Annotated in this window: 100 protein-coding genes, 2 tRNA genes and 1 pseudogene (1 of these 103 running past the window's edge); 62 read left to right on the forward strand and 41 right to left on the reverse strand. The window is 53.6% G+C overall.

Annotation, left to right across the window (positions count from 1 at the left end; all coding sequences use genetic code 11):
- From tuf to B4A77_RS06605, 15 genes and pseudogenes are all read left to right on the forward strand, one after another.
- A pseudogene (tuf, locus tag B4A77_RS06535) lies at window positions 1–166 on the forward strand (elongation factor Tu); the annotation flags it as partial.
- A 12-nt stretch (window positions 167–178) separates the two neighbouring features.
- A complete protein-coding gene (rpmG, locus tag B4A77_RS06540; protein ID WP_014545993.1) occupies window positions 179–331 on the forward strand; it encodes a 50S ribosomal protein L33 in 153 nt (50 codons plus the stop codon).
- A gap of 12 nt (window positions 332–343) precedes the next feature.
- A tRNA-Trp gene (locus tag B4A77_RS06545) sits at window positions 344–416 on the forward strand.
- Between the two features lie 21 nt (window positions 417–437).
- On the forward strand, window positions 438–626 hold the full coding sequence (gene secE, locus B4A77_RS06550; RefSeq protein WP_173366599.1) for a preprotein translocase subunit SecE: 189 nt from the start codon (window positions 438–440) through the stop codon (window positions 624–626).
- Between the two features lie 4 nt (window positions 627–630).
- Entirely contained in the window at window positions 631–1,173 is a 543-nt protein-coding gene (gene nusG, locus B4A77_RS06555; RefSeq protein WP_173366600.1) for a transcription termination/antitermination protein NusG, read from the forward strand.
- 30 nt (window positions 1,174–1,203) lie between these two features.
- Window positions 1,204–1,629, forward strand: coding sequence for a 50S ribosomal protein L11 (rplK, locus tag B4A77_RS06560; RefSeq protein WP_173366601.1), 426 nt, complete (start codon window positions 1,204–1,206; stop codon window positions 1,627–1,629).
- 39 nt (window positions 1,630–1,668) lie between these two features.
- Window positions 1,669–2,355: a 50S ribosomal protein L1 gene (gene rplA / locus B4A77_RS06565; protein ID WP_173366602.1), complete on the forward strand. Its 687-nt coding sequence runs from the start codon at window positions 1,669–1,671 to the stop codon at window positions 2,353–2,355.
- 8 nt (window positions 2,356–2,363) lie between these two features.
- On the forward strand, window positions 2,364–2,909 hold the full coding sequence (rplJ, locus tag B4A77_RS06570; RefSeq protein WP_173366603.1) for a 50S ribosomal protein L10: 546 nt from the start codon (window positions 2,364–2,366) through the stop codon (window positions 2,907–2,909).
- Between the two features lie 51 nt (window positions 2,910–2,960).
- Window positions 2,961–3,335, forward strand: a complete 375-nt coding sequence (gene rplL / locus B4A77_RS06575; protein WP_290725305.1) for a 50S ribosomal protein L7/L12 — start codon at window positions 2,961–2,963, stop codon at window positions 3,333–3,335.
- Between the two features lie 103 nt (window positions 3,336–3,438).
- Entirely contained in the window at window positions 3,439–7,728 is a 4,290-nt protein-coding gene (gene rpoB / locus B4A77_RS06580; RefSeq protein ID WP_290739372.1) for a DNA-directed RNA polymerase subunit beta, read from the forward strand.
- 1 nt (window position 7,729) lies between these two features.
- Window positions 7,730–12,172: a DNA-directed RNA polymerase subunit beta' gene (gene rpoC / locus B4A77_RS06585; protein ID WP_173381050.1), complete on the forward strand. Its 4,443-nt coding sequence runs from the start codon at window positions 7,730–7,732 to the stop codon at window positions 12,170–12,172.
- 69 nt (window positions 12,173–12,241) lie between these two features.
- Window positions 12,242–12,631 carry a 30S ribosomal protein S12 gene (gene rpsL / locus B4A77_RS06590; RefSeq protein WP_073188010.1) on the forward strand — a complete coding sequence of 130 codons (390 nt, stop codon included), beginning with the start codon at window positions 12,242–12,244 and terminating at the stop codon, window positions 12,629–12,631.
- A gap of 11 nt (window positions 12,632–12,642) precedes the next feature.
- A complete protein-coding gene (rpsG, locus tag B4A77_RS06595) occupies window positions 12,643–13,119 on the forward strand; it encodes a 30S ribosomal protein S7 (RefSeq protein ID WP_173367010.1) in 477 nt (158 codons plus the stop codon).
- 168 nt (window positions 13,120–13,287) lie between these two features.
- Window positions 13,288–13,608 (forward strand): hypothetical protein, encoded by a 321-nt coding sequence (locus B4A77_RS06600; RefSeq protein ID WP_290739375.1) that lies wholly within the window; start codon window positions 13,288–13,290, stop codon window positions 13,606–13,608.
- Window positions 13,609–13,778: 170 nt separating this feature from the next.
- Window positions 13,779–14,684 carry a hypothetical protein gene (locus B4A77_RS06605; RefSeq protein ID WP_290739378.1) on the forward strand — a complete coding sequence of 302 codons (906 nt, stop codon included), beginning with the start codon at window positions 13,779–13,781 and terminating at the stop codon, window positions 14,682–14,684.
- Window positions 14,685–15,043: 359 nt separating this feature from the next.
- On the opposite strand, the gene B4A77_RS06610 is transcribed toward B4A77_RS06605, so the two are convergent.
- Window positions 15,044–16,252: a glycoside hydrolase family 26 protein gene (locus B4A77_RS06610; RefSeq protein WP_290739381.1), complete on the reverse strand. Its 1,209-nt coding sequence runs from the start codon at window positions 16,250–16,252 to the stop codon at window positions 15,044–15,046.
- Between the two features lie 238 nt (window positions 16,253–16,490).
- On the opposite strand from B4A77_RS06610, the gene B4A77_RS06615 reads away from it, so the two are divergent.
- The 14 genes from B4A77_RS06615 to B4A77_RS06680 all read left to right on the forward strand — a co-directional run bounded on the left by B4A77_RS06615 (window position 16,491) and on the right by B4A77_RS06680 (window position 34,169).
- A complete protein-coding gene (locus tag B4A77_RS06615; protein WP_290739384.1) occupies window positions 16,491–17,582 on the forward strand; it encodes a hypothetical protein in 1,092 nt (363 codons plus the stop codon).
- A gap of 115 nt (window positions 17,583–17,697) precedes the next feature.
- Window positions 17,698–19,101 (forward strand): phosphopyruvate hydratase, encoded by a 1,404-nt coding sequence (gene eno / locus B4A77_RS06620; RefSeq protein ID WP_290732316.1) that lies wholly within the window; start codon window positions 17,698–17,700, stop codon window positions 19,099–19,101.
- Between the two features lie 325 nt (window positions 19,102–19,426).
- The gene (locus B4A77_RS06625) at window positions 19,427–21,229 is read left to right on the forward strand and encodes an ABC transporter substrate-binding protein (protein ID WP_290732313.1); all 1,803 of its coding nucleotides are present in this window, start codon (window positions 19,427–19,429) and stop codon (window positions 21,227–21,229) included.
- 11 nt (window positions 21,230–21,240) lie between these two features.
- The gene (locus tag B4A77_RS06630; protein ID WP_173381056.1) at window positions 21,241–22,626 is read left to right on the forward strand and encodes an ABC transporter permease; all 1,386 of its coding nucleotides are present in this window, start codon (window positions 21,241–21,243) and stop codon (window positions 22,624–22,626) included.
- Window positions 22,627–22,628: 2 nt separating this feature from the next.
- Window positions 22,629–23,474 carry an ABC transporter permease gene (locus B4A77_RS06635; protein WP_173381057.1) on the forward strand — a complete coding sequence of 282 codons (846 nt, stop codon included), beginning with the start codon at window positions 22,629–22,631 and terminating at the stop codon, window positions 23,472–23,474.
- A 10-nt stretch (window positions 23,475–23,484) separates the two neighbouring features.
- Window positions 23,485–24,486: an ABC transporter ATP-binding protein gene (locus B4A77_RS06640; RefSeq protein WP_173365059.1), complete on the forward strand. Its 1,002-nt coding sequence runs from the start codon at window positions 23,485–23,487 to the stop codon at window positions 24,484–24,486.
- Window positions 24,476–25,288 carry an ABC transporter ATP-binding protein gene (locus B4A77_RS06645; RefSeq protein ID WP_173381059.1) on the forward strand — a complete coding sequence of 271 codons (813 nt, stop codon included), beginning with the start codon at window positions 24,476–24,478 and terminating at the stop codon, window positions 25,286–25,288. Before B4A77_RS06640 ends, B4A77_RS06645 begins: the two co-directional genes overlap by 11 nt.
- Window positions 25,289–25,380: 92 nt before the next feature.
- The gene (locus tag B4A77_RS06650; RefSeq protein WP_290739388.1) at window positions 25,381–26,955 is read left to right on the forward strand and encodes an FISUMP domain-containing protein; all 1,575 of its coding nucleotides are present in this window, start codon (window positions 25,381–25,383) and stop codon (window positions 26,953–26,955) included.
- Between the two features lie 74 nt (window positions 26,956–27,029).
- A complete protein-coding gene (locus tag B4A77_RS06655) occupies window positions 27,030–28,793 on the forward strand; it encodes a glycoside hydrolase family 9 protein (protein ID WP_290739391.1) in 1,764 nt (587 codons plus the stop codon).
- 212 nt (window positions 28,794–29,005) lie between these two features.
- A complete protein-coding gene (locus B4A77_RS06660; RefSeq protein WP_173381062.1) occupies window positions 29,006–29,842 on the forward strand; it encodes a TIGR02147 family protein in 837 nt (278 codons plus the stop codon).
- A complete protein-coding gene (locus B4A77_RS06665; protein WP_290736010.1) occupies window positions 29,829–30,632 on the forward strand; it encodes a hypothetical protein in 804 nt (267 codons plus the stop codon). The genes B4A77_RS06660 and B4A77_RS06665 overlap by 14 nt, the downstream gene beginning before the upstream one ends.
- A 17-nt stretch (window positions 30,633–30,649) precedes the next feature.
- The gene (locus B4A77_RS06670; protein ID WP_290739394.1) at window positions 30,650–31,723 is read left to right on the forward strand and encodes a hypothetical protein; all 1,074 of its coding nucleotides are present in this window, start codon (window positions 30,650–30,652) and stop codon (window positions 31,721–31,723) included.
- Window positions 31,724–31,747: 24 nt separating this feature from the next.
- Window positions 31,748–32,422, forward strand: a complete 675-nt coding sequence (locus tag B4A77_RS06675) for a hypothetical protein (protein WP_173381065.1) — start codon at window positions 31,748–31,750, stop codon at window positions 32,420–32,422.
- A gap of 22 nt (window positions 32,423–32,444) precedes the next feature.
- Entirely contained in the window at window positions 32,445–34,169 is a 1,725-nt protein-coding gene (locus tag B4A77_RS06680) for a DUF4832 domain-containing protein (protein WP_290739397.1), read from the forward strand.
- Window positions 34,170–34,240: 71 nt separating this feature from the next.
- Here the strand turns inward: B4A77_RS06680 and B4A77_RS06685 are convergent, their stop codons facing one another.
- A complete protein-coding gene (locus tag B4A77_RS06685; RefSeq protein ID WP_290739398.1) occupies window positions 34,241–35,965 on the reverse strand; it encodes a protein-disulfide reductase DsbD family protein in 1,725 nt (574 codons plus the stop codon).
- Between B4A77_RS06685 and B4A77_RS06690 the strand changes: the two genes are divergently transcribed.
- The 4 genes from B4A77_RS06690 to B4A77_RS06705 are packed head-to-tail and all read left to right on the forward strand — an operon-like array spanning window position 35,955 to window position 40,611.
- On the forward strand, window positions 35,955–36,689 hold the full coding sequence (locus B4A77_RS06690; RefSeq protein ID WP_290739399.1) for a sigma-70 family RNA polymerase sigma factor: 735 nt from the start codon (window positions 35,955–35,957) through the stop codon (window positions 36,687–36,689). The genes B4A77_RS06685 and B4A77_RS06690 overlap by 11 nt on opposite strands.
- Window positions 36,690–36,728: 39 nt before the next feature.
- Entirely contained in the window at window positions 36,729–38,843 is a 2,115-nt protein-coding gene (locus tag B4A77_RS06695; RefSeq protein WP_290739400.1) for a gliding motility-associated C-terminal domain-containing protein, read from the forward strand.
- 15 nt (window positions 38,844–38,858) lie between these two features.
- Window positions 38,859–39,272, forward strand: coding sequence for a hypothetical protein (locus B4A77_RS06700; RefSeq protein WP_290739401.1), 414 nt, complete (start codon window positions 38,859–38,861; stop codon window positions 39,270–39,272).
- A 13-nt stretch (window positions 39,273–39,285) separates the two neighbouring features.
- The gene (locus B4A77_RS06705; protein ID WP_290739402.1) at window positions 39,286–40,611 is read left to right on the forward strand and encodes a CCA tRNA nucleotidyltransferase; all 1,326 of its coding nucleotides are present in this window, start codon (window positions 39,286–39,288) and stop codon (window positions 40,609–40,611) included.
- On the opposite strand, the gene B4A77_RS06710 is transcribed toward B4A77_RS06705, so the two are convergent.
- A complete protein-coding gene (locus tag B4A77_RS06710) occupies window positions 40,586–41,689 on the reverse strand; it encodes a glycosyltransferase (RefSeq protein ID WP_290739403.1) in 1,104 nt (367 codons plus the stop codon). The two genes, B4A77_RS06705 and B4A77_RS06710, sit on opposite strands and share 26 nt — an antisense overlap.
- A gap of 34 nt (window positions 41,690–41,723) precedes the next feature.
- Here B4A77_RS06710 and lpxA point away from each other — a divergent pair, with 34 nt between their 5' ends.
- Window positions 41,724–42,491: an acyl-ACP--UDP-N-acetylglucosamine O-acyltransferase gene (gene lpxA / locus B4A77_RS06715; protein ID WP_173381071.1), complete on the forward strand. Its 768-nt coding sequence runs from the start codon at window positions 41,724–41,726 to the stop codon at window positions 42,489–42,491.
- A gap of 13 nt (window positions 42,492–42,504) precedes the next feature.
- Here the strand turns inward: lpxA and B4A77_RS06720 are convergent, their stop codons facing one another.
- A complete protein-coding gene (locus B4A77_RS06720) occupies window positions 42,505–43,728 on the reverse strand; it encodes a glycoside hydrolase family 5 protein (protein WP_290739404.1) in 1,224 nt (407 codons plus the stop codon).
- Between the two features lie 249 nt (window positions 43,729–43,977).
- On the opposite strand from B4A77_RS06720, the gene B4A77_RS06725 reads away from it, so the two are divergent.
- The 10 genes from B4A77_RS06725 to B4A77_RS06770 all read left to right on the forward strand — a co-directional run bounded on the left by B4A77_RS06725 (window position 43,978) and on the right by B4A77_RS06770 (window position 60,845).
- Entirely contained in the window at window positions 43,978–44,718 is a 741-nt protein-coding gene (locus B4A77_RS06725; RefSeq protein ID WP_290725254.1) for a sugar-binding protein, read from the forward strand.
- Window positions 44,719–44,727: 9 nt separating this feature from the next.
- Window positions 44,728–47,235: a hypothetical protein gene (locus B4A77_RS06730; RefSeq protein ID WP_290739405.1), complete on the forward strand. Its 2,508-nt coding sequence runs from the start codon at window positions 44,728–44,730 to the stop codon at window positions 47,233–47,235.
- Window positions 47,236–47,247: 12 nt separating this feature from the next.
- Window positions 47,248–49,596 carry a hypothetical protein gene (locus B4A77_RS06735; protein WP_290739406.1) on the forward strand — a complete coding sequence of 783 codons (2,349 nt, stop codon included), beginning with the start codon at window positions 47,248–47,250 and terminating at the stop codon, window positions 49,594–49,596.
- 12 nt (window positions 49,597–49,608) lie between these two features.
- Complete coding sequence (locus B4A77_RS06740) at window positions 49,609–51,804, forward strand: hypothetical protein (RefSeq protein ID WP_290739408.1); 2,196 nt, start codon at window positions 49,609–49,611, stop codon at window positions 51,802–51,804.
- A 9-nt stretch (window positions 51,805–51,813) separates the two neighbouring features.
- Window positions 51,814–52,875, forward strand: a complete 1,062-nt coding sequence (locus B4A77_RS06745; protein ID WP_290732269.1) for a hypothetical protein — start codon at window positions 51,814–51,816, stop codon at window positions 52,873–52,875.
- Window positions 52,876–52,885: 10 nt separating this feature from the next.
- Window positions 52,886–53,932: a glycoside hydrolase family 18 protein gene (locus B4A77_RS06750; RefSeq protein WP_290732266.1), complete on the forward strand. Its 1,047-nt coding sequence runs from the start codon at window positions 52,886–52,888 to the stop codon at window positions 53,930–53,932.
- A gap of 144 nt (window positions 53,933–54,076) precedes the next feature.
- On the forward strand, window positions 54,077–55,093 hold the full coding sequence (locus B4A77_RS06755) for a T9SS type A sorting domain-containing protein (protein ID WP_290732263.1): 1,017 nt from the start codon (window positions 54,077–54,079) through the stop codon (window positions 55,091–55,093).
- 93 nt (window positions 55,094–55,186) lie between these two features.
- Window positions 55,187–56,611, forward strand: coding sequence for a glycosyl hydrolase family 8 (locus tag B4A77_RS06760; protein ID WP_290739410.1), 1,425 nt, complete (start codon window positions 55,187–55,189; stop codon window positions 56,609–56,611).
- Window positions 56,612–56,775: 164 nt separating this feature from the next.
- Window positions 56,776–58,971 carry a cellulase family glycosylhydrolase gene (locus tag B4A77_RS06765; RefSeq protein WP_290739412.1) on the forward strand — a complete coding sequence of 732 codons (2,196 nt, stop codon included), beginning with the start codon at window positions 56,776–56,778 and terminating at the stop codon, window positions 58,969–58,971.
- Complete coding sequence (locus B4A77_RS06770) at window positions 58,971–60,845, forward strand: glycosyl hydrolase family 8 (RefSeq protein WP_290739414.1); 1,875 nt, start codon at window positions 58,971–58,973, stop codon at window positions 60,843–60,845. Before B4A77_RS06765 ends, B4A77_RS06770 begins: the two co-directional genes overlap by 1 nt.
- A 91-nt stretch (window positions 60,846–60,936) precedes the next feature.
- On the opposite strand, the gene B4A77_RS06775 is transcribed toward B4A77_RS06770, so the two are convergent.
- Entirely contained in the window at window positions 60,937–61,959 is a 1,023-nt protein-coding gene (locus B4A77_RS06775; RefSeq protein WP_290739416.1) for a histidine phosphatase family protein, read from the reverse strand.
- A 58-nt stretch (window positions 61,960–62,017) separates the two neighbouring features.
- On the opposite strand from B4A77_RS06775, the gene B4A77_RS06780 reads away from it, so the two are divergent.
- On the forward strand, window positions 62,018–62,923 hold the full coding sequence (locus B4A77_RS06780) for a protein BatD (RefSeq protein WP_290739417.1): 906 nt from the start codon (window positions 62,018–62,020) through the stop codon (window positions 62,921–62,923).
- A 3-nt stretch (window positions 62,924–62,926) separates the two neighbouring features.
- Here the strand turns inward: B4A77_RS06780 and B4A77_RS06785 are convergent, their stop codons facing one another.
- The 3 genes from B4A77_RS06785 to B4A77_RS06795 form a co-directional block, all read right to left on the reverse strand.
- The gene (locus B4A77_RS06785; RefSeq protein ID WP_173365083.1) at window positions 62,927–64,396 is read right to left on the reverse strand and encodes an amidophosphoribosyltransferase; all 1,470 of its coding nucleotides are present in this window, start codon (window positions 64,394–64,396) and stop codon (window positions 62,927–62,929) included.
- A 76-nt stretch (window positions 64,397–64,472) separates the two neighbouring features.
- The gene (locus B4A77_RS06790; protein WP_290739419.1) at window positions 64,473–64,712 is read right to left on the reverse strand and encodes a DUF1653 domain-containing protein; all 240 of its coding nucleotides are present in this window, start codon (window positions 64,710–64,712) and stop codon (window positions 64,473–64,475) included.
- A 17-nt stretch (window positions 64,713–64,729) separates the two neighbouring features.
- On the reverse strand, window positions 64,730–65,272 hold the full coding sequence (locus B4A77_RS06795; RefSeq protein WP_173365085.1) for an NUDIX hydrolase: 543 nt from the start codon (window positions 65,270–65,272) through the stop codon (window positions 64,730–64,732).
- Window positions 65,273–65,337: 65 nt separating this feature from the next.
- On the opposite strand from B4A77_RS06795, the gene B4A77_RS06800 reads away from it, so the two are divergent.
- The gene (locus B4A77_RS06800) at window positions 65,338–66,429 is read left to right on the forward strand and encodes a serine hydrolase domain-containing protein (RefSeq protein WP_290739421.1); all 1,092 of its coding nucleotides are present in this window, start codon (window positions 65,338–65,340) and stop codon (window positions 66,427–66,429) included.
- Window positions 66,430–66,438: 9 nt separating this feature from the next.
- Here the strand turns inward: B4A77_RS06800 and B4A77_RS06805 are convergent, their stop codons facing one another.
- From B4A77_RS06805 to hpf, 4 genes are all read right to left on the reverse strand, one after another.
- Window positions 66,439–66,912, reverse strand: coding sequence for a TraR/DksA family transcriptional regulator (locus B4A77_RS06805; protein ID WP_173365087.1), 474 nt, complete (start codon window positions 66,910–66,912; stop codon window positions 66,439–66,441).
- A 90-nt stretch (window positions 66,913–67,002) separates the two neighbouring features.
- On the reverse strand, window positions 67,003–67,920 hold the full coding sequence (locus B4A77_RS06810; RefSeq protein WP_290739423.1) for an MlaD family protein: 918 nt from the start codon (window positions 67,918–67,920) through the stop codon (window positions 67,003–67,005).
- A gap of 27 nt (window positions 67,921–67,947) precedes the next feature.
- Window positions 67,948–68,973 (reverse strand): HPr(Ser) kinase/phosphatase, encoded by a 1,026-nt coding sequence (gene hprK / locus B4A77_RS06815; RefSeq protein ID WP_290739425.1) that lies wholly within the window; start codon window positions 68,971–68,973, stop codon window positions 67,948–67,950.
- Between the two features lie 3 nt (window positions 68,974–68,976).
- Window positions 68,977–69,294 carry a ribosome hibernation-promoting factor, HPF/YfiA family gene (gene hpf / locus B4A77_RS06820; RefSeq protein ID WP_173365090.1) on the reverse strand — a complete coding sequence of 106 codons (318 nt, stop codon included), beginning with the start codon at window positions 69,292–69,294 and terminating at the stop codon, window positions 68,977–68,979.
- A gap of 271 nt (window positions 69,295–69,565) precedes the next feature.
- Here hpf and B4A77_RS06825 point away from each other — a divergent pair, with 271 nt between their 5' ends.
- Genes B4A77_RS06825 through B4A77_RS06855 form a run of 7 tightly spaced genes read left to right on the forward strand, consistent with a single transcriptional unit; the run spans window position 69,566 to window position 77,690 of the window.
- Window positions 69,566–70,801 (forward strand): SPFH domain-containing protein, encoded by a 1,236-nt coding sequence (locus tag B4A77_RS06825; RefSeq protein WP_173365091.1) that lies wholly within the window; start codon window positions 69,566–69,568, stop codon window positions 70,799–70,801.
- Window positions 70,802–70,803: 2 nt separating this feature from the next.
- Entirely contained in the window at window positions 70,804–71,610 is an 807-nt protein-coding gene (locus B4A77_RS06830; RefSeq protein WP_173365092.1) for a hypothetical protein, read from the forward strand.
- 20 nt (window positions 71,611–71,630) lie between these two features.
- Window positions 71,631–73,796, forward strand: a complete 2,166-nt coding sequence (locus tag B4A77_RS06835) for a zinc ribbon domain-containing protein (RefSeq protein ID WP_290739427.1) — start codon at window positions 71,631–71,633, stop codon at window positions 73,794–73,796.
- Window positions 73,797–73,798: 2 nt separating this feature from the next.
- Window positions 73,799–74,758, forward strand: a complete 960-nt coding sequence (locus B4A77_RS06840) for a hypothetical protein (RefSeq protein WP_290735975.1) — start codon at window positions 73,799–73,801, stop codon at window positions 74,756–74,758.
- Window positions 74,755–75,834: a hypothetical protein gene (locus B4A77_RS06845; protein WP_290732238.1), complete on the forward strand. Its 1,080-nt coding sequence runs from the start codon at window positions 74,755–74,757 to the stop codon at window positions 75,832–75,834. Before B4A77_RS06840 ends, B4A77_RS06845 begins: the two co-directional genes overlap by 4 nt.
- Window positions 75,835–75,857: 23 nt before the next feature.
- Window positions 75,858–76,841 (forward strand): hypothetical protein, encoded by a 984-nt coding sequence (locus B4A77_RS06850; RefSeq protein WP_173365095.1) that lies wholly within the window; start codon window positions 75,858–75,860, stop codon window positions 76,839–76,841.
- A gap of 3 nt (window positions 76,842–76,844) precedes the next feature.
- Window positions 76,845–77,690, forward strand: a complete 846-nt coding sequence (locus tag B4A77_RS06855; protein WP_290732235.1) for a ribosomal protein L7/L12 — start codon at window positions 76,845–76,847, stop codon at window positions 77,688–77,690.
- A gap of 5 nt (window positions 77,691–77,695) precedes the next feature.
- Here the strand turns inward: B4A77_RS06855 and rpoN are convergent, their stop codons facing one another.
- The 5 genes from rpoN to B4A77_RS06880 all read right to left on the reverse strand — a co-directional run bounded on the left by rpoN (window position 77,696) and on the right by B4A77_RS06880 (window position 83,805).
- Window positions 77,696–79,372 (reverse strand): RNA polymerase factor sigma-54, encoded by a 1,677-nt coding sequence (gene rpoN, locus B4A77_RS06860; RefSeq protein ID WP_290739431.1) that lies wholly within the window; start codon window positions 79,370–79,372, stop codon window positions 77,696–77,698.
- Between the two features lie 9 nt (window positions 79,373–79,381).
- A complete protein-coding gene (lptB, locus tag B4A77_RS06865) occupies window positions 79,382–80,119 on the reverse strand; it encodes an LPS export ABC transporter ATP-binding protein (protein ID WP_173365098.1) in 738 nt (245 codons plus the stop codon).
- Entirely contained in the window at window positions 80,116–81,468 is a 1,353-nt protein-coding gene (locus B4A77_RS06870) for a hypothetical protein (RefSeq protein ID WP_290739434.1), read from the reverse strand. The genes lptB and B4A77_RS06870 overlap by 4 nt, the downstream gene beginning before the upstream one ends.
- Window positions 81,465–82,232, reverse strand: a complete 768-nt coding sequence (gene lptC / locus B4A77_RS06875; protein ID WP_290725201.1) for an LPS export ABC transporter periplasmic protein LptC — start codon at window positions 82,230–82,232, stop codon at window positions 81,465–81,467. The genes B4A77_RS06870 and lptC overlap by 4 nt, the downstream gene beginning before the upstream one ends.
- Window positions 82,233–82,302: 70 nt before the next feature.
- Entirely contained in the window at window positions 82,303–83,805 is a 1,503-nt protein-coding gene (locus B4A77_RS06880) for an oligosaccharide flippase family protein (RefSeq protein ID WP_290739437.1), read from the reverse strand.
- Window positions 83,806–83,807: 2 nt separating this feature from the next.
- Here B4A77_RS06880 and B4A77_RS06885 point away from each other — a divergent pair, with 2 nt between their 5' ends.
- Both B4A77_RS06885 and B4A77_RS06890 read left to right on the forward strand, forming a co-directional pair.
- Complete coding sequence (locus B4A77_RS06885; RefSeq protein WP_290739440.1) at window positions 83,808–85,010, forward strand: CDP-glycerol glycerophosphotransferase family protein; 1,203 nt, start codon at window positions 83,808–83,810, stop codon at window positions 85,008–85,010.
- A gap of 2 nt (window positions 85,011–85,012) precedes the next feature.
- Window positions 85,013–86,134 (forward strand): glycosyltransferase, encoded by a 1,122-nt coding sequence (locus tag B4A77_RS06890; RefSeq protein ID WP_290739442.1) that lies wholly within the window; start codon window positions 85,013–85,015, stop codon window positions 86,132–86,134.
- A gap of 1 nt (window position 86,135) precedes the next feature.
- Here the strand turns inward: B4A77_RS06890 and B4A77_RS06895 are convergent, their stop codons facing one another.
- The 13 genes from B4A77_RS06895 to B4A77_RS06950 form a co-directional block, all read right to left on the reverse strand.
- Window positions 86,136–86,609 (reverse strand): 2-oxoacid:acceptor oxidoreductase family protein, encoded by a 474-nt coding sequence (locus B4A77_RS06895; protein WP_072807646.1) that lies wholly within the window; start codon window positions 86,607–86,609, stop codon window positions 86,136–86,138.
- 12 nt (window positions 86,610–86,621) lie between these two features.
- Complete coding sequence (locus B4A77_RS06900; RefSeq protein WP_290739445.1) at window positions 86,622–88,289, reverse strand: thiamine pyrophosphate-dependent enzyme; 1,668 nt, start codon at window positions 88,287–88,289, stop codon at window positions 86,622–86,624.
- Window positions 88,290–88,365: 76 nt separating this feature from the next.
- Window positions 88,366–88,605, reverse strand: coding sequence for a winged helix-turn-helix domain-containing protein (locus tag B4A77_RS12885; RefSeq protein WP_072807644.1), 240 nt, complete (start codon window positions 88,603–88,605; stop codon window positions 88,366–88,368).
- An 18-nt stretch (window positions 88,606–88,623) separates the two neighbouring features.
- Entirely contained in the window at window positions 88,624–89,664 is a 1,041-nt protein-coding gene (locus B4A77_RS06905; RefSeq protein WP_072807965.1) for a PDDEXK nuclease domain-containing protein, read from the reverse strand.
- A gap of 373 nt (window positions 89,665–90,037) precedes the next feature.
- Window positions 90,038–90,223 (reverse strand): hypothetical protein, encoded by a 186-nt coding sequence (locus B4A77_RS06910; protein WP_290739450.1) that lies wholly within the window; start codon window positions 90,221–90,223, stop codon window positions 90,038–90,040.
- 46 nt (window positions 90,224–90,269) lie between these two features.
- The gene (locus B4A77_RS06915; protein ID WP_290739452.1) at window positions 90,270–91,331 is read right to left on the reverse strand and encodes a PDDEXK nuclease domain-containing protein; all 1,062 of its coding nucleotides are present in this window, start codon (window positions 91,329–91,331) and stop codon (window positions 90,270–90,272) included.
- Between the two features lie 235 nt (window positions 91,332–91,566).
- A complete protein-coding gene (locus tag B4A77_RS06920) occupies window positions 91,567–93,495 on the reverse strand; it encodes an LlaJI family restriction endonuclease (protein ID WP_290739454.1) in 1,929 nt (642 codons plus the stop codon).
- Between the two features lie 16 nt (window positions 93,496–93,511).
- On the reverse strand, window positions 93,512–95,233 hold the full coding sequence (locus B4A77_RS06925) for an MrcB family domain-containing protein (RefSeq protein WP_290739456.1): 1,722 nt from the start codon (window positions 95,231–95,233) through the stop codon (window positions 93,512–93,514).
- A gap of 39 nt (window positions 95,234–95,272) precedes the next feature.
- Entirely contained in the window at window positions 95,273–96,184 is a 912-nt protein-coding gene (locus tag B4A77_RS06930) for a hypothetical protein (RefSeq protein ID WP_290739459.1), read from the reverse strand.
- 10 nt (window positions 96,185–96,194) lie between these two features.
- Window positions 96,195–98,351, reverse strand: coding sequence for an ATP-binding protein (locus B4A77_RS06935; RefSeq protein ID WP_290739462.1), 2,157 nt, complete (start codon window positions 98,349–98,351; stop codon window positions 96,195–96,197).
- A 15-nt stretch (window positions 98,352–98,366) separates the two neighbouring features.
- On the reverse strand, window positions 98,367–99,530 hold the full coding sequence (locus B4A77_RS06940) for a DNA cytosine methyltransferase (RefSeq protein ID WP_290739465.1): 1,164 nt from the start codon (window positions 99,528–99,530) through the stop codon (window positions 98,367–98,369).
- Between the two features lie 234 nt (window positions 99,531–99,764).
- Complete coding sequence (locus B4A77_RS06945; RefSeq protein WP_290739469.1) at window positions 99,765–100,508, reverse strand: hypothetical protein; 744 nt, start codon at window positions 100,506–100,508, stop codon at window positions 99,765–99,767.
- A 240-nt stretch (window positions 100,509–100,748) separates the two neighbouring features.
- Window positions 100,749–101,069, reverse strand: a complete 321-nt coding sequence (locus tag B4A77_RS06950) for a hypothetical protein (protein ID WP_290739472.1) — start codon at window positions 101,067–101,069, stop codon at window positions 100,749–100,751.
- A gap of 228 nt (window positions 101,070–101,297) precedes the next feature.
- Between B4A77_RS06950 and B4A77_RS06955 the strand changes: the two genes are divergently transcribed.
- From B4A77_RS06955 to B4A77_RS06970, 4 genes are all read left to right on the forward strand, one after another.
- Window positions 101,298–101,492 carry a hypothetical protein gene (locus B4A77_RS06955; protein ID WP_073058087.1) on the forward strand — a complete coding sequence of 65 codons (195 nt, stop codon included), beginning with the start codon at window positions 101,298–101,300 and terminating at the stop codon, window positions 101,490–101,492.
- A gap of 86 nt (window positions 101,493–101,578) precedes the next feature.
- Window positions 101,579–101,974, forward strand: a complete 396-nt coding sequence (locus B4A77_RS06960; protein WP_173354244.1) for a GNAT family N-acetyltransferase — start codon at window positions 101,579–101,581, stop codon at window positions 101,972–101,974.
- Between the two features lie 444 nt (window positions 101,975–102,418).
- Window positions 102,419–103,021, forward strand: coding sequence for a DUF1016 N-terminal domain-containing protein (locus B4A77_RS06965; protein WP_290739475.1), 603 nt, complete (start codon window positions 102,419–102,421; stop codon window positions 103,019–103,021).
- Complete coding sequence (locus B4A77_RS06970) at window positions 102,994–103,323, forward strand: PDDEXK nuclease domain-containing protein (protein WP_290739478.1); 330 nt, start codon at window positions 102,994–102,996, stop codon at window positions 103,321–103,323. Before B4A77_RS06965 ends, B4A77_RS06970 begins: the two co-directional genes overlap by 28 nt.
- 173 nt (window positions 103,324–103,496) lie before the next feature.
- Here B4A77_RS06970 and B4A77_RS06975 read toward each other — a convergent pair whose 3' ends face one another.
- The 3 genes from B4A77_RS06975 to B4A77_RS06985 all read right to left on the reverse strand — a co-directional run bounded on the left by B4A77_RS06975 (window position 103,497) and on the right by B4A77_RS06985 (window position 106,098).
- A complete protein-coding gene (locus B4A77_RS06975) occupies window positions 103,497–104,846 on the reverse strand; it encodes an ATP-binding protein (protein ID WP_414654939.1) in 1,350 nt (449 codons plus the stop codon).
- Between the two features lie 263 nt (window positions 104,847–105,109).
- Window positions 105,110–105,544, reverse strand: coding sequence for a MarR family winged helix-turn-helix transcriptional regulator (locus B4A77_RS06980; RefSeq protein ID WP_290739481.1), 435 nt, complete (start codon window positions 105,542–105,544; stop codon window positions 105,110–105,112).
- 8 nt (window positions 105,545–105,552) lie between these two features.
- A complete protein-coding gene (locus B4A77_RS06985; protein WP_290739484.1) occupies window positions 105,553–106,098 on the reverse strand; it encodes a glutathione peroxidase in 546 nt (181 codons plus the stop codon).
- 230 nt (window positions 106,099–106,328) lie between these two features.
- On the opposite strand from B4A77_RS06985, the gene B4A77_RS06990 reads away from it, so the two are divergent.
- Window positions 106,329–106,820 carry a hypothetical protein gene (locus tag B4A77_RS06990; RefSeq protein WP_290739487.1) on the forward strand — a complete coding sequence of 164 codons (492 nt, stop codon included), beginning with the start codon at window positions 106,329–106,331 and terminating at the stop codon, window positions 106,818–106,820.
- A gap of 10 nt (window positions 106,821–106,830) precedes the next feature.
- On the opposite strand, the gene B4A77_RS06995 is transcribed toward B4A77_RS06990, so the two are convergent.
- The 8 genes from B4A77_RS06995 to B4A77_RS07030 all read right to left on the reverse strand — a co-directional run bounded on the left by B4A77_RS06995 (window position 106,831) and on the right by B4A77_RS07030 (window position 111,361).
- Complete coding sequence (locus B4A77_RS06995; RefSeq protein ID WP_290739490.1) at window positions 106,831–107,184, reverse strand: hypothetical protein; 354 nt, start codon at window positions 107,182–107,184, stop codon at window positions 106,831–106,833.
- A gap of 161 nt (window positions 107,185–107,345) precedes the next feature.
- Window positions 107,346–108,005, reverse strand: a complete 660-nt coding sequence (locus tag B4A77_RS07000) for a hypothetical protein (RefSeq protein WP_290739493.1) — start codon at window positions 108,003–108,005, stop codon at window positions 107,346–107,348.
- A gap of 27 nt (window positions 108,006–108,032) precedes the next feature.
- Entirely contained in the window at window positions 108,033–108,476 is a 444-nt protein-coding gene (locus B4A77_RS07005) for a hypothetical protein (protein WP_290739496.1), read from the reverse strand.
- 149 nt (window positions 108,477–108,625) lie between these two features.
- Entirely contained in the window at window positions 108,626–109,330 is a 705-nt protein-coding gene (locus B4A77_RS07010; protein ID WP_290739499.1) for a hypothetical protein, read from the reverse strand.
- A complete protein-coding gene (locus tag B4A77_RS07015; RefSeq protein ID WP_290739502.1) occupies window positions 109,273–109,881 on the reverse strand; it encodes a hypothetical protein in 609 nt (202 codons plus the stop codon). Before B4A77_RS07015 ends, B4A77_RS07010 begins: the two co-directional genes overlap by 58 nt.
- 14 nt (window positions 109,882–109,895) lie before the next feature.
- Window positions 109,896–110,510: a hypothetical protein gene (locus B4A77_RS07020; protein ID WP_290739505.1), complete on the reverse strand. Its 615-nt coding sequence runs from the start codon at window positions 110,508–110,510 to the stop codon at window positions 109,896–109,898.
- 14 nt (window positions 110,511–110,524) lie between these two features.
- On the reverse strand, window positions 110,525–111,124 hold the full coding sequence (locus B4A77_RS07025; RefSeq protein ID WP_290739507.1) for a hypothetical protein: 600 nt from the start codon (window positions 111,122–111,124) through the stop codon (window positions 110,525–110,527).
- 148 nt (window positions 111,125–111,272) lie between these two features.
- Window positions 111,273–111,361: transfer RNA gene (locus B4A77_RS07030), tRNA-Ser, on the reverse strand.
- A gap of 131 nt (window positions 111,362–111,492) precedes the next feature.
- Here B4A77_RS07030 and B4A77_RS07035 point away from each other — a divergent pair.
- Entirely contained in the window at window positions 111,493–114,891 is a 3,399-nt protein-coding gene (locus B4A77_RS07035) for a transglycosylase domain-containing protein (RefSeq protein ID WP_290736770.1), read from the forward strand.
- 36 nt (window positions 114,892–114,927) lie between these two features.
- A protein-coding gene (locus tag B4A77_RS07040; protein ID WP_290739510.1) for a hypothetical protein crosses the window boundary here: on the forward strand, window positions 114,928–115,343 show its 5' end (the start). The gene runs 886 nt beyond the window's last position; only the first 416 of its 1,302 coding nucleotides appear in the window; it begins with the start codon at window positions 114,928–114,930; its stop codon lies off the right edge, out of view.

Raw genomic sequence — 115,343 nt, forward strand, 5'->3', positions numbered from 1 at the left:
CACGATCCAGCTGCCCGAAGGCGTTGAAATGGTGACCCCGGGTGACACCGTCACGATCCACGTGAACCTCATCGCCCCGATCGCCATGGAAAAGCAGCTCCGCTTCGCTATCCGCGAAGGTGGCCGCACGGTTGGCGCCGGTTCCGTCACTGAAATCATCAAGTAATCAGGATTAAAAATGCCTAGAGAACTCATCGTGCTCGAATGCACAGAATGCAATCAGCGCAACTATGATTGCGACAAGAACAAGCGTCTTCATCCTTCCCGCGTGGAATACAAGAAGTACTGCCGCTTCTGCCGCAAGCATACTGTTCACAAGGAATCCAAGTAAGGAAGTCCGAATAGGTCGGTAGCTCAATTGGTAGAGTCACGGTCTCCAAAACCGTTGGTTGGGGGTTCGAGTCCCTCCCGACCTGGAAACTTCCTCCGGAGTCATCATGCGTAAGATTCAGCAATATGTCAAAGAGTCCATCCAAGAACTGAAGAAGGTCACGTGGCCTACTTGGGAAGAACTCAAGGGATCCACTCTCGTGGTGATGCTCTTTAGCGTCATTATGGGCTGCTATATTGCCGGTCTTGATTTTGTATTCTCCTGGATTGTAAACCAGATTATGGGTAGGGGTTAATGCTATGAAGCGTTGGTACGCCATCCATACTTTTTCTGGTCAGGAAAACAACATCAAGAAACACATCGAGCAGATGATTGAGCGCGAAGGCGTTCAAGACAAGTTCGGTCAGATTATCGTCCCCACCCGCGAGGTCGTGAGCAACGTCCGCGGGCGTCGTCGCGTTTCTGTACAGAGCCTGTTCCCTGCATACATCATTATAGAAATGGAGCTGGACGAGCTCACCCAGCACCTGGTGTCCACCATTAATGGTGTCACCCATTTCGCCGGAATGACACGCGCTTCTCGTGTCCCTATTCCGCTTCAACAGAGCGAGGTCGATCGTCTTCTTGGAGTTGATCCTGATAATTCCCTGGAAGGCGAGATCCAAATCCCGTACACGATTGGCGAAAGTGTCCGCATCAAGGAAGGTCCCTTCAAGGACTTTGTGGGCGTCGTAGACGAAATCATGGAAGACAAGACCAAGATCAAGGTCATGGTCACGGTCTTCGGTCGTTCTACGCCTGTCGAACTTGCCTTTAACCAGGTCGAGTCCGCCACCGCCTAGCGCTACGGTTTTTGCAACGGAGATAATAAAGTGGCAAAGAAAATCACAGGTTACATTAAGCTCCAGATTCCCGGCGGTGCCGCCAACCCGGCTCCTCCGGTAGGTCCTGCCCTTGGTCAGAAGGGTGTGAACATCATGGAGTTCTGTAAGCAATTCAACGCGAAGACCCAGGATGCGAAGGGCATGCTTACCCCGGTCGTCATCACGGTTTACGCTGACAAGAGCTTTACCTTCATCACGAAGGTTCCGCCGGTTCCGGTCCTCATCAAGAAGGCCGTCGGCATTGAGAGTGGTTCTGGTGAACCCAACCGTAAGAAGGTTGCTAAGATCACCAAGGCCCAGATCCAGGAAATCGCCCAAAAGAAGATGCCGGATCTAAACACAATCGACCTCGAAGCCGCCATGCGCATGGTTGCGGGTACTGCCCGTTCCATGGGTGTTGATGTGGTTGACTGAGGCAGGTAATTCACCGTTACGTATCTGACAGGAAACACCATGTTCAGAGGAAAAAAATACAAAAAGGTTGCCGAGACCTACGACCGTAACAAAGCCTACGGTTTGGCCGAAGCAATCGAAATCCTAAAAAAGTCCGAGGTGAAGTTCGACCAGACGGTCGAAGTTCATTTTAACCTCGGTGTGGACCCAAAACATTCCGACCAAGTGGTTCGTGGCACGGTTGTGCTTCCCCATGGTACCGGTCGCACGGTCCGCGTTCTCGTTTTCTGCAAGGACAACAACATTGAAATTGCAAAGAACGCAGGCGCAGATTACGCTGGCGGCGCCGACTTGGTTCAGAAGATTCAGGAAGGCTGGCTGGACTTCGATTCCGTCGTTGCTACTCCCGACATGATGCCGGTGATTAGTAAGGTGGCTCGCGTCCTCGGTCCTCGTGGTATGATGCCTTCTCCGAAGGCCGGCACGGTGACGGTTAACGTCGCCCAGACGGTCAAGGAACTCAAGGCCGGTAAGATCCAGTACCGCGTCGACAAGGGTGCAAACGTCCATGCTCCTGTTGGCAAGCTCTCCTTCACTGTTGATCAGCTGGTCGAAAACACCAAGTCTGTCATCGACTCTGTCGTGAAGAACAAGCCTCAATCTTCTAAGGGCACTTACATCAAGAGCCTCACTTTGACGGCTACGATGGCCCCGGGCATCAAACTTGATATGGCACTGACGCGCTAGGAGATACCATGAAAGCTGTAGTTAAAAAACAACAGACCGTGGATTCGCTCGTCGAGTCCTTCAAGGGCGCTACCGCCGTCTATCTGCTCAATTACCAGGGCATCACTGTCGAAAAGGACAATGCTCTGCGCAAGGCTCTCGCCTCCAAGGGCGTCAAGTACCACGCTGTGAAGAATACTCTTCTTAAGCGCGTTCTCGAAGCCCTCAAGGTCGAAGGTCTCGACGATCAGCTGACCGGAGCTACATCCGTCATGGTCGGCTTCGAAGAAGACCCGCTTCTGCCCGCACGCGAAATTGAAGCATTCCACAAAGCTAACCCCGATTTCTTGATTGCCAAGAGCATCTACCTCGATGGTAAGCCGATGCCTGGCTCCGAAGTCGTGAACCTCTCCAAGATCCCGGATCGTAAGGGCATGATCGCTTTGATCGTCTCCATCGCTCTCGGACCTGGCTCCACGATTGCAGGTCAGATCAAGACTCTCCAGGAAAAGCTGGAAAAAGAATCGGGTTCCGAAGCCGCAGCCCCTGAAGCTGCCGCCGCACCGGAAGCTTAACAACAAACCACAAACCAAAAATTTTAAACGGAATAATCGGAGAAACACATCATGGCAACTGATATCAAGGCACTGGGCGATCAAATCGTTGGTCTTACCCTTCTCGAAGCCAAGGCTTTGGCTGACTACCTTAAAGAAACCCACGGCATCGAAGCCGCTGCCGGTGGCGCTGTAGTTATGGCTGCAGCCGCTGCTGCTCCTGCTGAAGAAAAGACCGAATTCGACGTTATCCTCGCCGAAGTCGATCCGGCCAAGAAGATGGCTGTCCTTAAGGAAGTTCGCGCCATCACCGGTCTCGGCCTCGCCGAAGCCAAGAAGGTCGTTGAGACTGCGGGCAGCGTCATCAAGGAAGCTGCGCCGAAGGCTGACGCCGAAGCTCTCAAGAAGAAACTCGAAGAACTCGGAGCAAAGGTTACCCTTAAGTAATGCTCCCAGTTCTCTGAACTGTTCTTACCAATCGCCTGCACGTAAGTGCGGGCTTTTGGTGTTTTTTTGCTAACTAGGCTCTTCACCGGATGAGGTATTTCAAATGACAACGGAGCGAAAAAGCTATTCCTCCAACAAGTTCCAGCTGGAGCTTCCGTACTTGATCGAAGTTCAGAAGGCTTCATACGAACAATTTTTGCAGGCCGATATCCCGCAGGAAAAGCGGTTGAATGCGGGCTTGCAGCGCGTCTTCCAGGACATCTTCCCGATTACCGATCCTAACGGGCTCTTTTCCCTGGAATACGAAAAGTATTACTTCGGAATACCGAAATACAGCATCCCCGAATGCCGTGAGCGTGGGCTTACCTACAACATGGAGCTCTACGCGACTCTCGCCCTCCGCGTTTTCGAGAAGGACGGCGAAGATACCAAGCTCAAGGAAGAAGTCAAGAACGATGTCCTTATCTGCGAACTCCCAATCATGACCGAGAACGGCACGTTCATCGTGAACGGTGCCGAACGCGTGGTCGTGTCGCAGTTGCACCGCTCTCCCGGTGTGAGCTTCGACGAAGAACTTCAGCCCAACGGCCATTCCGATTACAAGAGCCGTATCATTCCTCATCGTGGCGCATGGGTCGAGTTCAACATCGAAAGCGACGTGCTCTATGTCGTCATCGACCGCAAGAAGAAGATTGCGGCTACCGCCATGCTCCGTAGCATCGGCTTCGAGACGACCCAGGACATTCTGAACCTCTTCTACAAGAAGACCGAAGAGGTGAATATCGCCGAAGAAGCCGAGAAGTTTAACGAAGACGGCGTTTGCGTGCTTATCGACCGCATTGTCTTCAACGACGTGATCGACGAATCCACCGGCGAAATCATCATCGAGGCGAACTCCGTCATCGATGACCGCAAGCTCGAACGCCTCCGCGAAAGCAGCGTCGAGAAGCTCGTGCTTCTCTCCAAGGAAGAAGAAAACCTCCTCATCCACAACACGCTCGCTGCCGACAAGACTAAGTCCCGCGAAGACGCCCTGCGTTCCATCTATTCCGTTACGCACCAGCAGCAGGACGAAGCTCCGAACCTGCAGGCTGCCGAAAACTACTTTGATTCTATCTTCCTGAACGACCCGCGCAAGTACGACTTGGGCGAAGTCGGCCGTTACCGCTTGAACGCCAAGGTCTACACGCCGAAGATTGTCGAAATTCTCAAGAATGTCGGCGAACAGTTCAAGCAGTACAACATGGACAAGGAGCTCGAACTTCCGAGCGCCACCCGCACGACGATGAGCAAGGCCGACTTCCTCGCCGTCATCGAATACATGGTGGGCCTCTACGATGGCGAAGACGGATACACCAAGGACGATATCGACCACTTGGGCAACCGCCGCACGCGTTCCGTGGGCGAACTCCTCGCCAACCAGATTTCCGTGGGCCTTTCCCGCATGTCCCGCGTTATCCGCGAGAACCTCTCGCTGCATAACGAGGACGAACAGACGACTCCGCGCGACCTCGTGAATACGCGTACCGTGAGCTCCGTGGTTCAGGCGTTCTTCGGTTCCAGCCAGCTCTCGCAGTTCATGGACCAGATGAACCCGCTTTCGGAACTTACCCACAAGCGTCGTCTCTCCGCTCTCGGTCCCGGTGGCCTTTCCCGCGAACGCGCAGGCTTCGAAGTCCGTGACGTTCACTACACGCACTATGGCCGCCTCTGCCCGATCGAGACTCCGGAAGGCCCGAACATCGGTCTTATCAACTCCCTCGCATCCTATGCCGTCGTGAACCACTACGGATTCATCGAGACTCCGTACCGTATCGTGGGCCTCATCGACTTCAAGGATGCAAGCGGCAAGATTTTCAAGTTCCCCGAAGTCAAGTGGCACTTCGGCATCTTCAAGGGATTCGTGCACGATCCGCACTTCTTCCTTACGCAGCAGGAACTTTCCCGCAAGGAAATGGACAGCATCCGCATGAACCTCGACAATCGCCAGCGCGACCTGTTCGACATCTTCGCGAACAAGGTGTTCCAGGTGACCTATGCGGATGGCGATGTCCACTTCTTCAAGAACGGCTTCGAAATCGATGACTTCAACGGCCATGCCGACTACGTCCAGGCTAGCAACGCCATCGAACAGGTCGTTTCCGACTTTATCACGTTCCTCACCGCCGACGAAGAAGACGCGTTCAAGGTGGCTCCGGCTTCTACCGAGCTCACCGACGACAACCGCTTCAAGGAAGAATACGTCATCGTCCGCGACAAGAGCGAATACCCGCATATCCTCCGTCAGGATTCCATTGATATCGGCGACATGGATGTCGAACGCATCGACCTCATGGACGTGGCTCCGATGCAGATTGTGTCCGTGGCCGCTGGCCTCATCCCGTTCCTCGAACACGATGACGCCAACCGCGCGTTGATGGGTTCTAACATGCAGCGCCAGGCGGTACCTCTGCTCCGTGCGGAAGCCCCTGTGGTGGGTACCGGCCTCGAACGCCGCGCCGCCCTCGACTCGGGTACGGTTGTCCGTGCCAAGCACGACGGTAAGGTCACCTTCGTTGACGCCCGCAACATCACGGTGCAGCGCGGCAACATGGTCGACGGCAACTTCGTGCCGCTTACCGGCCTCGGCGAAAACTACGAATTCCTCGGCAAGGATCCGATTGACGAATACGTGCTCCGCAAGTTCGAGCGCTCTAACCAGGATTCCTGCGTGAACCAGAAGCCTATCGTGAATGTGGGCGACTTCGTCAAGGCTGGCGACGTGCTGGCCGACGGCGTGTCTACCGACCACGGTGAACTTGCCCTCGGCAAGAACATCCTGATCGGCTTCCTCCCGTGGAACGGCTACAACTACGAAGACGCCGTTATCATCTCCGAAGAACTCGCCATCAAGGACACCTTCACTTCCATCCACATCGAGGAATACGAACTCGACGTGCGCGAAACGAAGCGCGGTCCGGAAGAACTTACCCGCGAAATTCCGAACGTCGGCGAAGACGCTCTCCGTAACCTCGACGAGAACGGCGTTATCCGCGTCGGTGCCGAAGTCGGTCCGGACGATATCCTCGTGGGCAAGGTGACCCCGAAGGGCGAAACCGAACTTTCTCCGGAAGAACGTTTGCTCCGCGCCATCTTCGGCGAGAAGGCCGGCGACGTGCGTGATTCTTCCCTCAAGGCTCCTCCGGGAATGAAGGGCGTGGTGCTCGAAACCCGCATCTTCAGCAAGAAGGACAAGAGCGACAAGAAGAGCAAGGAAAAGGACCAGGAGACCATCGAGGAGATCCGCGCCAATTTCCAGGCCCAGATCGACAAGATCAAGGATTCCTGCCGCGAACACTTGTTCGAACTCCTCGGCGGCAAGCCCGCCGGCAAGGTGATGGACAACGAAACGCACGAACTCCTCATCCGCGAAGGCCAGACCTACACCGAACAGAATCTCGGCGCCATCGACGTGACCAAGGTGTCCCCGATGTCCCAGTTCGTGACGGGCGACGACGAACTCCAGGAACAGGTGCTCTCGCTCGTGATTGTCGCACGCGACAACCTCGACACGCTGACCCGCACCATGGAAAAGGAAATCGACAAGGTGACGAAGGGCGACGAACTCAAGCCGGGCGTTCTCAAGAGCGTCAAGGTCTATATCGCCAAGAAGCGTTGCCTCTCCATCGGTGACAAGATGGCAGGTCGTCACGGCAACAAGGGCGTTGTCTCCAAGATTGTGCCTGTCGAAGACATGCCGTTCACCGAAGACGGCCGTCCGCTCCAGATTCTTCTGAACCCGCTGGGCGTGCCTTCCCGTATGAACATCGGTCAGGTGCTTGAAGTTCACCTGGGCTGGGCCGCCAAGACGCTCGGCTTCAAGGTTTCGACTCCGGTGTTCGACGGAGCCAAGTTCGAGGATATCTGCAAGGAACTCGAAAAGGCCTACCAGAAGAACCCGATCGTGAACTACGAGATGGATCCGGAAAACAACAAGATTATCGGTAAGGCCAAGCTCTATGACGGCCGTACCGGCGAAGCCTTCCTGAACCCGGTTACCATCGGTTACATGTACTACCTCAAGCTCGGTCACTTGGTGGACGACAAGATCCACGCCCGTTCTATCGGTAGCTACGCCCTCGTGACGCAGCAGCCGCTCGGCGGTAAGAGCCAGTTCGGTGGCCAGCGCTTCGGTGAAATGGAAGTGTGGGCCATGGAAGCTTACGGTGCCGCTTACACGCTGCAGGAACTCCTCACCGTCAAGTCCGACGATGTGACGGGACGTTCCATGGTGTACGACGCCATCGTCCACGGCAAGAACACCCCGAAGCCGGGTATCCCCGAGTCCTTCAACGTTATGATCCGCGAAGTCCATTCTTTGGGTCTTGATATCGAGACCACTGGAGAAAAGTAATATGTCCGAAGAAATGATGGAAAATCAAGAAAATTCCGGCGACATTTCGATTCACCTGGCTGCGCCCGACCTGATTCGCTACTGGTCCTACGGCGAAGTCACGAAGCCGGAGACGATTAACTATCGTACGTTCAAGCCCGAACGTGATGGTCTCTTCTGCGAGAAGATCTTTGGACCCGTCAAGAACTGGGAATGCAACTGCGGTAAGTTCAAGCGCGCCCGTTACAAGGGTGTCATCTGTGACCGCTGCGGCGTCGAAGTGACCCACTCCCGCGTCCGTCGCGAACGCATGGGCCATATCGAACTCGCCATTCCCCTTGCACACACCTGGTTCGTTCGTAACCAGCCGTGCGTGATTGGTGCCCTCCTTGGCCTCAACACCAAGGACCTCGAACAGGTCATCTACTACGAACGCTATGTCGTGATCGACAAGGGCGATGCCGAACTCGAGGAGAACACCCTCATCGACGAGACGACCTACCAGGATCTCGTGGCCGAAGGCCGTTCTTTCGAAGCCAAGATGGGTGCTTCTGCTATCAAGCAGCTGCTCGACAGGCTCGACCTCGCCAAGCTTTCTGCGAAGCTCCGTGACCAGGCCCGTTCCAACTCCAAGACGAAGGTGGACGATGCCATCAAGCGCCTGAAGGTGGTCGACGCCTTCCGCAAGTCACAGATGGAAAGCTTCCGCAGCTATTACAACAACCCGGATTCCTCCCGCGATTCCGGCAAGGCCTGGCTCAAGGGTCTCGCCGAGGCTGTCGCCGAATTCAAGGCCGACTACGAATCCAAGCATTCCGACTTCATCCTGGCCGATGCCTTCGATGAATTCCGTGTCAAGTATCCGAACGAAGTGCGCATGCTCGCGAACCAGCCTTCCTGGATGATTCTCGACGTGCTCCCGGTGATTCCGCCCGATCTTCGTCCGCTCGTTCCGCTCGAAGGCGGCCGCTTTGCGACCTCCGACCTGAACGAACTCTACCGCCGTGTCATCAACCGCAACAACCGCTTGAAAAAGTTGATTGACATCCGTGCCCCTAACGTGATTCTCTGCAACGAAAAGCGCATGCTGCAGGAAGCCGTCGACCAGCTGTTCGACAGCGGCCGCCGCACGGCGCGCACGGGTTCTGCACGCCCGCTCAAGAGCCTCGCAGAACTCCTCAAGGGCAAGCAGGGTCGCTTCCGTATGAACCTCCTCGGTAAGCGTGTGGACTACTCCGGCCGTTCCGTCATCGTGGTGGGCCCGGAACTCCAGATGCACCAGTGCGGTCTGCCGAAGCGCATGGCTCTCGAACTTTACAAGCCGTTCATCATCCAGCGCCTGGAAGAAGACGGCATCGTGTACACGCTCAAGTCCGCAAAGAAGTACGTGGACGCCGAACGCCCCGAAGTGTGGGACATTCTCGAAGAAATCATCGAGGACCACCCGGTGATGCTGAACCGCGCCCCGACGCTTCACCGCTTGGGTATCCAGGCCTTCTATCCGAAGCTCATCGAAGGTAACGCCATCCGCCTCCACCCGCTCGTCTGTACCGCATTCAACGCGGACTTCGACGGTGACCAGATGGCCGTGCACCTCCCGCTTTCTTTCGAAACCCAGCTCGAATGCCGCGTGCTCATGCTGTCCTCGAACAACATCCTGCACCCCGCTTCCGGTCAGCCGATCGCTGTGCCGGGCCAGGACATCGTGCTCGGGCTCTACTACCTCACCAAGCCGCGTCCGGGTCGCAAGGGCGAAGGCATGCACTTCTTCGATTCCGCCGAAGCCATCCGCGCTTACGAGAACGGTGTCGTGGATCTGAACGCCACCGTGTACCTGAAGCTCAAGGCTGGCCGCAAGATCTACATCGGCGCCCTCGAGAAGGATTGCACCTGCGTCCGCGAAATTGCCGACGACAACGGCAACCTCGAAGTGAACGTCAAGGCTGGCGAGAAGATCAAGTTCCTTACACTCAAGGACGATAACGTCATCAAGACGACTGTCGGCCGTATCATCTTTAACGAATTTGTTCCCAACGAACTCGGCTACGCGAACGAAACCTTCGCGAAGAAGGTCATCGCGAAGTCTATCGACGACCTCTACCGTCGCACCGGCAACCGCGTGACTGTCGAATACCTCGACAACCTCAAGGCCAACGGTTACAAGTGGGCAACCCGCGCCGGTTCTTCCGTGGCTATCGCCGAAATGGTGATTCCCGAAGACAAGCAGGCCATGCTCGATGCCGCTACCGAAAAGGTCAACAACATCCGCAGCCTCTACGAGGACGGTGTGATTACCGACGGCGAACGTTACAACCAGACGATCGACGTGTGGTCGCAGACGACTGCCGAAGTCGCATCCAAGCAGTGGGATCTCCTTTCCCGCGACCGTGACGGTTTCAACCCCGTCTACATGATGGCCGACTCCGGTGCTCGTGGTAGCCGCGAACAGATTAAGCAGCTGTCCGGTATGCGCGGCTTGATGCAGAAGCCTATCAAGCAGCTCGGCGGTCAGGAAGTTATCGAGAACCCGATTAAGTCCTGCTTCCGCGAAGGCCTGAACGTGATGGAATACTTCATCTCGTCTCACGGTGCCCGTAAGGGTCTTGCCGATACCGCCCTTAAGACGGCTGACGCAGGTTACCTTACCCGTCGTCTCGTGGACGTGGGTCAGGACCTCGTTGTTACCGAGGCTGACTGCGGTACCACCAACGGTATCGAAGTTTCCGCCTTCAAGGACGGCGACGACACCGTGATTCCGCTGGAAGAACGCTTGCTCGGTCGCGCTCCGGTCGAAGACATCAAGCACCCGGTGACGGGCGAAGTGATTGTCAAGGCTGGCGAACTCGTCACCGAACGTGACCTTCCGAAGATTTCCGCTACGGGTCTCGAACACATCAAGATGCGCTCCGTGCTCACTTGCGATTCCCGCAATGGCGTGTGCTCCAAGTGCTACGGCCGTATGCTTGCTTCCGGTCGTCCGGTCGACCTGGGCGAAGCCGTGGGCGTGCTTGCCGCACAGTCCATCGGTGAACCGGGTACGCAGCTTACCCTCCGTACCTTCCATATCGGTGGTGCGTCTTCCCGTCTGACGGTCGAAAACTGCAAGAAGGCCTCCGTCGATGGCCGCGTGGAACTCGAACAGGTCGAAACCGTCGACCACGAGGGCCAGAAGGTCGTCACGAGCCGCATGGCAGAACTCGTTATCTTCGACAACACGGGCATCAACAAGGGTCGTTACCAGATTCCGTACGGCGCCATCATGCATGTCGAGAACAACGCTTCCGTCAAGAAGGACGAAGTGATGTTCGAATGGGATCCGTATAACAGCCCGATTATTACGAACGTTGCCGGTAAGGTGAAGCTCGTGGACCTCGTCGAAAACAAGACGTTCCGTGTCGAACGCGACGAGAACACCGACGTCGAGACCTGGATCGTGATCAGTGAGAAGCATGGCGGCAGTGCCCGCCAGCTCCGTCCGGCGATCAGCATCCTCGACTCCGCGAACACCAAGGCGGGCCACTTCATGCTGCCTGACGGCGCTATCCTTACCGTCAAGGACGGCGACGTGGTCTCTGTCGGTTCTACGGTCGCTAAGCTTCCGCGTGCCGCCGGTAAGACCCGCGACATTACGGGTGGTCTTCCGCGCGTGGCCGAACTCTTCGAAGCCCGCAAGCCGAAGAACACGGCCGTTCTTGCCCCGATTGATGGTCTCATCGTCATGGGCAAGGAAGTCCGCAACAACCAAGAAGTTATTATCAAGATGGACGACCAGGAAGAGAAAGTGCTGGTTCCCCGCGGCGTCCACTTGGCGGTCAACGAAGGTGACCGTGTCCGCGCTGGTCAGAAGATCAGCGAAGGCAGTGCAGACCCGCACGATATCCTGACGATCCTCGGACCTGAAGAGGTCCAGCGTCACCTGGTGAACGAAATCCAGGCGGTGTACCGCCTGCAGGGTGTGGCTATCGCAGATAAGCACATCGAATGTATCGTCCGTCAGATGATGCGCAAGGTGAAGGTCAAGGAATCCGGCGATTCCGAACTGCTTCCGGGCGAAGAAATCTCCAAGGTGCGTCTCCGTGCCGAGAACGATCGCTTGATCGCTCAGGGCAAGACGCCGGCGACCTTCACGCCGATGCTCCTTGGTATCACGAAGGCCTCCTTGGCGACAGACAGCTTCATCTCTGCCTGCTCGTTCCAGGAAACCACCAAGATCCTTACCCGCGCTTCCATCGAAGGGCAGGTGGACCCGCTCATGGGCCTTAAGGAGAACGTGATTATGGGTCGTTTGATTCCGTGCGGAACCGGTGCCCGCCACTTGAGGAACGTGACAGTGGTCGATGCCGATGCCGAGGCGGAAGAACGCCAGCGCCTGCAGAACGTACATGCCGAATACGATGACTTCGGTTCCGGAATCCAGATGTTGGATAACGAAATCGGCGCTTCCGACGAGGAAGATGCGGAGTAATTTCGACTATGTACTTGAAAAAACTGGAAAAAGAACTATATTTGCACTCCAAAATCTAGGAGATTAAAAGTGCCTACTATTCAACAGCTCGTCCGCAACGGACGTGAACAGATCAGCAACAAGACCGCATCCGTGGCCTTGAAGTCCTGCCCGCAGAAGCGTGGTGTCTGCACCCGCGTCTACACCAGCACCCCGAAGAAGCCGAACTCCGCTCTTCGTAAGATTGCCCGTGTGCGCCTTTCCAACAAGATGGAAGTTACGGCTTACATCCCCGGCGAAGGCCACAACCTCCAGGAACACTCCATCGTGCTCATCCGCGGTGGCCGTGTCAAGGATGTTCCGGGTGTCCGTTACCACATCATCCGTGGCGCTCTCGATACTCAGGCTGTCAACGGCCGTCAGAACGCCCGTTCCAAGTATGGTGTCAAGAAGAAAGGTGCCGCTCCGGCCAAGAAGTAAGGAAGTAGAATATGTCTAGAAGAAGAAAGGCTCTCCATCGCTCCATCCTCCCGGATCCGCGTTTCAAGTCTACCCTCGTTACCGAACTCGTCGGTGTCGTGCTCAAGCAGGGCAAGAAGACCATCGCTGAACAGATCGTCTATACTGCTCTTGAACAGCTCGACAAGAAGGTCGAAGGCAAGGAAACTCCGCTCGAAAAGTTCGAACTCTGCCTCGAAAACATCAAGCCGCGCGTCGAAGTCAAGTCTCGCCGTATCGGTGGTGCCAACTACCAGGTTCCTATGGAAGTCGCTCCGGACCGTGCCAAGGCTCTCGCCCTCCGCTGGCTCCTTGATGCCGCCCGCAACCGCAACGAACCCAACATGGCCGACCGCCTTGCTGCCGAACTCGTTGCTGCCAAGAACGGTGAAGGCAACGCTGTCCGCAAGAAGAACGATACACACAAGATGGCCGAAGCCAACAAGGCTTTCGCCCACTTCCGTTTCTAATTCTTGCCTTAGCACAGAATTATCCTAGAGGGAAGGCTCGCTTCAAAAGCGAGCCTTTTCTGTTTTGTTTAAAGTTAATGCAAATATTTAACATTATCTTACACGTATTACTTAGAACAAGGGATTATATTTGTATGTAGTTCCACAAAACGTGTTTGGAAAAACGATATGAAAAATGCTCTGCTTCTATTTATTTTGACAACCTTTGTTCTTGCTTGTTCGGAGAGCAAAACCCTTCCGTCCGAAAGGGGTTTCGATCGGTTTCAGACGGAATCTTATGCCCCTCAGGTAGAATCTAACGCACCTCAGGCGGAAACGAAAAGCCCTTCGACAGAAAGTACTGTTAAAGGTTTTCCTCCAAGGCCAGCGACTAAAGGACTCTATGACTTTAGCGAGTGCAAAGCAAAATATAAAGTAGGAACAGAAGATTACAAGGGCTGTGTTAAAGCTAAATATTCGAACATAAAATTTGCAGGAGAAGAGAGATGATTAGAAGCTGAACGTAGTTGGGCCTATGTAAGAGACAATATATACGACATATACACAAGGCATAACGAATGGGATGATTCAGATGCAAATAACTTCAGTCACGCGCGATTCAACATACCTGAGCTAATGAGAAAACACGAAGAAAAATTTTCAAACAAATGTAAGTAACAATGTCTTTACTACAAAAAATTTCGATTAGATTTTTTTTAAGAATTTATTTGTTTTTTCTAGTTATCCCTTGTTACAGCAAAGGACTTGCGGAGTTTTGTGCGGAATTTAATAAGGATTCTAATGAATACAGCCTTCATTTGGTCAAGAATTTAAATTTGGAACCTGAGTCTAATTGGGTATTTCCTGATAGTGTTATATGTAATGTATATAATGGAGAACCAATTTGGGAAATAGAGTATAGTCTTGACGCCCCTTATGATTCAGACTCTTCGGATTTTATAGGTGGTTGTGTGGCTTTAGACGCAACTCCATCAAGCAACACCCTTTGTTTGAAGCCTAAAATAGTCAAAGTGAATCTAAATCCTATAAATCGTGATGTCTTGCATATCCACAAATACAGAGCGAAAGAAACATTGAAGCCGTATTATGGGAAAAGTTTCAAGGGCCATTGGAAGGCTCAACTTGGAGGAACCGGTTTCACCTATGAGAAATCATTTGAAGCGACGATTGTCGGTCCGTGTTCAAAAAAACAAATTGTCGCCGAATATTGCATCGATGAAAAACATCACCTTGTTTTAGATAAAGAATTGGATTACATTCCCCGTTATATTTTTGCTTCTGCTAGCGATTGTCATGTTTGCAATGAAAATTACAAAGAAACAACGACTACCAGTGTTGATTATGGAACTGGTAGATTTATACCTGTTGAAGGGGTGTTGTATAAAAGTTGCGAAGACTATGTGCTTTATGAGTATTTTCTGTTACCGCAAAACCTAAAAAAAGAAAGAGCTCTTTATGGGAAAGTTTTGCCTGTAAGAATAAATGCGGAGATTCAAAGTGGAGAATCGCGTCGTAAAGATTATTACGATTTTAATATTAGAGTGAATGGCCCTTGTGAGAAATAGGTAAAATGCCTATCAAATTAATTTTTTTGCTTGTTGTAAGGAGTACTTGTTTCCCTACATACCTTGTTCTTTTAAAGGAATCTATTCTTTTGATAATAATACCAATGATGGTCCCTTGTTTGGATACATGCTTAATACGTCGGTTTACAATGGCGGAACAATCTAAATTAGCCAAAATCGACATTTCCGGCTTCTGCACCGAAGAACAACTGAAACAGATTCGTGAAATAGAGAAGAAGTAGTTTTCTTGCATTAGCACGAATTATCCTAGAGAGGCTCGCTTACAAAAGCGAGCCTTTTCTGTTTCCTCCTGGCCCTTGGACCAAGCCGAGTTTTTATGTTCAGATTTCTAGTGGCGCCTACCGCTGTGGCACGAGTCTGTAAATACTGCGTGTGCCCGCCTCGGGAACATCCAGCGCGTGCTCGCCCGGGGTAAAGTGCTGCACGGCGCTCTGCCACAGGATGCGTCCCTGATGGTCGAACTGCACGACGCTCGCAGTCATGGCGCGGTCAACCTGCAAGAGCAGCTTGCCGCCCTGCTGCCTAAACGAAAACTTGTCTGTAATCCCGCCGGTGCGGATGGCGGTGGTGCTGCTGGACGAACTGACGGAACTTGACGATTCGATAACCGCTTCGCTGCTCGAAGATTCAGGCGCCATCGCCTTCATCTTCGCGATGCCCGCCTTCCATGCGTCAACGGCGGCCTGCGAGGTATTGAGTGCCCAGTCGCCCTCGTTCGCTTCCTTGCTCTGGCTGAACCACATCACCGCGAAAACGCGCGAGAAGTCCGTGGCGAAGTGCTCGAACATGTCGGTAATCCATTCGGCCTTGTTGCCGCCCCTCTCGGAGCTTGAGATTTCGGCGATAAAGAGCGGCTTGTCGATGTTCGCGAGCGCGTTGTACGCCTTCTTGAAAACCTGCGAGAACGTCTGCCAGCTGGACCAGCTCTGGCACGTGCCCCAGTTGTAGCCGTCGATGGAGATGTAGTCCACGTAGTCGTCGCCGGGGTAGTTGCCCGTGAGCGTGGTACCGCTGCCCTGGTTCGAGGCGTTGGTGGTCCATACCCACTTGACGTTCGTGACGCCTTCTTCCTTGAAGATTTTCACGATGTGGCGGAAAGCTTCGGCGACGTTCGCGTCGGTATTGCCGGCGCCTGATTTTCCGACCCCCCAGTCATACCAGTCGCCGTTCGCTTCGTGGAGCGGTCTGAGCCAGATTTCGTCGCCGAAGCCCTTAACGCCCTTTGCATATTCACGGATGTAGTTGTCGGCCTTGCCGTTCACCAGTTCCTGCGCGTTGTAGCCGTTCGCCATCCAGGTCACCACCAGCGTGGAGCCGTTGTTCTTCGCGACGTTCGCGTACTGCGCGGTCGCATTCCAGTCGTTGATGTCGAAGAGCGCGAAGTAGCTGATGAGGTCGAGGTGCGTGCCCTGCAAATCCTGGAACGCCTGCACGTTCTGCTGCGTGGGTTGCGGGTACTGTCCGGGCCCTCCGACCCATGCGCCGACCTGGAAGGCCATTGCCGTCACGGGCGCGAGAATCATCGAGAATAGGAACTTCTTGTTCATAAATGCCTCCGGCGGGCTTCCGTCCGCAAAATGTTCCCATACGCCCTAAAAATAGATTGTGCGGCCAGCGCGGACTGATTTCTAAAACGGATATTTGTACCAAAGTGTATCTAGTGTTTTAGAATATCCTGGAGTTCCCCGATACTGCCGTAAATTCACATTGTCCGAATAAGATTCTCCAAATAGGAACACCCCCTTTATTTTTTTTCTAGTTTGTTTGATAATCAGGGATTGCTGTATGAAACTTTTGAAATTGTGTTGGCTGCCGGTTCTATTGATGGCGATGTTCCTTTGCGGGTGCTCTTCCGAGAAGGTCGAGCCGGAGTCCAACGTGGCGGAATTTTGCGCAGTCGTCACCGATAAAAATACATACAACCTTCATCTTGTCAAGAGTATCGAAATACCTTGGGATTCTTCTTGGGATATTCCAAAGGTGGTTCACGAACGTTGTACTCGTTGGAATTATCGTTTTAGAGTAAGTCCGCCTACCAGGTGCGTAGAGGGGGAATTGTGCCCATTGGTGGGTGGCGGAGGTGGAGGCATTTGTACCTCTACAGGTTCGGCTAGGGACATACAGGTTCCGTTGCCGGAGCGGAGACTATTCCTTAAAAATGATATTTACGCATGGGCGTTGAAAAGGTTCCCTATGGTCAATGCCAAGGATTCTCTTGTCACTTATTTCGGGAAAGAGTTTGATGGGCTTTGGAGCGCGAGTTTACAAGGTGGCCCTAATCTGGAGGCAAAATTCAAGGCGAAGATTGTCGGTTTCTGCGATACGCTCCCTCCTGTGGCCGAGTATTGCGTTCTTCGCGGGGATACGCTAGAATTGCGGTTGGTGGAAAATGTGGATTATATCGAACCCCAGACTTTTTATGAAGGGAAGTCGGGGAATATATGCCATGGAGGCTTCCGGAGCGAAAAGACTTTTACGCTGGATTTGGGAAAAAATGGAAAGGTTTCAAAAGGGCCGTTTGTCGAGGAACTTTCTTGCGACGGGGATGTTCCTGTAGATGCGGATGTGAATATCGGTATTCCGGAAATTATTGTTTTGGATAGGCTCCAAGATGTGCCTGCTGAGGGTGTTGTCCATGGTAGCTGGGAGGCTGGCCTGACTTGCAATTCGGAGTACATAAAGAGGGTATTGCCTTTTAGCATTAGGATAGTGGGGGATTGCCCTGAAGTGGAGCAAAACCACTGGCTTAGCCATGAAGATGTAACGGCAGATAGGTGTCAAAGGGTTGGCAGTTGTGACAATGGTTGTGAATGGGACGAAAACGACAAACGGGTTATGGAAATACTTTCGGAGGAGGAGTGTGCCTCTGATAATTGATGGCAAAACCCATCCCCTTTTACCCCCTTTTCTTTCGTCTTTCGTCTTTCGTCTTTCGTCTAATTTCTATATTTTACACCGCAAAATTTTTCACACTAAACCAAAAGGCTAAAAAATGGCTTCTAAAATCAAATCCGTTGTTGCCCGCCAGATCCTCGACTCTCGCGGCAATCCCACTCTCGAAGTTGATGTTACCCTCGAAAACGGCGTGAAGGGTCACGCTGCTGTCCCGAGCGGTGCTTCTACCGGCGAACGCGAAGCTTGCGAACTCCGCGACGGCGACAAGAAGACCTACTGCGGCAAGGGCACGCTCACTGCTGTGAAGAACGTGAACACCAAGATCGCCAAGAAGATCATCGGCATGGACCCGGCCAAGCAGACCGAAGTCGACGACGCCATGATCGCTCTCGACGGCAACCGCATGCTCAAGAACAAGCTCGGTGCAAACGCCATCCTCGGCGTTTCCATGGCTGTTTGCGTTGCTGCTGCTAACGACGCCAAGATGCCTCTCTACCAGTACATCGCCAAGCTCCATGGCACCAAGAAGCTCACGCTCCCCTGCCCGATGTGCAACGTGATCAACGGCGGTGCTCACTCCTCCGCTCCGATCGACTTCCAGGAATTCATGATTGCTCCGGTTGGCGCAAAGACCTTCTCCAAGGGCCTCCAGATGGTCACCGAAATCTTCCACGCCCTCAAGGCTGTGCTGAAGAAGGCCGGCTTCGACACCACCGTTGGTGACGAAGGTGGCTTCGCTCCTGGCGTCAGCATCAAGCCGGCCAAGAACAAGTTCGGTTACGAAATCACTGGCGTGATGACCCTCGAAAAGGCTCTCGACGCTTTGAAGGCTGCAACCACCAATGCCGGTTACAAGTTCGGCACTGACATCAAGATCGCTCTTGACGTTGCTTCCTCTGAATTCTGCGACAAGAACACCAAGGCTGGCAAGCCGGAAACCTACACCTTCAAGAAGAGCACCAAGAAGACTGTCAAGTCTGCCGACATGGTGAAGCTCTACGAAAAGCTCATCGACAAGTACTCCATCTTCTCCATTGAAGACGGTCTCGACGAAGCTGACTGGGCTGGCTGGAAGGTCATGACCGACAAGCTCGGTGGCAAGATCAACCTCGTGGGTGACGACCTGTTCGTTACCAACCCGACCATCTTCGATGAAGGCATCAAGGCCGGTATCGCCAACGCTATCCTCATCAAGGTGAACCAGGTGGGTTCTGTGTCCGAAACTCTCGCCGCCATCAAGCGCGCTCAGAACGAAGGCTACGCTCCGATCGTTTCTCACCGCTCTGGCGAAACCGAAGACACCTTCATTGCTGACCTCGCCGTCGGTACCGCCGCTGGCCAGATCAAGACTGGTTCTCTCTCCCGTACGGACCGCGTGTGCAAGTACAACCGCCTCCTCCGCATCGAAGAAGAACTGGGCAAGGCTGCTGTCTATGCCGGTGACCCGCGCAAGGCTTGCAAGGCTCCGAAGGCCGCTTGCAAGAAGTGCTGCAAGAAGTAATTTCTTAAACCATTAGAATTACTGAAAGAGGCGTCCCTATCAGGGGACGCTTCTTTTGTATGTAAATGGCGTTTGCGGCCGGACAAAAATAAAGGAGTAGGGCGATGCGGAGTAGGTGGCGAAAATTTTTATCTGGAACCCCGCTTTGTAAACTTTCATAAATAATTGAACTACGCATGGGATGCGTTGGTGCGCCGTCCCTGCTCCTGTGTCCGAATGTAAACGTATTTTTCACGAAAGTGCAAAAACAAAAAAAGCTTTTAAATCTATATTACGAAAGGATTTTTTATTCACGAGCTTTCAAAAGCTTATAAAAGAGGACACAATGATTGGATTGAAATCGATTGCCAGGACCGCTCTTGCGCTCTCGGCAAGTGGAGCAGTTTTTTCAGGGTGCGGTACCGACCAGGTCGAAGGGGCCCTGCCCCGTCAGGAGACACTCTACCTGTCCGGCCAGCAATGGGGCGCCCCTGCGACGTTTAACCCGCTTGCCGAAAGTTGGATGGCTGCCTGGCCTGTTGGCGGACGCTTCAACCTGGTTTACGAACCGCTTATTGTTTACAATACGCTGAACGGCAAGATCGAGCCGCTTCTCGGAACGCTCGTCGAGGAACTCTCGAATAACGACAGTGTCGTGGTCGACCTGAACCCGGCTGCCAAGTGGAGCGACGGTAAGCAGGTGAACTCGAACGACGTGAAGTTCATCTTCACGAAGGGTTCCATCAATACCTCGGAACAGATTTCTGATATCCACGTGGATACGATTGCCACCGAACCGGCAGTTCAGGAACGCCTTTCGTTCATCGTGAACAAGGCCCAGAGGAACAACCCGCTCTCGGTGCGTGACCTTCTCCAGGCCATCCGTATCGCGCCTGCGCATGTGTTTGAACCGCTTATCGCGGAAAAGGGTCTCGACGAAGTCAAGAAGCTCACGATGGACAAGGATCCCGTGGTTTCCGGCCCCTACAACATCATGTCGGCCGACCCGAACAAGATTATCCTCCAGCGTCGTGACGACTACTGGGGCAATGCCGCCCTCCACGAGGGCAAGCTCCCCGCTCCTAAGTACGTAGTCCACCCGATCTACAAGAGCAACGACGCCAACACGATTGCGCTCACCACCGGCAACCTCGACGCTTCCATGAGCTTCGTGACCCGCATCTGGCGCAAGCGCGGCGTGCATACCTGGTTCAACGAACCTCCTTACTTTGCTCCGGGCGCCATGCCGATGCTCATGATCAACACCATGAAGGAACCGCTCAATGACAAGCGCTTCCGCCGCGCACTCGCGACGGCCATCGACTACACGGCGATCCGCCAGTTCGCCGTCTCGAACTACACCTCGACCTTGAAGGCCGGCCTTATCATGCCGACGGGTCTCGAAGGCAAGTTTATCAATGACGAAGATACGCAGAAGTACGGCGTGAACCTCGGCATTACCGACGAGGCCGAACGCTTGAACACGGTGAAGCAGATGCTCTCCGAAGCCGGCTTCAAGTCCGTGTGGAAGAAGGACGGCACGCTTGACCATATGGAAAACGCCAAGGGCGAAACGCTCCCGACGCTCTTCATCACTTCTCCTGCCGGTTGGACCGACTGGGAAGCCATGGTGACCATCGCCGTGGAAGGCATGCGCAAGGCCGGTATCGACGTGCGTGAAGGTTTCGTGGACGGCGGTCAGTACTGGCCTGCCAAGGGAACTGGCAACTTCGACCTCCTGATGGACAAGCCGTCTGCCGACGTATCCCCGTCTCTCCCGTGGAGCCGCTTCAACGAAGTCATGTCCAGCCGCGACTGGCAGCCGCTCGGCGCCTGGGCCGGCACCAACATCGGCCGTTACAACCAGCCGGGTACTCCGGAATTCCGTCCGGAAGTGGACCAGCTTTTGTCTGCAATCCCGCTGATGACCGACGCCGAAGAAATCGCGAAGGCTTACCGCGAACTCAACAAGATCTTCATGGAAGACCAGCCCTCCATTCCGCTGGTCTACCTGCCCGAACAGTTCTACGAATTCAGCGACCGCGTGTGGACGAACTGGCCGACCGCCGAGAATCCCTACGCTCCGCCGCAGCTCCCGTGGATTGCCTCCGGCACCAAGATCCTTTGGAACCTCAAGCTTGCTAAATAAAAGGACGACCAATGCTTAAACAATATCCTATGTTGCGCTATGTCCTGCAGAAGGCGTTCTGGTATCTCCTGACGTTTGTTGTCGCTGTCGCGATCAACTTTACTCTGCCGCGTATGGGTGAGAACAACCCCGTGGACATTATCATGGGTAAGGCAGCCCAGGGCCTCTCGCCCGAAGAAGCCAAGCTCAAGAAGGAAGGCCTCCTCAAGGCTTTCGGTATGGCCGAACTCAACGACCAGGGCGAAGTTATCTACGATCCCGATGTCGACGAGAATGGCAACGTGAAGACTGTCAAGGTCCCGAAGACCGACGAGAACGGTGCTCCGGTGCTGAAGACGGTCGCCGTGCTCAATGAAGACGGCACCCCGAAGATGGAAGAACGCCAGAAACTCGACGAAGCTGGCAATCCCGTGTTCGAGGAAAAGCCTGTGCTCGACGCCAAGGGCAAGCCGGTCATGGTCAAGGACAAGAAGACCAAGAAGAAGGTTGCCCAGGTCGAAAAGATTGCCGTGATGGAACAGGTCGCCGTTACGCGCCAGGATACCGTCATGGTGGAAGAGGTGGTGAAGAAGGCTGACCCGCGCCTCGCTTCCGGCTTCTCCCAGTTCCTCGTCTATATCAAGAACGTGTTCAAGGGTGACCTCGGCATTTCTTACAGCCAGTATCCGAAGCCGGTCGTCGAGATCATCAAGGAATCCGTTCCTTGGACGCTCCTCATCCAGGCTCCGACGATTATCCTCGGCTGGATCATCGGTAACCTTCTCGGTGCCTTCGCTGCCTACAAGCGCGGTATCTTCGACAAGGTGTTCTTCCCCTGCGCCATGTTCCTCAACGGTATCCCGTTCTTCGTGTTCGGTATGCTGCTTGTCGCTCTCTTCTCCATCACTCTCGGCTGGTTCCCCGCGATGGGCGCCTACAGCCCGGATATCACGGAACTCAGCTTCTCGTGGGGCTGCATCAAGAGCGTAGGCTGGTACTACATCCTCCCGTTCTTCTCGGTGTTCCCGATTCTTCTTTCGGGCCAGGCGACGGGTATGCGTTCCATGTCCATCTACGAACTCGGTACCGACTACATGAAGTATGCCAAGTGGCTCGGACTCCGCGAAGGTAAGATCATCAGCTACGTGTTCCGCAACGCCATGCTCCCGCAGCTCACCGGCCTCGCCCAGAGCCTCGGTACCATGGTGGGTGGTGCCCTCATTACCGAAATGATCTTCTCCTACCCGGGTCTCGGTATGGCGATGCTCACCGCTATCCAGCAGAACGACTACGCGACGATTCAGGGCTGCACGCTCATGATTTCGACCTGCGTGCTCGTCGCGAACTTCGCTGTTGACGTTTTGATTGCCGTCTTCGACCCGCGTGTCAAGGCCGGTCTCCAGATGGGAGGTAAGTAATCATGGGAAAGCTTCTTAGAAATCTCCTCAAGTCCCCGATGTTCGTCATCGGTATCTCGATCTTCATCATCACCCTGCTGATTGCGCTCCTGGGTCCCCTGTTCTACCACGTGGACATCAACGCGCGCGATATCGTTGCGGGCCCCTATGCGGGTTCCAGCGGCGACCACCTGCTCGGTACCGACCACCTCGGCCGCGACTACGTGTCCCTCCTGATCGAAGGGCTCCGCAGCTCGCTCTACGTGGGGCTTGTGGCGGGCGTCATCGCGACGACGATCGGTGTGCTTATCGGTCTGTTCGGCGGCTTCCGTGGCGGCTGGATTGACGAAGTCCTGAACATGCTCACGAACATCTTCATCGTGATTCCGCAGTTCGTGATCCTCGTGCTCATCAGCTCCGCCGTGAAGGACGGACGTTCGCTTACGCTTATTGGCCTTATCATCGGCCTTACCGCATGGAGCTGGTCTGCCCGTGCCGTGCGTGCGCAGGCATCCTCGCTCCGTAGCCGCGACCACATCTCGCTTGCCCGCATCAACGGTGCGTCTACGCTCACGATCGTTATCAAGCATGTGCTTCCGTACCTGCTTTCGTACGTGTTCATGGTGTTCATCATGCAGGTGTCCTCGGGTATCCTTTCCGAAGCCTCCATCTCGATGATCGGCCTTGGACCTCTGGATTCCACTTCCCTGGGTATCATCCTGAACCAGGCCAAGGACAACGGCGCCCTTTCGGACGGCATCTGGATTGCCTTCCTCCCGGCGACCATCATCATCACCCTCACGGTGTTCGCGTTGTTCCTGATCAATACTTCCATGGAAGGCGTCTTCAACCCGCGTCTGCGCAAGTAAGAGGTAAAAAATGTCTGACAATGTTTTTGAAGTAGAAAACCTGAGCCTTTATTACCTCGGCCGCTTTGGCGACAAGACTCATGCCGTGACGGATGTCTCCTTCTCCATGAAGCAGGGCGAAATCCTCGGCATCGCAGGTGAATCCGGCTGTGGCAAGTCCACGCTCGTTTCCGGCCTTATGGGCATGTGCATCCCGCCCCTCTACCCCGAAGGCAAGAGCGAAGTGCGCGTTAAGAACGGCGACAAGATGGAATCGCTCATGAACCGCAGCGTCGAGGACGTCCGCAAGAACGTGCTCGCCCAGAAGGTCTCCATGATTCCGCAGGGAGCTTTCAACGCGCTGAACCCTGTCCGTAAAATCAAGGATATCGCCGCCGATGTGATCGCAGCCCACCAGCAGCCGGGCAAGAAGCTCGACCACAAGGAAATCTACGACCGCCTTTGCGAACGTTTCGACCTGTTCGGAATGGACACGAAGCGCGTGCTCGATTCTTATCCTATCCAGCTCACCGCCGGTGAACGTCAGCGTTCCGTTATCGGTATTTCCACCTTGCTCAACCCGCAGATGGTGATTGCCGACGAACCGACTTCCGCCCTGGACGTATCTACCCAGAAGGAAGTGATCAAGATGATCTTCGACCTTTTGGACAAGGGCATCTTCTCGACGATGATCTTCATTACCCACGAGCTTCCGCTCCTGTACCATGTGGCCGACAACATCGCCATCATGTACGCCGGTGAATTCGTGGAAAAGGGCACGGCAGAACAGGTCGTCAAGGATCCGCGCCATCCGTACACGCAGGCCCTCATGGGCGCCATGCTCAGTACGGAAGCGAGCCAGCGTGGCCGTCATCCGGTGGCCATCGAAGGCGCTCCCCCGAGCCTCAAGAACAAGATTGTGGGTTGCCGCTTCGCCCCGCGTTGCAGCAAGGCATGCCCCGATTGCAAGAAGAATACCCAGAATCTCCGCGTTGTCGGTGATCGTGACGTGAGGTGCGACTATGCTAAGTGATAAGCCCGTTGTATTTTCTGCCCAGCGCATCAGCAAGGACTTTGGTGCCGGCAAGACCCTGAAGACCGCCGTGAAGGATGTCTCGTTCAACATCTATGACGAAGAGTTCATCTCTATCGTGGGTGGCTCGGGCTGCGGCAAGTCCGTGCTCGCGAAGATCATGCTCGGCCTTTACCAGCCGACGCGCGGCCAGTTCCTCTACCGCGACAAGCCCATCAAGAACCTGAAGGACCACTGGAACGAAGTCCAGTCCGTTTTCCAGGATCCGTTCGGATGCTTCAACCAGTTCTTTACGATCCGTAGCCAGCTGGAAGACGCCCTGAACATCTTGAAGGTGAAGCCCAGCAAGGAAGAAGTCCGCCGCCGTGTGGACGAAGGCCTGCTGGCCGTGAACGTGGCTCCTGCCGATATCGAAGGCAAGTACCCGTTCGAGCTTTCCGGTGGCCAGATGCAGCGTATGCTGTTGGCCCGTATCTTCGCGCTCCGCCCGAAGGTGCTGATTGCCGACGAAGCTACTTCCATGGTGGACGCCTGCGTGCGTGCAAACATCCTCGATTACCTCCGCAAGTTGAAAGACGAGCTGAAGATGACCGTGGTGTTCGTGACCCACGATATCGGCCTTGCGAACTACGTGTCCGACCGTATCTTCATCATGCACGACGGCAAGATCGTGAACCAGGGTACTCCGGCTGAAGTGCTCGACAACACGACTGAACCGCACACGCTCCGCCTGCTCGACGATATCCCGGAAGTCCACAAGACCGAATGGATCAAGAACAGCCACAGGAGCAAGAAGGGCTAGTCCTTATCCCCTTTGGAGAAAAACCGCGGCGATACGCTGCGGTTTTTCTTTTTGGGTTGCAGAACGTTTGTTCGTTTGCTATAATGGAAATCATGAAGAAGATTTTATATGTAATTGCATTGGCGGCCCTGGTTGGTTGCTCGGACGAAAAATCGGAACACGGCTTTGATGCGTTCACGCCCGAATACGGCGCGCGCGGTTTGGTACAGCACGGTTTTTTCTTTGAAAAGGATTCTGTACATGTCCAGATGGGAAGCCGCGTCGAACCGTATTACTGGATAGATGGCTGGAGCAGGTTCGTGCCTGTCGACGGCGCTACCGGGGCTTACGAGATAGAGCCTTATGTTTCGAACGGACTGATGGAATTTGGCGTTTCTGCCAGTGAAAGCCGCATTCCAAACGGCAGCAGGGTCGTTCCCGACATGGAACTGAAGGCGGCCGCCGACTTGTCCAACGACAGCACGGTGAACGTGAACTACCTGACGACGCTTGCGACCGACATGATATGGTCCCTGGTAAGGGAGGGAAAGGAATTTGCGGAGGCGAGGCGCTCTGCCAATGTCGCGGTGCTTTCCGCGCTCCACATGCCGAAGGATCTGCTCGATTTCGAGAAGTATTCCCTGTATGGCGAAGGCGAGGGCGATGCGATGCTTGCCGCCATAGCGCTGGTTATTGAAGACTATTATGTGGAATACGGTAGTACCACCGCATGGGAAAGCCTGGAAATCGACACCTTGACGGGAAAGTTCTATAGCTCGGACGTCCTTCGTAGGCTTGCCGTGCTCGCGGATGCAATCATTACCGACGACGGCGGGGACTCCATCCGCAAGGCGATAGAGGCGAAGGCGCCCAACGGGAAGGTGGGACATTTCGAAAAGTACTTGACTCTCCTTGCGACTGCCGACGGTAATCCCGCATGTGATGCCTCGAACGAGGGGGAGATGAGGGATATCGGAGATGATTTCAGGTACAAGATGCTGGTCTGTTCGAATTCGGCATGGCACCCCGCGACAAAGGAAAATTTCGATGTCGGGGATATCTTCAATCCGGAGGTGGAATACGGGACGCTGGTGGATTCTCGCGACGGAAGGACATACAGGACCGTGGAAATCGGAGGCTATACCTGGATGGCCGAGAACCTGAAGTACGCGGACAGTGCCGCCTCGGAGAACCTGAAGGGCCAGAGCTGGTGCTACGGCGACGACGAGTCTAACTGCGAAGTCCTCGGCCGCCTGTATTCATGGTCGGCTGCGATGGACCTCGAACCCGTCTACCTGGATTCCGTTGCCGACATCCGGGAAGTGGAACGGGGAATCTGTCCGGAAGGCTGGCACGTGCCGAATCCGGAATTCCGCAAGCTGTATTCCGATGTGAGTTACGCCTCGGCGTTTATGGCGATGGGAACAAACGAAAGCGGTCTGTCCGTGATTCCCTCCGGCTACGGCGTGGCCGAGTATGACTACGGCGACGGCGGGGCAGACGAATATACCGGGAAAATGCAGTATGTGGCGATGGGAGTGACGACGTTCCTGTGGACCGGTGACCAGCAGCCTTATGGTGGGGTGCGGGTAATGTACCTCTACAAGAAGGGGCTCAGCAATGAGCCGGGAAGTAGGCACAATGCTGGCTACCTGCGCTGCGTCAAGGATTACGGCGAAGAAGAATAGAGATGTTTCCTGCTGAAAACGGAACATGATGCATGATCGCGCCCAAGGGGCGCGATTTAAAGTATATTCTGGGTATGGATATTCATAAAAACGCTTCTAGAACCTGTGTGGCGGTATCTGCCGCCGTGTCCCTGCTTGCTGCCGTTGCGGTGGCGGGCCCCCTCGTGAACCAGCTCGGGTTTTATCCCGAAGCCGAGAAGACGGTCGTCTATCCCGGAAACGATGCGAACGGCCTCGAGGTGCGGGACATGAACGGGAAGACTGTCCTGGCGCTCGACGCCCCGATGGTATACGACTGGGACTACAGCGGCGAGGAGATTCAGACCTTCGATATCTCCGCGGTGAAGACTCCGGGAACCTACCGCCTGTTCCGTGGCGGTACCTATGTGGGCAGCCCGATCCTGGTTGGCGAAGGTGTCTACGGCGATTTGGTGAAGGCTAGCCTCAAGTGGTTCTACTACCAGCGTGCGAGTATGCCGCTTACGCTACAGTACGCGGGCAAGTGGGCGCGCGCTGCAGGCCACATGGATGACAAGGTGATTGTTTACGGGAGCGATGCGGCGACTGGTGGCAAGGGCGCCGGCAAGGTCTTCAATTCCGCACGCGGCTGGTACGATGCGGGCGACTACGGCAAGTACATCGTGAACTCGGGCATTACCGTGTGGACCTTGCTCGAGATATACGAGAACTTCCCGAAGTATGCGGATTCGCTCTCCTGGAATATCCCGCGTGAATTCGACAAGCTCCCGCTGCTGCTGGAAGAGGTGCGCTACAACCTGGACTGGATGCTTACCATGCAGGACAAGGACGGCGGCGTGTACCACAAGGTATCTACGCTCAAGTTCAGCGGGAGCGTGCAGCCCGAGGACGATACGGCCCCGCGCTATGCGATTATCAAGAACGTGACCGCGTCGCTCGACTTTGCGGGCGTGATGGCGCAGGCGAGCGTGGTGTACCGCAAGTTCGACAAGGCCTATGCCGACAAGATGCTCAAGGCTGCAGAAAGCGCGTACGCCTGGGCGAAGAAGAACCCGAAGGCATTCTACAAGCAGCCTGCCGACGTGAACACGGGTAGCTATGCGCCCGGCAACGAGGACGGCAAGGACGAGTTCCGCTGGGCTGCTGCCGAACTCTACCGCGCGAAGGCCGCTGCGGGTGCGAAGGGCGACAAGGCTGCTGCCGGTTACCTGAAGGACCTGAAGATGAACGCGTTTACGGCGAACGGTGCCTGGTGGGGCGACATGAACATGATTGCCGCGTTCCGCGTGGCGCTCGATTCCGCCGTCTTTGACAAGGACCTGGTTGCCGCCGCGAAGAAGACCGTGATGAACGAGGCGAACAACCTGCGTGCCGTGGGCGACACGAGCGCCTACCGCCTGCCCGCATTCCCGTGGAGCTGGAACTGGGGTAGCAATAGCGCGATGGCGAACAACGGCATGGTGCTGGTGCATGCCTACCTGCTGACGGGCGACAAGAGCTATCTGGATGGTGCGCAGCAGTGCCTTGACTACCTGCTCGGCAAGAACCCGATGGACATGACCTACGTGACGGGATTCGGCTACAGGAGCCCGCGCAACCCGCATCACCGCCCGAGCGAATCGGACAAGGTGGACGATCCGGTGCCGGGTATGCTCGTGGGAGGCCCGCACCTGGGCAAGCAGGATATCGACCTGGAAGGCAAGGAACCCTGGAAGTGCCCGAACTATGCCGTCGCCGACAAGCCTGCGCTCGCCTACCTCGACAACCGCTGCAGCTACGCGACCAACGAGGTGGCCATCAACTGGAACGCGCCGCTTGCGTACCTCGCCGCCGCCCTCGAGGCGATTTACAACAAATAGGTGTTGCTGCCGCCTGTTGGTGAATGCGTCGGATTTTGGTTCTTGGGACCCTGTTGCTTGTGCAATGGGGTTCTTTCTTTATGCAACGGGATGTTGCGTAAAGAGATATAAAATTGTATGAGATGCTAAAATTAGTGATTTTTTAGTAAAAAAAGCATCTTTGTTGCATGATGGTGTTGCTTTTTTGGAAAAAAGATGTATAATTATGGATGATGAAACCGATTGTCGAATATTCTGATTTCCGTCAATACATGCGGGACTACTACGATGAACGCAAGCGTCGTTCTGTTTTTTCGTGGCGTGAGTTCTCGAAAATTGCAGGTTTTACTTCGTCCTCGTACATGAAGGTGGTATGCGACGGCAAGAGCAAACTCAGTCGCATCGGGGTGGAGCGCACGGGACAGGCCATGGGGCTTGTCGGGTTCGAGATGGATTATTTCCGTGCCATGGTCGAATATGGCCAGACTGAAACCGAGGCGAAGAAGAAGGCCGCCTACGAGAACATGCTTGCCATTGCCCGGGTCCACAAGATCCGTGTGATGGAAGGTGAACTTTTTGAATTCTACGATTCCTGGCATAACCCTGTAGTGCGCGAACTCGCCCCGCTGATGCCGGGGGCCACTCCTGGCGAAATTGCGAAGATGTGCAATCCCGAAGTGTCTGCGGCGGATGTGCAGAAGAGCCTTAATTTCCTCACGAGGGTGGGGCTCCTGAAAAGGGAAGGGCGCGATGCCTTTGTGCAGGCGGAAACATCGATTGCGGGCACGCCGGATGCGACCCGCCTCGCGCTTCGCGGAATGCACCGCCAGATGTCGAAACTTGCGACACCCGCAGTGGACCTTCCCGTGGACGAACGCCATTTTAGCGGGGTCACCATGGGACTTTCGCGCAGGAGCTACGAGCGCATCGCGAGCCTGATCGATGAATTCCGGCGCCAGGTTATCGCCGTTGCCGCCGAAGACAAGGATATCGACCAGGTCTACCGCTTGAACTTGCAGCTTTTCCCCTTGAGCAGGAAAGTGAAGGAGTGTGAAAATGAAGAAGTCTGAGTTGTACATTCCTTTCGCATTTGTCGCCGTGATTGCGGCATGCCTGTGTATCGGGTGTGGGTCCACGGATGTCGCGGGCACGGCCGAAGAACCCAACGAATTTGCCACGGAAAGCATGTCGAGCAGCAGACAGGATTCGCTGGATTACGTGCTGTCGTCCAGCAGTGTTCCGTCATTTCCTGCCTATTCTTCGGAAGCGGTGGAGCATGGGCCGGGAAATGTAGACGGGTCTTCGCGGGAGTCTTCGCTGGATTTCTATCTCGCGCAGTTCGGGATAGATACCCTCCGGTTCGATGGCGGCTTGCTTGTCGCCAAGGCTGAGCGGAATTCCTCTCCCCCTGTGTCGGCGGTCGAACCCGGACAAACTTCGTCGCCCGGATATAGTACGGAATTCGATGGCTCGTGTCCTCATCAATTTAACGCGCGCAGTATCGATGCGCTGGAGGTGTTGTTCCCGGATGCGGCTCTGGAGTATGCGGGCCTGGCCGATTCTGTCAGGAAGGGTATCATGGATGGTGGTTGCGGACTGTACATGATGACGGTCAAGGGCGATTCCAGATTCGTCGGATTTATACTTTCCGGCGTCGCGAAGGATACGGTTTCCGTAATCGATATCGCGGTACCCGGCTGCAAGATGACGACAGAATCCATGGTGTTCAGGTTCCTGTTCCGCTACTGTGGCGAAATGGATTCGTGCCCTGCAATCGTGCATGAGGCTGTCAACGTCGATATGCCTGCGGACAAATGCGCGGAGCTGCGGTTGAATTCGGAATGGTTTTCGGATAAATAAAATCAAGGAGGAGAACCATGAAATCGATAAAGACTTTTCGAGTGCCGGTTGCTTTAGCGATATTCTGCCTGTTTGCGCTTGTCGCCTGTGACGACAGTTCCAGCGGCCCGGCGACATCGGGGGAGGATGTAGGTTCCGACAGCGCTGCCCTCTTGAGTTCCGAAGGGAATGTCCCGGAATCTTCTTCTGAGGCCGAAAAACTTTCTTCCTCCGAGTTCCAAATCGAAAGTTCTTCCTCATCTTTGCCGGTATGCCTCTCGATGGATACTTCGTGCGGGTGGACCGCAGAACAGCTTTGCAATATGGGACAGGCGCGGTACTGCGTTTCGAGTTCTTCCATAGCCGAAGAATGCATCAACTTTGCGCGCATGTGCCAGAACTGCGACGGTTCCGATTGTCCCATTCCTTTTAGGCCCTGTAACGAATGCTATGACGAGGGGGCGATGGCGGAAGACTGCATCACTGGGGGTGTGTACAAGTGCGAAAATAGGTACTGGAACCTGGCAGACAAAAGCCAGTGCCTGAACGTGGCGCTGACTCCGTGCACAGGCGATTCCGCAAACTGCGGTCGCGTGCCCTGCAATTCAAACGCCCCGAGGACAGTCATCGACTGCGGAAGCGGTGAAGAGTACGTGTGCGCCGACGCCTTTTGGACGCCCATGAAGGAAACGCAGTCCTGCACCCGTATAATCGGAGCCGAAAACGGACATGAAGGAGAGAAATGCTCGCGCGAGGATGCGGGAGCAAGGACTGTCGATTGCGCTAGAAACATTGAATATGAATGCTTGAATGCAGGCTTCTGGCGGCAAATCAACCCCACCATAGGGGATACCTGCCTGGTGGAAGGCAGCATCCTGGAAGGTTACGTAGAAACCGCCGGAGCGAGGGACCATACAATATTCATGTGCTACGAAGGCAAGTGGGAAAAGTACCGGGGCGCCTACGAGTCCTTGAGTTGTGTCGATGCAGCCGTCGTCCGTACGCCGTGCGGCGTGAACGACGCTGAGCATGAATGGATACATCGGGGCGACTGCGATTACCAGTGCCGCAATGGCGAGTACGTGTTTGTGCCGAAACTGGCGGAAGAGTAATCCAGTAAAAAAAGGAGGAATGTCATGTTTAAAAAGATATTGTTTGCTAGACTCGGGGCTGCGACCGTAATCACCGCGTTCGGACTCGCCGCCTGCGGAAACGATTCCAGTTCTGGTTCCAACCAGTGCGAAGCGCTCACTCCGGAATGCGGGTACACTGTCGAGGACCTTTGCCATACATATCATATTGAGCGATATTGCCCGGAACAAGGTCCCTCCTCCGTTGAGGAATCCAGTTCTTCGCGCTCCCTGGAACAGTGTGTTCATATGCCACACATGGATCCTGGCGAAGAAATCGTCTACCAGATTCCGATATGTGCGCAGGAAGAAGAGGGAACGATGCAACCCGACTGCAACACTGACGACGTGTATGTATGCCGAGATGGCCGTTGGACGGCTTCCCAGATTGAGACCTGCTCCCATATCACCGACAACGATTGTGTAATTTCGCAGGGGTGCAGCTTGACTCCGTGCATGTCGGGTACGGTGACTGTCGATTGTGCAAGGCATGCAGAATATACGTGTGAAGGCGGAACCTGGACGCTTTCCATACCCTCCGAAGGCAAAAGCTGTCTTGCCGAAGGCGATATCCAGAATGTCTGGGGGGAACAGGCGGGTGGAAAAAGCAACACTTATGTTCCCTACCAGTGCAAGGACGGCAAGTGGGCGGAATTTTACCCCGCCTCCTCTGATGGGTGAGAAAAAATAGAAGGAGGTTCCTATGAGAAGGTTTGTGCTGGCAGCTGTCGCGGCTGCGTTCTTGCAGGCTCCGCTCTTTGCGGCGGGTCTTGTGAAGCAGTCTATCGACACGACTGATGCGATGGCGACGCTCGAAAATTTCGATCGCGGGTTCTATACGCCGCAGGTTTTGCATTTAAAGCCTTCGGGCGGTAAGGCGATTGAAAAGCCGTATGGCAAGCTGTTGCACTTGCGTGCGGAAATTTCGGAATTCAGCAGCAACGCGTGGCTTTCGATTGACACAACGGGCGGGAAACGCGATACGATTCGCGGCAAGAACCAGGATCTCACCGAAGACGCCCTGAACGTTTTGCAGCAGACCTTCGACAACATTCGCGACTTTGGCGGGCGTGTGATTGTGCGCATCTGTTACGATCCGTGGTATAATGGCAGGAGCAACGTGACTCCGGCTCACGAGTGGGTACTAAAGCATGTGGAACAGCTCGCTCCCGTGCTCTCGAAGAATACCGACGTGATTGTAGCGCTCGAGATGGGCATGCACGGCGCCTACGGCGAGATGCATTCCGACACGAGCATCACTTATGATCGCGTTGCCGAAGCGGTGAACATGATGCTGCGCAATACTCCGCCGGAATTGAAAATTCTGACCCGCACAGGAAACTACTCCGCGAAGGTCTTGGGCTTTGACAACTGGGGTGTAGACTTCCACATTGACGGCGAGAAGTTTGCGGAGATTGCGAAGGCCAAAGGCGACACCATGTACCGTGTGGGAATGTTCAATGACGGCTACTTGGGAACGCAATACGATTACGGCACCTGGGGCGCCGACTGCAAGACTTCTATCTGTCGCGAAGAAGGCGTGGCCTGGCTCGAGAAGTACAGCGTCAACACGCCCTATGGTGGCGAGGCGCTTACGACGGCAGATGGCTACCAGGTCATCAATACGCCGGAGTTTCTTGCGTACGAGGGTTTCCGCACGCATACGAGTTACCTGAACATCCAGTGGAACAACAACCTGATTGACGGCTGGAAAAAGACGCCCTTCAAGCAGAAGGATTTCGACTATGACCCGGCGCGGGTCGATTCGCTTTCGGGATTCAAGTATATCAACGACCACCTGGGCTATCGCTTCGTGCTGCGCGAATCTTGGATTACGGATACGGTTGGCGCCGATGGTATTTTCAAGGCGAAGCTGCGCATCCAGAACGTGGGCTTTGGGAACTTGACTCATAAGGTGAAGGCTTCACTAGTTGTTAATGGGACGCAACAAGTGGGTATGCTAGATACTTTGGCTTACATTTACTATGAAGTTCCTCTCCCTGATTCTATTGATTTTATGAAAGTGCATAGCCGCAAAATTGAAATCAAGGGTGCCGATACCGTGATGACATTTGATGGCAACAATGAAGTTTTGATCGAAGCGAAATTGGGCTCCTTGAAAAACCAATCTCCCGAAGATTGGACGGGCATCCCGTTGGAAGTGTACTTGAAGGTCTGTAATGACGACCCGGTCAAAGAATGCATCCACTTTGCGAACGACGAAACGAGAAACCGCATAAGCAACGGTGTTTTCATCGGAAAAGTTGTCTTCGATGAGAGTGTCAAATCCTCGATACCGCGCTCGTTGTCGACCCGCGACATACAGAAGCAAAACGCCCCCTTCGTGCAGAGGGTGCGCCACAATGCGATTGTCCGCGATGGTGAAAAATCCTACCGCCTGAACGGCGCGAAGATTCTAAAAAAATAAAGTCCGCGGGTGTTGACCCGAGTTATATGCGCCGAAAGGGGCCGTCGTACGAGCCCCTCCCTAGTCTTATGTTACGGAATTGCTTCCAGAATCAGCCCGCTCGTCAAGAGTTCCGGCAACACGACCTGCTTGCTCTTATCACCTTTCGGGTAAATCGCGTAGGCGGGCACGCCGGATTTTCCCATGCTGTAGAGCAGTTCGTTCACTTCGGGCGTTTCGCGGGTCCAGTCCGCCTTCATGCGCACGACTCCCGCGCTGTCCAGCTTCTGCAACAGCGCCGGGTCGCTGAGTACTGCGGCCTCGTTCGCCTTGCAGGTAAGGCACCAGTCGGCAGTCGCATCTATGAGGATGGTCCTTCCGGCTTTCGCAAATTCGGCGACGAGCTGCGGGGAGTAGCGGTACCACCCGTCTTCGAGAACCTGCTGTGCCATGCGGGCATTGAAGCGGTCGCTCAGGACTTTTTCGTATTGCGGTGCGGCGAAGGTGAACCAGGCGAAGGCAAGGGCGATGGCCGCCGCAGCAAACAAGACCGCTTCGCGCCAGAACGCGACCCCCGGCGGAGCGAATTTCCCGATGATGAAACTGAATACTCCGCTCAAGAGGACAATGCCCAGGAATAGTACTACACCCGTGTTGCCGGCCTGCTGGTTCACAATCCACAGGAGCCAAGCGACAGTCGCGAGCAGCAGCACGCCCATCGCCTTCTGGAGCTTGACCATCCACGGGCCCGGTTTCGGGAAGACCTTCAGCACGGCGGGGAAGGCGCACACCAGCAGGTAGGGGAGCGCAAGCCCGAGCCCTGCGGCAGTAAAGAACAAGAAGAGTACGGGTGTCGATGCGGTAAACGCAAACCCCATCGCTGTCCCGAGGAAGGGCGCCGAGCACGGCGTGCTCAGCAGCACGAGCAGCGCCCCGGTGAAGAACGCGCCGACAAGCCCGGCCTTGTGGCCTGCGGCATCCATGCGTGTTGTGGCACTACCCGGGAGCCAGACTTCGAACACCCCGAAGAAGCTCATCGCGAATGCGGTGAGGATGACTACCATGAAGGCGATAAAACCTGCGCTCTGGAACTGCATTCCCCAGCCCGCGGCGCCGCCGCCGGCCTTGATGGCGGCTACGATTCCGGCGAGCGCCCAGAAACTCGCGAGGATGCCTGCGGTCGTCGAAATCCCGAGGGCGACGAGCCTGCTTCGTGATTGCCCTGCCTGCTTTATGAGGCTGAACAGCTTGAGCGAGAGCACCGGCAGCACGCACGGCATGAGGTTCAGGATTATGCCGCCGACAAACGCGAAAAAGAGCAGGAGTGCTACGGATGCGGCGTTGTTGGATTCTTGAGTCCCGTTCTCTTCATCGTTTTTTTTTAAATCGGCTGCGCTGTTGGCTTTGGAAATTCCTGCCTTGTTCTTGCCGATGCGAATGTCCACGCTCGCGGGCGCAAGGCAGATGGAGTTGTCGCAAGCCTGGTAGTGGAAGGTGGCGTTCGTGGTGAGGCTGTCGTAGCCGTCGGCAACCGCCTTCACGGGAATCTTAATCTGGAAGTGTCCCTTGAACACGAGGTTCTCGAATTCGAGCACCTCGTTGTATTCCTTGATGGGCTCGGGCCACTTGGGTTCGCCGAATCCAATCCCGCGGGCAGCGATCTCGATGGACGAGGGCTTCAGGAATTCGTCGGCCGCGACGTTCGCGTTTACGTGCCAGTTGTCAGGGATGACGATATCGACGGTGATTTCCGAGTTCTCGGAAAGGGCGCCTTCCGAATAGTGCATCGACGCTTCCGGAGGTTCCATGGCGTTCATGTTGAACTCTTGGGCGGATGCGGAGGCAACAATAGTTGACAAAATGCAAACGATTGTTGCCAAAGGGCAACAGTTGTTTGCAAAATTTTTTTCTGCCTTGAAAAATGCACCGATATTCATAAATTTGACGCCTAATATTTGGTTATGGACGATGATTAATCAAAATCTAGAAAAAACGCAGGCTCGGGAGTGGGTGGAGCAGGCTTGGAAAAAACATGGAGACATCATCTTTCGGCTATGCGAGATAAAATGCAATAATATTGATGATGCCAAGGATCTTTTCCAGACGGTTGCCTTGAAATTCTGCAGAAATGCCAAGGCTCTCATGTCGAGGGACGAAGTCATGTCTTGGCTCGTGAAAGTCTTGCACAATACCTTTCTAGATTTAGTGCCGGCAAGGTCCCGTTTTTCCCCGATGTCGTATGTCGCCGAACGTTCGCCAGACTACATCCCCTTTCGGCTGGAGGATTCTGTCTTTTTCGAGTCGCAGGGTCAGGAAGAAGCCTTGCGCCTGCTTGAAAGGGCGGCCGAAATCTTGAATCCGGTAGAGAGAATGATTATCGACATGACTTTCCTGGGCGGAATTTCTACCGAGATGCAGTGCAATATACTGGGGCTTTCCAAGAATGCGGTCCGCAAGCGCCGCTATTTCGCTCTGAAAAAGATGCGAAACATGGTGGATGCCGAAGTCGATGGGTCGCTAAACGGCGCTACGGTCGCGTGAGGTCTTTTTTGCCGCCCGATAAATTCGTATTTTTATGTCGTGCGTTTTTTGATATACCTATCCCTGTTCCTTGGACTGATTTCGTCCGCCTTTGCCTCTGATGAGTGGCAGGGGTTTGCCGAACCGTTTCCCATAAGGGACGCAATCCGGATCGAGCATGTCCTGATGCTGGCGACCGATGGGGGCATGCGCTACAGGACTTCGGAAGGCGATTTTCTTTTCACGTCGGAGAAGGGGCTTGAAACGTCCGTATTCTATGGGGTCGCCATGGTCAAAGGGACAGCCTATGCCATTTCCGAATATGGCCTGGTGGCGAGGTATGCCGGGGATTCATGGGTCGTCGAGAACCGTTCCTTCCTTTCCCGGAAGTCCCGCGTAATCCCCGGAATGGTCGCGTCGGCCGAAAATATACTGGTAATCCCCTTCGAAGATGTAATCGCTTTTTTTGACGTGTCGACGAAATCTTCGATTATTTCCTTGGAGCGCGTCGCAAACGTCTCCTTGTCGCTCTCTCCTCCTGAACGCATTGAAATCAGGGGCGATTCGCTCTTTGTTTCGACGGTGCGTGGCTCTTTCGTGCGTGTCATGGACTGGAAAAATCTGGCCGCGGACAAGCGTCTGGCCGACCCGGAGACGTGGAAGCCCGTCGAGACCTGTGTCGCCTGCTGGGACTCTCTCCATGTTGTCGTCGGTGGCAAGACCCTAACGGATTCAGTCCTGTACAGGGACGGTGTTAGCCGCATTCGCTGGGTGCTTGAAGGAAAAGACTTTACTTATCTTGTCGGCCCCTCCGAAATTTTCAAGTACGAAAACGGGCAGTTGAAGGATCTTTCCAAACACGAAATCTACCAGCTGGGGCCCGCGTACGAAGTTCGTGCGCTTCCTAAGGGTGGGGCCATTGCTGCGTCCCCCTCGGGAAGTATCGCCTTGAGTGACGGATCCATTTGGAGCGAGCCTATAGTCATGTACAATGGACTTGGCAACGATGTGGAAGCCTATGCGAACCGAATGAAGGTCCTTTCGGTTTTGGATGACGGCGTGCTGCTATACCATGTTTGGGGAATGGGCCTGTTTGTCTACAGGGGTCTTGGAAACGAACCGCACTATTTCTTGACTCCGTGGATTGAAAGTTGCATGGAGCAGTTTGCCGACCATTACTCGGTGACGGTCGGCACTACGGAGGCTCCTGACGGGTCCGGCTTCCTTGCGGGAATATCTGTCGAGAAGGGCAAGTACAGTCTCCTGTATATCACGAAGGATGGTGACGTGAGCTGTGCGACAGGGATTGGAAGTACGACCCGCGCAGGTCCTTTGGTGGCGAAACGCGATGGGGACGACTGGGTTGTCTATGTCTCGGCTCGCGAATCCTTCGATGTATTTGCCATCGGTGCCCTCGATGTCATTCGTATTCCGGCACCCTCCAAGAACGGCGGAAGGCTGGTGGGGGTAGAACGGAAAACTATAGCGAGCATCGACAACAGGACTCCGGTAGACCTCGCCCTCAACGAGAAGGACGGCGTGCTTTGGCTGGTAACGACCTCGGGTGTCGGCTACATGGAATTGGACCAGGATACGGTTCGTAAGCCGGTTTCGATGAATGGCCTCCAGGGCGCAGAATATACGTCCCTTGACCTGGATCCCCACGGAAATCTCTGGATAGGCTCCTCGAACCGTGGCGCGTACCGGCTAGAAGTGCGTCGGGAAAGTTTTGATACTTTGTCTGTGACCCAGTATACGTCCCGGAATGGGCTCCTGGCGGACAACGTCTCGGATGTCGCCGTGGACAAGAAACTCGGCATGGTCTGGTTTACGCATGAAAACGGGGTCTCCCGATACAGGAGGAATGACCTTCGCGACGCTTCGGTTTTCATGACGGATTCTGCGGAAGCGAAAGTGAAGGCGTACCCGATTCCGTTCAGGCCGACTGTTTTCCCCTACCTGACGATAGACAATATCTCGGAAGGGGCCCGTGTCGACATATACAACCGCGGCGGCTCGCTCATTTGGTCGTTTGCGGGGAAGGATGTCCATGGCGGCAAGGTGGAATGGGACGGAAACGGAAAAAACGGCAAGCTTGTCGCTCCCGGTGTCTACTATTACGTTGTCCGGACCTCCCAAAAAACAGTAAAGGGAAAAATTCTCGTGGTCCATTGACGGAGGACAGGAACTATGCGTGATGTGAGGAATATCGGGATATCGCTTTCGTTTGTGAGTGCAGTTGCCATTGCGGCCGTCCTTGCGGCGTGCGCCGGCGAACGCCAGGGCCTCGTATGTTCCGAAATCCAGTACAGGCTCGATACGCAGACGTATTCTCCGGACCAGCGCGCCTATATCGAAAACGAGCTTCGCGAATGCCGTGCGGAAGAAGCGAAAAAGCGTGGCGAAGATACCCAGACGAGGCAGGGAATCTACGAACGCTATGCAGCGAGCGCCCTGGCGGATTCTGTTTCTGCCGATTCCGCGAAAGGCGACATTTCCGTATCGGAAGCCTTGAAGGATTCCTCGGGCGAGGAGACTGTAAGCATCTACGACCGCTACAAGGCGGCCGATACTTCCGCTGCCGATGCGGGCAATTTCCAGTAAGGCGGTCTAGCAGATGGCACGCATCCAGACGCTAGCGGGGGAGTGGTTCGAGCCGGAACTGCCGAACCGTTTGTTGAAAATTGCGGGCGATATCTGCGACGCGGGTGGCCGTGCCTATTTGGTGGGCGGCTGGGTCCGCGATGCGCTTCTGGGAAAAGCATGCCGCGACTACGACATCGAAGTCTACGATATGGCGCAGGACGCTTTGGTGCCGATCCTCTCGAAGTACGGCCGCACGAACCTGGTCGGGAAGGCGTTCGGCGTGATTCACCTTGCCATGAAGGGACTGTCGCTCGATTTCTCGTTTCCGCGCACCGAGAGCAAGGTGGGCTATGGGCACCGCGGTTTCGTGGTGCATACCGACGAAAAACTCAGTTTCAAGGAGGCGGCGCTCCGGCGTGATTTCACCATCAACGCGATGGGCATGGAACTGCCGGAACTCACGCTCTGCGACCCGTATAACGGCATCGGTGACCTGAAGACGCATACGCTCCGCCATGTGGGCCCGGCCTTTGCCGAAGACTCCCTGCGTATCTTGCGCGGGGTGCAGTTCGCAAGCCGTTTCGAGTGCGTGCTTGCTCCCGAGACTGTTGAACTCTGCCGCACGCTGTCGCTCGATGACTTGAGCATAGAGCGCCTTTTCGAGGAATTCAAGAAGTGGCTCCTGAAGCCGGGCAAGCCGTCCCTCGGGCTCCGCGCCTTTCTGGATATAAGGCTCGACGAATACTTCCCTGAAATCCGCCCGTTCGAAGGCTCCTGGGAAGCGCTGGGTGGAATTCTTGACAACATGGCGGAACTGCGCAACTCGAATGAGGGTGGCGCCGCTCCGCTTACCGATGCGCAGGCGATGGAATTCGCGTTTGCAGCACTTCTGAGCGGCAGTGCCGAAACCTCCCTCAGGTTCCTGGAACGCATCACGAACGAAGTTCACCTGCTGAAGGTCGTGCCGCCGCTCCTGGAAACGCTTCGCACGCTTGACCCGGCTATCGTAGGCGATATCCCCGCGCTTCGCCGCCTCGCCGTGAAACTCGGTGGGCTCAAACTCCTTTGCCTGCTTGTGAAAAGCGTCCCGCGCGAATACTTCGCAGGCGGCGCTCCCGCAGGCTCGGATTTCGCGGACAAATTGTGGGAGGCCGCTTCCGGACTCGGCCTGCTCGAAAAAGCCCCGCAGCCCTACCTTACGGGCAAGATGCTCCTGGACCTGGGCGTTGCGCCCGGCAGGCAGATGGGTGAAATTATCAAGGCGAGTTTCGAACACCAGCTCGACGGAAAGATTACGAACGGCGAAGAAGCCGTTGAATGGGCGCGCGCCGCTATTTCCACCGGAACATGCCGGTAATGCCTGCGGGCACGGCGAACACGATCATCGGAATCTGGATAATCTCTACCGGCAAGAAGGCGAGCATCTTGCGCTTGGAATGCAGTTTCCAGGACGCTATCATCAGGAACACGAAATCCACGACGATTTTCGGGGCGATGCTGAATACGCACCACTGCCACGGGCATTCCAAGAAGAGAACGCACCACGGGCTGATGAACATCCAGATGTAGTATGTATAAATTAATGTCAACAGCAGGACGTAAGCCTTGCTCTCGTAGTTCGTGCCGTTGCTGCTCCAGCGAGCGCGCTGATTGAAAAGCTGCTTCCAGGTGTGCACCGGCGCCGTTTCGATCACTGCGTCCTTGTCCAGGTTATAGCAGACCTTCGTGCCTGGGATTTTCATCATCTTGTGGATGAGCATGTCGTCGTCGCCGCTCGAGAGGTTGATGAGGTCGCCGAACCCTCCCACCTTGAAAAACAGGTCTTTCTTGTAGGCGAGGCATGCGGCTGATGCTACAATCGGGTGGCCCCAGCTGAATCCGGCGGCTTCCATCGCGGTGTAGCCGAGCGTCTCGAGTTTCTGGTACAGGTGCGGCATGGTGCGGCTGCCGTTGTTCTGCTTGGGCCCCTGCACAATGCATATTCCGTCCACGAACCTTCCCGCCATTGCGGTAATCCAGCTCTTGCGCGGGATGCAGTCGGCATCCATCGTCAAAAGCACTTCGTTTTTTGCAATCTTGAACGCGCTTTCGAGGGCGCGCTTCTTGGGGCTTGCGATAACCGGCAAGTCCTGCGGTAGCGACAGCACCCTAAAACGCGGGTGCGTGGTGGCGAACTTCTCGAGAATCTCTTTCGTGGAATCCGTGGAGCGGTCGTCCACGCAGATGACTTCCCATTCGCCCGCGTAGTCCTGCACGGCGAGGGCTTCGAGCGTGCGCTGCGCGAATTCCTCTTCGTTTCGCATCGGCACCACCACCGAGACGCTCGGGGTCGCCTTCGGCCCCCTGTAACGGTGCGTGCGGGCAAGCCCTATTATGAAGAATAGGAACAGGAGCACGTAGAGTGCGGTGAGGCATGCGACAATGATACCGCCCATATGCAGAAATATAGAAAATGCTATATTCTCCGCCATGATTCACCCGTCCGCATTTGTAAGCCCGCAGGCAAAAATACACGAGTCTGCCGTTGTCGGCCCGTGGTGCATCGTGGATTCCGGCGTGGAAATCGGGGAGGGCGTTGTCCTGGAATCCCGCGTGCATGTGTATGGAGGAGTCTCCATCGGAAAGGATACGCACGTATTTGACGGGGCTATCCTTGGCGCTCCTCCGCAGGATTTAAAATATGCGGGCGAACCGACCCGCGTAAGCATCGGCGAACGCTGCACCCTTCGCGAATACGTGACTGTCAACCGCGGCACCATCCAGGGCGGCGGCTGCACCCGGATTGCGGACAGGGTTCTTGTCATGGCGTATTCGCATATCGCCCACGACTGCGACATCCGCGAAGGCGCCGTCATCGCGAACGGTTGCCAGATTGGCGGCCACGTGCGCATCGGCGAGTATGCGACCCTAGGGGGCGTTACGGGAATCCAGCAGCGTAACCAGGTGGGCGCCTACGCGTTCGTGGGCGGCACGCACAAGGTGGACCGCGACGTGCCCCCCTGCACCAAGGCGTGCGGGAACCCCATCCGCTACGGCGGACTCAACCTGCATGCGCTCCGCCTGCATCCCGATTTGTTCCCCGACTCCCGCGTCGAAGCGCTCTCCCGTGCCTACCGCGAACTCTACCGCAGCGGCCGCCCGGTCGCCGAAGTTGTCGAGGAACTAAAAAAAGGCCCGGAACCTCTGTTCCAAGCCTTTTTCGACGAGCATTGGGGCGGTTCTCTCGTCCGCCCCTGAATACCGGAATCCGTTACTTGTCGAGTCCCAGACCCTTGAGGATTTCCGGGTACCATTCGTCGGTACTCTTGTTGTAGATGTCGAATCCGACCCCGGTGAATCCCCAGATGTGCCAGGAGTAGCCCAGCTGGTTTGCGACCTGGACAATCGACTTGATGTAGAGCGCCCTGTTCGCGTCGTCCTGGCCGTAGGCTTCGCACCTGGAGGAGGCTCCGAATTCACCGATGTTCAGCGGGATATGCGTCCCGTTCTTGCCGGGGAAGTATTTCTTCGCCATGCTCATGTAGCTCTTGAGGTCGGTCACGATTTTCAGGGTCGCTTCCTGGTCGTTCGCCTTCCACAGAACCTTCTTGGCGCAGTCGGTGTTGTGGCCCTGGTGGCTATAGTTGTAGGGCTCGTAGTAGTGACCGTCGATGATGATGTTGCTGTCCTTGATGTCGGCGAACACGTCCATCTGTTCGAACTTGCCCCAGTTGCCCGGGTCAATCATGATGGTGCGGCCGGGGTTGGTCTTGCGGATAATCTTGATGGCGCTGTCCGTCATTTGGGCGAGATAGGAGTCCGACTTTTCTCTGGATTCGTTGAGGATTTCGAAGATGAGCGAGTCGTTGTCAAAATCCTTGAATTCCTCGGCGATGTTTTCCCAGATGCCGTAGAATGCGGCCATGTATTTTTCGGGATTGGCGTAGAGTTCGTTGAAGTGGTGCTGGTTGATGATGACGGGCATGCCGAGGCCGTTTGCAATCTTGACATGGCGTTTCACGCCTTCGACGCGTTCGGGCTGCAGGGTGTAGGGGGGCTCGTGAAGTGCCGTCTGGTTCCAACGGACGGGCATGCGGATGGACTGGAAGCCCGCGTCCTTGGCCTTTTGGAACCATTCGTCCTGAATGGGGTTGCTCCAGTTTTCGTCGAGGTAGGTGTAGACCTTGCCTTCGACGAAGCACCAGTTGGTCTCTTCCCCTTCAGGGCATGATTTTGTCGGGTCCACGCCGGATTCCCAGGAGTTGCCGAAGTTGATGCCGTGGCCGAGCGCCTTGTTTACGGCGATGGCGCGGCTGTAGTTGGGGAGGTCGTCGCTTGTCTCGGACGAGGACTCTATTTCGACGCTCGAAGAGGAACGCACGCTTGTCTTTGCGGAGGATGATTCCGGTTCAGAAGACGCGCTGGACGAGTCGTCACAGCCTTGCATGAAAAGCGAAGCGGAAAGAGCGAATACGATGTAAAGAATTTTTTTCATATAGGCAACCCTAATCCATCATGGTTGTTGTACGGGTATAAAACTAACTTTATTTTCGGTGATGTAACGGCCTTTTTACGCATTTGTGTTTACTCCCGAAACCATAATTCCGGTATAGGCCTGATTCGGTAAAGGCCATAAAGAGCTATTTTTAGGCAGAGACTTTGAAATCTGTCTTTTTTTCGGAATCTAAGGTTTCGAAAAAAGATTATATTTTAGCTCTGTCTGTATTTGGAGACTCCTTAAGGTATGAAACATATGAGAATCTCGTCTTTACTGAAGTGCACTCTGGGTGTGCTTCTTGCCGTTTCTTTAGCGGATGCGGCCTCTTTCAGTAGCTATCGTGACCGCGATGCGGGGCGTTTTGTCCTCAAAGAAGGCAAGCCGTTCCGTCCGGACAAGGACATTGTCACTGTCGTGATGCGTGAAGCCATTCCCCGCGGCGGTGGATATACCTACCAGTATCCGCGTGAAAACCCCGAACCGGTTCTTACGGACAAGTATGCCATGGAAGGCGCCCTTTCCATGGAAATCGAGCTGATTGCAAGCGACTATTCCGGCGTGGCTATTTGTATTGCCGGTTCTGTCGACCTGACCCCGTACATGGAAGACGGCGTCCTCGAATTCTGGATCAAGGGTGCCAAGGGCGGCGAGAACGCCCTGTTCGTGCTCGTCGACGACGGTGTGAAGAGCGGCGGCGAATCCCTCCAGGTGAAGCTCCGTTCCAAGAGCCTCGGCGAAATCACTACGGAATGGACCCATTTCAGCATCCCCCTCAAGCTGTTCGGCAATACCGGTGTCTACTGGGATGCGAAGAACACCCGCGAAGTGATGCTCCCCTTCAACTGGGCCAATTTCAAGGGTTTCCGTATCGAAGTCCGCAAGGATGAAAACGAATATTTCAAGGTCTGGATTGACGATGTCGTCATCAAGAAACATGGCAAGGCTTACGAAGGCCCGGCCTATTACCCGTTCCGCAACGAGATTTAAGAGGGTTTTATGCGTAATTTAATTGTTGCTATGTTGCTTTCTTCCTCGTTCCTGCTGGCCCAGGAATCCGAGGAAATCGATGCCGCAGAAAGCTCCCAGAGCGAGGCCCCTGCAGTAGAGGAACCTGCCTCCGAGGAAGCTCCCGAAGCGGTTGCCGAGGCCGAACCCGAACAGGCGGTCGAAGCTGCCGCCGAACCCGCCCCTGAACCCGAACCGGTAGCCGAGGCCGAACCTGCGGCTCCTGCCGAAGAACCCAAGGCGGAAGGCGCTGCCGTGGAAACGGCTCCTGCGAAGGAACCTTCCATAGCCCCGGTCTACGTGCCTAAGGAAATGACCTCGGAACAGCGCGTTGCCGCTATCGAGGAAAACCTGGATACCCTCGCGAACAACATGGAATCCACCTTGCTTGGCAAGGACGACGCCCCGCTCGCCGTTTCCGGTTACATGGCGTTCCGTGTCAAGAACTTCGATTATACCGAAATCGCCCCCGTCTATGGCGACGACAAGGCCCGCACTCTCGTGGATGCTACCTTGAAGATGAACATGGTCCTCATGCCGAACTCCTACATGACGCTCTGGACCAACATGACGTTCCCCTTCGACCTGACCGGCCTCTACACCAACTACCTGGCCGACCACCCGAACACCAACCCGAGTTTCCACTGGGAACGCGTCCCGTTCGACCACAACACCGACTACACGCCGGCTTCGATTGAAGAAGAAATGAACTTCGGCGTCGATATCCGTTCGTCCGTGTTTGGCGCCTACGTGACTGCGGGCGGCGTAATCTGGGCCTGCGCTTCTCCCCTTACCATGTGGGAACGCGAGACGATGCCCCGCTTTGCCTGGCAGTACGAGACCTTCGAAGAAGAAAAGACGGTTTCTACCTACTATAAGGAAAAGTCCTTCAAGCCTGTCAAGGAAGGCGGCCGTGCCTTCTGGACCAACCGCTCGTTCGGTGGCGTGTTCATGAACGTGTACAACATGCCCTTCGGCCTTGTCGCCCAGGCGATGATTTCGCAGCCCAAGGACATGGATGCCGGCACTCGCGATGGTCTGCGCCTCTACGGTGGCCAGCCCAGCGAACTTGAGATGGACGGTAACTACGACTTCCGCGGCGATGTCTACCACGCAAGACTTGCGAAGACGAAGCTCTTCGACGGCATGACGCTCGGCGCGAACTACATGGGCGTGTTCTACGACAAGGGCCTTATCGACGAAGACGAATTCGCCGGTCCCTGGACAAAGCTCAAGTTCGATGGCGAACCGCACCTGGAAAACAACCAGATCGTGACGATGGATATCAAGGGAAACATCAACCCGAAGTTCTACTTGATGGCCGATGTGGGCTTGAGCTGGGATGATTCGACCTACTTCCATAACGCAGGCACCGAGAACAAGCGCTCCTACAACCGCGACTCCAGTTCTTCCGCCACGTCGAGCCCTGGATTCGGCCTCTATGTCAAGATTCAGGACAAGCACCTCGAATGGCTGCCGACAACTGTCGAAGCCGTCTATTTCTCCAAGGATTTCTTCTCTCCCTACGGCATTACGGATCCGTCCCGCTTCCGCAGCTGGCGCAAGGATGAATTCTACCTGAACGGTGGTTCCCTGCGCTACGGCCCCAACATGGCCGGTGTGAACGTGAAGTTCGAACCCGAATTCAACCGCGGCCGCCTGGGTGTCCAGTACGGTCAGCATCGCCAGATTGCAAAGGGCAAGGACGTGCTTCTGTTCAACTACCGCTTGAACGGCCGCAACATGTGGGAAAGCTCCAACTCCTGGACCAAGTACAACGCCCTCTTCTGGGCGGACTCGGGTAACTCCACGGCCCCGAACGGCTACGTGAACCGTGCCGGCGTGCTGACCCCGGCCCGCAAGATGGAACGCCAGCGCGGCGGCCTCTACGGCGGAACCTGGGAACTCTGGGAATCCTTCGTTGCCTATGAAAATGCGGACCAGCTCAAGACCGAGACCGTGCCCGAACACGTCAAGTGGTCGACCTACCTCTCCATTGATGGTGGCTACGATATTGGCCACTGGGTCGGAACGGAACGCAACCTGATGATGGCCGGCTATGTCTCCATCTCGGGCATTTCCAAGACCTTTGCCCCGATCGCCTACAGCGAAGAACAGTCCGACATGATGCTCTGGAGCTTCTACGGTTTGTTCGAACCGACGTTCGCCCTGACACCGACGATTCACCTGGTTGGCCAGGTCGGCTTTGAATGCTGGCGTTCCCAGTATGGCTACACCGTGCAGGATGCAAACGTGTCGGTCGGCGGCATCAACAGCGCCGGCGCTTACGGCAGCCTGATTCCGACAACCCAGACGACTTACACGAAGGCTCCTCTCAGCTACTACCAGACAGCTCTCGGTATCGGTTTCGACTGGGACTTCTCTGCCCGTGCCGGTTTGCACATGCGCTACAAGTGGGCAACGCATACGGATAACTACGTTCCCGAAAACAACTGGAGCGGTCACTTCATCACCGCCGAAACAAAGGTTTGGTTCTAAGGGGTTAATGGTATGAAAATGATGTATAAAATATTGTTATCTCTCCTTGTCACTGCTTCTGTCGCGTCCGCACAGTCGGATTACGAGATGAACCAGCTGTTGAAAGCGAAGCAGGATTCCCTTGAAGCAAAGCGCGGCCTGGAAATAGGCGGAAGCGTTAAGGGCTTGCTCGTCAACTCCTACATGTCTTCCGACCAGGAGAAGGCCGAAATTAACAAGATGCCCAATGTCGAGCGCTCCCAGTTCGTGACGGCCGACTTGGACTTCCATTTCCGCCCCTACGACGCGGCCCGTTTCAACATGATTCTCCGCTTCCAGGCGGGCATGCAGAACTACTTCGCGAATTCCGCGAAGAGCATCTCGGTCGCATGGTTGAATATCGAGGGCAATGTCGGAAAGGACTTCTACTGGGTGGTCGGTGACTTCCGCCAGCAGTACAGCCCCCTGACCTTGTTCTCCCCGTCGGGTATCGATGGACTCCTTTACGAGCCGCTGATTTTCACCAGGGGCCGCGACATGGCGATAAGCGATGCCATGATCGAAGGCAACCAGCGTAACCTGCAGGGTATGAACCTCCAGTTCCGCCACGACTTTGGCGGCTACGCCGGTGAACTCCGCGCGGAAGGCATCTTTGCCCGTCTCCGCCGCGTTCAGCTGCTCGACTTCTCGGGTGCGAACGGCAACCTCCTGCCGAACGGTGGCGATCCCATCATCAACAACGGTATGATTTATCCGGGCTCCTACCAGTCCGCCAACATGGACAAGTGGCTGTTGAGCGGAAACTTTGAATACCTGCCGGTCAACAAGAACGTCTTCGTCGGCTTTACCGGCATGTACGTGTTCGACGACAGTTCCTCGTTCACGCTCACTTCCCGTCCGGAATATCACGAATTGATTGTTAACGGCCAGCTGCAGTATGCGACCGACACGGAATTGATGGACAAGGTCAACAACCCGACCCAGTTCAGTGCCGGCAAATACCAGACGGCCCTTATCAACCCGCTTGAAACGGAACCGCAGCGCACCACGATTATGGCTGGCCGCGTCGGTGCCGATGTCGCCGGAATCATGAAGAATAGCGCGCTCACCTTGGACGTGATGGGCGAATTCGCCATGTCCAACGACAAGCTCTACGAATACGTGACGGTCGTGGATCCCACGACGGGCGCTCCTGCGGTTGACCCTGCGACGGGCGCTGCCGTTATCCAGAGAAACGAAATCGACGACAACGGCATGGCTATCCTCGCGACTTTGAACGCGGGCTACAAGCTGCCGATGGGCCTCGACCTTCAGCTTTCCGTGAACTACATCAAGAACGACAGCAACTGGTACAACAACCTTGCCCAGTCTCCGCAGTTCTTCGCTTCGCGCATCCTGAATACGGACAAGGACGGGAACACGATCCGTTTCGGCGTGAATTCCCCGCTCTACTCCACCTTCGGAGCCCTGTATTACTTCGACCCGAAGTTTACTCCGGTTTCTACCCAGCTCGCGAATACCGACGACCCGACAATCAAGGGCCAGACCAACAGCTACAACATTGCTCCGTTCAACAAGAATTCCTGGAGCAACTACGTGTACACCCGCAAGGAGCTGATGCTTTTGAGCACGATGCTTGACCCCGCGGTGCAGATGAGCCTGCCCAACGGTCTTGCGACTCCGAACAGGAACGGTATCAAGGCCGACCTCAAGGTGGGCTTCAAGGACTTCGTGGAAGTCGGCGCCCTGTTCTCGATGCTCAACCAGGACAAGAGCGACAACGTCATCATGAAGGAAGCCCAGTTCATGGAATACGGTGCCGGGCTCAAGTTCGATGTCTTCAAGATGCTTAACTTTAGCCGCCCGCTCGAACTTTCCGGAAGCTACAAGCATTCCGTGAAGACCCAGGAATTGACGGACGATGGCAAGGCCATCCTCCCTGTCCCCGACAAGGGTGAGCTGAGCCTCGACTTCATCAATGCCGGGCTCTATATCCAGTACATGCCGCGCCTCGGCTTTAGCGCCGGCCTGCAGATGATCGACATGACTCTCGATGCGGTTTCTTCCATGAGGGGCGCTCCGGGATATGTGAATCCGCTCCTGAAGGGCAAGCAGATGCAGTGGATGGCCGGTCTCGACTACACGGTGGGTGACGGCGTCTACCTGGCCCTGAACTACGGCTGGATTACGACTGAAAATACCTACAATACGACTTCCGGAGTTCTCGGATCCAACATGCCGGATTACGCCGATATCATGGTGCGCGATGCCGATGGCAACGTGGTGAAGGACCCCGAGAGCGGCAAGAACGTCACTGTTCCTGAATATACGCACAAATTCTCCCAAGCTGTGGTTCAAGCAGTCTTGAACGTCAAATTTTAAGGGGGACGCAAGATGAAATGGTATAAGGATATGTTTAAGATGACCTCCAAGATTTCGCTTCTCCTGTGCGGAGCCATGGCCTTTGCCTATGCCGAGGATTCTACCTTGGTAGAAAAGCAGAAGAGCCTTGTCGGAACGCTTGATTCTGCCAATGCTTCCGTGATGGGGCTTCGCGTGGGTGGTACGGCCAAGGCCGGCGTCCTTTCTTCTACGCTGAGTTCCGACCAGCTCCTGGGCGGGATGGATTCTCGCGAAAGCCAGGCGTTCTCCGATGTGAACTTGGTGGTGAAGGCTCGCCCGAGCGAAGAGACCGAAGCGAAGGTCGAACTCCGCCTGCACAAGGATTGGCAGACGGCCTACGAAGAATCGGTGAACCCGATCATCGGCCACTGGTTCAGCTATGACGGCAAGATCCTGAACAAGCACGTCGACTTCAATTTGGGATACATGCGCGTCGGCTATACCCCGCTGACGATTTACGTGCCACAGACCGAAATCCTCCAGGAACCGGAGATTTTCGCGTCCAAGCGAGTGGATGCACTTGCCATGCGCTCCCTGGATACGTCTTCCAACCGCCTGCTGCAGGGCCTCAACTTCAAGTACAACAGCTTCGATCTCGGCCCCCTCTCCAATCTCTATGTGCAGATGACGGGTGCCCGTATCCGTAACATCGCCAAGAAGAACGACGAAGTGTTCTTCGACTTCGACTGGAGCGACCGCTACCTTGCCGGCGCCAACCTCGGCGTCGAAGCGTTCGGCGTGACCCTCGGCGGAAACTTCGTCTACACGTTCGACCGCGAGAAGACATCGCGTTCCCGCGACGACTCCCACATTGCGGCAATGTACTACGAAGACAACATGGTCTATTCCGGAATCTTGAACTATGATTCCAAGGACCTGATCATGGGCGGTGCGCTGCATGCGGGCTTGAAGTCCGAAATCGCGGGCTCCCGCTGGACCTACAGCGAAGACGCCTACCGCCAGGATACAATTGAATCTTTGGGCGTCTACGGCATCGGCTACGAAAAGTTCGACGAGAACGGCTTTGTTCACGACGATACGAACGCTATCGACTACGATACGCTCTTCTATGTTTACAAGAATACGACGACCGAATACAACTGGCACAAGAGCAAGATTGACGAACGCAAGGGCATGGCCATCAACGTGTCGCCCTATGTGAACGGCACCATTGCAAAAATCAAGTTCGATGTGCTGGGAACCATCGTGATGAACGATGAGGAGTTTTGGTCCGAACAGGCTGCGTCCAGCTACTACGAAGGCAACACGTCCATCCTTAACGGCGAAGCGCTGATTACGGGTGCGAACGAGGCCGTCGTGGAACGTTTCCGTTACGGAAGCCTCGAGAACATGTACTTCGCCCTCTACAACACCAACGTGCTGCAACAGCAGAACTTGATGAGCAAGAACGAAGGGGCAGCCATACTCGACCAGGGCGATGCTACTCATCAGAGAAAGGACTCCTACTACACCTTCGGCCGCCTGAACAACAACTACAAGCTGGGCCACTTCTACAAGAACGGCTACAACGCGGTCGCCTACAAGTACCAGGAATACCTGGCGGCGAAGGAATTCGTGGACCCGTCCGTGAACATGGCGATGCCCATGGGCCTTGCCACTCCGGACCGCAAGGGTTTTGCCGTGAGCGCGAATGCCGGCTGGAACGATGTCGTGACCTTGAACCTCCGCTTCTCGAAGTATAATGCGGAAGCTTCCGACAACGACTTCACGACCATCGGTGCCGGGCTCGGCTTCAATGCGGCTCCGCTCCTTGGCCTCGACCGCCGCCTGATCCTCCAGGGCTCCTTCGAAAGCAGCGAAGAGAGCGCAAACCTCAAGCGCAAGACATCCCGCTTCGTGGGCGGCCTCACGGCCGATGTCTGGGGCCCGTTCTCGGTCCTCGGCGGCTTGCAGATGCTCACGAAGGAATTCGGCGATAACGGCCTCGCCTTGAACGAAGCCGGTACGGTTGTCATCAACGACGTGAACGAAATGCTCGCCATGGGCGGCCTCCAGATCAAGCTTGCCGCCGGTGCGAAGCTCGACCTGCAGGGTGGCCTCATGACCAACAAGGTCAACTACACGGTGAACGGCCTTGCCGAAGATGGTGTGACTCCTGTTTCTGCAGGTGCAGAACTGAGCTTGGACAAACTGTTGCTCATGGGCAACGTTACGATTTTGTTCTAGGAGATGGATATGAATACGAAACTTAAACTTGGTTTGGGTCTGGGCTTGGCTCTCGTGCTTGGGGCCTGCTCTGCAGATAGCATCGACGCCCCCATTTCCGAAAACTGGCCCGATGACTTTTCGCTCTCGGAATATGCGAGGGCAAACCCCGATTTGGGTATTTACCAGAGTGTAGCCGCGGTTGCGGATTCCAACAAAGCCTATTTGACGGTCATCCGCGAAAAGATGCTGGATTCCCTGCTGCAGGTTGCCACTACCTCAAAAGATTCCTCGAACGCGACCCTCAAGGTGTCTAAGTACACTATCTCCATGACCGACGAGGCTTCCGTGTTTTTCGATGATTCTGTCGCCGTCAAGACGATATTCACGGATTACGCGCTTCTCGACGAAGAATGGTGGCCGGGAATGTCCGCGCTCGTCAACGGCATGTTCATTGTCGACCCGGTGACGGGGGACACCACGATTGACGCTCTCAATGGCCCCCGTGCAATGGAATACCGCGAAGCCTTCAAGAAGTTCCACCGCTACGGCTTTTCGGCAACTCAGGATCTCGCATTCCTGAAATCCGTCAAGGTCGATTCTAGCCTCATCGAGAAGCAGTACATTATGGCGGGCCGCTACGAGGGCCGTCCCTACCGCTTCTGCCATGAAGGCGAAGCGAACATCAAGAAGCTCGATGTCCAGGTGGTATATGACACCATTCCGGACGGTATCAAGACCTACGTGTTCAAGGATACGATTCTCCTGATCGAGCCCGAGAGATCCACGTGGAAGTATGCGCTTTCCAATGGCGATACTTGCGTTTCCGAGATGGCCTGCGGCAAAAAGATCGAAGAAGATCCTACACTGAGCATCACGGATACCATCAAGCCCCCTCCAACCGAGAAGCCCGATTCCATCAAGGTCGATTCTGTCTTTACGGACAAGATAAACAAGAAGACGACCATCAAGCCGATGAGCGAGAATGCCGTGGCTCCTGCAGGCAACAAGGACCGCGTGTGGGATTTCTCCGCCGACCTGTATTGCAGGAACGAAGCCGATTGGGAAGTTTACTTGATCGAGAATCCGTAGAGAGGTTATTATGAAGAAGATGTCATTGCTTGCTATTGCCGCCCTTGCCGCCGCCGCCATTGCGGCTCCGTTTAAGGTCATCGGCTATTTCCCCTACTGGGCCCAGTATAGCCAGTTCATGCCGAAGGATGTCCGCTACCAGTTCGTGACGCATATCCATTACGCCTCCCTGGCTCCGGCCGAAGACGGCTCGATCGCGTTTGCCGACGAGAACGATGCCCCGCAGTTCGAAGAACTGGCGAAGAAAGCCGCCGAAAACAAGGTCTCCCTCATCGCCTCAATTGGCGGCTTTGAAGTGGAAGGCAACCTGAAGGCAATCGCCGAAGACGATTCCAAGCTTTCGGCTTTCTGCGACGCCGCTGCCGAATGGGTCGAGAAATATAACCTCGGCGGTGTCGAGCTCGACTGGCAGAACGCCACGGGCGAAGACGCTGCCGCTATCGGCAAGCTGGTCGGTGCGCTCAAGTCCAAGCTTTCTTCCAAGGAAGTGGCCGTGCTCACCTACGCAAGTTCCATGGATGCTTATTCCGATGCCCTCAACCAGGCCGATTACGTGGTGCTGATGCTCGGCGACCAGATGAGCGATTCCGAATCCTCGGTCAAGCCTAACCTCTCGAAGCAGGATATCGCAGGCGCTGTCGACGGTCTCGCCGGCAAGGGCGTTTCCAAGGACAAGATTGTCCCGGTGGTCTCCCTCTACGGTAAGTCCTTTGCTGGGGCTTCGGGTCTCGGTTCTTCCCATCAGGGAGTCGGCAGCGGAAATGAAGGGTTCATCCCCTACAAGGAGCTGATGAAGAAGTTCGAAGCGCCCGACTACAAGGTCTCGTTCGACGAATCCTCGGCTTCCGAAGTGGCCGTGAGCGATGCCGAAACGATCGTGTTTACGGGAATCCCTTCGATGAAGGCCCTTTGCGGCCTGGTGAAGGATGAAGGCTTGGCAGGAATTGCCGCCTACGATCTGAGCCAGGACCACAACGAAAGCATCGTTTCCCTGATGGTCACGATTGGCTTGCAGCTTCGCCCCGGGGTGGATTACTCCGGAAAGAAGAGGAAATAGTCGGGAAAACGCAGTCGTTTAGTGTGAAAAATCACAAACTATTGTAAAAATTCAAAATTTCCACTTTTTTTTCTTTGAAAAGAATATATATTTAACCACAAACCCTTTTTCCCGGTGTCGGGAAATAAAAAAGAGAGAGATACTATGAAAAAGCAAATCCTTGCAACAGCAATCGCGTCCGTTGCTTCCCTTGCAATGGCGCAGACGGTAAATACGTCGATTTGGTTCAACGGCTCTGACCAGCAGGTGAACACTGGTGGAGACTGCGTCTACGAATACGGCGAATGCGAATCCACCACCATGGGTTACTGGTACGACTACGATGACCGTAAGAACGACAATGGTGGTTCCTATGCCATGTATCCGTACGATACCACGGGCTACTATGGTTCCTTGATCGCTCCGGAAATCGAAAACCTCGGTTACGTGACCATCAAGTACCACCTGGCAGATCCGACCACTACTGGTCAGACGGCTGAATATCCGTACAACTTCGTTGGCTTCGGCTTCAACATCGTGGGCGGAACAAAGGCTCCTTTGGACATTTCCGCTGCTGGTGGCCTCTGTGTTACCTACACGGCTGATAACGCTGTCACGCTCGAAATTGCCGAAGAAAAGTCCGGCGATGCTTCCTGCTCCGTGACCCTCACGAAGGCTACCTCTCCGACGATGGTCAGCAAGACGATTGCCGACTTCTCTCAGCCGACTTGGGCTCCTGCAGGCAACAAGCTTTCTTCCTGCGCTGACGCCTTCAAGGCCGCCCAGTCCGTGAAGTTCAAGCTCGACGGCGGTGCTTCCGAAGCTGACGGTCAGCTCCGTATCTTCGAAGTTGGTCCTGCTGGTACTTGCACGGGTGCTGGTGCTATCAAGCCTGAACCGGCTTTCGGTTGCAAGGCTGACGGTGACGGCCATGCCGTTTGCACTGATGCCATCAAGGCTTCTGTTGCCGCTAGCAGCGTGAAGGCCATCGTTGCCAACCGCATGCTCTCCTTCACCGGCATCAACAACGGCATGTACGAAATCGTGAGCCTCCAGGGCCAGGTTGTGAAGAGCGGCAAGGTCGCTTCCTCCATCAGCCTCTCCTCCCTCGATGCAGGTGTCTACATGGTCCGCGTGTCCGGCAAGGCCGTCCACATGAGCCAGAAGATTCTCGTAAAGTGATTTAACTTACAGGAATTTTAAAAAAAGAGGTCCCCTTTAGACGGGGCCTCTTTTTTTATATATATTATGGAAAATTTTAAATTGTGAGGCTTTATGCGTTATTCCCATCTCCTGTTGGCGATGCCCTTGGCTTTTGGTCTTTATGCTTGCGGAGGCGACAATCCGACCCATCCGCATGATCAGGTTCCCGTGTCTTCGGATGCTACCGGCCCGGGTCCTCTGCCCGCATCGTCTGCTGATGGCGGAATAATTCCGCCCCAGAGTTCCGCCGCCGTGGCCCCCGCGACAGTAAGCCTTGCCGCCAATGCGAACATCGCCAATGCGACGGTCCTGTATGCGACTTGGAAGGCCCGCTGGATTATGACGCTGCAAGACGAAAAGACGGGCGGCTCCACCTTGAACTACGACTTGTTCGAAGGTCCGCGCGCAAAGGAACTTCTCACGGCAAAGATGGGTGCGTTCCATACGAACCCCGCCCGTGTCGTCTGGGATGGCGGAAACAAGAACCAGTGCGCCCTTACGGGGATGTCCAGCTGGAAGGGTACTTCCCTTACGGCGGCGCTTGCGAACAAGCTCGGCTGTACCGTTTCGGAAGGTATCGGCTACGGCATGCTTATAGCCTACTTCCATGGCGACAAGGAACTCTTCGACGCCCTCTGGGCCTACAACATCATCGCCCGCGACAACAACAACAACGGCCTGATGCCTTGGGAACTCCTTTCGTTTAGCGCTACGGTATCTACGGCTGCCGCCCTCGATGCCGACCTTGACGTGGCTACTGCCTTGATCCTTGCCTCCAGGAAGTGGCAGAACCCGCTCTACCTGAACGATGCTGTCGCGCTGATTGCCTCCATTAAGAACAAGGGACTCAATCCCAACAACCTGTTGATCCGCCCGGGTGATACGTGGGCGAACAAGGACGTCTACAACCTGAGCTACCTCTCCCCGGCAGCGCTCCGCCTGTTTGCGGAAGTTGACCCGACGGGTGGCTGGGATGCGATTCTTGCTGCGAACTACGCCTACATGATTAACATCCAGAACGCGGGCGCCGTCCCGCTGTTCCCGGACTGGTCCAATGCGGCCGGTCAGCCGGCCGACCCGAAGAACGGTTCTGCCGCGAACACCTACATGCTGTTCGACAAGGAATCCGTCCGTATCCCGTGGCGTATCGCGTGGGACTACTACTGGTACCAGAGTGCCGAATCGCAGCAGATTCTGACTGCCATGGCGAACTTCATTTCGACGGCGACGGCGAACAATCCGGCTTCGCTTCCGTCCACGTCGTACAACTACAGCACGGGTGCGCTTTCGACGAGCCAGACGGCCGGCGAGCACTATATCGGCATGTACTGCTTGATGGGATTCGGGGTGAACCCGACATGGCACAATGCCTGCTTCGACTACTTTACGCAGAAGGTGCAGGCATACCAGGCGGTGGGATACACGGGAACCTACTTCAAGGAAATCCTGACCATCATGTACAGCACGTTGATGAACGGCGGCTTTGTTAAGATTTGATAACTTTTTTGGAACGCTGAGTTCCAGGATTGTGTGAATTTCTTCACAAAAGCCCCTATTTGTCTACTGATGTAAACAAAGAATTTCTGAATGTGTGGTGTAATTTAGGGCTTTGAAAGTTATTTTTGTAATCGGATGTGGATTGCAAAAAAACGGGAGAGTTTATGATGAAAAAACTTTTATCGATAGCGATGTTGTCCTGCGCAGTGACGTTTGCGTCTGCTGCGGTAGATGCAAAGCCACTGCGTCTAGGCCCTGTTTCTGTATATGGAACGCTGGGTGTCAAGAGCGGCAAAATTGTAAGCCAGGCTAGCGGCAAGCAGGTGATGCTTCGCGGCATGAGCCTGTTTTGGTCCGATGCTACGGGATCGCAGTATTACAACCCGACCGTGATTAGCTGGGCTGCCGAAAAGCTCGGCATCGACGTTTTCCGCTTTGCGATGGGCATCAAGTGCTACAACAGCAATGGCGGCGACTGCCAGGCCAATAGCGACGATGCGATTATTTCCGCAAACTCCTATCTGGGAAACAAGGAAGGCAAGGAAGCCCAGCTCGACAACATGGTGAAGGCTGCCATCGAAAACGATATCTACATCATCGTTGACTGGCATAGCCACCGCGCCGAGAGCGAAAAGAGCTATGCGAAGGATTTCTTTGGCCGCATGGCGGCGAAATACAAGGATGTCCCGAACATCATCTGGGAAGTCTATAACGAACCGGTCAATACCGATATGGGAACCATTGCTAGCTATGCAAACGAAGTGATTGGTGCTATCCGCAATAACGGGTCCAAGCACTTGGCTCTTGTGGGCACGCCCTTCTATTCGCAGATGGGTTCCTGCTCGGGTGTGAATGACGCCAACTCTGGGTATGTGTTCCACTTCTATGCTGCATCGCATTCCGTGGGTTCCTTCAAGGGAAATATCGAAAACTGCTTGAACAATGGAAAGGCTGTTTTCATTACGGAATGGGGCACGACCGATGCCAACGGTACGGGAAATGTGAGTTCTGGCGAAACTAACAACTGGACAAGCTACATGGAGCAGAAACAGATTCCGAACTGCAACTGGTCCCTGCGCCATGAAACCATTGGCGGCAAGAGCGAAGCTTCTGCCATGTTCTCCGGTTCGACTCTCCTCAATTCTAAGTCTGCATTGAATAATGCTACCTATACCACGTCGGGCAACCTTGTCAAGAGCTACCTGACCAAGTACAACAACAAGAACTGGGCGGACTCGCTTGTCGCCGGCAAGAACACGGGTTCCTGCGCGTTCAAGGGAGCCACGGCGTCCGAAATGGATGGAACCATTACGGGCAAGGCTTCAAGTTCCTGCACGTACACCTCCAGCGATCCGACTGTCGCGACGGTTGAAAACGGCACCATCAAGATTAACGGTGCGGGCTATGCCGTGATGACGGGCAACGACAATTCCCAGTCGGTCGTCGTGATTACGCAGGTCCCTGCTCAGACGTTCGAACAGGCCGCCATCACCTGCCGCGTTACCGGCGGCGGTGCCTGCAACAACTTTACGGGCAACTCCTCGGCCAAGCTTGAATACAAGATGAAGGTGACAAAGACCGTCGAAGGTTCCGATGTCACTTACGAATCCGACAATCCGAGCGTTATCTCTGTGGCCAAGGCGACCTGCACGAGTTCCGAATGCTACGGCGACAAGGGCAAGCAGGTCTGGATTGCGACATTCAAGTCCAGGGGGACAGCTAATATCCATGCGACGGCAAAGGCCATTTCTGGATACCGTGCCCTCGATACGACGATTACCTTCTCGCTTTTGAAGGCCGAGCAGACGCTCAATACCAAGTATTTCAAGGACCAGACCGTGGCGCTGAATTCCTCGACGCAGGTCTTTACGCTGGAAGCGCACAAGGTTCCGGTCACCTATACTATCTACCCCGCGGGTTATGCCGAACAGCAGGGCGTGAACCTGATTGCCGGTGGCAAGAATGCGACCATAGTTATCAAGGCCGAAGCTCCCGAAAATGACCAGTACGAATCCCTGCTCAGCTACATCAAGGTGGTTATCGGGACGGGCGATGTCACGACGGAAGCTCAGGCCTGGGCTGAAATCCAGGGGCAGAACTTCATAGCTCCGAAGACCCAGAAGAACCTTGCCCCGACGGTCCGCATGAACGGTAACCAGCTCGTAGTGGATGTGAAGCGCTCCGGGTTCGTGAAGGTCCAGGTTCTGGATGTCGCCGGCCGCAACGTCGTGAGCAACGTGTCGCGCTACATGAAGGCGGGCACGAACACGGTCGATCTTGCCAATGTGCCGCGCGGACTCTACATTGTGGCGGTCAAGGACGGTTCTGCGATGCAGACTATTCGTTGGAGGAATAAGTAATGAAACGGTTATTCCTTGCAGGCCTTCTGGCCGTAAGCTCGCTTTCTATGGCGGCGGTTAAGTTCCCTTACCCGCAGGCCCAGACTTATCCCTATGCTTCCAATATTGCAGATGTTTGGAACTGTTCCGGCCAGACTGCATCTACGATGCTCCTGAACCAGTTCGAAGCTTATCTGAAGGCCTATTACGAAGAAAGCGGCAACCAGGCCCGCATCAAGTTTGATGAAGACCAGTATACCGTTTCGGAAGGTATCGGCTACGGCATGATCCTCTGCGTTTACTTCAGTAGCAACACCAAGAGCTATCAGAGTCAGTTTGACAAGCTTTGGGCCTACTACAAGGCTCATTCTAACAACGGTGTTATGGACTGGAAGATCCAGGGCTTTGGTGGTACTGTCGGTTCTGGTGGCGCAACTGACGCCGAAGAAGATGTCGCGTTCGCGCTTGTCATGGCCTATCACCAGTTCGGGAACTCCCAGTACCTGAATGACGCGAAGACCTTGATTGCTAAAATGCGTACGAGCGAATTTGCCAGTGACGGTCGCCACAAGGTGGGTAACCAGTGGGACCCGTACCTGAACCCGAGCTACGTGAGTCCGGCAGCATACGAAATCTTCAAGGATGTCGATGACGCGAGCTTCTGGAGCAAGGCGATTTCGACCAACTACAATATTCTTTTGGGAAACCGCAATTCTTCGACGGGTATCCCGTCCGGTTGGGCGAATATGGGCAGTCCCTATTCTCCCATCACCGGTAACAACGGCTACAATTTTGCCGGCTACGACTACGATGCCGTGCGTGCCCCGTGGCGCTGGGCCTGGAGCTATGCGTGGTATGGACACTCCCAGGCGAAGGATTTGTCCGAAAAGCTTGCGAAGTGGGTGAGCACCAAGACGTTTGGCCAGCTCTACATCAACATGAAGACGGACGGTACGGCGAACCTGAACGGCGAACCCTGCAAGAGCAATGGTTGCAAGGCGAACGGTTCTTCGATCGGTTCGTTGAGCTCCGTGCTTATCGTAAACGATTCCTACCATGAATTGCTGAACACGAACTTTAGCGCCCTGATGGCTCAGCAGCCGGGTTATTTCCATTCCAACTTGCGTTTGCTGACGGGCCTCCTGATGAGCGGCAACATGGTGAACTTTGCGAAGGCGACTCCCGTGACCCCGAAGGAATTCGTGGTTCCGGAATCCTGCAACGAGGTTATCGAGTACCACAAGAACTCGGGCGCCTTCGGCTGGAATTCTACCTCTGTCGTGCTTGAAAACGAGACCAACACGAGTGTCCACATGGGTAATGTTATCCAGGGTGACCACCGCGAGGCCGTTCGCCATCTTACCGGCCTTACGGCGGGTTCCAAGTACACGCTGTCGTTCAGCGCTTCGCAGACTCCAGGATCATCCCTTTGGCTGACCTATGCAGTCAATGGCGATAGCCTCAGCAACAAGTACTGCGGCGCCATGAAGAAGATGCCTATCGATATCACCTGCGAATTTACCGCTACGACTACCGATGCGTTCCTGTACCTGACCCTCAACAACTGGGATGATCCGCAGGTCGACATTAGCGGCCTCAAGCTCGTGGGCCCCGATGGCAAGGATCTGGTCGAGTCGGCCGCACCCATCGCAGATGTCGCAAAGTCTGGCCTGGACAAGCTGAACGTGAGCGTGGATGGCAAGTCCCTCCTGATTCAGTTGCCGGGCTCCCAGACGGCTTCTGCGGCCCTGATGGACATGCAGGGCAGGGTTGTCTCCAAGTTCAGCGTGACCGGCTCCGAAAGGGTCTCCCTGAACCAGAGGCAGGGCAATTACGTGCTGATGGTGAAGCAAGGCTCCAACAGCTGGGTCCGCAATATTCGCATCACCGAATAGCGGTTCCCGTTCCTAGAAACTTTAAAACCCCGACACCAGTCGGGGTTTTATGTTATGCGAAATGGGCTGGCCCGTTTTTCGGGCTTGCTTCCTAGTTCATCATGTTGCCGGAGACGGGGACGTATTTGCGTGTGCCGTCGGCCTTGACGATGATTGCGATGCCTTCGAGGTACTTGATCCAGCGGCAGTTCGAGCAATCCTCGGTGGCCGTGGCGTGCTTGCGCAAGATGGTGAGCTTGCGGTTGGTGCAGTAGGCGACGAGAGGACCGAGGAACATGTCGTGGCTGATAAAGAAGTTGACGCGGTTCTCGGTAGACATCCTCGGGAGGATTGCCTGGGTGATAATCTGGACGCCCGTCTTTTCGAGATCGTTGAAGGCTTCGGCGAAGTCGCCGTCGAATGCCCACTGCGAATACATGAACGCTTCGTCGATGTATCCCGCTTCGCCCATGAGTGTCTTGAATTTTTCCTGGTCCGCGACGAAGGTGCTTGCGACAAGTTCGGGGAGCACGATGGGTTCGGGGAATACCTGGCCGCGGCCTTCGGAAATGTACTGGGCCGTGGCGCGCGTGCGGATGAAGTCGGTCGAGCCGTAAGAGAATGCTTCTTCGCTGACGAGGTGGCTGCCGAGCGTCTTGGCCTGCTCGATGCCCTTTTCGGTCAGCTGGGATTCGACTCCGGTGCTCTTTTCGCGCTGGGCGTGGCGGATGACGAAAGCCACGCGGTCGGTGGGGTCGAGGCTCTTGTAGAGTGTGGGGAGCTCCACGAATTCGGTCGTTTCGGAATTGGCGGTATAGATGCGTTCCTGGGCGATTTCTTCTTCGGTGGGCTCGCGGAAGCGGGCGCTGCTGCTTTCGGGCACGACCTCCGTGGCGGAGCTGGATTCAACGACCGGGCCGGCCGAGGATTCGGGGGTAATGGTTTCGGAGCCTTCTGCGCTGGAAGATGTCGCCTCGGGCTGGCCTGCTGCCGATTCGGGGAGCGCGGCTGCCGAACTCACGACAGGATCGTCGCCGCTTGAGGGCGATGTCGGCTTGTCGTCGCTGCAGGCAAAGAATAGGGGGATAGACGCGGCGGCGATGCACGTCAGGATGCGCTTTTTGGAAATAGTCATATTTCGGGACTCCTATTTGAAAATAATATAATAAAATTTTTTTGTATATTCTCCCTGTATGGAAAATGATTCTTTGAATATGGCAGGTGCGCCTGCCGATGTTGCATTACAGGATAGTGCTGCGGTGGATTCTGCGGCGCTCGCTCCCGAGATGGCGATGCCGACGCCCGAGCAGCTGGGAATTTCTATAACGGCGGGACCCGAAGGCGGGATGCCCGCCATTACCGTGGGTGACACGTTCGAATTCCCGGTGACGGTCAGCTGGAGCGTGCAGGGAAGCGCCCTGCTGGTCGTGCCTGCGAGTTCCGCGAACGCGAAGGGCCTTACGCAGGTGGGGGTGTCGCAGGAATCGGCGCGAGCCGTGAAGGACGGCAAGGAAATCGCTTCGATAAAGTTTACCTACAAGATCGTGGCGCAGGATACGGGAAACCTGAATGTCCCCGCGATGCGTTTCGAGATCCCGACGCAGGTGGGGCGGCCGCTCGACCTGCGGAGCGAAAGTGTCGCCATCCGCGTGGACGAGCCTTTCAATCCGCTGCCTGTTGCCGTTGGCGCCCTGGTTGCCGTGTGCGTGCTCCTTGCGGGCTTTTGGCGGATGCGGCGCCGTAACAAGGCGCGGGAGGCTCTCGCGGCCAGGAATGCGGCTCAGGATGCCCTGCGCGAGCGGATGCTGGTGCTCAAGCAGCGCGTGAACACCGCCGACAGCCGCGAATGGCTCCTGGAACTGGAAAATGTCTGCAAGGGCTATGTCGCACAGCGTCTGGGAATGGATGGTGCCGACGAATCCGCGGCTGCGTCCGTTAATTTGGATGCAATGGTGAAGGACGGCAAGCTCGAAGGGTGGGAATCCCTTGTCAACGAGTTCGCGCATGCGCGCTATGGTGGCGGCAAGCGCGACGGTTTCGAAAATCGCGAAACCTGGAAGGCCGCGATGAAGCTTATGGGTATCGAAGAAGAGGAGTAGTCCTTACTTCTCTTCTTCTTCCTGGCATTGGTGGCAGGGACAGTGGTAGCAGTCGCCGGTTTCGGCGTAGTCCTTGCCGCTCCAGCAGTAGGTGCAGAGCTGGTCTTCGGGGAGCCCGATGGCGTGAATCACGTCGTCGATGCGCTGGAACGCAAGCGTCGTGAGGTTCAGCTTCTTGCGGATGTATTCGACCATGCCCTTGTAGGCGTCGCCATCCGGATCGGTGTACTTCTCGATGTCGGCGTTCTCGCCTTCCTGGTCGCGGATGTAACGGCGCGTGATGAGGTCGTATTCGTTCTTGGAACGCGAGAAGTTGATGAACTTGCAGGGGTAAACGAGCGGCGGGCATGCGATACGCATGTGCGTCTCTTTACAGCCAAGTGAATAAAGCTTCAGGGCCTGCTTTCCGAGCTGGGTGCCGCGCACGATAGAGTCGTCGCAGAATACGAGACGGCGGTCCTTGATGAGGCCCGGGATGGGAATGAGCTTCATGGAGGCCACGCGTTCGCGCTGCTTCTGGTCTTGCGGCATGAAGGAGCGGGCCCAGGTGGGCGTGTACTTCACGAAGGGGCGTGCGAACTTGATGCCGGCCTCGTGCGCGTAACCGAGGGCGTGCGACGTGCCGGAATCCGGGATGCCGCAGGCGGCATCGGCATCGGTGGGGGTGCGCTTCGCGAGCGCGGAACCGCAGCGGTAGCGCGTCATTTCCACGTTGCGGCCTTCGTAGCTCGAGGCGGGGTAGCCGTAGTAGACCCAGAGGAACGAGCAGATGGCCATCTTTTTGCCGGGTTCGACGAGAGTCGTGTCGCCATCGGGCGTGATTTCTGCGATTTCGCCCGGGCCGAGGTCGCGCACGTAGTCGTAGCCGAGGTTGTGGAGGGCGCAGCTTTCTTGCACGGCGATCATCGAGCCTTCTTTTTTGCCGAGGATAATCGAGGTGCGGCCCCAGCGGTCGCGGCTCGCGTAGAATCTGCCGTTGCTGTCCATCAGGAGCACGGAACAGCTTCCCTTTACCTTCTCGTGGACGTATTTGAGGCCGTCGACAATTGAGTCGCGGGTCGCGATGAGCGCGGATACGACTTCGGTCGGGCCGACCATGCCGCTCGTGGTGGAATACTGGAGCTGCATGCAGTTGTTGCGGAACAGTTCGTCCTTCAGTTCCTCGATGTTGGTGAGGAGGCCGACGGTGACAATCGCGAACGTCCCGAGTTTGGAGGTCATGACGAGCGGCTGCGGGTCGGTGTCGGAAATGACTCCGATTCCCACCTTGCCGGAGAATGCGGCGAGGTCATGTTCGAACTTGCTGCGGAACGGAGTGTTCTGGATGTTGTGGATGGAGCGGTGGAACTTGCCGCTGCCGTTCAGAACCGCCATGCCGCCGCGGTGTGTACCTAGATGTGAATGGTAGTCTGTCCCGAAAAAGAGGTCGCTGACACAATCTTCCTTGGAAACAACACCACAAAAGCCGCCCATAGAGACTCCTTGTCAAAAAGGGAATTTTTGTTTGCCACAAAGGTAGAAATTTTAGGCGGCGGATGCATCCGCAGTTTTAGATTTCGGTAAAGCGGTCGACGGTAGAACCGTCGGGGAGCGTCACCCTGCTTTCGAAATCCTTGCGGTCGCGCACCCAGAGCGTCCCCTTCGGGTGGTCGGGTGTCTCGTACTCGCTCCGGTAGACGACGAGGGGCTTCACGCTTTCGCAGTCGAGCGCATCGGCCGTGACCACGGTATAGACCATGGCCTCTTTCTTGTAGTGGCGGTAACGGTGCCCTGCAATCGCTTTCGACATGGTTCCCCCTGCGTAGGCTAGCGGCCAGCGTTCTCCATCAGCCACTGGAAGTCCTTCGGGTGGTCGACGAACTTTTCGGGGTGGAGCTTGTGCTTTGCGAAAAATTCTTCACGCGTCATCCACCTGAAGGCGTCGACTTCGCCGGGCTGTGGGACGAGCGAGTTCGCCTCCTGGTCGCTGAGTGTTACCTTGTACACATCGTAGTATTCGTTGTCGAGGTAGCTGCCGCCGTTGAGCACACTTTCGTGTGTCGCCTCGAATAGGTATTCGAGGTCGCGCGGACTTTTCGCGAGTCCCAGTTCCTCGCGCAGTTCGCGCACGGCGGCGTTGATGCTTGAATCCCCGGCCGAGATGTGGCCTGCGCAACTCGTGTCATAGAGTCCGGGATTGTTTTCCTTTACGCGGGCCCGCAGCTGGAACAGGATTTCTCCCTTGCCGTTGAACGCCCATATGTGTACCGTGCGGTGCCACAGGCCTTCCGCATGTACGCGCGTGCGCCCGCAGGAATAGCCCGCGGGGGTGCCGTCCGGATTCAGGATGTCGATTTGCTCTTCTGCCATGGGAAATAAGATAATACAAAAGAGGGCGGACGTCAACTTTGCTATAATTCGGGCAGGAGTTTCCCATGGTATTCAACGAAAGCAACATCTTGCGGCTCATGGAACAGGCGGAAGAAACCGGTGTATTCCACAAGGCGGTTGCGGGGTTTCTTCTGCCCGACGGCACCACGCGCACGGTTGCGCTCGATACGCCCGCAGATACGGTTTTCGACATTGCAAGCCTCACGAAAGTATGCCCCACCTCTACGCTCGCCCTCTCGTATATTCTCGAAGGGAAACTCGCCCTTGACGACCGCGTGGCAGACTATATACCGGAAATGCGGACAAACTACCGCGATGACATCCGCGTGTTCCACCTGCTCACGCACAGCCTCGATTACCGCGTGCCGATGAAGACGCTTCGCGAACTCCCGCCCGAAGGAATTCTCGACGCCCTGTTTACCTACCAGTTCTCAAAGGCGCCCGGTGCCGATTTCAACTACGGGAATCCGGCAAGCGTGCTCCTTGGGCTCATTCTGCAGCGCATCGCGGGGAAGGACCTGCAGCAGCAGGGCTACGAGCGGTTCTTCGGGCCGCTCGGCATGTCGCGAAGCGGCTACGACCCGCTGACGCGCGACACGAACCCGGTTCCGCGCGAAGAGATTGCCCCGACGGAAATCTGCGAATTCCGCGGGCGCGAGATTTGTGGCGAAATCCATGACGAGAGCGCCTGGGTTCTGCGCAAGCTGTTCCCGGTCGGAAGCGCCGGCATGTTCAGCTGTGTGCCCGACCTCCTGAAGTTCGTGAAGATGGTGATGGACGACGGTGTAGCCTGTGGCCCCGACGGATGCGAAATCCGCGTCGCGCCTGCGGGTATTCTCAAGATGGTGAGCGAAAATGCGTTCCTGTTGCCGGAAGCCCGTGCGTTTTCGAGTGCAGCGGACGCCTGCACAGCCCTCGGCTGGGAACTTGCCCAGGGCAAGTTCATGGGTTCGCGCGTGAGCCCGCATGCCTTCGGCAAGACCGGTTTCACCGGTGCGAGCATCGTCGCGGACCCATGCGCAGGCGCCGCGGTCGTGCTCCTCTCCGACTTCACCTACCCGCACCGAGAAAAAAACGCGGACCGCATCCATGCGTTCCGCGCTAAACTTGCCGATACCTTCTTCGGCGCGCTGTAGGGCGAGAGGCTAGCGGCCCATCGCCTTCTTCTGGAGTTCCTTCCTCTGGGCTTCGGCGAAGAGTCTCGCCATTTCCATGCGGTTGTTCTCCTGTTCCTTCTTCTTGGTCTCTTCCTTGCAGTTTACGCACTTGGTGGCCGTGGGGACTGCCATGAGGCGCGCCTTCGGGATGAGCTGCTTGCAGACCTTGCAGATGCCGAAGGTGCCGTTGTGGATGCGCTTGAGGGCCTCTTCAAGATACACGAGGTACTTGCCTTCGCGCGCGGCGAGCGAGAAGGTCGTCTCGAGCGTGTTGTAGTCGGTGGCCGAATCGGCGCTGTCGGAGTCGCCGCCGTCACCGGACTGGTTCTTCTGGCCCTGGAAGGCGTTCGCCTTTTCCGACTCGCTCTGGGCGGTTACCAGCTGACGGCGCTTCTCTATGAGCATCTCCTCGAAAAACTTGAGATCGGCATCGCTCATCTTTGCAGGTTTCTTTTCGGTCATGGTTAACTCCTTGTTAGAGTCGGTGAATCTTGGTGGTTGTCTTTTATACGGGCTAAACTATCTTTTTTTTTACAAAAAGGACAAGAAAAATTAAAAAATATCCACATTTAGCTTGAGACCGCGCTTTTTTATATCGGAAATAAGCCTGTCGATGTCCAGGGCGAGCTTTTCGGTCTCCTTGGCGAGCTTTCCGTCGCTCTTGAGCGCGAGCCCTACGGTGTTGTCCTCGGCGTCAATCCGGGCGGCGAGGGCGTCCGCGTCCGCCTTGAGCTCCTTCACCTGCGAAAGCAGGCTGTCCACTCGGTCCAGGAGAGCTGACGCCGCGTCCACGGTAATGGACCCGCGCTTTGCCTCGGCGTCGATAGCCTCACGCGTCTTCGCGAGTGTCTCCTCGGCCTTGGAAACCACGCCGAGCACCTGGTCGCGCGTGTCGTTCACCAGGTCCTTGGAGGCCTTCACGATGCGCCCGCCCTTCTTGACGATGCGGTCGATCCGCTTGCCCGAGGTGCCCACGGTGAGCGAATCCTTGAGCGCCACGACCATGTCCTTCATCTGGTTGATGTCGTCGATGGCGTCGAGCAGCACCTTGCCGACCCCGGCAATGCCGTCGTCGTAATTGCCGAACACGGTGTCGCCCTCGACAATCCAGTCGCTGTCATCCGCGGTGAGGATGCTCATCTCGCGTTCGCCCATGAGCCCCGCGTTCACGAGCCTGAATTCCGAGTGCCTCGAAATTTTAGCGTCCGCAAAGACTTCTACCTTCACGAACACGGCGTCGTCCGTGAGTTCCACCTTCAGGATCTGGCCCTTCTCGATTCCCCTCACGCGTACGAGGTTGCCCGGCGAGAGCGTTCCGATGGACTGGTAGCTCACCACGAAGCTGTAGCGCGCATGGTAGGGGCTCGCCGGGTGGAAGAAGTAGAACGCCGCCGCGCACCCGACCACCAATATCATGAATACGATAAAGGGGAACAGGTTGCTCTTGATTGTGTTTCGGAACTGGTTCATCGGCAGAAAGATAGATATTTGATTCGCCTATTCGTAGAGCGACCACTGGTCTATGTCCATTTCGAACGCGGGTTCGCCGCACTTGCCCTTCGCCTTGATCCTCTGCATTAGGTTTTCGTTGAAATCCTTCGCGATGTTCTGCCCGTTCATCTTCATGAGCGTGTTCATTGCGATAACTTCGGAAATCACGGTCAGGTTCTTGCCGGGCGCCACGGGCAGCACCACCTTGGGAATTTTGACTCCCATGATGGATTCGTCGAACTCGTTGAGGCCCGTGCGTTCGTAGCGCGCGTCGCGCTGCCAGGGCTGGAGCTCAACGATGACTTCGATCTTTTTCACCTTGCGGATGGCGTGGATGCCGAACATGGAACGGATGTCGAGGAGGCCGACTCCGCGGATTTCCATGTGGTGCCGGACGATGGGGTCGGGGCGGCCGATAATGGCGTTGCCGACGTGGCTGATGTGGACAACGTCGTCTGCAACCATGCGGTGGCCGCTTTCGACGAGGTCGAGCACGCATTCGGACTTGCCGACGTTGCTATCGCCCACGAAGAGCATGCCGATGCCGTAGACGTCGACGAGGCTTCCGTGGATGACGGCATGCGGTGCGAAATATTCTTCGAGGATGCGCTGGGCGCCCTTGTTGAACTCGTAGGTGTGGAGGGTGGTCGAGAACAGCGGGATGTGGAGCTTGTGGCACATGTCGCGGAGTTCGTCGTGCGGTTTCTGCGCATGCGTCACCACCCACATCGGGGCCCTGAATACGGAAAGGGAGTCGAACACCTTCTTGCGGCCCTCGGGGCCGAGGCTTTCGAGGTAGTTCCATTCCGTGTGGCCTACGACTTGAATTTGTTCGGAACTGTAGACCTTGGTGTAGCCCGCCATGGCAAGCCCCGGACGGTGGATGCCGCTTTCCGCGATGCTTGTATCGAGGTCCTCGTCGGGAGAATATTGCGCGAGCTGGAGGTCCTTGCCGTAATTATCAAAAAAGCCCCGCACCGGGAGTTTTTCCCGGTGCAGGATGTTGAGATCTTTGAATCTGGATTCGGGCACGGCTTATGCGAGGTCGGAAACGGGCTGTGCGCGGTGATCGTTCTGCTTGTCGTTGGCCTTCTTGAGCTGCACCTTGACGCGTTCGAGGGCGACGTCGACGGCCTTGCCCATGTTTTCCTCGTCTGCCGAGGCGACCACGACGTTACCCGTAATCTTCACGGAGATTTCGCAGTGACGCTGGTGTTCCACTTCGTGGTCGAGGATGACGGAGGCTCCCGTGATGTTCGGGTAGAACTTGGCCAGTTTGTCCATTTCTTCCTGAATTCGGTCCTGGAGACCGGCAGATGCATTAAAGTGGCGAGCAGAAAACTGAATATCCATATGAATACCTCCGTATAAGTAGTGTTACGTTGTATTTTACTGTTGCAGGGCCTTTTTTGCCTCGCATCTAGAGTATATACATCTTTTTTGGGCAAAAAAACAAGTGAAAATTCATTTTTTCGCGAAAAAAATCGTCCTAGTTGGAATAAGGCGTTACGGGGAGAGAAGAGTGGGCGAACGCCTGATTGTAAAATTTTGCAAACATTAAAATTCAGATTAGATATTTTGTTACTTTAAGTATACATTTTCCCTACGAAGAAGAGGAATAAACATGGCCATTATCGATTCTATATCCTGGCAGCCGCCTGACAACAACGCGCTTGCCTATAGGTATCCTGAAGAAAATCTCAGCACATTCACGCAACTTATCGTCAACGAGTCCCAGGAAGCAGTTCTGTTTTCGAAGGGACAGATACTAGGCAAGTTTGGCCCTGGCAAGCACACGCTCAGCACCGAGAACCTGCCGCTCCTGAGGAATTTGTTCGGAATACCGTTCGGTGGTAAGAATCCGTTCCAGTCGGTGGTCGTGTTCGTGAACAAGAGCATCCCCCCGACAATCCCCTGGATTACGAAGAAGTTCAACATATACGATCCCGGCTACAACGCCCGTATCCCGGTCATTTCGCAGGGCCGCTTTGGAATCGAGGTTACCAACGCCGAGTGCTTCCTCACCGAGGTCGTCAAGACGGCAAAGTCGTTCAGCGTTGTCGACCTGAGCAATGTCATGTGGGCCGAACTCACGATGAAGCTCAACAGTTTCGTAAGCAAGTACATGCAGACGAACCGCCTGAGCATCATGAACATTTCTGCCTATCTGGAAGACATCTCCAACTTTATGAAGGAGCCTGCAGCCGAGTTCCTCGAAAGGTTCGGCATCTCGCTCAGGTCCTTCAACATCGATTCCATCGATGTGGACGAAACGACGGAAGACGGGCGCAAGGTGATGGAAGCGATGACGGCGCGTACAACGCAGAATATCGCTGGCTACAGCTGGGCTCAGCAACAGGCGTTCGACACCGCGAATAACGCTATCAACAATGGCGGCGAGATGGGAATGCTCGGCATGGCATTGATGATGGGTGGCGGCATGGGCGGCGGAATGGGAGCCGGCATGATGCAGGGCGCCCCCGTGATGAACCCGGTAAATGACCCGACCCAGCTGATGGCTGCCAATCAGGGCATGGCGCCGGGTGGCGCTGGCATGATGCCCGGTGCGACTGGCGGCATGGCGGCCGTTCCCCGCGAAGTGTTCTGTTCCGCATGTGCGAAGAAATTCCCTTCGACATCGAAGTTCTGCCCCTTCTGCGGCAACCAGTACAGGCCGTGCCCGAAGTGCGGAAGCGACAACAGCCCGAAGGCCCGTCGCTGCGTCAGCTGCGGCACTCCGCTTGCCTCGGCAGATCCGATGGTAGCAGGAGGCATGGGTGGCAACCAGTGCTCCCGCTGCGGACAGGCCGTTTCCCCGACCCTTAAATTCTGCCCCAACTGCGGCAACAAACTGAGGTAAACATGCTGAACTTTTTTAGAGCATTTATTTTCGCTTTCGGGCTTGGAGTGATTATACTGGCCCTGTTCCTCGTCCATGGCGATGGCGAGTGTTCTAGGGAGTTCATATTCACATGCATTTCCATCATTGTGATGTATGTCATGGTGATGGCTCCGTTCACGTTCTTCAGCATCCTGCCGAAGACGGAGAACGTGGAAAAGGCGATTGCCGCCTATACCGCGTCGTGGTTTGCGATAACCGCTTACTGCGCCTCCTCGATTGCGCTTCTGATCTTTGTCATCTCGCGCAATATAGTCATTGGCTGGTTCATGGGGCTGCCAAAGGACTGGATCGAGAAGGTGGTGGGCGAGAATAGCGAAATCATGCAGCAGGCGGCTCACTACAGCGACCTGATTTTCTACGCGGTGGTCGTCATTCAGCTCATCCTATTCTTTGCCTTCATGGTGAAGATGTTCTTCGGCTGCCTGGTCGCGCACCAGATTGGTTCCGTCAAGCAGCGCGAGACGCAGGAGTTTTCGCGGATTGCGCAGCTCCGTTCGCAGTCGCAGCTGCTGGAAGTCGAATGCGCGGCCAATGCGTCTATTCCGGCCGAGCAGAAGAACGCTATCGCAAAAATCAAGAATGACCTGCGCTACCTTTCGCCTGCGAACAGCGCCGAGGCTTTCGATTACGAGGCCCAGATGGTAGAATCCCTTTCTGCACTGCGCTCCCTTTGCAAGCAGGGCGGGGCGTCTGCCGATGAAATCCAGAATGCTATCAACGCGTTTGCTGGCCTGCTCCAGGCGAGAAAACTTATCTACAAGAACTAGAGTTAAACAAGGATTAGAACATGACCGGAAAAATATTCGCGGAATCCGAAAACATCTACCAGGACCAGGCCAAAATCCTGTTCAACTACTATAAGACCGCTGCCGAAAAAATCGTCACGGAAGAAATGGGACTTGAATCGAAAATCGACGAGACCCGGAACGAGATAAACCATATCAAGGACAGCAAGACTCCGAGCATCGTGGGCCTCGTCATCTTTATCCTGGTGGCTATCGGCGGTATTATCCTTGCCGCGACGACCTCCGTGGGCGGGGGCGTCTTCCTCATGATCCTGGGTGTCGTCTTCATCATCGTGTTCGCGGTCAAGCTGTCGGGTCTCGGGAAGAAGGTCGAGGCTGCGGAACAGAAGATTCTCGCCTATGAACAGGCGAAGGCCGATATCCGCCGCGACTACAAGGTCTCGAAGATTGGCGTGGCCTATGTCCCGGTCGAGATGAACGTGCCGTTTGGAAACGGACATATCTCCGTGGACCTTACCGAAGGGACGGAACAGACGAAGTTCAGCCTTTCCACGATTCGCAAGCCGGAAGAATGGAACGAGACTCTCAATTCCGTGGCCGAGGAAATCAAGAAGATTCCGGTCGTGGAAGGTTCCGACGAAACGGAACAGATCGATACGGCCGACTATTCGACCTCGATGCAGAACGTGACGATGCACGACTACATGAGCTCCATCGACAGGCAGGTGAGAAATATCCGCTACCTGCTCGGTGACAGCGAAAGGAAGTCGGTGTCGCTTCCGCTCGTGAAGCCCAATTCCAAGGAAGACAACTTCCTCAAGAATTTCGCGACAAGCGAGGCTCCGGCCGGACATCCGGTCGTCAACGTGTTCGACGAGAAGAAGTTCGATACGTCGCTCAAGGTGTTCAATGATATCAATATCATGAAGAAGAACATGGAACAGAGCGATGCCTCCAGCGGCGCAAGCCATGTCGATTACTACAAGGCCCTGATGAAGACCCTGGGCGAATCCATCCAGGTGATTTCGGCCAGCAAGGCGAGCAGCTGCGACAAGCTGATCGATTACTGCAACGGCATCTTCGCAAACGTATTGAAGGCCGCCTACAACCAGTATTCTCCCGTCCTGGAAGCCGAAGAAATCGAGCGCATCCGGAACGTGGCCTTCGATTTCAAGGAAGATTCGACTTCCTACAAGCCGTTCAACCTGCAGGCTTCTTCGCGCGTGAAGTATGACCTGTTCCAGTCCGTCTGGCTTGCCGAGGACGGCTCGAGAACCAGCATGCCGTTCTCCATGAACCAGATTCAGGAAGAAGTGTTCGCGCCGCTTATTGAGAACCTGATGGAAGAGAACCGCAAGGACCGTCTCGACGTGTACAACGATATCGAGAACCAGAAGACGGATTACCTGATGCAGTGGCATCGTGACGCGGACGACTTCAACGCAAGAAACCGTGCCGCCGCCCAGGACCTTATCCGCGACTTCATGAGCGCGAACTCGGAATTCATGACGGCGCTGAATACGTACAAGGCGCTGCAGCAGTCGCTCGACGATATGAAGCAGAGCGGTTCGCTTGCCGCAGGCGAGGTGCAGGTCAAGGACAAGAAGGCGGAAGCGCTCGCTGCCATGGAAGTGCAGGCTGCGGCGTGCAGGCGCCAGCAGGAGGAATTCTCCGAATACATGGACCGCGTGGCCGAGGATATCCAGCAGAAGTCGGAACGCTTCAAGTATGTGGAATACTTCGAGGCGACGCTGCGCGATGCCGAGGCGAAGGATATCGCCGTGTCTTCCGACAGCGTCCAGGAACTCGATGACCGCCGCAGGTCGCTGCTGGCCATCAACGCCTATACGGCTGCGAACGCGGAACTGCCGCCCGAGCCGCAGGTGTCCGAGGACATGATGGAAGACTTCTCCTTGAACCTCATCAAGGAAGTGGACTCGATTCTCGAAAAGTACGAGAATATGGGTGTCGAAGAGAAGGAAGTGCAACCGTTGCCCGCCGAAGAGGATGCTCCCATCGCAGAGAATGTGGCTGCCGTAGATACCGCTGTAGATACCGCCGCTTCCGCTGCGGAGGAAGAATCCGGGGATGCTTCCGGTGCGGAAGCGGGCGCATTCGTGTTCTGCACGGAATGCGGGGCCAAGATCCCGGCCGGTTCCAAGTTCTGCGAAGAGTGCGGAGCGCAGATAGATAACGAGGAGGCTTGATTATGGGTCTGTTTTCGTCATTCGGAGCCGACCATACCGAAGCCATCACCATCGACGTGCGGCCTCTCGCGCGGAAGGTGGACGAGGTAACCTCTTCCGTCGACAGAACGACGGGAGCCGTGGTTGCAATGGAAGCTGCGGTTATCGCCCAGGAAAAGAGGTCGGCAAAGCAGATTTGCGAGAACGTGAACTACGGATTCTATTCCCTGATCGCGTCGCAGATTAGCCAGAAGCTCGCCGTTCACGAGAATGCGGCGAATTCCAAGCTCGCGTTGATGCAGAGCATCTCGAAGAAGATTCACGAGATTCTCCTCACGGCGCAGGTGGACTACCAGCGTATCAGCCGCCGCTATATCGAAACGTTCAGGACGCTCGACAAGAATCTGAAAAACCGCATTACGGAACTCAACAAGCCCGCGGTCAACCTTTCCGAAAAGAAGAAGAGCCTGATTTTCAAGTCCACCACGAAGAACGTGGCATCGGCCATCTGCTACGCGAAGGAATCGCTGCCGGCTTCACAGATGTTCATCAACGCGGAACTGAAGAAGCATGCGAACATGGCGCTGGACAGCCTTTCCGGAACCATGGAAGAGGAGAAGGATTACGAGAGCAAGATGAAGCCCATCATGTGCGATGGGGCCCTGGAGACTCCGGCCATGGAATACGTTCCTGTAGTGGTTTCGGAAGCAGAAAGCCTTCACCAGCAGGATTCCAACGTATGGAACGTGGCCCTGCCGGAAGACGGCCGGTTGAAAGAACGCGGCACGATTACGACTACCTGCCTCGAGAGCGCGAGGAACGCATCGTGGGACAACTCTTCCGAGGAGAAGAGGAACGCCCTGTTCGAGGCGATGACGGCGCTTCCTGAATTTGCATCGCTGAACCCGCGCATCGCGGAGGAAGTGAAGAAGATGTTCGCCGCGAGCGACCTGCAATCATGGGTTACCGGAGGTAACACATGAGTTACAAGGCCGGTAGCAAGTCTTTTAGCGTCCAGGTGCCTACGCACACCGAGTATATCACCGAATACCTCGGTGGTGGCGGACAGAACAGTCCCGTGCGGACCCGGCATAGGGCCGTCGAAGTCGCGGACAAGGACTACCTGGACGTGAATGTCGACTTGTATGTGGACGATGCCCCCTTCAATGAATCGGCCAGGGACTGCCGCAATTCGGTGACGGAACTGACGGGCTCCGTGGCTGCCATGAATGCGGCCCAGGTCGCAAGCATCAAGAAGTCTGGCGAAAAGATTTCGCAGACGATTGTCAGCGGCTTCTACAACATGGTGAAATCCGAGATTTCGCAGCAGCTCGCCGAGATGTACAGCAAGTTCGAGGCCCTGCTCGCGCGGATCAATTCGATATCGAAACTGGTCGCTGTCCAGAAGGAGACCATGGAGAGGGACTATTCCCGCATCAGCAGGCAGTACCTGGAACTGTTCGACGGCCTGGACGAAGCGCTGAACCGTCGCATCCGTAGCCTCGATGCGCCTGCATTTGAAGCCAATGCGGCAGGGAAGAACGCCCTTGCGCAGCGGTTCATCAAGTCGGGTGTTGCAGGAACCCTTATCTCTGCGGAAGAGAATCCGGCCTACCAGATCCAGCTGGAAATTTCTTCGCTGCGCCGCCGCATCCAGGAGGCCATCGCCGGTATCTCGACCATACTCGACCAGGAAAGGGAATACGAGAATTACATGCAGGCGATTGTCCATGGAGAACCGACGGAGCAAAAGAACTTTACCTATGTTCCGGTCATGGGTGTGACGGCTGACAGGTTCGATACCCAGGAAACCTATACCGAAGCCAAGATTCCATCGGATATTCCGTTCAACCTGCGACAGATAATGTCGAAGAGGGTTCTCGAGGAAATTGACAAGGAAGAAATGCCGCTGTCAAGCGAGGAAAAGGAAAAGATGGATTTCTACTTCCAGTCGGAAACCGAGAAATGGATGGACGGCACGGAAGAGGCGAACAGGAACAAGAACAATAGGGTTGCCGAGATGATCAATCGCCTGTGGAAGCAGGACGGGGCAAACTGAAATTTTAAAATCGGAGAATCAAAATGAGTGACATGACAGACATCCGCATCGGTAGCAACGACGTTATCCTCAAGGACAACCGTGTCAAATCTTCCATTATCCCTACCGGCACCAAGGAACTGAAGCGAAACGTGACGGTCCAAGGAAACGTGGAAATCGACGGCGCCGTCTATGCCGACAAGCTGCAGGTGGAAAGCGGCCCGACGCGCTTTGCGAAGTCGGTATTCGCGGAAAGCGAAATCTACGTGCTCGCCACCAGCAAGAACACGGTGCTGTTCACGAAGGCGGTCGGAAGTTCCGACCGTATCTCGGCCCTCGTCAATTCGGGCCGCGTCGTTTTCGGCTCGGATGTGAACGCTCCCAAGGTGTCGCTGAAAAACTGCTTTGTCGCCGGTAGCATTTTCGCCGAGACGGTGACGCTCGAGAACTCGGTCGTGCTCGGTGGCGTCTTTGCCTCGAAGAACCTGACTATCAAGAATTCCATCGTCGGGCTCTTCAATTCGTCGCACGTGAAGGCGGAAGGCATCAACTACATGCTGTACCCGACATCGTTCTCGGTGGAACCCATCGAACAGATTCCGGGCACCATCTTCAACAACATCTCCCTGGCTGATCTCGGTTCCCTCTTCAAGGGAGAAGCTTCCAAGCCGAACACGGGTCGCATCGAGATGAACCTCCAGGAAGACGCCCAGTACATGAACCTGTCGGACAAGGACGGCAACCAGTACGTGGTCAACAGCTACTCCGTGGCGGCCCGTATTATTGTCGCCGACCTCGTGAACTTCGAGAAGATGGAAAATCATTTCCTGATTACCGCGGCGAGCCTCGGCCCCCAGCTGCTGAAGTCGTATTCCCTCATCAAGGAAGACGGAAGCGCTTCCGACCCGCTGAACCTCGCGCATATCGTACCGTTCTTCTTCAACATCCTGAGCGGCAAGATCGATATCCCTGTCCTTGACGCACATGTTTCCTTTGAAGAACTCAAGTCGAAAATCATGAAGGAGTAGAGTATGGCCTTTTGTATCCAGTGTGGAGCCACTATAAAGGACGGAGCGAAGTTCTGCCCCAAGTGCGGCGCAAAGCAGGACGTTGCCGAGGTAAGTGCCGCCGCCACAGAAAATGTGGAAGCGGTCGAAGACGACGATGAAGAAGAGGAAGACGTCCTCTACGCCGTCTACATAAAGTCGGTGGATCCGGCAAGGAAGATGGAGGTCCTCAAGAAAATTCGCGTTCTCTTTGGAATGGGCCTTTCCGAAGCCAAGTACTACGTCGAGACCCCGAATGCCCTTGTTGCGGCAAGGCTTACCTTGGAAGAGGCGCAAAAGGCGAAAAGGGAAATCGAGGCGAGCGGCGCGACTGTTTCCATAGAGGAATTCGAGGAGCCCGAACGCGACGACAACCTCTACGACGTATTCCTAATGGAAGTCAATCCTGACAATAGGCAGGAAATTATCGAGGAACTCACAAGAGCAGACATTGGAATGGATTCCGATGAAGCCGAAGAATGCGTCGACAATCCGGGCAGTGTCGTTGCAGAATCGGTTTCCAGAAACGAAGCAGAAACAATGAAGAGTGTCTTCGAGGATATTTACGGGGCAAAGGTGACAATCGAGCTTGCCGAAGATGACGGCGATGATGAAGGTGATGATGAAGATGAGGAAGATGGGGAAGGCGAGGACGATGACGTTCCCGACGAAGGTGGCGAGGAAGTGCCTGATGGCGTATTCCGTCAACCCAATACCCAGCCGCGTGTCGTAGAGGAGAAGACCAGCTTTAAGGATACCTGCCTCGGCTGCGGCTGTCTGACCGTTATCGCCATCGTGGTGATAAACGTCGTTATCAAGTTCGTCCTTTAGTTTTTCTACACGCTTTTTCTGAAACGCGCGGGCAGAATCTTCAGTTCTGTCTCGCGGTATTTTGCCACGGTGCGGCGTGCGACCCCGAGCCCCATCGAGTTGAGCGCGTCGGCGATGGCCTGGTCCGAAAGCGGTTTCTTCTTGTCCTCGTTGTCGATTAGCTTTTTGATGGCGTCGAGAATCTGCGCGGAGCCGATGATTTCTTCTCCTGCCGCCTGGGTGCCGCCGTCCGCTGCCGGAATGTCTGCGGCCTGCGTCGCCTGCTTGCGCACGCCCGAAGTGAAGAACTGCTTGAGCTCGTAGATTCCGTAGGGGGTGTCCACGTACTTGCCGTTGGTGACGCGGCTGATGGTCGAAAGGTCGCGCCCCACCTCGTCGGCGATATCCTGGAGGATCATGGGCTTGAGGAACGCGGGGCCACCCCTGAAGAAGGCCTCCTGGCGCTTGACGATGGCGCGCATCACCTGTTCCATGGTGCTGAAGCGGCCGTTGACCGCGCTGATGAATTCCTCGGCCTTGCGCTTGCTGTTGCTGATGTATTCGCGGGTATCCTTGTCCAGCTCCTTGTCGTTCAGCATGTCGGCGTAAAGCTTGTTCACGTGCAGCCGCTTGGTAATGCGGGATGCGGCCTTGGTGCATTCGACTTCGAAGCGCCCCTTCTTTTCGACGACGCTCATGTCGGCATTCTTGATTTGAAGCGGCGCGTTCGAAATCTGGCGTCCCGGATGCGGCGAGAATTTCGAGAGCGACGTTATCGCCTTCTGCACTTCTTCCGTACTCCGCGCCATGCTCTTCGCAATCTTTGTGTAGCGGAGCGCCATGAGGTCCTCGAAATGGTTCTCGACGATTTCGAGTGCGACTTTCGGGAAGTTGTCGCAGGCGCGTGCCTGGATGAGGAAGCATTCCTGGAGGTTGCGCGCGCCGATGCCGAGCGGCTTGAACGTCTGCAGCACGTGTATCGCCTCGGCCACGGGGAGGCTCGCGTTTTCGAGCGGGATTTCGCCGCGGATGACGCGTTCTGCCTCCACGACGAACTTGTCGTTGTCCGAAAGGATTTTTACCATGGCCTCGTCGGGGGCGCTCTGCAAAAATCCGTTCTCGTCGAGGCTGTCGATAAGGTACTGCACCAGGTCGCGGAACCGTTGCTCCGAACAGCCCGCCTGCTTCAGCTGCTTGAAGAGTTCCCTCGTGCCGTTCCAGTCGCGCAGCTGGTTTCTCAGGTTGTCCTGGAGGCTCTGGTCGCGGTCTTTTTGCGGGCGGTCCCAGAGTTCGTCGGGGTCGGCGGGGGCGCTGTTCAGGTCCTTGAACGGGGCATCGGTATCGGCGGTGCCGTCGGAGAGACGGCGTTCCATGTCGGAATTCGTCGTGTTCTCGAGGATGTCGTAGTCCATGTCGGCGCTGTCTTCGAGGGATCCCGAATCGAACTCGACTTCTTTCGCCATGTCGTCGGAAGAACCCGAGGCGTATTCGTCTTCGCCCTGGTTCTCGGAGTCGCGGGTTTCGGGCTGGCTTTCCGGGATTTCGTCGTCGAGTTCCAGGAGCGGGTTCGATTCCACTTCCTGCACGATGGCGCTCTCCAGTTCCTGCGAGGTCTTCTGGAGGATGGTCGCCGACTGCAGCATCTGCGGCGAAATCGTCTGTTCGAGTCGCTGGGATTGTCCCAGCTGCATTCCCATATTCATCGCGTGCTCCTAATCCAGGCGGAAACTGTCACCCAGGTAGATGCGCCTTGCCTCGGGGTCGTTAGCGAGGTATTCCGAGGAACCTTCCGTCAGCACCTGGCTCTTGTACATGATGTAGGCGCGGTCGGTGATGGACAGCGTCTCGCGGACGTTGTGGTCGGTAATGAGGATGCCCATGCCCTTTTCCTTGAGCCCGGAGATGATGGACTGGATGTCGGCGACGGCAATCGGGTCGATGCCAGCGAAGGGCTCGTCGAGAAGCAGGAACGACGGGTCGCTCGCGAGCGCGCGTGCGATTTCGAGGCGCCTGCGTTCACCGCCGGAGCAGCTCATGGATTTCGTCTTGCGGATGTGTGTAATTTTGAATTCCTCGAGTAGCTGTTCCAGGCGCATCTTGCGTTCGCGGCGCTTGAGCCCCTGCGTCTCGAGGATGGCCATGATGTTGTCTTCGACCGAGAGCTTGCGGAAGATGGATGCTTCCTGCGGGAGGTAGCCCACGCCGAGGCGTGCGCGCTTGTACATGGGCTTGTCGGTCATCTCGATATCGTCGAGGAAAATGTGGCCCGCGTCGGGGCGAACCATGCCCACGATCATGTAGAACGATGTCGTCTTGCCGGCTCCGTTGGGGCCGAGGAGGCCTACGATCTCGCCCTGCGAAACGCTGATGGAGACGTCGCTTACGACTTGACGTCCGCCGTAGACCTTCCGCAGTTTGTCTGTACGGATTGTGCTTACCAGGTTCTTCATGGCTTCTTTTCCTCCGCATTTTCGGTTGTGGGTTGCCGGCCTTTTGCGGCGCGCCTTGCGCGTCGAGCGTTGCGGGCGTCGGTTTCCGCCTTCCTCTCTTCGCGCGTCATGGTCCGCATGTGCGGCTTCTGCCGGGCTGTCGCTGTGGAATCCGCAGTGATGCCCGCCTTTGCGAGCGAATCCCGCGTCACACGCTCCTTGGCGGCCTTGTTGCGCTGTTCCTTCTCGAGGTCCACGTAGCGTCCGCTCGCCATGGTGCCGCGGCCAAGCAGCCGGAGCGTCTTTACCGCGTTCTTGAGGGGGTCGAAAACGATGTTGATGGTGTCTCCCGCCGCCTCGTTCTTGCCCGAGACGGTGCGGTCTTTCTTGATGTAGAAGTAGGTGCTCTGCGCCTTGCCCGAAACGATGGCGTGGTCCATCTTGCCCTTGTTGAAGAAGAGGTCGAGCCGGTTGCCGTCCATGAGGTTGCGATAGTCGGGAAGGTCGGTCTCGTAGAAGAACCCCTTCGCGTTCAGGTTCACGTAGAGACGTTCGATCTTGTTGTCCTTGAATTCGCAGAAGAGCGTGTCGCCGAATGCTTCGGTCACGTTGCCGGGGGCGTTTCTCTTCGGGTCCTCTTTCGATATGCCGTGCGCATTCCTGATGACGAGTGCCGACTTGAGCGTCTTTTTCGCCTCGTCGATCACGAGGAAGATGGAATCGCCCGTGAGGTGGTAGTTCTTCATGTCGAACGTCGGGTTGCCCTTCATCGAGAGCCATCCGTTCGCGCGGTCGAAATAGCCCGTGTCGCAGGTGACGACCATGTCCTTCTGCGTCACCTTTACGTTGTTGTATGCTTCGGCAAAGGAGTATTTCTTGTTGTAGATGATTTTGCGCGCCTCGATGGTAGTCGTATCGACGGTGCCGTCCTTTTGCTTCTCGAACTGGAAAAGTTTCGGCTGAACGGGCATCGTGAGGATCTCGTTTTCGCGGTCGTATTCCAGCATCTCGCCCTTGAAAAGGTAGGTGTTGAGGGAATCCCCGGACACGACATTCCCGGAAGCGGTCGCGAGAGCCTGTTTCTTGCGGTAGATTCCGTTGCTAGCTTGTATGTACCCGGAAGGGTGCGTGAAGAGGAACCCGCCGTCGCACTGCACGACTTCGGAATCCTTGTTCCAGGTGGCGCGCTGCGTGCGGAAACGGACGCTGTCGTGCACGAAGAGCACGCGGCCCTGCAACAGCAGGGACCCCCGCTTGCGGGCGACAGCGAGGCTGTCCGCGTGCTTCATGATGAGCGGGGAACTCTGCGCGAAGACATCCGCCGTGGCGAGCAGCAACAGCATCAGGAATATGAGGGGGAGGCGCTTCACTTGTTCCCCCGCGGCGGCGACTGGATTGCGGACGCTCCCTTCGTGGCGGGGGAGGCACCGCCTGCTCCGGGCACAGGGCCCCTCGCGGCAGGAGGCGGCGCGGGAGGCTTCTTCTCGAGTTCTTCCGCCTGCTTCTTGTCTTCTTCCTTCATGCGCTTCGCCGCGTCCTGGAATATGCCCGTCACGTTCGAGAGTATCCTCCAGTTGTCCATGTGCGCGTCGCTCACGAATCCCTTGCCCTGCAGCACGTCGCCATCTTCGGAAACCACGCGCACGTAGCTGTCGGTTTTGACCAGGTTGTCGCCCTTGTTCCAGAGGAGCGAATCCGCACGGACGGAAGCTCCCTTCGGGGTCAGTGCATACACGTGGCCGTAGGCGTACACGTAGGTGAACTTCATGTCCATGCGTCCGGAATCCGCGCGCAGGAACGCGACGCGCTCGCCGACCGAATCGTAGATATCCACGAGCACCGGGCGCACGAAAACCACTTCCTTGTCGGCCCAGCGTTCGAGGTAGGCCGTCTTCATTTTCCAGGAGAGGACATCCTTGTCGTAGCAGTCCAAAAGCGTCGTGTCGGTAAAGAGCATCTGCGGACGGTCCACATGGATCCACGGCTTCTCCTCTTCGATTTCTTCGCAGCCCATGAGCATGGCGAAGCACGCCGCCATCAGGAGGGCGGAAACGGCCTTCTGAGGGTGATGCAGAAGCCGTGCCGGGAGCTGTTGCAAGAGCAGTCGCGATAATTGTTGCAAAAACCGTGCCATCGTGCACAAAGTATAAATATTTGGGGCCCCGGATTGCATAATTTTGGCCCGGGAAGGCCGGAATCCGGCATTACCGGTTCTTTTTGGGGTTCTTGCCGCCCAATCCCTGGAAGTAGAAGGTCGCGAGGATAAGGAGGAGGGCGATGCCGTAGAAGACGCCCTTCGTCAGGAGGCCGGGCTCGAAACCGTTATTTAGAACAACGTAAAGCGCCGTGAGGAGGGCGATCCAGATTCCCTGAATCCAGAGGGTCCACTTGTAGGGCCAGAAACCTATCATGCGGTAGACGTAGATGTTCATCCATACTGCCTGTAGGATCTGGTAGCCCATCGAGGAAAGCGCCGCGCCCGCGATTCCGAGCCGCGGAATCAGGAGGTAGTTCATGGCGATGGCGAACACGAGCGAGACCACGTTCATGAGGAGCATGAACTTGCTGCGTCCGAGCCCGTTGATGACCGGCCCTGCAAGGCCGAACATGCCGTTGATCAGGTTCCCGATCATGAGGATGCCGAGCACGGCGACGGGGTTTTCTTCGGTAATGAACGACTTGCCCGCAATCATCATCGTCTGTTCCGGGAAGAGCACGATGAAAAATCCGATGCCGAGCTGTATCAGGGTCACCATCGATACGCAGTAGCTGAATACGGGCTTGAGGTCGGTTTTTAAGCGTTCGGGGGTCATTCCCGCGACAACGGGGAGGAGGATCGGGTTGTAGCTCTGGCGGATAGTCTTGAGCCCGTTAGAGATGGTGACCATCACGGCGTAGATGCCCGCCGCTTCGGGGCCGAGCAGCGCAAGCACCATCCACAGGTCCATGCGGAGCAGAAACGAGGTGACCACTTCCGAAAAGCCGAGCGGGATGGAATAGTTCAGCAGGTCCTTGGAAAGGCCCTTGCGCGGACGCCACGGCATCTCGGGGAACTGCTTGCGGATAAGGTAAAGGTAGCAGACGACGCCGAGGCAGTTCGCAAAGAACAGGCCCACGGGCAAGGCGAGCGTTTGCGGGAACGATGCGTAGAAGAGGACTAGCCCGATGACCGGCGCAAGAGCCGATACAGCAAAGTCGTTGATGAAAATCTTGTATTGCGGATTCCGGTTTCCTTCGGAGGCGCCCGCGAAAATGTGGAGGATGGACCAGGGTACGAGTGAGAGGATGTAGATGGAAATTTCCGTGGAAGAGAGCATGGCAAGGCCGCTCGAGAGCTTGTGCAGGCCGAAATAGGCGGCAATCAGCACGGCTGCCGTGAGGATGACGGAGAAGAGCACCGTGCGCTTGACGGATTCCATGATGCCCTCGAACCTGTCGCGCCCCTGCACGATATTCTGCGGAATGTAGCGGTGGAGGCCCTTGTCGAGGCCGAGAACCGCCACGCGGCTCATCGTGAGCACCCACAGCTGGGTGGAGACATAGACGCCGAAGAGCGCCTTGTCGAAGACCCTCGCCACCACGATCATCAAAAGCGGGGCGATGACCTTGAGCGCCGTACCCGCCAGATTGAGGAACGCGCTTTTGACAAGGTATTTTTGGTCTGTCTTGATGTCCGACATCGGAATCAAATTTAATATTTTTAGCACGTATGAAATATTCCTGGTCGTTCCTTGTCGGCTATCCGTTCGATTTCCTGCATGCCATGTTCTTCAGGATGCTTGCGCCCCTTTTTGCGGAGTGCAGGGCCAAGGCTGCGTGCCCATGGGTCGTCGGCGGCCACCGTGGAAGGATCTACGAAGACAATTCTGCCGCCGTGCACAAGTACGTAGCCGAGTCGACGGACCAGGAAATCGTCTGGATTTCTGCAAACCCGGAACTCACGCGCGAACTTAGAAGCCGGGGCTACAAGGTGCTCCGCAAGAACTCATGGAAGGCGCGGCTTGCCATGATAAAGGCTCCCGTCGTGATTTTTTCGCACGGCGAAGACGATATCGACCAGTTCTTCAGGTATTTTAGGAAAAGTGCCGGGCTGCGCATCCACTTGAACCACGGGCAAAACTTCGCGAAGACGGGATACTTCGCCGTTCCCGCCGCAGCAAGCTGGAACGAACGGAAACGCCGCGAAATGCAAAAGAAGTTTGCCGATTTCGACTACATGCTTGCTGGTTCCGAATACGAGAAGCAGATGTTCTTGAAGGCGATGCCCTACAAGCCCGAGTCCGCCTTTGTCCCCAACTGCGGCTGTGCGCATGTAGACAAACTAATTTTGGCCTCGAAAGGCGAGCCCGAAGGGCGGATCCTCTGGTTCCCCACCTTCCGCGACGATGCCGCGGATGCCGAGCAACTCGACCGCATGGAAACGGACGTGCTGCACAGCGAAACACTTCGCCGCTACCTCGAAAAGACGGGAAAAAAATTCACCCTTGTCCGCCATGTCAATTCGGGAACGGGGTCGTTCGGGGATGTCGCGCCCTGCTTCGAAATCCGGGATGTCCAGGAAATAGGCAATCTCCTGCCTACCGCCGAATGCCTCGTTTCGGACTATTCCAGCATCGCTATCGACTGGCTCATCTTCGACCGTCCCCTGGTGCGGTTCGCTTTCGATGTCGAACGCTATACCCGCAAGCGTTCGTTCTACATTCCGCTCGAAGAATTCACCGTGGGGAAAGACGTCCGGACTGCCGACGAACTTGCGGAATTTATCGCATCCGAAGAATGGAAAGACCGGACGCCCTACATTGCAAAAATCGAGTTCTATAAGAACAGAATTTTCCCGAACCTGGAACCGACCCACACCGAAATTTGCGTTGCAAAAATCCGCGAACTTCTCCATCAAAGGCAGGCGACGTAAGCATGGCAAGAATTCCTTATGCGATGGCGATTGGCAACTGGCTCCCTTACAGCGAGACCTTTATCTACGACCAGGTGAAGCATGCCCGTAGATACGAACCCTACGTGCTTGCCCGCGGTCTCAACCCCGCAAGGGAAAATTTCCCCTACGACCATGTGACTTCGCTTGGCGCCCTGGAACGTGCGCTCTACTATGCGGCACTGCCGAGCGGCAAGTTTGTCCGTACCATCCGCGAGAGCGGCGCGAAGTTCGTGCATGCGCATTTCGGCACCAACGGGGCGCTTGTCGCCGCGACCGCGAACAAGGCGGACGTCCCGCTTGTCGTGACGCTCCACGGAGTCGATGTCGGAATCCTCCTCAACGAGCGGATCCCGGTTGACTACCTTTTCTACAAGCGCACTTACAAGCGCATGTTCGAGACGGCTCAGCTGCTGTTGCCCGCCTCGCAGGAACTTGCCGACTGTCTCGTGCAGCTGGGTGCACCCGAAAGCAAAATCCAGATTCACAGGCTTGGTGTCGACACGTCGGCTTTCACGCCCTTCACACGTCCCGAACGCCCCGCCCAGTTCCTGATGATCGGCCGCCAGGTCGAAAAGAAGGGATTCGAGTACGGCATCCGCGCATTTGCAAAGATTGCAGGCAAGCACAAGGAATCGACCCTCACGCTCATAGGCAAGGGCCCGCTGCAGGAACAGCTGCAAAGTCTCGCCACAGAACTCGGAATCGCCGACAAGGTAATTTTCAAGGGCAGCGTCAATGCGCAGCTGATGCCCGCCCTGCTCGAAAACTACGACGTGCTCGTGGCGCCCTGCATTGTCGCGAAGAACAACGACCGCGATTCAGGCCTCATCGTGCTCAAGGAAGCGGGCGCGAGCGCGATGGCGAGCATCGGCACGTTCTGTGGCGGCCTTCCCGAAATCATCGACGACGGCAGGACCGGGATGCTTGTCGGCCAGCGGGATACAGAAAAGCTCGCCGAATGCATGGACGCACTGGCGAGCGATTACAGTTTGCGGACGCGGATGGGTGCCGCCGCACGGGCCAAGATCGAAAGCGATTACGACACCGTGAAGCAGAACGAAAGGCTCGAAGAAATCTTCGACACCATCCTTCACGGAATGTAGTTTACCCTTCGCGGCCGAGCATGAACGCCTTCTTGTTGCCTTCATGGAACTTTTCGGCGAAGAGCTTGTTCAAAGCGACTGTCCACTGGTCCACCGTGAAGTCGAAATGCTTGCTGAGCTTGCCGAGCATCGCGACGTTCAGGGCCTTTACGTTCTCGAGCTTCGAGACATCGATGTCCGCCGGAGTGAGGAGCACGCCGCCCTGCTTGAGGAAGGCCTCGTTCACCACGACCTGCGTCTCGTCGAATACCACCAGGTAGTCGGCTTCGCCCGTCGGGATCATCGGGGACTGCACCTCTTCGCCCTTCGCAAAGCGGACGTCGCTTGCGATGGAACCGCCGCGCTGGCTCATGCCGTGCACTTCGGCCTTCTTCACGTCGTAACCCTGTTCGAACACGAGTTCCGCCATCACGTCGCTCGCCTTGATAACGCCTGTGCCACCGAGGCCGGCAAATTTCACGTTAACTACGCTCATAAAAACTTCTCCTTAAAAGTTGCCGTTTTTCTTGGCGGCGGCTTCGGATTCGGCGAGAGCCTTTTCCGCCTTTTCCTTGTTGGCCTTGTCCCAGGCGAGGATGCTCTTGAGGGCAAGAATGCAGGGGCTCTTCGCCACGATGAGCGTGAGCTCGTCCTTCTCGAGAGCTTCCTTCACGAGTTCCTTGAACTTCTCGGGTTCCTTGACCTGGTTCACTTCGTACACGTTGTCGAAACCGGCAGTCTTCGCGATGGCGCCGTAGTCCAGCTTGTAGGCCGGGCTGTGGTCCAGGTGGCGGCCCGTACCCGGGTGTTCCTGCTGGCCCGTCATGGCGGTGATGCTGTTGTCGAGAATGACGACCACATGGCCGGTGTCGGGGCGGTTGTAGCCTGCTTCCACGAGGCCCGTGATGCCGCTGTGCACGAAGGTGGAGTCGCCAATCACGGAGACGACCTTCTTGGCCTGTTCGCGCGGGAGCACGTTACGCAGACCGATGCCCATACCGATAGCGGCACCCATGTCAATCATGTAGTCCATCGCGCTGATGGGCGGGAGAGCGGCGAGCGTGTAGCAGCCGATGTCACCAGAGACGATGCAGTCGAGTTCCTTGAGAACCGCGAAAGAGCTGCGGTGCGGGCAGCCCGGGCAGAGCATAGGCGGCTTGCCCTTCACCGGAACCGGGTCCGGGTTCTTGTCGCCAGCGATAATGCGGCGGACGCGGTTCACGTCCAGTTCGCCGAAGCGGAAAATCGGGTCGAACTTGCTTTCGCACTGGATGCCCGCGGCCTTGATGTTCTCGGCGAGCCACGGGTCATTTTCTTCGATAACGAGCAGGCGCTTGCCTTCGAACTTCTTCGCGAAATCCTTGATGAGCTGCATCGGCAGCGGGTACGTCATGCCGAGCTTGAGGATGCTTGCTTCCGGAGCGGCTTCACGCACATGGTGATAGCTGATGCCGCTCACGATAATGCCCATGTCGGCGCTGCGCATTTCCACCCGATTGGGGCCTTCCGCGACGTTCCAGGCTTCCATCTCGTCCATCTTGGCACGGAGCTTGCGGCCCGCGGGCTTGGAGAAGCCGGGCACCATCACGTGCTGGGCGATGTTACGTTCAAAGTTCGGCACCATCGCCGGGAGTTCTTCCTTCGGGACGACGATGGACTTGGAGTGGTCCACGCGGGTCGTCATGCGGAGTATTACGGGAATCTTGAACTTTTCGCTCGTCTGCATCGCAATGCGGAAGAAATCGTAGGCTTCCTGCGAGTTGCTGGGCTCGAACATCGGGCAAACGGATGCCTTCGCATGGTTGCGCGTGTCCTGCTCGTTCTGGGAACTGCCCTGGCCCGGGTCATCGGCAACAATCCACACCATGCCACCATCCACACCCGTGTAGGTCGCGGTGTAGAGCACGTCGCTTGCCACGTTGAGGCCCACCATCTTCATGGTAACCACGCTGCGGGCATGGCCAAAGGCTGCACCCAGGGCCACTTCGGCGGCGACCTTCTCGTTGGGGGCCCACTGGGCATACCCGCCGAGTTCAGAATAGTCCTCGAGGATTTCGGTGGAGGGGGTTCCCGGGTAGCCTGCGGCAAACTGCACGTTGCAGTGGCGCATGGAAAGCGAGATGGCCTCGTTTCCCGAAATCAGCATCTTTTTCGCATTCGGATCAAAAGCTGGCATAGCGTTCCTTTTCTTGTGTCAAATGGATTATAAGGCATGGCCTTAAACACACGGAAATATAGAAAAATGGCCAGGATTATTTATCATGCACCTCCCAGTGGCCTCCACGATCTCCGCCAATACGAGCAATGCGCCCAGACTTTGTGAGATTTCTCAATTGCCATTTTACGCCGTCAGCAGTTATTCCACAAATTTCTGATAACTCCAACCTAGTCACATTAGGATTATTTGATATCGCATCAAGTATTTTCTGGGTAGTTTTCTGGGTAGTTTTTTTGGGTAGTTTTTTGGGGTAGGATTGGGTAGTTTTTTTCAATACGTAATAGAAGGATTTTCAACGTCCTCCTTTGTTTGGTTGGGCAGTTCTTTTTTTCGCGAGTTCCTTGGCCTCGTTGATTTCACCGACCAATTGCTCGGTGGTGGGCAGATACAACTTATACTCACTAGCGAGGATAGTTTTGTTGCCTTCGGGCAAAGTCATTTTCACAGCAGAATCGTTTTTGCCCGCGCACAAAAGAATGCCGATGGTCGGGTTCTCTTCAGGCAATTTCTCGACTCGGTCGTGGTAATTCACGTACATCTGGAGTTGGCCTATATCCTGATGCGTGATTTTGCCCGTCTTGATTTCAATAATCACAAAACAGCGAAGCAGCCTGTTGTAAAGAACGAGGTCGATGAAGAATTCATCGTCTTCGAGCATAATCCGCTTCTGCCGTGCAACAAAGGAAAAACCCTTACCCAGTTCGAGAAGAAAATCCGTAATATGCGAAATAATCGCACCTTCCAAATCGGTTTCATAAAAGGCCGAATTCATTTTCAACCCAACAAATTCCAATATCATCGGATCCTTGATGACCTCTTGCGGAGTTTCAGGGATGCGCTCCTTGCGAGCGACCGCCAGCACGGATTCCTTGTCGTTACTGAGCAAAAGGCGTTCGTATAGTTGGCTGTTGATTTGGCGTTCGAGTTCGCGTTTAGTCCATGCGTTATTTACCGATTCGTGTTGATAATATTCCCTTTTATCTTTATCATGTATAGCCAGAAGAAGCTTGTATTGGGACCAGTTTAATTGCGAACACACTGTATTCGCAATTGGATAGGTAATGAAAAATTGGCGGCAAAATTCCAATTGACGCTTAGAAAAACCGCTCCCATATTCCGCTTCCAGCTTTTCAGCAAGCGATTTCACGATATACGCCCCGTAATCGGCACGCTTCTTACCATGCTGTTCTTCTTCGAAAATCCGACGGCCAAGATTCCAATACATCTGGACACGACAGAAATCAACACTCCTGACCGCATTCTTTCGCGCATTTTCGATGATTTGCTTGGCATCTTGGATCAGCTTCGTAGAGATAACTTCTTTTGACTTCATTATAGCCTCCATGAGGTCGCAATTTGCGACCGGTTACTTCCCGCTCCGGGCTGCGGCAATTTAAAATGGAAAACAGCCGTTCAAAGCGGGAACTACGCCTACACTGTAGGCGCAATTAGGGTTTCTTTATGTTTTGGGATGCTCTTGCGGTGCTGTTGGCGAGGGTCTTCCTCGGCGTTACCTGGCGCGGCTTTCGCCACACACTCGAGCAGGTCGTGTTCCTGCCAGCTATCCAACAACATCAACAAGAAGGTTGATGAACCCCACCGCGGATGCACGTACGGGCCGCAAGGCCTATGCCGACTGTCGCAGGGATTGTCGTAATACGGGGATAAATATACAAAGAGACCAGCAGGAAGTCAACGCCTGCGCGTTACTTCCCGCTCCTGGCTGCAGCGATCTCAGCGTTGATTTCGTCGAGGGTCATGCCAGCGGAACCGGCCTTCTCGGCATCGGCGGATAGCTGCTGCATATTGTGTTGTGCCTGCCTGCGCAATTCCAAGAAGGCGTTCCATCCAGTATTATCTTTCTTGTTCTCTTCTTCTGATTTTTTCTTCATCGTATTTCTCCATTAGTTGCTTGAAGGGCGCATCTTCACAATACTCTTATCTTGCATTTTCAAATTCATTTACCCATTCCTTGACTTTCGCCTGCAAAAGCTTCTTGTCGGGCAGGTACAGCTCATAGGCAGAGGCGTAAATATTCGCGTTTTCGGGCAAAGTCAACTTCACAAGGGTATCCTTCTTCTCCTTGCAAAGCAGAATGCCGATAGTCGGTTTTTCAAAATCCTGCTTTACATAGCGGTCGTAATAGTTTACATACATCTGCATCTGGCCGAGGTCCTGGTGCGTCAACTTGTCAACCTTCAAGTCAACTAGCACATAGCACTGCAACAGACGATTGTACAAGACCAAGTCCACATAGTAATCGTCTTCGTCAAAAGAGAAGCGCTTCTGCCGTGCCTCGAACAAGAACCCCTTTCCCAGTTCCAGCAGGAATTCCTGCAACTTGCCGATGATTGCGGATTCCAGGTTCGATTCCGAATACGAAGCGTCCGGCTTCAAGCCGACAAATTCCAGCGTCACCGGATTCTTGATGATATCCTCCGGTTTTTCCACCACGTTGCCAACACGCGACAGGCGGGCGACCTGTTCCTTGTCGCGGCTCAGTGCAAGACGTTCGTACAGGCTTGAACCATACTGCCGCTGCAACTCGCGAACAGACCAGTTCCCGGAAGTGGCCTCAATTTCGTAAAAGCGCCGCTCATCGGCATTCTTGATGCGCATGAGGACCAGGTAATGAGACCACGAAAGAGTAAAATCGGGCAAAACTTCAGATTGGGGCAACACTGTTGCCCCAATTTGCTGGGGACAATAAATACGATAAAAGAAGCGGCAACGCTTGAGTGTATCAACAGTCCAGCCGCCTTCATAGCGCGAAATCAGTCGTTCAGAAAGATTCAGCAGAATCTGCTTGCCATATTCCGCTCGATACTGACCTTTTTGCTCATCTTCTACGATTAATCGCCCAATCTGGTACTTCGTGTAAACCTCGGCGACATTCATTGCCGCAGCCACACGCACGCGGGCCTGCTCAATCAAGTTCGAGACCTTGTTGAACAGCGATTCCACCGCTTTTGCAGGGACAATCTCTTTCTTTTTTGCCATACAGCCTCCGACTGGTCACGATTTGTGACCGGTTGATGTTAGAGGCGTCCCCTTTACTCCGAAATCCCGGAATAAAAAAAAACGCACCAAGCCGAGAGCAGCGGAAATAAACTTGTTTATTTCCATTGCCGAGGCCAAATGCGTTGCGTTATAAACGCAAAGACGCATTTCTCCATTAGACGGAGAACCACGTGCAGCTTTAATGTACCTAATATCTAAAAAGCTGGCAAGGGGCCTAAGAAAATTTTACAAGTGCGTCAACCACACCCAATTCAGTGACTTTGTTTTGCTGCAGGTTTTCATCGTCCCATTTCTGGGAATTACCGTTATCCCAAATTTCATGGGGCCACACTTGGAATATTTCGCACTTTTCGTCTTTAACAATTTGACGAATTTTTTCGTAATCTTTATCCAAGGCGCCTTTCAGCGAAACGTTCACGGCACTTTGTTCCAGCGCGAGTATCAGGCAATGCGGCGTTCCTGCGGGTTGGAACACGCGGCCCACTAGCGCATGGAAATGGCGGTCAACAAAATCCTGGAGCCGTTCTGCATAATCGGGCGTTTGCCAGTCCGGCAAATATACGGCCCAGAAGTAGTAATTGTCGCCCAGCAGCTCCAAAAAATCATCACGGAATCTCTTTCGGGTCTTTTTCTTGAAGTCTTCGCGCAGGGACGAATGCTTGGAGGTGTACGTCTTGAGCACATACAAGAAGTTTATGTTGTACACCTTCAGCAGGAGCGTATCGCGGTCAAAGAGACGGTTTCGGAAATGGCGGTTGCGCTTACCCCACATGTCATCGCCGGGCTTAATCGGGTCTTTCGATTCGCCTTTCTCCGAAAAATACGGATCGTCGTACTGGCCGTCGCTTTCATACTCCGGGACAAATCCGCGGATAAAGAAGTTCGGCGTGACGCTGTAGCCTTCCGTCACCGAGTCCCTATAACGTACCCCTTGATGGACACCCGAACTATAGCATTCGTCATTGCCATCGACAAAATCGGGAGAGAAAAAATCCTGGACAATGTTCTTGGCGTAGGTGTACTGCTTTGCAACCGACTGGCCGAGCACCTCGTTTTCTTCTTTATAATACTTGCTATCGCCAATGTGCCAAATACTTTCGCTCCCGTCGGCGAATATCAGCGACTTTTCCTTGTACAGGTGGTCGATTATCTTGCCGTCTTCGTTTCTCTTCAACTTCGCGACTTCTTTATCCTGGTCGCTGATGAGGCTGTCAATCATCGCCTCGAAAACGTTGTTGAACGAATTTGCAATCAGGTATTCCTTCGCCTTTACGTTCTTGTTGGTGTACCTGGCGCCCCAACGGAAAAACGCCTCCATTATGTTGTAGAGTTTCAGCAGGCGGTCTTCGAAATACTTGTACTTGATACGGCGCAACTCGCGCAGCCCGCGTTCGCATTCCAGAAGGCGTGCGAACTCCTGCCTTTTGAGCGGAACGTAGAACTCGCTCTGCGGCATTTCGAACCCGAACTCGTCCTGGATAAACTTCATCGCGGAGAAATACAGAACAAGCAGACGGTCATCCAGATCGAAAACCTTCTTCTTGTTCACCAGTTCCATGTAGATTGGCGAATCGTCTTGAATAAAGGGCGTCTTTTTCGCGATAGTCCGCTGCCAGTTAATCCTGTTGTTTCCGCTATGCTTGTTCTTGGCGACAAAAACGAACAGGTTCTGGTTTTTCTTGTAGAACAGTTCCATGCTGCTCATGACATCGAGCAGCGTCGCATAGCGGGCATCGCCCCTGAACTTGGAATGTTCCATGTGGTCCGGGGAACGGACGCCGGTCATATCGCTGTCGGTGCGGTACTTGTCGATAGCGGAATAGAGCCAAGTCGAAAGCGACGAGAGAAACCTGCGCTGAACGTTCTTTATGGGCGACTCGCCCTTTCCGAAAACATCCTTGCCGTCGGCGGCAATCGGCACGCCGAAAGCCCTTGTATTGTTGCAGTCGAGAAAGACCTTGGGCAGCACGAATACAGGATTTCCGTTGAAAAAGCAATAACCGACGCCATTTATTTTGGCACCTGTGTCGGCCGCTTTGGTATTAAAACCGCTCTCGCTCTGGAAATCGCTATTGCCCCTATAACCGATAACCTCCTTGAGGTAATCGGCTTCGTAAGCAAATTCTTCGAACAGGAAAATCATGAACAACCAAAAAGTTTTAGGCGGTCACTTTCTCAACTTTCAGGTTTTCCATAATCTTGTTCACGATTGCTTCGGCATCTTTACCGAAAAGCGATTGGAACGTCACGCTATTAATTATCCCGTCGCCATCCCCATACGGGAAGTGGAACACGGCTTGCCGTTCAGTCTCGTCTTTATACACGGAATCCCACAAATAGAACAGGACCTTGGAACGGAAATCGTCAAACAAAATTTTCAGATTATCACGCTTCGGCTTAATGAAGAACTCACCCATCTGCTTGTCTTCGCTTTGCGTTGCGTCGTAAATATCTGCATTAACTTTTTTCAAGAAATCGAGCCACATGTACATTGAATCGCCGATGACAATTTTGAATTCATCTGCCTTCCAATCATCGCCGCAGTCACTATCTTTTGCGTATTTGATTGGCACATACTCCCAATCAAAGCGACGCTTGAACGCACTGTCCATGGGGAATAGCGACTGGTCGCTGGTGTTCATGGTGGCGAGAATGTTCAGGTTCGGCGGGAACTTGAGCTTGCCATTGCCAACCTTTTTTTCGTATGCCGACCAAACGGATTTCAACCCGTTATCATTTGTCTTGAGCCATCCCGCAAAATCGCAATCCGCATCAATGGAATATTGCGAAAATCCTTCACCATCGCGGTCAAGCAACTGGAAAATATCGCCGAAAATCTGGGCGCAGTTCCCGCGGTTGATTTCTTCGATAACGAGATAGACTTGAATATCTTTCCCGCTGTCATTCTGGAGGGGCGAAGCCCCGATAGAATCACGGGTATCTCCCTTAGCTTCTAAATACAGCTTCCAAGCAGCAGCGTAAGCCTTTGCGAAAACCTGCGGAACAAAGGAATAGGTGATTTTATCCTGATCGTCGTCTTTTTTTCTAGGCTTGTATGCACCTACGAATTGCGCGTAATCGTAATCAGGGTGGAACGTTGTGCGGAACTTGCGATCTTCAGGGATTTCTTTTATGCCTTTTCCAATGGGTTTCCCATTTTCATCTTTGAAAAGATTGCAATCGATTTTACGAGACTTGCCAGTGCCGGGAGCGCCGAAGAAGATTGTTTGCATCGTCACATTCTCCTTATTAGAGTCGATTATCGGCTCTGAACCGAAATTATCTTTTCCTTTATATATTTTTTCGTAATACTCATCATAAATTTCAAGCATGTCTTTCAAATCACGCCTAAGACTTTCTTCAGAGGGCAAATTTTGTTTCTGATACTCTTTGTAAAAAATCGTACCCTTTTGGTACATTTCAGCCCGATTAGTTAGACTCTCACCTAAACTAATATTTTTATCTGATCTAAAGGAACGCTTGTTTAACTTACTTATGCAATCCAACGCACGTTCCCGCATTTCCGCAACGGTTTCCTTGGAACTCTTATTTTTTGCTATATCTGTAAAACCTTGGTTGAATGTCAAAAAAAGAGTATTAGCATCTGCTGAAAGAAGATAAACTATATATATGCCATATTGGGCACTATCTGTTATTTCCTTTCTAAATATTCCTACCCAGGGAACTTGAGCCCAAATTCCTTTTCCACCACTAGCCTGGACTTTATATTTGGTCTCATCAATCAATTTTGTTTCATAAAATTTTTGAGGAATTGTATTACGTATATACTCACCAACAGGGCTTTCCGTAAAGGGTCCCTTTGTAGCTTGAACATAATTGTCAAAAAGATATTTTACGCATTCTGTTAAATATTGCGGCATATTATTTATTCCAAAGCTTTAAATACTATTATAAAGCACCTATCTCTTTTTCAACAGGTCAACAAACATATCATGGTATTTTATAATATTTTTTCTGATGTCATTTATTTTCTCTGAATCATATTCTTTGTCCCCTTTAGAAGTCACAAGAATCTCTTTCCCATCTGTATTTAGTTTTGCTTGACAATGAGCCAAGAAATTTCGATTCTCAATTATTTCGATTCTGTATGTTTCGAGATTGAAATCCGAATGAATTATCTTTTTTTCGGCAAGATGATGTAATGCTCTTGCAGTTGTATACGAATCAAAATTTTGTTCAGATATGACCTCATTAATTTTCTTATTACGCCAAACATGAGTACATTGTTTTTGGCATTTCTCACTACTCAAAGTTTTTTTGATGCGTTCTTCAACGGTTCCTACTATATAGTTACGCAATTCTTGCTCTATTTTATTCTCTTCGCAGCAGCACGAAACAATTTGTTTCATCATAACATCTAGATCGCTTACTTCGGACATGACAAGTCCACGGAGATTTGTTAAATCTTGTGTTTTCTTTATCAAAGTTTCTACAACACTTCTTACTTTTTCTTCGAATTCGTAATCTTCGCGACCAGAACAGTATGCGCCATCAATTCTATATTTTGCAAGTTCCTCTCTTAACGCATCCTCACCTGCCGATGAATAAAAAAGTACTTCTGTTAGGATTTGTTTATTCCTTATTCTATCTATAAGTACCATTGATTTTTCATTGCCGACAAGGTTCATGTCGGCAATGATTAAGTCATATTTCGAATAATCTATCGACTCAATGTTCGAACCATCAATCTCGTGTCTGGGTTCTGGGAAATTGAAGTACAATTCTTCAAGAATATCTTTTACGAAATCCCTCTTGGTTTCGTATGCGGTTTGCTCATTTTCAAACCATAAAATGTTATAATTTATGCGCATAATTTCTCCATTAACAATGGATTGTCAAAACGAATACAGCGGTGCCGACATCTCTTTCTGCAATAATTTCCCAACCATTTTCATCACATATATTTTTTATATGGTACAGTCCAACACCTGTACTTCTTGTTGTAGAAAAACCCTTTTCAAAGATGTCGTTTAAATTCTCAATTTTTTTATCAAATGGTTTATTTGATTTGAATTCTATTTCTATTCCATCATTCATTTTACTTGTTGATATGTCCAAAGCCGTTGCATGAGCTTTTCTCGCATTACTCACCATATTGTCAACAATAATAGATATATCTATTGGTGCGAAAAAAGTACTAAAATGAGGAATGGACGATTCAAAAGACATGAGTAGCTGCGTTTGGCTAGTGAATTGAGAAGATATTTTCTCAATATAGTTTTTTAGATATTCGACGATGTCGTACTTTGCCTTTGTTGAAAAATCATCAAATATCTTTTTTATACCAAATTTCGAGAACGTTATAATTTTACTATCCTCAAACGAAATCTTTCCTAGCAATTCCTCCACTAGTTTATACTCCAAAAATTCATCGTTTCTATTGTGCCGTATAAACTGTGTTATTAAGCTCTGAATATTGTTGGCGACAACATTTGTTTGATGGTGTAAGTTAGTGACGAGATCTATGTCTTGAGATGATAATGATGTGACAATTTTTAGTTGTTCTACTTTTTTTGCAAGCTGTTCTTTGGTTTTCTCTGTTTCTTGTTCAGCAATATTTTGGTTTATCTTAGCTTGATGAGCCTCAAAATGCGCTCTTTTTTCTGCTTGTTCCGCCTTTTTACGTTCTTCTTCTGCTCGTTCTGCTTTTTGTCGTTCCTTTTCCGCTTTTTCGTTAGCTATTCGTTCTTGCTCTTCCGCGTAAGCCTTTTCTTCTCTTTTTATTTCTTCGCCAATTTCCACACGCTGCCTAATCAACGCCCCTACAATAGGTTTTAAGATTTCGACAAGAAGTTGAATTCTATCACTATCTTCATCAAAACCTTGTCTATTTGTTGTCGCAATATCAGGCAACTTATCATTATCAAGAATGTCAAAACTTATTTCGCCTTCAATATAATTGCTGAAAGCTTGAGTGTTGTGCAAATAATCAAGGAAATTTTCTACAGCCAATTTTTTGCGGACATATAGCCTTAACTTATTCGGATTATAAACCTTATTTTTTAGATATCGAGAATCGTTGTTGCTTGCACTTTCCTTATCAATAGTAGCGTGGATGCCAATCCATCCTTCTAACTTATAAGGCATTCCTTTTTTCGTTTTTCGCCCATCACTAAGCAAAAAGCATTGCTCGCCAGATGTATACGGAAATTTTTTGTCATCAAAAAAAACAGTAGGTCTTTCCGTACTGGCAATTTGTTTTACCGAAGATTTAAAAAATAATGATTGACACAGTTCTTTTTCAATATTTCTTGACGTGTTGTTAAATAGAGCACACATATTTCTAAACGCAATCACTTTTTCAACTTTCTCAAAGTTGATTTTTTCATCGCGATGCGTTAAAAAGGCAACTTCCATCTTTCCGTCAAGAGCATCTGTCAGAAAAAAATCAGCAAGACGAGCCTGTAACCCCTTTAACGATTGTACACCAAAGTTTCGCAAATCAACATCCGTCAGTTTTATCATCGTTCCAGTTTTGTTCTTTTCCCAAAACGAACCTGACTCTATATTTATTTTCTTTGCGTCTATCCTATCAAGCCTTGGAACATCAGAATCTTTTGCATCAAGGGAATCTAGACACCACGCAGAACTTTCTTTTTTTGTTTTTGAAATGAGATAGTATTTTTTTGAAAGATATAGAGCCGCAAGTTTTCCTATGCCTTTTCGTCCCATCAACTGTTTTTTGGTTTCTTCATCTATAGTTTTATCATCACGCTTGTCTCTGCCTATAAGTGTATACTTACTAACAAGATCTTCATAGTCCATTCCGTATCCGTCATCAAATATTTCAATGACAGATTTCTCTTTATTTGCTGCGTTTATATAGATTTTAACATTTTTTGCATTGGCATCAAAGCCATTAGCTACCAGCTCAGCAATAGCAGTCCAGGCGTTAGAATACAAACCCTTGCCAAGCAGATGAAGCGCAAAGTACGAAAAATTGAAATAAATTTCATTCTTGGTATTTTTTGTATTCACAACAATTTACCCTTATTATCGGAAAGACTGAAATGGTATTTTTTTCACTTCATCTGCAATAGCCATTGCTAGCAAAGGAGGGACAGCATTGCCCACTTGTGAGTTTCGTTCATGCCTGTTTCCATAGAACCGCATCCAATCGGGCATAGATTGCAATCTAGCACCCTCTCTTGTAGTTAGAGCACGGTTTTGCAACGGATGTATGCATCGTAACGCAGATGGTGTTCCAAGACTGTTGGTTATTGTCGTGCTAGGCTTATGCCACCAAAGACGCCCATATGTATTATTATATCCAGACGTTAAATGACATTCCTGAGGTAATATACCACTTGCAACAAGCTCGTTGATATATGGTCGTCCCTTTCCTTCTTTAACGGCCTTTATGATTGTGTTCATTCGATCCCCATAGATTCCACATTCATGGTCGTATATTTCCACGCTATTTCCACGCATCAGCAACTGATAATCAGTCTTTGTTGCCTTTGTATACTTCTCTTTTTTCTGGCCACATCTGACAAGAGGCAAATCAGAAATAGCTTCTGCAACCGTTACATAATCTTTTAATCCCTGGCCATGTGTTGGGGATGGAAATTTCCATTCATAATCAATATCTTTTCTTAATCCAACAATAAAAACACGTTCACGGCTTTGTGGCACGCCAAAATCTTTCGCATTAAGCACTTTTCTATATAACCTATACCCCAACGAATCTGTAATGTGATCAAACAATGCAGATATGTCATCTATAACAGGATTTCCCTTATCATTTCTCATAGACAATAGTCCTGTCACATTTTCAAAAATAAACATGGCTGGCTGTAAAAAACGAAGCATTTTGGTGTACTCTTGGTACATCTTCGCCCTTTGGTCATACTGCCTTTTCCCAACAGTGCTGTAAGACTGACAGGGCGGTCCGCCGATGATAAGATCAACCGGAATGTTGGAGGAAATATTTTCAAGACTAAGTGTATTTTGTGTAATTTTAGCAATATCCCCTTTTATCAAGTGTATATCGTTAAAATTCGTAGCAAAGGCTTTTGCAGCTTGTTCATTATATTCATTAGCAAAAATGAAATTGAAATCGCGAGTTTTTTTAAAAGAATTATTCTCAATTTTATATGAGAATCCACACGTCAATCCACCTGCTCCAGAAAACAAGTCGACAACATTTATCGGCATAGCGCAAAGGTCCTCAAAAAAGGAATCGTACAACAAACATTTTTGCGAAAAGGGAATTATTTTTCATTCAAAGCAGCCTTTTTTCATTGACTCGACTTACAGATAAGTAACATATAATACCTCAATATTAATATACATTTTTTGTTATTCTAGGTATTCTGTTTCATCATTTTTTCCTTACACAAAGCATTTCTTGACACCTAGCTTCGGGTCTAGGTTCAACGTAAATGAACCCTAAACTATCCCTAAATCGCTTTTTTGGTAGAAAACGACGAATTTATCGCTGTCTTCGAGCATTTTCTTATTCAATTTTACAATAGAGCCATCATCTTCAATTTCATGGATGAAAACAGAGATTCTGCCCCCATTTTGCCTATTTGAGGAATAGCCGACACAAAGATTTGGAGAAAGACTTAGAATTAATTTATCCTTAATATTATCAGCAAGGACAAACCTTTTGTTTGTGCGGTTAACCATAAAATGGTAATCTATTTTCGCCCAATCGTCATTGCCCTCCACCAACAAATGGAAATTTACGGTCTGCTTCAAAAGCTTATAAGCAGTAAAGCCGTTTGGCAAAGTTTTCTCGGGCGAATATAGATCCTTTGCAAAAGTTAAGTTCTCGTAAGTTTCTTTAACAAAAAGATCGTTTATGGTTTTTGTCCTGCAGAGGAGTTTGTAAGTCAATTGCAAAAAACTAATATCCTGAAAGATTTTTGCTTTCTCGTTGATGTTGTCAGCAGTTTCGATTTCCCTTATATATTTGAAAAGCAGATCGTCATCCTTGCTTGTTTGTGTTTCTGTATTTTGCGTATACTGATTTTTCTCAAAGAAGATGTTATGTGCTTCTTTTCTTCTGAAATTGAGCTCTTTGTCACATATTTGCAATGCATTCGGATATTTATCAACGGAGTTATTTATCCACTGTTTAATTAAGCATTGTGGAAAGGAGTGATTTGCTTTTGTATTTCTTCTCATATTCTGAAATATAGTTGTAATGCAGAAATTTCCGCGGCTCGGCTCCAGCATCCGGGGTTTTAGGGGCGGAGCCCCTAGGAGAGGGGGTGTCCGGAAGACGGTTTGGACGCGGATTGGAAAGGAGATCCCCGCCTGCGCGGGGATGACGAGAGAAAGTCGCGGGGATGACAGTCTGCGGAACCAGCGGACAAAGCGGCTGCAGGCAGGGGGAGGCTTCCCCCACTGGATCCTTCGACTCCACTACGTTTCGCTCAGGATGACGATGCAGTCGTCCTTGTCGAAGTCGGAGCCGAAGGCTTGCCGGTAGCTCGATTCCAGCGCCTCTCCGGGGGTGCTGTTTTCCCTGAACAGGACCATGCCACTGTCCAGGCATTCCATGTCAAGCTCGCCGTCGGTGTCGATGCATTCCGGCCGGAACGTGGACCATAGGCAATAGTCGGTGAACCCTTCCCGAATGTCTTCTTCGAGCAGGTTGTCGCCGGTGCCCGCCTGGACTTTCAGGAACGCCTTTGCGCTCTTGACCCATGCGAGTATCGCGCCGCCGAACGTGTCGTGTTCCATAGTGCCTCCGCCCCGAAAGATAGATAATGTTCGTGACAGAAAATGACTTTTTGAGGGCTGCGATTTTGTCCGGGAAAGGGGTTGACAATCGTTTGACATGATTCTATATTTAATAGTGCTCAAATGTGCAAAAACTGTAGTACGACGCTATTTCATGCTTGTTGGTGCCGACGGAGGTATAGATGATGTTGACCGAACCTGCAAATAAATGTAGATTATGGGGGTATTATGGCTCTTGAAATAAGAAATATCCCGGTTCTTACAGGCTCTACGGCAGAGTCGTTCGTTCGTGCTGCCGAAGAACACGAAAAGAATCCGCGTCGTCTCGGGCTCAAAGTTTCCTTCGCCCAAATCGACGAGATGGCCGCCCGCGCACGTTCTTACAGAGAGGCCCATAATGGAAAGAATCCGTTTAGCATCTGATTGCACCCTTTACCCCATCGACAAGAATACCGACCTGTCTTCGTTCTGCTGCGGCGATGAGGATCTAGACGATTTCTTTCGGAACGATGCATGACAGCATCAAATCGACAATGATTCCCAAGTCTTCGCGGAACCGCCTAGAACGCAAGGTGCCCAATGCAAAGCATACGCGTACGTATCCTGCGCTCCTGATTGGACGATTGGGAGTTAACGGCCAGTTCCAACGCAGCGGCTTGCACTTGGGGAGTCAGGTCATTGATTACCTGATTTCCTGGTTTATCCACCCGGATAACAAAACTGGTTGTCGCTTTATGGTTGTCGATGCCTACAACAGGCCTGAAACGATAAATTTTTACCAAAAGAACGGTTTCCGTTTTTTGTATTCGGACGAAAATCTCGAGAAAGAAGCCTTCCGTGTTGATTCAAGCCAGTCGTTGAACACCAGGATGATGTATCTGGACTTGATCGACTTCGTGTCGTAGAGATTTTGACACCACTGGTGACAGTGGGCACGAACACGTTTTTCTTCAATCCCGATTTTAATGTTACGGGATTCACGACATTAGATAGATAATGTTCGCGACAGAAAATGACATGGTGATTATGGCGAATTCGGTACAATTAATTTTCGAGAAATCTCTTGACAGGGGCCGCGCGAGGATGTATATTTAGTGAACGGGTGTGCAGATTCATTCTTGCGCGCTCAACCTGAGATTACGACAATCCCTGCGACAGTCGGCATAGGCCATGCGCCCGTACGTGCATCCGCGGCTTTTAAGAGCCAACAGCACCGCAAGAGCATCCCATAAAAACTAGAAATATAAGGCTCAACATACGTTGTGCATCTGCGTATTTTTGCCTTTGTATTGTTACTAAAGAGAGGTCTTTTATGAGAAATCGAAAGATTGAATCTCACAATATCCATATTGATTCTGATTAAGGAGCGCTGGGGTTCGGGAGTCGTGGAACAGCTCAGCCTGGATATGCAGCGGGATTTTCCCGATGCGGACGGATTTTCGGTGTCGAATCTGTGGTTTATGAAGAAATGGTACTGTTTCTACACGCAGAAAGAGGCTGTGCAAAAACTCCAACGGGCCGTTGGAGAATTAGAAAGCGAAAAACTCCAACAACCTGTTAGAGAATTTGAGAAAACAAAACTGCACCAAGCTGGTGCAGAAATGCCTGCATTTTTTGCTGGCGTTCCCTGGGGACATCATATCGCAATTATCACGAAATGCAAATCTGTAGATGAGGCCCTGTTTTACATCAAAAAGACTGTGGAACAAGGGATGAGCCGCGCTGCGTTGATCAACTGCATCAAGGCAGATCTTTACAGCCACCAAGGCAAGATTGTCAACAATTTTACCGAAAAACTGCCCGATTTGCAGAGCAAACTGGTTCAAGATGTGCTGAAAGAGAACTACGATTTCGGCTTTGCTACTGTTGGTCACGAAATTTACGACGAAGCCGCAAAATCGACCTGCTGTTTTACCATATCCGCTTGCGCTGTTTCGTCGCCTGCGAACTGAAGGCAAAGCCGTTCGAGCCGGAGTTTGTCGGCAAACTGAACTTTTACGTGAACGCGGTAGATGAGTTGCTGAAGGCACCCGAAGACAATCCGACAATCGGGCTGTTGATTTGTTCCAACATGGATTCAACCGATGTACAGTGGTCTTTCCGTGGGCTGGGCACGCCGATGGGGGTCGCGACATACAACAACATCCGCATCAAAGATGCGTTGCCTTCGAAGGAACTGTTGGAAGAGCGCATGCGCCTTCTGCAAAAGGAAATGCATACTACGAAACGGCTCATTCGGAAAAAAGGCGAATAGCGCGTTCATGGAGAGGCAAAAATTCAAGATTATGCCGATTGAAGTCAAGTTGGATTTCGTGTGGCGAATGGAGACTAAATCCGGGCTTCTTGCATTTTCTCCGGCATGTGTCGCATGCCGGAGGCTCTTGACCCATGCGAGTATCGCGCCGCCGAATGTGTCGTGCAGCCCCGTCATGACAAGAACGGAATCCAGTAAACGGGAATGCAGTCCGTATTCCCGTCCACAGCAAAGTCCTTTGTGAATGCGAGAATGCGGCGGCCAATGCGGCGTGAATATTTCTTGCAGAATTCATCAAGGGATGCATGCGACTTGTAGCCCGACGACTTGACTTCGATGGGGCAAATTTTACTTTTCTCCGATATGATAAAATCTACCTCGTAATTGCTGTTCGTGTTCTCCTTGGGCCATGCGTAGTAATAGAGTTCGTGGCCTGCGGCACGCAGCATTTGTGCGACGGCGTTTTCGTAAATGTATCCCAGATTGGCACTGGTCTTGTCCGACAGGAGTTTCTCGTAGATGATGTTGTCCGTAAAGTCCTTGTCCTTGAATGCGAGCGTCACGAAAAGCCCCGTGTCGGCGGTGAACATCTTGTAAAAGTTGATGTTCTTGTTCATGGCGAGGCCTGTATTCGGGTCGTTTGCATGGTAGGCGAGTGCGATGGTAGAAGAATCACTCATGTTCGCGACAATTTCTTCAACGCGGGCCGCCTTGGTGCCGGGCAGCACCGAACTGACCTGATAGCGTTTGGCGTTGCCGGTAAGCTGTGCGGGGATTGCGTCGAACAGGCTTGCGGCACGGCCGCTTGGATCAATCTTGGAAAAGTCGTCTTCGTAAAGTTCTATGATTTCGCGCTTGACCGAATCGACCATCTTGAAACTGTTCGACCGGATATATTCGTGGACCGCCTGCGGCATGCCGCCCACAAGCATATACAGCCGGAAGTCCCGCATCAGTTTCCGGTGCCCCCCGTTACCGAGAGGGATTCTTTTGGCGACGGCCTCCCTGAGCAGGTTGGCGGTGGCCCTGTCGCCCAGAGCCCAACGGAATTCCTCGTAATCTAGCGGGAAAAGTTCCATTCGGGTTTCTTCACTTGGAATGACTATTTTTTTTACGTTCTTCTTGATGGATATGAGCGAGCCTGTTTCGATGTAGTCGTAGCGGTGGTCCTTGACAAGGTGCTTGATGGCCTGCCTTGCCTTAGGGCACAACTGGATCTCGTCGAAAACGATGCAGGACTTGCGTTCTTCCAGTTCCACCTGGTAGGCAATTTTGAGCCGCAGAAAAATGTAGTCCAGGTTCGAAAGGTCGTCAAACAGAGCCATGATTTCCGAAGATGCCTTCGAAAAGTCAATGAGAATGTAAGACTTGTATTCCCGTTTCGCAAATTGCTCTACAATTGTCGATTTGCCGACGCGTCGAGCCCCCTTTATCATAAGTGCGGTAGAGCCATCACGCTCCTTTTTCCATTGGAGCATCTTTTGATAGAGTTTTCGTTCAAAAACAGGGGCTGTTTTCATCATTTATTTACCTCTCTGAGCCAAATATAATCTATTTTGCCCAAAATCACAAGTTTTGTTTTTTAGAAAATGCCTAAAATCACTAATTTCTATACAGCATATTTGCCGAAATACACTTTTTTGATTATTGTCTGTAAAAAGATTGCTCTACGGTACAAATATAGCTTTAGACAATGACAAAAAATGTCGCTACCGAAATGTACATTTGCGGCCATGGCAACGCGCACCCCCACGTCAAGGCTAAAGGTCAACGACAGCGAAACAACTCACCCTTCCTTGAACCCTTCCAAAACCTTGTACAGCAGGGTGTACAGGGTCTTGGCTTCGGCATCGGTGAGGTTGACGCAGCTGACCATGGACTTGGGGACGCTTGCGGCCTTGCGCTTGAGCGATTCGCCTTCGGCGGTGAGGCTTACCGAGAGGCAGCGCTCGTCGCTCTGTTCGCGGGTGCGCTGGATGTAGCCCTTGGCTTCGAGCTTTTTTAAAAGCGGGGTGAGCGTCCCGGAATCGAGAAACAGCTTTTTGCCGAGTTCCGAGACGTTGCATTTTTTTTCTTCCCACAGCACGAGCATCACAATGTACTGCGTGTACGTGAGGTCAAGCGGTTCCAGATACGGAGCGTAACGGCGCGTAATCTCCTTGGACGCGGCATACAGCGGGAAGCACAGCTGGTTTTCGAGTTTTAGCTGGGGGCAGTTCATGGGGGCTCCTAGAGCAACTTCTCTACACAGGCGCGCACGGCGTCCATGTCGGCGGTGGGTTCAAAGCGCGCGACCACGTTGCCTTCGCGGTCCACGACGAACTTGGTGAAGTTCCACTTGATGTCGGGATTTTTCTTGTAGTCCTTGTCGATGCTCTTGAGGAGCACGGCCATGGCGGCGGCCTTTACGCCAAAGCCGAAACCTTCGAAACCTTTCTGCGATTTCAGGTAGGTGTAGAGCGGGAGAGCGTCGGGGCCGTTCACGTCGGACTTTTTCATTTGCGGGAATTCGGTGCCGTAGTTGAGCGTGCAGAATTCGTGGATTTCTTCGTCGGTGCCGGGGGTCTGGCCCTTGAACTGGTTGCAGGGAATGTCGATGACTTCGAAACCCTTGTCGTGGAAGTCGGAATACATCTGTTCGATCGGCTTGTAATGCGGGGTGAAGCCGCAGCCGGTCGCGGTGTTCACAATGAGCATCACCTTGCCCTTGAAGTTTGCGAGCGGGACCTGGTTGCCCTTGCCGTCGGTGAGGGTGAAATCATAGATGGTTGCCATAATGAGCCTCCGTTTTTGTGGGTGTTGCTGACGGTGTTTCGCCGTATTTGATTGTATACAATTCAATTTTATAAAATTCATTCTCAAAAGTCAATAGGTTTAAGCAAAAAATAAGCTTTAGACCGTCTTTTTTTCCATGGAGGGGTGATTTTCGCATTTTCCGACGGAACGCATTATTTTATATACAAATGGGCGTACTGCCGGGCCACGCTTAATCTATATTCAATATCATGAGACCCGCTAAACTTTCCATACTCGCGCTTTTGGCATTCTGTGCGCTGCTCCATACCGGCTGCGCGTCCGTCTTTTTTTCGACTGTCAATATCCAACCTGTCACCATCGTGGCCGACGACGATGACGAATACGACTTCTATGTCAACGGAGTGCTGAAATGCGAGAACACGAGCGAGTGCACAGTCTACCGCAGCACGTATGGACGCTGCAAGATGTCCATCGAAGCGTCACGCGACGGAGTCATCCTGGGTTCGGAGAAATACGGCTACTGGCACGAACCTTCCTTCATCGAGCAGATGTTCCGGGACAAGGATGACGACGAAAAAGAAAAAAAGTGTCCCGAGGGCTTTTTCAGCGGGGCGCAGGCGGTCGTGAGAATCGACCCGGAAATCAAGGCTCGCGTGAGCGCCGCAAGGGAGAAGGCCTGGAGAGAAGGCCCTAACGCCTCGTGGGAGAAGTCTCCCCTCAGTTCCAGTTCCGCGGAATAATCCGCAGGCGCTACTTGGAAGCCCTGACCTGCTCGAGTTCGTCCTCGAGCTTTTTCGTCTGCGCGTTGTTCGCGTCGATGATGTTCTTCAGGTTCTCGATCTCGGTCTCCTTGTTTGAGAGCTTGTCCTCGAGTTCCTTCACCTTGGCTTCGGACTCGTGCTTCTCCTCGTTGCTCTTGCTCAGCTGGGCGAGCAGGCTGTCGGTGGAGCTGCGGAGCTTTTCGGCCGTCTCCTCGGCGTCCTTCACGGCGGAGCTGTCGCAATCGGCACCTTCGGCGCACTTGCACCCGAAGAACTTCTTGTTGATGGCGATGGCGGCGACGGCACCGAGGGCGAGTCCGGAAATAAAGCTGCTGGTCTTCATAGAAAAACTCCTTGGTTCAATTTACTCATGTAATATCTATAAATTTTTCGCGGAAAACAAGTGACCCCGCGCAAAAAAAGGCCTTTTTTACACCTATGGCTCTATAAAGCACTCGTCGTATGGGATATGGCCCCTATGGATTGCCCGAACTGGTCCTTTTTTTATTTGTCGTAGCAAACATCTTTGTCAACCATAGGCAATATCGCAACACAATAACCGTCAAAACAATCTATCCTTTTCCACGCATCTGCTGGCCCATAATAATCAAAATAATCCCTCAAAGTAACAGCGGTATAGCTATACCACGCAGCTGTATCCTGTTCCGCAATTATGTTATAGTGATTTCCGTCAGCAATTTTAATCCCTATTTCAATTTCTTCGCTTCTATTACTCGAAAATACATGTACCTTCAGCTTTGACGAGCCAATCGTCTTCTTATACATTTTTTCATTTATTCTGCAGTCAAAAGTCTTCCATATAGGAAACTCCTCCGACGCAACGCAACTATCAATGAACTCGTCACCAAATGACAAAAAACTATATGACTCATCCTCGGCTGAGGTTCGACATCTTATATTCTCAAAAAGATTCCCTTTTATTTTGGCACAATTTGTACATAGTCCATCTTCAATAATCAACCGTTCATAACATATTCGTTCACTGTTCAAATAAAAACGAACGCTATCTACATCCGATGTCGAATTAAGATAAAAATTGGCTCCTGGCGGAAAACAATCCGTTTCGCCGTCATAATAACAACCACAGAACAACCCGTAGATTGCGGTTGTCAAGGCGAAGTATATTTTAGACTTTTTCTGCATGAGTTGCTGCTAATAATTTATATGCTTTTAATTGGATAAATCGTAGCAAAATTCTTCTTTTACAATTGGCAACGTTGCGACACAATAGCCGTCATAGCAACCGCCACGATTCGACGAAGCCGGCGAATCAAACACATCAAAAAACGGTCTTATTGGATTTTCCTCATAACCAAACCATTCAGCAGTATCCTGTTCGGGAATGACATTAATATAATTCCCGCCAATTACAGTGAAGTCCGTCTCTATATTATTTATGTCTCCTTTTATAAAAATCTCTATGCTCATCTTACTTGAATCAAAATCAACATTCTCCAAAGGACCGAGACCACAGGAAAAAACGTTCCATACGGGGCAATCATTCTCCGAAACCTTTAGAGTAGAATCGTCGCACTGGTATTTGTTTTCGCTTAATCCAACCACACAGACCCGCCGAGTATTGAGAAAAAAATGAACACTATCAATATCTGTCATAGATATAATTTTCAAAAATACATACCGATTTGAATCATAACATTTCGTCTCAATTCCCTCATAGCAACCGCAGAACAATCCGCAAATTGCGGTTGCTAAGACGAGGAATATTTTAGATATCTTCTGCATGATTTTACTGACAAAGGTGTCTATGGCTCTATAAAGCACTCGTCGCCCAAAACTCCTCTTTTACAAACGCCATTGTTTTTCTTGTACGAGAACATACAAATACCATTCACACATTTTTTGTTCGAGAAATCAATATCGGAATCAGATGATTTCTGAATCTGTTCCATATCCCGCTCTAAAAAGAACCCATATGCGTAATTGTATTTCACCTCAATACTCTCTGCATACAGTTCCTTGCCCAAGGAATTATTCTTGATGACATTTATTTTCAGTTCATGACGTTTTGACGATTTTAACTTGTGGCAATATTCACCCGCTCGACATGTGTACTTAACAATAGACGGATAACTATAATAATTCTCGATATTGACAATGGCCCAAGTCCCTACGTCATATCCACTCGACCGGCAAATGGTATCACCGTCCAAGGTAAATGAAATCTCTATAGATTCTTCATCCGATTCATCATATGGAATATAATCCCCTATAGATTGCCCATATTGTTCATATAACCGATTATCATTTACTGAATAGAAAAACATCGTTTTGATGGCATCATCATAAACAGAACATTCGTCGCTGGTGGTACAACCCCAGAACAATCCGCAAAATGCGGTTGTCAAGACAAGGCTTATTATAGATAACTTTTGCACCACATTACCTCTTTTTACTTGTCGTAGCAATTCTCTTTTAATATTTCCGAATACGGCTTCATCGCAACGCAATAACCCTCATAACATCCGATTCTTTCCCATGTAGATTCCGAACCATAATAGTCATAAACATACACTACGCTTTGCTCAGAATAACTGTACCATTTTGTTGTATCCTGTTCTGAAATGATGATATAACGATTTTTTGTATGATATGTCATATCCATTTCTATCTTCTGTATTCCCTTGTCCGAGAATATACCTAGCGTCAGATTAAATGAAGACAGCGATCTTCTGTATTCCTTTTCATCTATAAAGCATTCTAGATTCGTCCATGAAAGATATTCCTCAGATGACAAACATTTGTTTGAATCTTTGGGCAAGCCATCAAATAAATCTGCCGATAATGAAGAATGACATATCTCATCTGTCGAAAGGAACCCTTTTCCGCCATTACACACTCTTTCATCATTGAGATAAAACTGAACGCTATCAATCCTTTCACTTGTTATAAAATTCAAGCTCACCCTAGGGAAGCACTCCGTTTCGCCGTCATAGCAACCCCAGAACAATCCGCAAAACGCGGTTGCCAAGACAAGGCTTATTTTAGATAACTTTTGCACCACATTACCTCTTTTTACTTGTCGTAGCAATATTCCTTATCTTTTATTGGCAACGTTGCTACACAATAACCATCATAGCAGCCAGCACGATTTGATGAAGCCGGAGACCTAAAATCTTCAGAAAAGGATATCATGGGATTGTCCTTATAACCAAACCATATAACTGAATCTTGTTCAGAAATGACATTGATATTATTCCCGCCCATAGCTGGTATGATTATATTTTGTTCTTTTTTTTGCAATTCTTCAAATAAGTGCATAGAAACAATGGTATCTTGGGTTCTGATCTTATCAGGAGGTTTTCTTAAATAACAATCCAAATTATACCATGAAGGACATTTTTCTAACGAGTCGCAAAGATCTTCACCGGTCAACACCTTATGAAAATCTTTGTCATAAAAATACTCTTTACTTGCAGGCTTAACAAAGTGATATGCATTGTTTATATGACACACCTGCTCCCCATTTAAATAGATATCTGCACTATCTATCTTTGTAGTAGATAATATGTGAATAGAGATATATTCCTTTGAATCAAAGCACTCAACATCTACACCCTCATAGCAACCGCAGAACAATCCGCAAATTGCGGTTGTTAAGACAAGGCTTATTATAGATAACTTTTGCACCACATTACCTCTTTTTACTTGTCGTAGCAATGTTCTTCTTCTACAATTGGAAGCGTCGCAACGCAATAGCCGTCATAGCAACCGCCACGATTCGATGAAGCCGGTGAATCAAACACATCAAAAAACGGTCTTATTGGATTTTCCTTATAACCAAACCATTCAGCAGTATCCGATGCTGGAATTATATTGATAATTTTTTTTCCAGAAAGCGGCTTATCAATATTGATGTTTTTTTCTTGGAGGCCATCAAACAAAAGTACAGAAACGTAATTTGCATTAACGTCAATTTTATCAGAATGACCTAGAATACATCCCGCAGATTGCCACGATAGACATTTTTCTGCTGAGTCGCAATGCTCTATGTCAGCTACTTTTTTATTTATCCCATCATCATAAAAAAATTTTTCATCTTCCCGTTTTACATATAACCGAATTTTATTCAAATAGCATTTTTGAGATTCGTTTATATTGATTATCGCGCTATCAATATTTGTAGCGGACAAAACATTTATTATCAAATATTCTCTCGTATCAAAGCATTCCGTTTCGCCGTCATAGCAACCACAGAACAATCCGCTGATTACCGACATGCAAAGCAGAACGGTCTTACGCATTGACAATCTCCTCAAAAAAATTCTGGTTATTACCCCGCACTTTCATGAAATATATAACTTATACGTAAAAACCGGCGTTTTTTATGCAAAAAGCCGGTAAAATATCAAAAACAAAAATCCCCCGGATTGCTCCGGGGGACCTTTGCAGCGGGAAGAGCGAGATTCGAACTCGCGATAGGATTAAGTCCTATACGTCCTTAGCAGGGACGCGCCTTCGGCCAGCTCGGCCATCTTCCCATCTTGGGGACTCTAATTTTACTTAATTTTCGGCCGATTTTCAAGGGGTGACGGCAAAAAAAGCTATATTCGACTAAAAAAAGAGGCTCTGCGCAACCCGCAGGGTCCTTTTGGCGATTTGTAAGGCTCATATGGCAAAAGATAGAAAGAAGAAAAAGAGTTCCAGGCTCGTGAAGTTTTTCAAGATCGTGGCGGCTTTCGCCCTCGTGGGGCTCATCTGCTGCATTCCCGCCTACATCGTGGTGTTCAAGGTGCTCCCGGACCGCGACCCCGACAAGCAGTTCAACCGCGAGACCATCCTCCAGGTGCTCTCGGGCGAGACGCGCGTGTACTACCGCGACGGCGACAACCTGCTCGGCGCCTTCTTCGACGCGAACCACCGCCTCTACGTGCCCTACGGCGACATCCCGAAGGATATCGTGAACGCGCTCGTGGCCGCCGAGGACGCGGGCTACTGGACGCACAACGGGTTCAGCCTGCAGGGGTTCCTCCGCGCGATGGCCGCTAACATCAAGAGCGGCCACATGCGGCAGGGCGGTTCCACGCTCACCCAGCAGACGGCGAAGAACGTGCTCGGCCGCGAGGAGAGGAGCATCAAGGCCAAGTGGAAAGAACTCATCGACGCGCTCAGGCTCGAGAGGCACTTTTCCAAGGAAGACATCCTCGAATTCTACCTGAACCAGTTCCACGTCTCGGGTACGGGCAAGGGCGTGGCGATCGCCGCACAGTATTTCTTCGACAAGGAACTCAAGGACCTGACGCTCGCGGAATGCGCGTTCATCGCGGGTTCCGTGAAGGGACCGTTCAACTACGACCCGTTCATCCAGCGCACGGAGGAGCGGCGCGAGAGGGCCATCAAGCGCGGCGAGGAACGCCTCCGCTACGTGCTAGGCCGCATGGTCGAGGAAAGCTATATCGACCAGGAACAGATGGACGACGCGCTCGCGGAACCGCTGCACTTCAAGCACGGCAACTTCCGCTTCAGCGTCTCGACGACGCTCGAACGCATCGACGAGAAGCTTTCGGGCGAATATTACCAGCAGCTGTTCGAGGAAAAGGGCATCGGAGACTGGCGCAAGGCGCAGCTCGAGATCGTGACGACGCTCGACGCGAAGAGCCAGGATGCGGCCAAGCGCGCCCTCCAGAACAACATCAGCAACCTGCAGATGCAGCTCGGCGGGTTCGTGCTCCCGAAGGCGCAGTTCGCGAACAAGGCGGTAAGCGCGCGCAAGGGCGACTACCTCTACGGCGCGGTCGACACGGTGCTGTACAACGAGAACGGCTCGCTCAAGGCGCTGCGGCTCGGGTTCGGGCAGCTCAAGGGCGAGGTGGGCGAGGAATCGCTCAAGGAGTTCGGCAAGCAGGTGGGCAAGGACCCGGCCGCCGTACTCGGCAACCAGATGAAGAAGGGCGCGATTCTCCTGGTGAGCGTCGCGGACGAGAACAAGGTGAACGGGTTCGTGCCCTGCAAGATAGAGACGGAACCGGTATTGCAGGGCGGCCTCGTGGCCATCCAGAACGGCAGGGTGCTCGCATCCCAGGGCGGGTTCCACAACACGGACTTCGACCGCAGTTTCAAGGCGCTACGGCAGCTGGGCAGCAGCTGGAAGCCTATCCTGTATGCGCTCGCGCTCAAGTATAACTGGAACTACATGAACCCGCTCGAGAACGACTTCAACGTGTTCCAGTACGTGAACCAGTTCTACTTCCCGCGCCCCGACCACAAGAACAAGGGCGACGTGGTGAGCATCGCGTGGGCGGCGACCCGCTCCGAGAACATCGCGAGCATCTGGCTTCTGGACCACCTTCTCGACAGGCTCAACCAGGAACAGTTCGACGCCGTCGCCGCGGAGAACGGCTACGCGCAGCTCCCCGACGAGGATTCGAAGGCTTACTTCGCGAGGCTCCGCGACAAGTTCGGGCTCACCATGAAGGAAGACGTGAAGCGTGAAATCGAGTTCACGAAGGCGCAGTACAGGCTTGCGGCTCTCTACGAGAGCGAGGACAAGTTCGACAAGGCGATGGACGTGAGGAACCTGCGCTACGGCACCTACAACGACGTGGCGATGAAGCAGGCGAAGAAGGACGAGAAGATCAAGGCGTTCATCGCGCACAACTACAAGAACTACTCCGAGATACTCCGTGCCCGCGAGATGCAGGAGCTCGACCCCGACGTCTCGGAAAAGCTCCCGCCGCTCGATTCCGTGAAACTGTTCCGGAACTTCACGCTCGCCGACATGAAGCGGCTTTCCGCCATGATCGACCCGGTGAATTCCGAAATCGACTACCTGCTGCCCGACAACATCCGCTACTGGCCGGACTTCCGCCGTTCGCTCTCGATGGCAGAATACGCGAGGTTCGCGCACGAAATCGGTATCCACCAGAAACTGCAGAAGGTGTTCAGCATGCCGCTCGGCGTGAACGAGATTACGCTCGGCGAAATCAGCACGGCGTACCAGACCATCCTTTCGGGAAAGGTGTACAAGTGCAAGGACGGCGAATGGAACGAACCGTGCTTCATCAAGGAAATCCGCGACAGGAACGGACACGTCATCTTCAGGAACACGGTGGAGTCGAAGGTCGTGCTCGACGAGAACATCACTTCGCAGATGGGCGCGATGCTGCGTTCGGTGTTCACGAACGGTACGGCCAGAAGCCAGAATTCTTCCATCGCGGTAGTGAGTGCCGACGGGAAGACGAAACTGCGCTACCCCGTGGTAGGCAAGACCGGTACCACCAACGACTACAGGAACGTGGCATTCATGGGCGGCATCCCGACGTACGTCTACGAGAAGGAGGGCTTCGCGCTCGATTCCGTGATTGCCGTCGGAAGCTACGTGGGCTTCGACAACAACAAGCCGCTGAAGTCGGGCAAGACGCGTATCGCGGGCGCCTCGGGCGGCCTTCCGCAGTGGGCGTCTTTCGCGAAGGAAGAAATCGAGATTCTCAAGATTCCCGACATGGTGGACTTCTACGACATTTCGATTCTCGCGACGGGCGAGGTGCCGCTGCAGCTTGCGAACGAGCGCGGCGAAATTACGGTCGACCCGATGACGGGCCTCTACGTGACCGAAGCGGGGACGGCGGGAAGGCCGTTGCCGTGGCTCGAGGTTCCGGGATTCATTCCGCCGCAGGTGCAGGAACAGGCCGCCGAATCCATCGCCGAGATGGGAATCATGACGAGCCTCCCGATGCCTGCGGCCGCTGCCGTCGTGGAATCGTCGGCTAGTGCGGACGCGCAGGCGAACGCACCCGTCGGTTCCGAATCGGCGCATACTACCTTGGATTCGATTCCTGCGGTGCAGGCGGCGCAGGTCCCGGTGGCTCCGGCTGCAAAACCCGATTCGACGCCTGCTCCGGCTGCTGCATCTGCCGCTGCTTCCGTTCCGGCTGCGCCTGCTCCGGCCACTGCGCCCGCTGCAACTCCCGCACCCGCCGAACCGAAGGCTGCCGCAATGCCCAAGGACGACGACTGGGATTTGCCGGAAGGGATGGACGGAGGTGCCTTCGTGCCTATCGAGGCGGAATAAGTAATCAGAAGCGTGTGATGTGAAATGGGAAACAAGATGAACAACAAGTTTTTTAGCAAGGTGATTCTCTCGGCCGCGACATTCATGCTCGCCGCCTGCGCAGGGAACGCCCCCTGTCCCGCCACGGATGCCTCCGTGCAGCAGGCAGGAATGCCTGCCGCCCCGGCGGAATCCTCCGCCGCGCCGGGCCAGGCGGCGCCCGCGCAACAGGCTACGGCCCAGGACGCGAAAATGCAACCGGCAACCGCGACAAAGAAATCCACGGCGGAACCTTCCGCGACAAACGAAGGCCGGACATATTTTACTTCGGACGTGCTCGACAGCTACAGGCTCTCGACTCCGGATTCGGTCCCTGCCGCAAACGGCGGTGACGGAAGTGTGGGTATAAATAACGTTGTCTGTGAAAATCCGGCCGCGACGGCTGCCGCGGCTCCCGACCCCTATACCGACTT

This window comes from Fibrobacter sp. UBA3718, from assembly GCF_002371935.1.
Taxonomy (GTDB): Bacteria; Fibrobacterota; Fibrobacteria; order Fibrobacterales; family Fibrobacteraceae; genus Fibrobacter.

Excerpts from the sequence above, each read along its gene's own strand:
- rpmG (WP_014545993.1), top strand. The coding sequence starts at position 179 with ATGCCTAGAGAACTCATCGTGCTCGAATGCACAGAATGCAATCAGCGC.
- secE (WP_173366599.1), top strand. The coding sequence starts at position 438 with ATGCGTAAGATTCAGCAATATGTCAAAGAGTCCATCCAAGAACTGAAG.
- nusG (WP_173366600.1), top strand. The coding sequence starts at position 631 with ATGAAGCGTTGGTACGCCATCCATACTTTTTCTGGTCAGGAAAACAAC.
- rplA (WP_173366602.1), top strand. The coding sequence starts at position 1,669 with ATGTTCAGAGGAAAAAAATACAAAAAGGTTGCCGAGACCTACGACCGT.
- rplJ (WP_173366603.1), top strand. The coding sequence starts at position 2,364 with ATGAAAGCTGTAGTTAAAAAACAACAGACCGTGGATTCGCTCGTCGAG.
- rplL (WP_290725305.1), top strand. The coding sequence starts at position 2,961 with ATGGCAACTGATATCAAGGCACTGGGCGATCAAATCGTTGGTCTTACC.
- rpoB (WP_290739372.1), top strand. The coding sequence starts at position 3,439 with ATGACAACGGAGCGAAAAAGCTATTCCTCCAACAAGTTCCAGCTGGAG.
- rpoC (WP_173381050.1), top strand. The coding sequence starts at position 7,730 with ATGTCCGAAGAAATGATGGAAAATCAAGAAAATTCCGGCGACATTTCG.
- rpsG (WP_173367010.1), top strand. The coding sequence starts at position 12,643 with ATGTCTAGAAGAAGAAAGGCTCTCCATCGCTCCATCCTCCCGGATCCG.
- B4A77_RS06600 (WP_290739375.1), top strand. The coding sequence starts at position 13,288 with ATGAAAAATGCTCTGCTTCTATTTATTTTGACAACCTTTGTTCTTGCT.
- B4A77_RS06605 (WP_290739378.1), top strand. The coding sequence starts at position 13,779 with ATGTCTTTACTACAAAAAATTTCGATTAGATTTTTTTTAAGAATTTAT.
- B4A77_RS06610 (WP_290739381.1), bottom strand. The coding sequence starts at position 16,252 with ATGAACAAGAAGTTCCTATTCTCGATGATTCTCGCGCCCGTGACGGCA.
- B4A77_RS06615 (WP_290739384.1), top strand. The coding sequence starts at position 16,491 with ATGAAACTTTTGAAATTGTGTTGGCTGCCGGTTCTATTGATGGCGATG.
- eno (WP_290732316.1), top strand. The coding sequence starts at position 17,698 with ATGGCTTCTAAAATCAAATCCGTTGTTGCCCGCCAGATCCTCGACTCT.
- B4A77_RS06625 (WP_290732313.1), top strand. The coding sequence starts at position 19,427 with ATGATTGGATTGAAATCGATTGCCAGGACCGCTCTTGCGCTCTCGGCA.
- B4A77_RS06630 (WP_173381056.1), top strand. The coding sequence starts at position 21,241 with ATGCTTAAACAATATCCTATGTTGCGCTATGTCCTGCAGAAGGCGTTC.
- B4A77_RS06635 (WP_173381057.1), top strand. The coding sequence starts at position 22,629 with ATGGGAAAGCTTCTTAGAAATCTCCTCAAGTCCCCGATGTTCGTCATC.
- B4A77_RS06640 (WP_173365059.1), top strand. The coding sequence starts at position 23,485 with ATGTCTGACAATGTTTTTGAAGTAGAAAACCTGAGCCTTTATTACCTC.
- B4A77_RS06645 (WP_173381059.1), top strand. The coding sequence starts at position 24,476 with ATGCTAAGTGATAAGCCCGTTGTATTTTCTGCCCAGCGCATCAGCAAG.
- B4A77_RS06650 (WP_290739388.1), top strand. The coding sequence starts at position 25,381 with ATGAAGAAGATTTTATATGTAATTGCATTGGCGGCCCTGGTTGGTTGC.
- B4A77_RS06655 (WP_290739391.1), top strand. The coding sequence starts at position 27,030 with ATGGATATTCATAAAAACGCTTCTAGAACCTGTGTGGCGGTATCTGCC.
- B4A77_RS06660 (WP_173381062.1), top strand. The coding sequence starts at position 29,006 with ATGAAACCGATTGTCGAATATTCTGATTTCCGTCAATACATGCGGGAC.
- B4A77_RS06665 (WP_290736010.1), top strand. The coding sequence starts at position 29,829 with ATGAAGAAGTCTGAGTTGTACATTCCTTTCGCATTTGTCGCCGTGATT.
- B4A77_RS06670 (WP_290739394.1), top strand. The coding sequence starts at position 30,650 with ATGAAATCGATAAAGACTTTTCGAGTGCCGGTTGCTTTAGCGATATTC.
- B4A77_RS06675 (WP_173381065.1), top strand. The coding sequence starts at position 31,748 with ATGTTTAAAAAGATATTGTTTGCTAGACTCGGGGCTGCGACCGTAATC.
- B4A77_RS06680 (WP_290739397.1), top strand. The coding sequence starts at position 32,445 with ATGAGAAGGTTTGTGCTGGCAGCTGTCGCGGCTGCGTTCTTGCAGGCT.
- B4A77_RS06690 (WP_290739399.1), top strand. The coding sequence starts at position 35,955 with ATGGCGTTCATGTTGAACTCTTGGGCGGATGCGGAGGCAACAATAGTT.
- B4A77_RS06685 (WP_290739398.1), bottom strand. The coding sequence starts at position 35,965 with ATGAACGCCATGGAACCTCCGGAAGCGTCGATGCACTATTCGGAAGGC.
- B4A77_RS06700 (WP_290739401.1), top strand. The coding sequence starts at position 38,859 with ATGCGTGATGTGAGGAATATCGGGATATCGCTTTCGTTTGTGAGTGCA.
- B4A77_RS06705 (WP_290739402.1), top strand. The coding sequence starts at position 39,286 with ATGGCACGCATCCAGACGCTAGCGGGGGAGTGGTTCGAGCCGGAACTG.
- B4A77_RS06710 (WP_290739403.1), bottom strand. The coding sequence starts at position 41,689 with ATGGGCGGTATCATTGTCGCATGCCTCACCGCACTCTACGTGCTCCTG.
- lpxA (WP_173381071.1), top strand. The coding sequence starts at position 41,724 with ATGATTCACCCGTCCGCATTTGTAAGCCCGCAGGCAAAAATACACGAG.
- B4A77_RS06720 (WP_290739404.1), bottom strand. The coding sequence starts at position 43,728 with ATGAAAAAAATTCTTTACATCGTATTCGCTCTTTCCGCTTCGCTTTTC.
- B4A77_RS06725 (WP_290725254.1), top strand. The coding sequence starts at position 43,978 with ATGAAACATATGAGAATCTCGTCTTTACTGAAGTGCACTCTGGGTGTG.
- B4A77_RS06730 (WP_290739405.1), top strand. The coding sequence starts at position 44,728 with ATGCGTAATTTAATTGTTGCTATGTTGCTTTCTTCCTCGTTCCTGCTG.
- B4A77_RS06735 (WP_290739406.1), top strand. The coding sequence starts at position 47,248 with ATGAAAATGATGTATAAAATATTGTTATCTCTCCTTGTCACTGCTTCT.
- B4A77_RS06740 (WP_290739408.1), top strand. The coding sequence starts at position 49,609 with ATGAAATGGTATAAGGATATGTTTAAGATGACCTCCAAGATTTCGCTT.
- B4A77_RS06745 (WP_290732269.1), top strand. The coding sequence starts at position 51,814 with ATGAATACGAAACTTAAACTTGGTTTGGGTCTGGGCTTGGCTCTCGTG.
- B4A77_RS06750 (WP_290732266.1), top strand. The coding sequence starts at position 52,886 with ATGAAGAAGATGTCATTGCTTGCTATTGCCGCCCTTGCCGCCGCCGCC.
- B4A77_RS06755 (WP_290732263.1), top strand. The coding sequence starts at position 54,077 with ATGAAAAAGCAAATCCTTGCAACAGCAATCGCGTCCGTTGCTTCCCTT.
- B4A77_RS06760 (WP_290739410.1), top strand. The coding sequence starts at position 55,187 with ATGCGTTATTCCCATCTCCTGTTGGCGATGCCCTTGGCTTTTGGTCTT.
- B4A77_RS06765 (WP_290739412.1), top strand. The coding sequence starts at position 56,776 with ATGATGAAAAAACTTTTATCGATAGCGATGTTGTCCTGCGCAGTGACG.
- B4A77_RS06770 (WP_290739414.1), top strand. The coding sequence starts at position 58,971 with ATGAAACGGTTATTCCTTGCAGGCCTTCTGGCCGTAAGCTCGCTTTCT.
- B4A77_RS06775 (WP_290739416.1), bottom strand. The coding sequence starts at position 61,959 with ATGACTATTTCCAAAAAGCGCATCCTGACGTGCATCGCCGCCGCGTCT.
- B4A77_RS06780 (WP_290739417.1), top strand. The coding sequence starts at position 62,018 with ATGGAAAATGATTCTTTGAATATGGCAGGTGCGCCTGCCGATGTTGCA.
- B4A77_RS06785 (WP_173365083.1), bottom strand. The coding sequence starts at position 64,396 with ATGGGCGGCTTTTGTGGTGTTGTTTCCAAGGAAGATTGTGTCAGCGAC.
- B4A77_RS06790 (WP_290739419.1), bottom strand. The coding sequence starts at position 64,712 with ATGTCGAAAGCGATTGCAGGGCACCGTTACCGCCACTACAAGAAAGAG.
- B4A77_RS06795 (WP_173365085.1), bottom strand. The coding sequence starts at position 65,272 with ATGGCAGAAGAGCAAATCGACATCCTGAATCCGGACGGCACCCCCGCG.
- B4A77_RS06800 (WP_290739421.1), top strand. The coding sequence starts at position 65,338 with ATGGTATTCAACGAAAGCAACATCTTGCGGCTCATGGAACAGGCGGAA.
- B4A77_RS06805 (WP_173365087.1), bottom strand. The coding sequence starts at position 66,912 with ATGACCGAAAAGAAACCTGCAAAGATGAGCGATGCCGATCTCAAGTTT.
- B4A77_RS06810 (WP_290739423.1), bottom strand. The coding sequence starts at position 67,920 with ATGAACCAGTTCCGAAACACAATCAAGAGCAACCTGTTCCCCTTTATC.
- hpf (WP_173365090.1), bottom strand. The coding sequence starts at position 69,294 with ATGGATATTCAGTTTTCTGCTCGCCACTTTAATGCATCTGCCGGTCTC.
- B4A77_RS06825 (WP_173365091.1), top strand. The coding sequence starts at position 69,566 with ATGGCCATTATCGATTCTATATCCTGGCAGCCGCCTGACAACAACGCG.
- B4A77_RS06830 (WP_173365092.1), top strand. The coding sequence starts at position 70,804 with ATGCTGAACTTTTTTAGAGCATTTATTTTCGCTTTCGGGCTTGGAGTG.
- B4A77_RS06835 (WP_290739427.1), top strand. The coding sequence starts at position 71,631 with ATGACCGGAAAAATATTCGCGGAATCCGAAAACATCTACCAGGACCAG.
- B4A77_RS06840 (WP_290735975.1), top strand. The coding sequence starts at position 73,799 with ATGGGTCTGTTTTCGTCATTCGGAGCCGACCATACCGAAGCCATCACC.
- B4A77_RS06845 (WP_290732238.1), top strand. The coding sequence starts at position 74,755 with ATGAGTTACAAGGCCGGTAGCAAGTCTTTTAGCGTCCAGGTGCCTACG.
- B4A77_RS06850 (WP_173365095.1), top strand. The coding sequence starts at position 75,858 with ATGAGTGACATGACAGACATCCGCATCGGTAGCAACGACGTTATCCTC.
- B4A77_RS06855 (WP_290732235.1), top strand. The coding sequence starts at position 76,845 with ATGGCCTTTTGTATCCAGTGTGGAGCCACTATAAAGGACGGAGCGAAG.
- rpoN (WP_290739431.1), bottom strand. The coding sequence starts at position 79,372 with ATGAATATGGGAATGCAGCTGGGACAATCCCAGCGACTCGAACAGACG.
- lptB (WP_173365098.1), bottom strand. The coding sequence starts at position 80,119 with ATGAAGAACCTGGTAAGCACAATCCGTACAGACAAACTGCGGAAGGTC.
- lptC (WP_290725201.1), bottom strand. The coding sequence starts at position 82,232 with ATGGCACGGTTTTTGCAACAATTATCGCGACTGCTCTTGCAACAGCTC.
- B4A77_RS06885 (WP_290739440.1), top strand. The coding sequence starts at position 83,808 with ATGAAATATTCCTGGTCGTTCCTTGTCGGCTATCCGTTCGATTTCCTG.
- B4A77_RS06890 (WP_290739442.1), top strand. The coding sequence starts at position 85,013 with ATGGCAAGAATTCCTTATGCGATGGCGATTGGCAACTGGCTCCCTTAC.
- B4A77_RS06895 (WP_072807646.1), bottom strand. The coding sequence starts at position 86,609 with ATGAGCGTAGTTAACGTGAAATTTGCCGGCCTCGGTGGCACAGGCGTT.
- B4A77_RS06900 (WP_290739445.1), bottom strand. The coding sequence starts at position 88,289 with ATGCCAGCTTTTGATCCGAATGCGAAAAAGATGCTGATTTCGGGAAAC.
- B4A77_RS06905 (WP_072807965.1), bottom strand. The coding sequence starts at position 89,664 with ATGAAGTCAAAAGAAGTTATCTCTACGAAGCTGATCCAAGATGCCAAG.
- B4A77_RS06910 (WP_290739450.1), bottom strand. The coding sequence starts at position 90,223 with ATGAAGAAAAAATCAGAAGAAGAGAACAAGAAAGATAATACTGGATGG.
- B4A77_RS06915 (WP_290739452.1), bottom strand. The coding sequence starts at position 91,331 with ATGGCAAAAAAGAAAGAGATTGTCCCTGCAAAAGCGGTGGAATCGCTG.
- B4A77_RS06920 (WP_290739454.1), bottom strand. The coding sequence starts at position 93,495 with ATGATTTTCCTGTTCGAAGAATTTGCTTACGAAGCCGATTACCTCAAG.
- B4A77_RS06925 (WP_290739456.1), bottom strand. The coding sequence starts at position 95,233 with ATGCCGCAATATTTAACAGAATGCGTAAAATATCTTTTTGACAATTAT.
- B4A77_RS06930 (WP_290739459.1), bottom strand. The coding sequence starts at position 96,184 with ATGCGCATAAATTATAACATTTTATGGTTTGAAAATGAGCAAACCGCA.
- B4A77_RS06940 (WP_290739465.1), bottom strand. The coding sequence starts at position 99,530 with ATGCCGATAAATGTTGTCGACTTGTTTTCTGGAGCAGGTGGATTGACG.
- B4A77_RS06945 (WP_290739469.1), bottom strand. The coding sequence starts at position 100,508 with ATGAGAAGAAATACAAAAGCAAATCACTCCTTTCCACAATGCTTAATT.
- B4A77_RS06950 (WP_290739472.1), bottom strand. The coding sequence starts at position 101,069 with ATGGAACACGACACGTTCGGCGGCGCGATACTCGCATGGGTCAAGAGC.
- B4A77_RS06955 (WP_073058087.1), top strand. The coding sequence starts at position 101,298 with ATGGCTCTTGAAATAAGAAATATCCCGGTTCTTACAGGCTCTACGGCA.
- B4A77_RS06960 (WP_173354244.1), top strand. The coding sequence starts at position 101,579 with ATGCATGACAGCATCAAATCGACAATGATTCCCAAGTCTTCGCGGAAC.
- B4A77_RS06975 (WP_414654939.1), bottom strand. The coding sequence starts at position 104,846 with ATGATGAAAACAGCCCCTGTTTTTGAACGAAAACTCTATCAAAAGATG.
- B4A77_RS06980 (WP_290739481.1), bottom strand. The coding sequence starts at position 105,544 with ATGAACTGCCCCCAGCTAAAACTCGAAAACCAGCTGTGCTTCCCGCTG.
- B4A77_RS06985 (WP_290739484.1), bottom strand. The coding sequence starts at position 106,098 with ATGGCAACCATCTATGATTTCACCCTCACCGACGGCAAGGGCAACCAG.
- B4A77_RS06990 (WP_290739487.1), top strand. The coding sequence starts at position 106,329 with ATGAGACCCGCTAAACTTTCCATACTCGCGCTTTTGGCATTCTGTGCG.
- B4A77_RS06995 (WP_290739490.1), bottom strand. The coding sequence starts at position 107,184 with ATGAAGACCAGCAGCTTTATTTCCGGACTCGCCCTCGGTGCCGTCGCC.
- B4A77_RS07000 (WP_290739493.1), bottom strand. The coding sequence starts at position 108,005 with ATGCAGAAAAAGTCTAAAATATACTTCGCCTTGACAACCGCAATCTAC.
- B4A77_RS07005 (WP_290739496.1), bottom strand. The coding sequence starts at position 108,476 with ATGACAGATATTGATAGTGTTCATTTTTTTCTCAATACTCGGCGGGTC.
- B4A77_RS07025 (WP_290739507.1), bottom strand. The coding sequence starts at position 111,124 with ATGCGTAAGACCGTTCTGCTTTGCATGTCGGTAATCAGCGGATTGTTC.
- B4A77_RS07035 (WP_290736770.1), top strand. The coding sequence starts at position 111,493 with ATGGCAAAAGATAGAAAGAAGAAAAAGAGTTCCAGGCTCGTGAAGTTT.